Consider the following 110469-nt stretch of genomic DNA (forward strand, 5'->3'; position numbering starts at 1 on the left):
TTCGGCAAGGAATCGACGCCCCATTTTCGGCGCCCCCGATTCGGACAGGGTTTGTGCGCGTCTCGTGCTGCAATTCCGCTTTCGAGACGGAGCGAAGAGGCCGACGATTCACCACTCGCTAAGCCTGTGAAGGCGGCGACGCGCCGAGCCGCGAAAAGACAGCATTTACGAAGCCTTCGCCATGATGATTGACGCTTCGGCAAGGAATCGACGCCCCATTTTCGGCGCCCCCGATTCGGACAGGGTTTGTGCGCGTCTCGTGCTGCAATTCCATTTTCGGGACGGCGGAAGCGGCGCCGCATTCACTTTTCGCTGAGCCTATCGACGCGACATGCCGCGCCTTGCGCACGCCGGCGACGCCGGACATCGGGGCGTCGCTCCGCGCCGCTTTCGAGGTCGCAAAATGACGCTTGCGCCGTCCCTTGGGTCATAGATTAGACCCGAGAAACAGGAGGGCTCGTCCAGTGAGAGAGTCGAAGCGCAAGGACGTGTTGCTGACCGCGGCGGAATGCGCGGAGCGCATCGGCGTCACCGTTCGCGGCCTCAGAACCTATGAGCAGCGCGGCCTGCTGACGCCGGCCCGCTCGGCGAAGGGCTGGCGGCTGTACGGCGAAAAGGAGATCGCCCGTCTCCACGAAGTGCTCGCTCTGAAGCGCTTCGGCCTCAGCCTCTCGCGCATCGCCGCGCTGCTCGAGGGGCGCGCGGTCGATCTCGATCGAACATTGGAAATGCAGCAGTCGGCGCTCGCCGAACAACGCCGGAGCATCGACGAGAAGCTGGCGCTCGTCGGCGCCGCCCGAACGAAGCTTTCCAAGGGCGGGACGCTCTCGCTCGACGAACTCATAACGCTCGCAAAGGAGACCACCATGACGCAGACATCGCTCGACCTGATCGCGCAGCGCCGCTACGAGCAGGCGCGCCCGCGCAAGACGACGCCCGTAAATCCAGAAATCTACGATCGCTACGTCGGCGCCTATCGCTTCGACGCGATCACGGGCGGGATAAAAGTCACACGCGTCGACGACCGGCTCTTCAGCCAAGTGACCGGACAGGCCGCCTATGAGATTTTTCCAGAAAGCGAGACCGAGTTCTTTCTGAAGATCGTCCCGGCTCAGCTCGTCTTTTCCATAGATAGCGACCAATCAGTGAATGCCCTGACGATCCACCAGAACGGCGTCGAGCTGGTCGCGCGGCGGATCGATGAAGCGGAGGCCGAGCGCACAGCGGAGGAGCTGACACGCAGAATCCATGATAATCGGCCGCAGCCGGACAGCGAAGAGGCGATCCGCCGAACGATCGACGAAGCCCGGCGCGGAGAGATCGACGCCGCGCGCATGACGGAGCCGCTCGCCACATTGGCGCGCGAGCGAGCGGAGGCGGTCGCGGAGGAGCTCTCGGCGAAAGGCGCGCTCGGGGAGATTCGCTTCGTCGGCGTCGGCGTGGACGGCTGGGACGTCTATCGCGCGCAATTCGAAAAAAGCGAGACCGAATGGCGCATCGACCTCGCCCCGGACGGCCGCGTCAGAGGTCTTTTCTTCCGCAACGCGCCCTGAGAGGCCCCCGAGCCGCGCCGCCAGGGCGGCGGCGCGGCCACGGCGACAGCGACTTGGTCGCGCGCCGCGACGCGGCGTTCACCATGATGATTGACGCTTCGGCAAGGAATCGGCGGCCGATTTTCGACGCCCCCGATTCGGACTGGTATTGTTCTCGTCTCGTGCCGCCGCTCTCACTTCGGGACGACGGAAACGGTCATCGGATTCACTTTCGGCTAAACCTATCGACGCGGCTTCCCGCGCATCGCGCATAGCGACGAGTGAAAATCGAGGACACGAAGTCTTCACCACACTTCTTGACGTTTCGGCAAAGAATCGGCCGCCGATTTTCGGCGCCCCCGATTCGAACGGGCTTTGTCCACCTCTCGTGCCATTCTTCCCGCTTCGGGACGACGCCGCGCGGCCGAAGATTCACGTCTCGCTAAGCAAAAAATCGGAGCCGGGGGCGGCGACCGCCTTCGATAGCGGTCAAACTACATTTCTTGTATGGTTTCCCGAAACGGCCTTCGATCCTCATAAACGCCGGATCGACGCGCAGCATTCGAACATGGGCGAGGAATTTGAAAATGGCTCTCGAAGGGTCGGATAAAAGCTATCGCAATCGCATCATCTTCGCGAGCCTCGTCGGCACGACGATCGAATTCTTCGATTTCTACATCTACGCCACCGCCGCCGTGTCGGTGTTTCCGCTCTTGTTCTTCCCCGCCGGCGCGGGCAGCGCGGCGCTGCTCGCCTCCATGGCGACATTCGGCGTCGCCTTTGTCGCGCGGCCGATCGGCTCCGTCCTCTTCGGCCATTTCGGCGATCGCGTCGGGCGCAAGGCGACGCTCGTCGGCTCGCTGCTGCTGATGGGCCTCGCCACTTTCGCCATCGGCCTTCTGCCGACCTATCATCAGATCGGCCTGTTCGCGCCGGTCCTGCTCACCATTTTCCGTTTCAGCCAGGGCGTCGGCCTCGGCGGCGAATGGTCCGGCGCGGCGCTGCTCGCCACCGAGACCGCCGACAAGGGCAAGCGCGCCTGGGCGGCGATGTGGCCGCAGCTCGGCGCGCCTTTCGGATTCATTCTCGCCAATGGATTCTTCCTGACGCTCACCATTCTCTTCGCCTTCGACTCGACGCGCGCGACGCCGGACGAGCATTTCCTCGCCTGGGGCTGGCGCCTGCCCTTTCTGCTCTCCATTCTGCTCGTCACGCTCGGCCTCTATGTGCGCTTGAAGCTGCATGAGACGCCGGTCTTCGCGCGCGCATTGGAGCGCGGCGAGAAATTGAAATCGCCGCTCGCCCATGTGTTCCGCAACAATGCGAAAGAGCTTCTGCTCGGCACTTTCATCATGGTCGCGACCTATGGTCTCTTCTATCTGATGACGACGTGGATTTTATCCTATGGCATAGGCAAAATCGCGCTCGGCAATCTCGGCATAGGCTATCGCGATTTTCTCGTGCTGCAGCTCATTTCGGTGCTGTTCTTCGCCGGCTTCATCCCCGTCTCTGGGCATCTCGCCGACAGGATCGGCCGCCGCAAGCTGCTGCTGATCGTGACGAGCGGCATCGTGCTGTTCGGCCTCTCCTTCCGCTTCTTCCTCTCCAAGGATCTCATCGGCACCGGCGAGAGCGCCAATCACGGGCTCATATTGGTTTTCCTCAGCATCGGAATGTCGCTGATGGGTCTCACCTTCGGGCCAATGTCGGCCATATTGCCGGAGCTTTTCCCCACCAACACGCGCTATACGGGCTCGGGCGTCTCCTATAATCTCGCGTCGATACTCGGCGCGGCGCTGACGCCCTTTGTGGCGACATGGATCGCGCAAAATTACGGAGCGGAATCGGTCGGCCTCTATCTCGCCGCGCTCGGCACCTCGACGATCATCGCGCTCCTCTTCACCAAGGAGACGAAGGCGACCGATCTCGACAGCATGATCGACGAGGCAATCGCCGAGAATATCGAGAAGACATCGCCGTAGAGCGAGATCATCTCCGAATGGAAATTGGATGAGCGACAGACGCCCCATCGCCAAGGACACGCGGGAGCGGCAGCGCGCCGCCTCCGACCCCGCGCAATCGGCCTGGGTCGCGGCCCATGCGGGCTCGGGCAAGACGCATGTTCTCTCGCAGCGCGTGGTGCGCCTGCTGCTCGCCGGCGCGCCGCCCTCGCGCATTCTCTGCCTCACTTACACAAAGGCCGCGGCCGCCAATATGGCGGCGCGCATTTTCGATATTCTCGCCGGCTGGGCGCTGCTCGACGATGAGGCGCTGACCGCCGCGATTCTCGCCACCGGCGCGCCGCAGCCCTCGCGCGCGGAGCTCGTCTTCGCGCGGCGCCTGTTCGCGCGCACGGTGGAGACGCCCGGCGGGCTGAAGATTCAGACGATCCACGCTTTTTGCGAAAGGATTCTGCATCTCTTTCCCTTCGAGGCCAATGTCGCGGCGTCCTTCCGCGTGCTCGATGATCTCGAGCGCGCCGAGCTTTTGGAGCGCGCGCGACGGCAGACGCTCGCCCGCGCCGTGCTGGACGAAGGCGAATTGCGCGCGGCGCTGGAAACCGTGTCGCGGCTCTGCTCCGGCGGCGGCTTCGACGAGCTGATCGCGGAATTGCTCTGCCATAGGGCGGCGCATCGCAATCTCTCGTCCGGCGATTATGCGGAACTGCTGCGCGAGCGCTTGGGGCTGCGCGAAGGCGAGACGCTCGAGGCGGTGGAGCGCGCGATTATCGAGGGCGGGATAGCGCCGCGCGATTGGGCAGGCGTCGCGCAAGCGCTGCGCGGCGGCGGCGCGAATGATGGAAAGCTCGCGACGCAATTGATGCTCGCCGCGGGGCTCATAGGCGCTCTTCCACAACACGCCGCTCGCGCCGAAGAATATCTCGCCGTCTTCTTCAAGAAGGACGGCGAGCCACGCGGGCTCGGCAAGCAGAAGATCATCTCCGCCGCTTTGCAAAAGCAGCAGCCGGCGTTGCTGGCGCGGCTCGAGGAGGAGCGCGATCGGCTCGTCGCGCTGGTGGAAAAGCGCAAGGCCGCGGCGGCCTTCGATCGCTCCATGGCGCTGGCGCGGATCGGCGACGCCATTCTCTCCGCCTATGAGCGGATGAAGAGCAATCGCGGCCTCTTCGATTTCGACGATCTCATCGAGCGCACGCGCCGGCTGTTTCAAAGCTCGAGCCCGTCCTGGGTGCTCTACAAGCTCGATTCGCGCATCGATCATATTCTCGTCGACGAGGCGCAGGACACGAGCGCGGCGCAATGGGACATATTGGCCGCGCTCGCCGATGAATTTTGCGCCGGCGCCGGCGCCACGCGGCGCATCCGCACCTTTTTCGCCGTGGGCGACGAGAAGCAGTCGATCTTCTCCTTTCAAGGCGCCGCGCCGGAGAAATTCGACGCCATGCGCCGCGATTTCGAGCGCCGTTTCCGCGACGCCGAGCTCCGCTTCGAGCCTGTGCGGCTGACGCGCTCCTTCCGCTCCTCGCCGCAAGTGCTCGGCGCGGTGGATATCGTCTTCTCGGTCGAGGAGAACAGGCGCGGTCTCGCGGCGGATCGCGAGGAGCCCGCGCCTGTGCATGAGGCGTGGAAAAGCGACGTGTCCGGCCTCGTCGAAATATGGGAGCCGGAATCGTCCCAGGGCGCGGAGACGCCGGAGGATTGGCGCCTGCCGCTCGATTATGTGAACGAGGCCGGCCCGCCGGCTCGGCTCGCGCGAAAGATCGCGCGCAAGGTGAAGGCCCTGCTCGCGCCGCAGAATGGCGAATGCGTCGAGGACAGAGGCGCGATGCGCCCCGTGCGGCCCGGCGATGTGATGATATTGGTGCGCAAGCGCGACGCTTTTTTCGAAGGCGTCATTCGCGCGCTGAAGGCGGAGGCGATTCCCGTCGCCGGCGCCGATCGTCTCGATCTCTCCGGCCATATTGCGGTGATGGACCTCGTCGCGCTCGGCCGCGTCGCGCTGCTGCGCGAGGACGATCTCACCTTGGCGACGCTGCTGAAATCGCCGCTCTTCGGCTTCACCGATGATGATCTCATCGCCCTCGCGCCAAAGCGCGAAGGCGCGCTCATCGACGCGCTCGCCGCCTCGCCGGAGCCGGCGCATAGAGAGGCGGCGGCGCGCGTCGAAGCTTGGGCGCGTGAGGCGCGCACGCGCGCGCCTTTCGATTTCTACAGCCATATTCTCAGCGCCGGCGGCGGGCGCGAGAGACTGGTCGGGCGGCTCGGCCAGGAGGCCAATGACGCGATCGACGAATTTTTGCGCCTCGCGCTCACCTTCGAGCGCGAGCAGGCGCAGGGCCTCGCCGGATTTTTGGCGAGCGTCGAGAGCCTGCAGCTCTCCGTCAAGCGCGACATGGAGGCGGCCGGCGACGCCGTGCGCGTGATGACCGTGCACGCCTCCAAGGGTCTGGAGGCGAAGATCGTCTTTCTGCCGGATACATGCGGCGGCCCCTCCGGCCGGCACGACCCGAAGATATTCCGGCTCGGCGAGGAGGATGGCGCGACGCTGGTCTGGTCCGGCGCTATGGCCGCCGATCCGCCCGCCGTCGCCGACGCCCGCGAGGCGCTGCGCGAGGCGGCGCGAGAGGAGCATCGCAGGCTGCTCTATGTGGCGCTGACGCGCGCCGAGGAGCGGCTCTATGTCGGCGGCTTCCATGGGCCGGCGGGGCGCGGCGCCGGCTGCTGGTACGACGCGATCCGCAACGCGCTCGAGCCCGCCTGCGACAGCGCGCCGGACCCGCTGGACGAGACGAAGCAGATTTTGCGCTATGGCGTCACGGCGCATGGCGCGACGGCGGCGAACGAGACGCGAGAGGCCGCGGCGACCATGGTCCCGCTTTATGCGCGCACGCCGGCGCCGGAGGAGCGCGCGCCGGCCCCGCCCTTGCGACCGGCGACGGCGCTGGCGGCGGCCGATCCTTTCGCCGGCGAGGAGACCGCAGCGCCGACGCGGCGCGACCGCGAGCGTCTGCTGGTCGGCCGGCTCACCCATGCGCTGCTGCAACGCCTGCCGGACACGCCGCCGGAGCGGCGCGTCGAGGCGGCGCTGCGCTTTCTAGAGCTGCGCGCCGCCCCGCTCGACGCCGCGCAGCGCCAGGGGCTCGTCGCCGCTGTGCTCGCGGTGATCGACCACGCCTCGCTCGCGCCTTTGTTCGGGCCTGGCTCGGCGCCGGAGGTGGAGATCGTCGCGAAGCTCGACAGCCCGCGCGGCGAGATCGCCATTTGCGGCCGCATCGACCGGCTCGCCGAGACGGAAACCGACGTCATCGTCGCCGATTTCAAGACCGGCGCGCCGCGCCATCCGGCGACGCCCGCGCAATTGCGCCAGCTCGCCGTCTATCGCGCCGCGGCGCGGCGGCTCTATCCGCACAAAAATGTGCGCTGCGCGCTGATCTTCACGCAGAGCGCGACGATAGAGGAGCCGGAACCCGAGGCGCTGGACGCCGCGCTGGAGGAGATTTTGCGGGAGGTTTGAGACGAGGGAAAAGCCGGACGCGCTTTCGCCGCGATTTCACGCTAGCTTTCGTCACAATTGTCGACGCGCGCATTGGGACGATAGACCATGGAGATCGACCGCGGGGACCGCATCGCCCCGCCGCCTTCGCCGGAAAGGAGCCGCGTCTGGATCGGCGCGCTGGTCGCGATTTCCGCGGCGCTCGGGCTCGCTGTCGTCATCGCGCCCGAGCTCGGCGATTTTCTGCGCCGCGAGGCCTATGCGGCGGCGGAAGCCGTCGGCGCGCCGACCCCCGCCGACGAATATGCGCCGCTCTACGCCCGGCTGGAGATGGAGCCTTTGCGGGCGGGCCTCGTCGCCTCGCCCAAAATCTCCGCGCCGCTCGCCAAGCTTTTGCGCGAGCCCTGCGACAAGCGCGCGATCGCCGCTCTCGCCGAGGCGCTGATCGTCGAAGGCGAGGAGCGCGTCGCCGCGCGCGGCTACAGCGGCTTCGCCGCGGCCTGCCCGGACAGCGCGATCGAAAAGGGCCGCGCCGGCGAATTGTTCCTGCGCATAGGCGATGCGGAGGGCGCGCTGAAGATCGCCGACGCGCTGATCTCCGAGCAGCCGATCCAGCCGGATTTTCATTATCTGCGCGCGCGGACGCTGTTCGCGGCCAAGCGCTATGACGCGGCGATCGGCGAATATAAGACGGCGATCGAATTGTTCCACGATCGCGCCAAAGTGCATGAGCGATTATTCGTCGAGCTGGCCAACGCCTATGTCGCCGTGGGCAAGCCCTGCGACGCCGCCTTCACGCTGTTTTCCTGGATCGCGCTCGATCCCACGCGGCGCGGCACGCCGGGCGCGCGCAAGCGCGTCGAGGAATATGGCGCGCTCGGCTGCCGCAATCTGCCCGCCTTCGACGAGCCGAAGGGGTTGTGAAGGCTGCGTTCTTTTTGGGCTACCCCTCCCTAAAAGGACGAATAGGGACACGGCCCCATATAAATCCCATTTTGGCCAATAAGCCGTAGACACGTCGCGCGAGTCGCAGTATCTATCTCCCGTAGCGTCCCCGGTGGGCGGACGGCGTCTCTGGGGATGCGAGGGCGCAATGAGTGCGGAAAATGCAGACGCGGACACGCTACATCCCGAAGGCAAGCATAAGCGCACTCGCGAAGTCAGTTCGATTGGCTTTCCTTACGGAGACCTCGAAGATGCCCTTGAAGTCGCTACTGCCTTGCTGGAGCAGGGCGGCGTGCCCTGCGAGCCAGATCAACTCGCGGGGGCGATGAAGCAAGCATCCGCGAGCGGCAGCTTCCGACAGAAAATAGCTACAGCTCGGATGTTCGGGATTATTGAGACAATTCAAAATAAATATCAACTCACGCAACTTGGTTTCGCAATAACCGACGCAAGCCGATCGAAAGCTGCGAAAGCAGACGCCTTCCTGACGGTGCCACTGTATCGAAAGGCTTACGACACCTATCGCAATCAACAACTTCCTCCTCGTCCGCTAGGGCTTGAAAGAGCATTTATCGGCTTCGGCGTCTCTCATAAGCAAGCCGACAAGGCCCGCATTGCATTTGACGCCTCGGCGCAGTTTGCTGGTTTTTTTGAGCTTGGCGGTCGCGATCGTCTGATTCGACCTTCGGTCGGCTCCGTTGTCCCTAACGGCAACGGCTCGTCCGAGACGCCGCCCATTAACGACATTAGTCACGCTCCTGAACGTGAGAAACAGAGCCATGACAGTGGAGGCGGAGGCAGTAACTATCATCCTTTCGTTGAAGGTCTTTTGAAGACACTCCCGAGGACAGGTGATACCTGGCCGGTAAAAGACCGGGTGAAATGGCTTAAATTAGCTGCGAATGCGTTCGATCTCATCTACGAGAGCGATGGCGGAGAGATAGAAATCAAAACAAAAGCGGCCAGCGAAACGCCGGCCGCTTAAGAGCTTCATCGCGCGCGTGAGAACTGTGGAAGGGGACCACGCCGCGCAGTTTCGAGGGGAAAGGAGTTGCCCGATGTGGTTCATCGGCCCGACATTAGCCGAATAGGCCTGCAAAGGCCTAACAGCGCCCATTCCCATCAAAAGTGGCAGGCCCGAACCGCTTTTAGGTGGTCAGGACAGCGCACTTTAGTGACACTGTAAGATCGCATGTCGTGCCACCGTTTTCAAGGGTATCCCTGATACGGAGCCGGTAATGGAACCGCGCGTCCCTGTTAGGGCCTATGACCGCACGCGAGATGGCCGCCTCGAACACGTTCGAGCCCATTCTCGCGGCTGGCCTCGGCCTAAGCAGTTGAGACTCCCACTATAGCGATTTGGATCGAGGACGGTCGCGCCCTCGATTTTTCACAGCTTGCCGACGACGACGAGGCGCTTGATCTCGCCGCGCTCGAAAGCGCGCAGGAAGGCGGCGTAATTCTTGAACGACACGCAGCCATTGGAGTCGCCGCGCGGGCCGAGCATGTAAGTATGCGCGAGCAGGCCGGCGCGGCCGAAGATCGCGCCCTCGCCGCCGACCGGCGTCAAGCGGATCGCGCGCACGCCATGGAACAGGCTCTCGCGGAAGGTGAGATCGTAAGTATGCGGCGGCGTGACGCCGCGCATGCGCACATGGGCGAAGCGCGGATCGTCGAATTTGTCGCCGAGGCCCGAATGCGCCTCGAGACGCGTGCCGTCCGGCAGATAGACCGTATGCGCGCTGATGTCGTAGACGGCGGTCTGATTGTCATAGGCCGTCGTCGGATTGCCGCGCGTCGCATTGCGCAGACCGTCGAAGAGCCCCATCTCCGGCGCCGCATAGGCGAGCGCCTTGCCGGTGGGCTGCAGCGGGCCGAAGACTTTCTCGAAGAAGGAGGGGCTGCTCTCCTCTTCCGCGGACGGCGCGGAGGCGGTCTTTCGCGCGCTGCGAATGGTCGGCAGATGGACGCGCAGGCCGAATTCGGAGGGGCGCGGCGGCGGCAGCGGCGCGCTGTCTTCTTCCTCTTCCGCGACCTGCTGCTCGAGACCCGCGTCCTTGCGGGCGGGCGGCGTCGGCGCGGCCACGGGCGCCAGCGGAGGCGTCGGCAGGGATTTCGGCGCCTCGAGCGCGGCGACGACCGTCTTGGGCGCCGCATGGGAGCGCAGATCGCCGACCAGCACGCCGAAGGGAATGGAGAAGGACGGCGACTCGATCGAGGCCGTCGTCTCCTCGGGGCTGTCTATCGTGAGCGCGGCAGCTGCGGGCGGCTCGGGCTTCTGCTCGGCGCTGCGCATCGCGAGACCCGCCAGACCGCCCACGGTGAGGGCGCCGGCGAGAAAAAGAGTCGAGAGCAGAATGCGGCGAGAGATTTCACGGCGAGGCAATGAATTGGAAGAGCATCGTTCACCGGGATTCTTACGCATCCACCCCCACTTTCGGAAGGACTTCCGTTACGCACACTGTCGAAGCGTCTCCATGAGCGAGCCGCTCGACTACGCCACACGCGCCCGGAACGAAGCTTCTTCTCTCCGATCCCGAGCATTGTTCGAGAAACTGAAGTTACAATTTGGCGGTTTTTTGTCCGCGCTACGTAGCTTCAGCGTAAGTATTCGCAAGCTCGACTTCTCGAACCTTGCGGTTCGACCAACGCGAGCTTCACTGACCATGGAGGTGAATTACGCCGCAATATAGTAAACATTTTCGTAAATCCTTCGCATAATCTCGGCGGCCGGAATGCGACGCAGGGACGCGTGCGCCGGGCGCGCTTTCCCTCTATAGTCTCGGCGACAAAGGGAGCTTCGCATGAGCGGAGACATCGCCAATTCGCATTTGGACCGCGTGCGCTCGGTGGTCGCGGACGAGACCGCGCCGGCGCGCTCGGCGGTCGCCGCCTCCTGGCGCCGCTGCGTCACGCTGCATAAGCTCGATCCGGCGGCGAGCCTCGCGCCCGCCATTCTCACCGCCGCGGAATTGCGCGAGTCGCGCGAGGGGCTGGAGCCGCTGGCGCGCGTCGCGCAGAGCGTGATGGAGCGGCTCTCGGCCGCCATCGGCGATCTCGGCTGCTGCGTTCTTCTGGCCGATGCGCGCGGCGTTCCGCTGGAGCGCCGCGGCGCCCCGGCGGACGCCGAGATTTTCGACCGGCGCGGATTGCGGACCGGCGCGCGATGGAGCGAGGCGCATCAGGGCACCAACGCCATCGGCGCCTGCATCGTCGAGGAGCGCGCGCTGACGATCCATCGCGACCAGCATTTTCATGCCCAGAACACCGGGCTGAGCTGCACGGCCGCGCCGATCTTCGATCATTTGGGACGGCTGGCGGCGGCGCTCGACGTCTCCTCCTGCCGCGAGACGCTGGCCGACGGGCTGACCAATCTACTCTCCGTCGCCGTCGTCGACGCCGCGCGCACGATAGAGGCGCTGAACTTCCGCCGCGCTTTCGCCGAGGCGCGCATCATGCTCTCGCCGCAGGCCGATCGAAACTCGGCCTCGCTGATCGCCGTCGACCGTCACGATCTCGTCATCGGCGCGACGCGCGCGGCGCGGCTCGAGCTCGGCGTCACCGATGCGCGCATAGCGGCGCAGCTGGCGGCCGCCGATCTGCTGAGCGGCGCCGGCGAGACCGAGATGCAGAACGGAGAGCCGCAGCGAAGCGAGCTGGAAGACGCCGAGCGCGGCGCCATTCGCCGCGCCCTCGCCCGCGCCAATGGCAATGTGACCGCCGCCGCGCGCCTGCTCGGCGTCAGCCGCGCCACTCTGCATCGCAAGCTCGGCCGGCTCGGATTGTCGCAGGGACATTAGAAACCGCCGCAGGTGTCGCAAATTTGCGACACCTCTCGCTCCGTCATGCGTTCCCCCTCTGGCGCCGCCGACCGCTCGGGCGGATGATCTCCCCCGACGCCGCAAAGGCGCAGAGACACTAAAGGGGAAACGTCATGACGAGGCCCGAATTCCTCCGCTCCACGACGCCGAAGTTCGAGGCGCGCTACGAGAATTTCATCGGCGGCCGCTGGATCGCTCCGCGCGCCGGCCGCTATTTCGAGAATGTGACTCCGGTCAATGGACAGATTCTCTGCGAGGTCCCGCGCTCCGACGCGACCGACATAGAGCTCGCGCTCGACGCCGCCCATGCCGCCAAGGACGCATGGGGCCGCGCCAGCGTCGGCGAGCGCGCGCGCGTTCTCCTCGCCGTCGCCGATCGCATGGAGCAAAATCTCGCAGCGCTGGCGGAAGCCGAGAGCTGGGACAATGGCAAGCCGATCCGCGAGACGACGGCCGCCGACATTCCGCTCGCCATCGATCATTTCCGCTATTTCGCCTCGGCGATCCGCGCGCAGGAAGGCGGCGTATCGGAAATCGACCATGATACGGTCGCCTATCATTTCCACGAGCCGCTCGGCGTCGTCGGCCAGATCATCCCGTGGAACTTCCCGCTGCTGATGGCGGCGTGGAAGCTCGCTCCCGCGATCGCGGCGGGCAATTGCGTGGTGCTGAAACCGGCCGAGCAGACGCCCGCCTCCATACTCGTATGGGCGAAGATCGTCGGCGATCTGCTGCCGGCCGGCGTCGTCAATATCGTCAATGGATTCGGCCTAGAGGCCGGCAAGCCGCTCGCCTCCTCGCCGCGCATCGCCAAGATCGCCTTCACCGGCGAGACCAGCACGGGACGGCTGATCGGCGAATATGCCGCGCGCAATCTCATCCCCACGACATTGGAGCTGGGCGGCAAATCGCCGAACATCTTCTTCGCCGATGTGGCGGCGGAGGACGACGCTTTCCTCGACAAGGCGCTCGAGGGCTTCGCCATGTTCGCGCTCAATCAGGGCGAGGTCTGCACCTGCCCGAGCCGCGCTCTGGTGCACCGAAGCATCTATGACAAATTCATCGAGAAGGCGGTGAAGCGCGTCGGCGCCATCGTGCAGGGCGACCCGCTCGACGCCAAGACGATGATCGGCGCGCAGGCCTCCAAGGAGCAGATGGAGAAGATCCTCGGCTATATCGACATCGGCCAGAAGGAAGGCGCGGACATATTGATCGGTGGCGGACGCGCCGAGCTCGGCGGCGATCTTTCCGGCGGCTATTATGTGAAGCCCACAGTGCTCGCCGGCAATAATAAGATGCGCGTGTTCCAGGAGGAGATCTTCGGACCCGTCGTGTCGGTGACGGTGTTCGACACGGATGAAGAGGCGGTGGCGATCGCCAATGACACCATCTTCGGCCTCGGCGCCGGCGTGTGGACGCGCGACATCAACCGCGCCTATCGCGTCGGCCGCGCCGTGCAGGCGGGACGCGTGTGGACCAATTGCTATCACGCCTATCCGGCGCATGCGGCCTTCGGCGGCTACAAGCAGTCCGGCATCGGCCGCGAGAATCATCGCATGATGCTCGATCACTACCAGCAGACGAAGAATCTGCTGGTCAGCTATAGCCCGGACAAGCTCGGCTTCTTCTGAGCGTCCGGCCGGGGCGGCCGTTTCCCTCCCTGCGGTCGCCCCGCTCCCTTTCCTCGAAAAAATCACTAGTGCATTGTCAATTGCGGCGACGAGCGCTCGAGCGAGAGGACAGATTTTCTGTTTGCGAATATTTGATTGTACGTCGCAGCCAGAACCTCACACGGGATAAATCGGCGAAGTCGACCGCTTTTGCAATTGACGCGAATTCGCTTGCGGTATCCTCCAGCATCTTCACTGGAGTGATTCATGCTCACCGACAGCCGCGAGATCATCCGTCGTCTGGAACGCGAAGGCTGGCTGCTCGTCCGCTCCAAGGGCTCGCATCGGCAATACAAGCATCCGTACATCGTCGGACGCGTCACCGTCGCTCATCCGAAGAAGAATATTCCGCCGAAGACCGCCTCCGACATTTATCGTCAGGCCGGCTGGCCGAAGGACTGATTATTCCGCCGCGCGCGAGAGCCTGTCCCAAGGGGCTTCGATGGCGATGATGAAGGCGGCTCCTTCGAAGCTCTCCGCCCATTCTGGATCGTCTCTCAATTTCGACAGCTCGCGCGGCTCGGGGATCGGCGCGCCGTCCTCGCGCATGCCGTCCGCCCAAAGCTCCAGCGCCTCGGTCGCCATGACGAAGAGATCGTCGAGCTCGTCGGCCGCCGAGAAGCAGCCTGGCGCGTCGGGAAAGCTCACGCCATAGGCGCTGCCCTCTTCCTGATGGACGATCGCGATATAGGGTTTCATGGTCGGCCTGCTTTCGAAATCGTCGACAATATAGCTCATACGCCGGATTTGGCCACGCCCTTGCGACGCCAGCAGGGTCTTGACCGCGCCTCCAGCGCGACTTAACAGCCTGACGCGAGGGGGAGGCTCGGATCGAGCATATCGGGCGCGCCGGCCCGCTCCGTCCGCCGTTGCGAGGACGGAAATGAGACGCTGGCTCCTGCTCGTCCTGCTGATTCCCGTCACGCTCGGCCTGTGGCGGATGCGCGGCGACGCCTATGGCTCCGGCGCCTTCCTCGGCTATGTCGAGGGCGAGCTTCTCTATATCGGCCCGGTGGAGGGCGAGCGTCTCGCCCGGCTCGACGTCGAGGCCGGCAAGGAGGTCGCGGAAGGCGAGGCTCTCTTCTCCATGGCCACGCCGGTGCTGGACCGCCAACGCGCGGAAGCCGCCGCGCGGCTGGCGCAAATGCAGGCGCAGCTCGAGAATCTGCGCGCCTCCATGAACCGTCCACAGCAGATCGCCGTGCTGCAAGCGGCCGTCGAGGCCGCGCGCGCCTCGGCCACGCTCTCGGCCGCCGAATATGAGCGCAAGCGCATTCTCTATTCGCATGGCAATGCGCCGAAATCGGCGCTCGATCAGGCGGTGATGGCGCGTGATCGCGACAAGGCCGCGCTCGCGGAGGCGGAGCGCCAGATCGAGGTCGCGCGCCTGCCGAGCCGCAATCAGGAGATCGACGCCGCGCAATCGGCGATCGTCATGGCGCGCGCGCAGATCGAGCAGCTCGACACGCGCATCGGTCGGCAAAAGGTCGTCGCGCCGGCGGCGGGCGTGGTGCAGGATATTTTCTTCCGCGCCGGGGAGATGATCGCCGCCGGCCAGCCGGCGCTCTCTCTGCTGCCGCCGCAAAATCGCAAGGTGCGCTTCTATGTTCCGCAGGAGCGGCTCGCCGCGGCGAAGCTCGGCGCCAGCGTCGCCGTCGAATGCGACGGCTGCGAGAAGGGGCTTTCCGGCCGCATCAGCTTCATCGCGCAGCGGGAGGAATATACGCCGCCGGTGATCTTCAGCGATCAGGAGCGCGCCAAGCTCGTCTTCAAGGCGGAGGCGCGACTCGAGGACAGAGCGCTGCTGCTGCCGCTCGGCATTCCGGTGCGCGTGCGCCTTTCCGCCGAGAGCGCGTCGCCGTGAGCGGCGTCGAGATCGCCATCGAGGCCGAGGGGCTCACCAAATCCTTCGGCGCCCGCAAGGTGGTCGACAATCTCACCATGCGCGTCGAGCGCGGCCGCATCCATGGATTTCTCGGCCCAAATGGCAGCGGCAAGACGACCACGATCCGCATGCTCTGCGGATTGCTGACGCCCGATTCCGGCCGCGGCTCCTGCCTCGGCTACGACATTCGCACGCAGCAGAACGAGATCAAGCGCCGGGTCGGCTATATGACGCAGCGCTTCTCGCTCTACGCCGATCTCTCGATCCGCGAGAATCTCGAATTCGTCGCGCGCATCTACGGCCTCGCGCGGCCCGTGGAGGCGGCGCGGGAGGCGCTCATTCGCTTAGGGTTGGACAAGCGCGCCGAGCAGCTCGCCGGCGAGCTTTCCGGCGGCTGGAAGCAGCGCTTGGCGCTCGCCGCCTGCATATTGCCCGGCCCTGCGCTGCTCCTGCTCGACGAGCCGACGGCGGGCGTCGATCCCAAGGCGCGGCGCGATTTCTGGGACGAGATTCATTCGCTCGCCGCGCAAGGCCTCACCGTGCTCGTCTCCACCCATTACATGGACGAGGCGGAACGCTGTCACGAGATCGCCTATATCGCCGACGGCCGCCTTTTGGCGCAGGGGACGATCGCCGAGATCGTCGCCCGCTCCGGCCTCTCCACTTACGTCGTGACCGGCCCCGATCTCGGCGCGCTCGCCGCGCGGCTGAAGGCGACCGAGGGCGTCGACATGGTCGCGCCCTTCGGCATGGCGCTGCATGTCGCCGGCCGGGACGCCGCGCGCCTCGCGGAGATCGTGCGCGCGTTCAGCGAGAATGCGCCGCAGCAATGGATGCGCGGCGAGCCTTCGCTCGAGGATGTGTTCATCGACCTCATGACGCATAGAGAGGCGCGCGCATGAGCGTCCCGCCGAACATGCGCGCCGCGCTCGGGCGCCTCTATGCGATGTTCGTGAAGGAGCTGATTCAGCTGCGTCGCGATCGCGTGACGCTGGCCATGATCGTCGGCATTCCGCTCATTCAGCTCTTGCTGTTCGGCTACGCCATCAACGCCGATCCAAAGCATCTCGCCACAGCGCTGCTGGTGCAGGACGACGGGCCGCTGGCGCGCTCCTTCGTCGCAGCGCTCCGCACGACCGATTATTTCGACATCATCGCCGCGGCGACGGACGAGAGCGACGCCGAGAAGCTGATCCTCTCCAATCGCGTGCAGTTCGTCATAGAGGTGCCGCCCGATTTCGGCCGGCGCGTCATTCGCGGCGAGCGGCCTCCCGTGCTCGTCGTCGCCGACGCCACCGATCCCACGGCGACCGGCGGCGCCGTCTCCGCCGTGACGGCCGCGGCCGCGAGCGCGCTGGACCGCGAGCTGACCGGCCCGCTCGCCCATCTCGCGCAAGGATCGCCGCCTTTCGAGGTGCGCGTGCATCGCCGCTACAATGCGGCTGGCGAGACACGCCGAAACATCGTGCCCGGACTCGTCGGCACGATTCTCACAATGACCATGCTGATCTACACCGCGCTGTCGGTGACGCGCGAGATCGAGCGCGGCACGATGGAGGCGCTGCTCGCAATGCCGGTGCGGCCGACCGAGATCATGCTCGGCAAGATCGCGCCTTATGTCGTGGTCGGCGGCGTGCAGATGGGCATCATCCTCATCGTCGCGACGCTATTGTTCGGCGTGCCGATCGTCGGCTCGCTGCTCGCGCTGGCGCCGCTGACGCTCTTGTTCATCACCGCCAATCTCTCTGTCGGCTACACATTCTCGACGATCGCCGTCAATCAATTGCAGGCGATCCAGATGACCTTCTTCTTCTTCCTGCCCAATATGCTGCTCTCGGGCTTCTTCTTTCCCTTCCGCGGCATGCCGCAATGGGCGCAATATGTCGGCGAGGCGCTGCCGCTCACCCATTATCTGCGCATCGTGCGCTCGATCATGCTGAAAGGCTCGAGCTTCGGCGATCTGACCAGCGATACGCTCGCGCTCGGCGTCTTCACTCTGGCGGCGATGGGCGTCGCGGTGATGCGCTTCCGCCAGACTTTGGACTGATACGGCTTCGCTGATTGGTTCGCAAAGGGCGACCATGAACGCTTTTAGTCGCAACATGCTGCTCGCGCTCGGCGTCGCAGGCTTCGGCTATTTTCTGTGGTCGCTCTTCGTCGCCAGCCGCTATCAGGCGCTTTGCGAAATCTCCTATTGGTCCGCGACCGAGGCGCAATTGCGCGCTTGCGACGAGATGCGCTCCTCCCTGCCGAGAAATTGACGAGGCCGCGCCGCGCGCGCATTGCGGAACATGGAATGAACGCCTCACTCTACGCCCTTGCTTCCTTCGCGCTGCTGCTCGCTCCGCACGCCCTCGCCTCGGAAATTCATCTCGATTGCGGGCGCACGAATCGGACGGTCGCGATCGACATCGACACCGGCCGGCGCTTCGTGCAGCTCATTTGGGAGGACGGCGTCGCCGAGGAATATCGCGACGGCGATTCCTATGTCTCCGGCGCGAGCGGCTCCAGCGAGACGCAAAAGGTCACTTATGCGGTCAGCGTCGACAAGGATGCGGTGAGCTTCGGCCAGGACCGCGTCTGCGTCGCCGCGAATGGCAAATGCCACGACCAGCATGTTCGCAACCTGCTCGACATAGCCGCCGGCACGCTGAAATATGACGATGGCGGCGTCATCGCCGTGATGAAATGCGCGCCCGCGCCGCCGGGCCGCCGATTCTGAGAGACGGCCGGCCCGACAAAACCATCGCAGAGCTCCACCTTGCGCCGAGGCGGCGCGGTCGCCTAAGAGAGCGCATCCCGATGCGCGGCTCTCGCGCGCGGCGTTCAATCGAAAAGAGGTTCGCGTGGCCGACGACGAAGACTATGTCTATGACGAAGCGAGCGGCGAATGGGTTCCGGCGTCGCAGCTCGCCGCGGCGGCGGCGCAGGCGAAAGTCGTGAAGGATTCGGCCGGCAATGCGCTCGCCGACGGCGACTCGGTCATCCTCATCAAGGATCTGAAGGTGAAGGGCGCCAATCAGACCTTGAAGCAGGGCACGGTGATCAAATCGATCCGCCTCACCGACGACCCCGAGGAGATCGACTGCCGGCACGACACCATCAAAGGATTGGTGCTGCGCACGGAATTCGTGAAGAAGCGCTGAGCCGGCCTCCCGGCTCGCTCGTCAATGCCCGTTGGCGTCATGGCTCTTGCCATGGCCGTTCGCGAGGCGCTCCGACAGAGCGAAGGCCAGCGTCGAGACGACGAACACCATGTGAATGCCGAGATAGAAATACAGCTCCCGGTCATTGGTGTGCGGCACGTCCATGAAGGCTTCGAGCAATTTGATCGCCGATATGGCGACGATGGTCGAGAGCAGCTTCAGCTTCAGCTCGGAGAAATCGATCGAGCCCATCCAGTCCGGCCAGCCGGGCTGGTTCTTCGTATCGACTCTGGAGACGAAATTCTCATAGACCGACAGCATGACCGTCACCACCAGCGCGCCGGTGAGCGTCATGTCGATGAGGTCCAGCACCAGCAGCGTCATGTCGGATTCGGCGGCGGTGAGGAGATGCGCCGTCGCCTCGTACAAGCGCACGGCCGCTTTATAGAGAAGCTCCAGCAGCCCCACCGCCAGCATGACGAAGAAGGGCGCGAGCATCCAGCGCGACAGGAACAGGAAGGATTCGAATAAGCGCTTCATCTTCGACTCGTTCTGTGGGGAGGCGACGGAGCCGTACACGAATTCGCCGCGCCGGCCAAGCTCGGGACCGGCGCGGCCGATCGCCGCTCTGCCCGCGGAATCGCCTTGACCCCTGCGGTCGTCTCCCGTAACGTCTGCTCCGTTATTTCACCTGGAGCGGGCCGTGAAGGGCATTCTTCTCGTAGGCAGGGCGCTGGAGACGGAGCGGGTCTGATCCCGAGCTTCCGCCGCTGGCGCTTATCCGAGGCCCTCCAGGGGGCCTTTTTTATTGCCTATGGGGGCGCGCCCGCGCGGCCCTACGTCTCGAGGGTCGAGGAAAGCGGAGCTGGAGAGAATGGCGAAGCAAATGACCGGAGCGGAAATGGTGGTCGAGGCCCTGAAGGACCAGGGCGTCGAAGTGCTTTTCGGCTATCCCGGCGGCGCCGTCCTTCCGATCTATGACGTTCTCTTCCACCAGGAGAAGGTGCGGCATATTCTCGTGCGCCACGAGCAGGGCGCGGCGCACGCCGCCGAGGGTTACGCCCGCTCCTCCGGCAAGCCGGGCGTGCTGCTGGTGACATCCGGCCCCGGCGCCACCAACACCATCACCGGCCTCACCGACGCGCTGATGGACTCCATTCCGCTGGTCTGCATCACCGGCCAGGTGCCGACGCATCTCATCGGCTCCGACGCCTTTCAGGAATGCGACACGGTCGGCATCACCCGCCACTGCACCAAGCATAATTATCTGGTGAAGAATATCGCCGATCTGCCGCGCATTCTGCACGAGGCTTTCTATGTCGCCTCCAGCGGGCGGCCGGGGCCGGTGGTGATCGACATTCCCAAGGATGTGCAATTCGCGTCGGGGGCCTACACCGGCCCGCGCAATGTGCATCACAAGACCTATCAGCCCAAGCTCGACGCCGACACGGACGCCATTCGCCGCGCGGTGAAGATGATGGCCGCCGCCAAGCGGCCGATCTTCTACACGGGCGGCGGCGTCATCAATTCCGGCCCGGCCGCCTCGACGCTGCTGCGCGAATTGGTGTCGCTCACCGGCTTTCCGATCACCTCCACGCTGATGGGCCTCGGCGCCTATCCGGGCTCCGGCCCCAATTGGCTCGGCATGCTCGGCATGCACGGCACTTTCGAGGCCAATAACGCCATGCACGACTGCGATCTGATGATCGCCGTCGGCTCGCGCTTCGACGATCGCATCACCGGACGGCTCGACGCCTTCTCGCCCGGCTCGAAGAAAATCCACATCGATATCGACCGCTCCTCGATCAATAAGAATGTGAAGGTCGATCTGCCGATCGTCGGCGATTGCGGCCATGTGCTCGAGAGCATGGTGCGCATCTGGCGCGCCGAGGCGATGCACGCCGAGAAGCAGCCGCTCGACGCCTGGTGGAAGAAGATCGACGAATGGCGCGACCGCAAGTCGCTGGCCTTCCGCAACTCGGACAAGGTCATCAAGCCGCAATACGCCGTGCAGCGGCTCTATGCGCTGACCAAGGATCGCGATCCTTACGTCACCACCGAGGTCGGCCAGCATCAGATGTGGGCCGCGCAGCATTATCATTTCGACGAGCCCAATCGCTGGATGACCTCCGGCGGGCTCGGCACAATGGGCTATGGCCTGCCGGCGGCGATCGGCGCGCAGCTCGCGCATCCCAAATCGCTGGTCGTCGATATCGCCGGCGAGGCGTCCATTCTGATGAACATTCAGGAGATGTCGACGGCGATCCAATATCGGCTGCCGGTCAAGATCTTCATCCTGAACAACGAATATATGGGCATGGTGCGCCAGTGGCAGGAGCTGCTGCACGGCGGGCGCTACTCGCACTCCTATTCCGAGGCGCTGCCCGATTTCGTGAAGCTCGCCGAGGCCTTCGGCGCCAAAGGCATTCGCTGCTCCGATCCCGCCGATCTCGATCGCGCCATTCAGGAGATGATCGACTATGACGGGCCGGTGATCTTCGACTGTCTCGTCGAGAAGGGCGAGAATTGCTTCCCGATGATCCCCTCGGGCAAGGCGCATAACGACATGCTGCTCGCCGATCTCTCCGACGACGCCGGAGTCGAGCTCGGCTCGATCATCGACGAAAAGGGCAAGATGCTGGTGTGAGCGAATAGCGAAATAGCGAGTAGCGAATAGAGCTACTCGCTACTCGCTATTCGCCACTCGCCACTCGCTGGAAACGGACCCATGAACGCTCCCCTCTCGCCACCCTCGCCCTACTCGTCCCCGACGTCGCGCTCCAATGTGGAGACGCATACGCTCGCCGTGCTGGTCGACAATGAGCCGGGCGTGCTGGCGCGCGTCGTCGGCCTGTTCTCCGGGCGCGGCTATAATATCGAGAGCCTGACGGTGGCGGAGGTCGCCCATGGCGAGCATCTCTCGCGCATCACCGTCGTCACCTCCGGCACGCCGGAGACGATCGAGCAAATTCAGCATCAGCTCGAGCGGCTGGTGCCGGTTCATAAAGTCACCGATCTCACCGTCTCCGCCCGCTCGCTCGAGCGCGAGCTGGCCATGGTGAAGGTCAAGGGCAAGGGCGAGGAGCGCAACGCCGCTCTGCAGCTGGCCGAAGCCTTCCGCGCCCGCGTCGTCGACGCCACCATCGAGAGCTTCATCTTCGAGCTGACCGGAAAGCCCGACAAGATCGACGAATTCGTCGATCTTTTGCGCCCGATCGGCCTCGTCGAGGTGTCGCGGACGGGGGTCGCCGCGATCTCGCGCGGGCCGGACCCGATCTGACCGCGCAAATCCTTAATTTTTGACCTTCGCGCGCCGGACGCGTAGAAAGGTCTGCGAAATACGCTCTCGTCCTGCGGTTCTTCCCGAGACGAGAGAAAAGCCACGTAAAATCAATCAGGAAACCGACTCCACCGGCGCGACCGGCGGTTGCGGCGCTCTTGAAGACTAGCGACGGCCGACTGTCGTCCTGCGGGGGAAAGCGAGAATATGCGCGTCTATTACGATCGGGATGCCGACATCAATCTGATCAAGGGCAAGAAGGTCGCGGTGGTGGGCTATGGCAGCCAGGGCCACGCCCATGTCCTGAACCTCAAGGATTCCGGCGTCGGCGAGGTCGCGGTCGCGCTGCGCAAGGGCTCTGCCTCCGCCAAGAAGGCCGAGGGCGCCGGCGTAAAGGTGCTGGAGGTGGCCGAGGCCGCCAAATGGGCCGATGTCGTCATGATGCTGACGCCGGACGAGCTGCAGGGCGAGATCTACGCCGCCGAGCTCGCGCCGAATCTCAAGCCCGGCGCGGCGCTGCTCTTCGCCCATGGCCTCAACATCCACTTCAATCTCATCGAGCCGCGCGCGGATCTCGACGTCATCATGGTCGCGCCCAAGGGCCCCGGCCATACGGTGCGCGGCGAATATCTGAAGGGCGGCGGCGTGCCCTGCCTCATCGCCGTGCATCAGAACGCCTCCGGCAATGCGCTCGAGCTCGGCCTCTCCTACGCCTCGGCGATCGGCGGTGGCCGCGCGGGCGTCATCGAGACCACCTTCCGCGAGGAATGCGAGACCGATCTCTTCGGCGAGCAGGTCGTGCTCTGCGGCGGCCTCGTCGAGCTGATCCGCAATGGCTTCGAGACGCTGGTCGAGGCCGGCTATGCGCCGGAAATGGCCTATTTCGAGTGCCTTCACGAGGTCAAGCTGATCGTCGACCTCATCTATGAGGGCGGCATCGCCAATATGAACTATTCGGTCTCCAACACGGCCGAATATGGCGAATATGTCACCGGCCCGCGCATCGTCACCAAGGACACCAAGGCCGAGATGAAGCGCGTGCTCGAGGACATTCAGTCCGGCAAGTTCACCCGCGACTGGATGCTCGAGAACAAGGTGAGCCAGACATCCTTCAAGGCCACGCGCGCCCGCAACGCCGCCCATCCGATCGAGGAGGTCGGCGGACGCCTGCGCGCGATGATGCCCTGGATCGGCAAGAACCGGCTGGTCGACAAGGACCGCAATTAGAGCGCGTTCCGATCGGGCGGAATCGCTCGATCGATCAGAATTCGCTCCCAACGAATGTTTCGAGAGCGCGAGCCGAGCCGATCGGATCGCGCTCTCGTCGAGCGCGATGGAGGGGGGCCATAGGGAAGTTCAGCTCGGATCGAACGCAACGTCGAAAGAGGAGCGGCCGAGACGCCGCCCCTACGACGGAGAGGCGCGATGCAGCCGAAAATCGACGCGCCTGACGAAGAGGAACGTCGCAAGTTGAGACACAATGTCTTCGAGATCACGCGCCTGCGCATGTCGGGCCAGATCGAGGAGATGTTGCGTTATTTTGCGCCGGACGTGATCGTTCGCTATCACGCGACCAAGGAAGGCTTGTTTCTTCCCGGCGTTCTCCATGGACGCGAGGCGTTTCGCGAGAATATTCGTCTCACCGACGTCGACTACGAGCCCCTCGGCAGCGAGGTGCTCGACATATTGGTGGACGGCGACATGACGGCGGTGCGGTGGCGCAACTCCTGGCGGCATCGCAACTCCGGCCGCACGGCGACCATGGACATGGCGCATTTCCTGTCCTGGCGAAACGGCATGGTCGTCGAAGTGTTCGAATATCTCGATTATCACGGCTGGAATCCCTTCAGCGACCACGAGCTCATCGAAAGGGACGAGCCCCGCCCCTGAGAAGAAAGCGCGAATCGAGGCGCCTATGACCGATATCGAAGAGCTTTTCGCCCGCCGCCCGCCGGGGCTGGAACGCGACGAAATCCGTCGCCGCCTCGATCTGATCGCCTCGCAGCCGGCCGAGAACGGCGATTTCAGCGTCATCCACGAGCTGTTCTCGCCGGATGTCGTCTGCGAGTTCGTCGGCGACAAGACGCGCATCCCCTATGCCGGCCGGCATACGGGCGTCGATGCGCTGCTCAATATTTTGCGCGCCATCAACATAGACTTCTGCCAGTCGGAGCCGATGATCGACGATGTGGTCATCGACGGCGGCCGCGTCGCGCTCCGGCGCAGCGTGCGCTGGCGGCATCGCGGCACCGGCCTCGAGGGCCGCGTCGACCTCGCCGATTTCGTGCGTTTCGAGCACGGGCTCATTGTCGAATTGATCGAGTTCCGCGATTCGATCAGCATTCTCAACATTCAAGGCGAGCCTTCCTGGCCCTGAATGTCGGCCCTGACCCTTTTGGCCCCAGCCGAGCCTCCGCCCTCCCCATGCGATTGCGCTTTTTCACGCTCGACGTCTTCACGACGCATCGTTTCGCTGGCAATCCGCTCGCCGTCGTGCTCGGCGCGGACGGGCTCGACGGCGCGACGATGCAGAATATCTCGCGCGAGTTCGCGCTCAGCGAGACCGTCTTCGTGCTGGAGCCGCGCGACCCGGTGAACACGGCGCGGCTGCGCATCTTCACGCCAGCGCGCGAGCTGCCTTTCGCCGGCCATCCGACCATCGGCGCGGCGATCCTCCTCGCCACACAGCGCGCGCCGGAGATGCTGACGCGCAATGGAATCGTCATCGCGCTCGAGGAGGAGATCGGCCTCGTCCGCTGCGATGTGGTGAGAGACGCCTCCCGCGCCGTTCTCGCCCGCTTCGCCGCGCCGCGCCTGCCGCTTCCCGGAGCGCCGGCGCCGGAGGCCGAAGCGCTGGCCCGCGCGCTCGGCCTCGCGGCCGCGGATATCGGCTTCGCCCGCCATATTCCTTCGCGCTTCTCGGCCGGGGTGGAGTTCGTCTTCATTCCGCTCTCCTCCCGCGCGGCGCTGGATCGCGCGCGGCCGGACCCTGCGCTCTTTCCGGCCGTCATGGGCGAGGCGGTCGGCGCCTATCTCTACACCAGCGACACGGTGGAGCCGGCGAGCGCGGTCTGCGCGCGAATGTTCGCCAATGGCGTCGGCATTGGAGAGGACCCGGCCACGGGCTCGGCCGCCGCGGCCTTCGCCGGCGTCGCCCACGCCTTCGAGGCGCCGGAGGACGGCGAGCACGAATTCGTCATCGAGCAGGGCTACGCCATGGGCCGCCCCTCCCGCATCATCCTCGGCTCGCGGATCGAGGCGGGCCGGCTCGTCGCCGTCACGGTGGCGGGCCATGCGGTGGAAATGCAACGCGGAGAATTGGAATTATGAGCGGCGAGATCGAGATCGCCGGCGCCGCCGCCCTGCATTGCGTGCTCGAGCCGCATGACTGGGCCTTCGATCGGCTGCGCGGCGCGGAGATCGACGCCCATTGGGCCGCGCGCCGCGCCTTGGCCCCCTCGCTCTATGACGGGCCCGTGCTGCTCGCCCATGGCGTCTCGCGCGGGGAGAACGGGACGCTCGGCGTCAAATTCTTCGCGACGCGCTTCTCGCGCTTTCTCGCTTGGCGGGATTTCGGCTTTCCGGGCGGCGGCGTCCACAACTGCTTCTCCATGCCGGCGCTGCGCTCGTCCGACGGCGCCTTTCTGCTCGGCGAGATGGGGGCGGATCATTCCGCTCCCGGGGCGATCTATTTCCCCGCCGGCACGCCGGACCCGAGCGACCTGCGCGACGGGATCGTCGATCTCGAGGCCAATCTGCTCCGCGAGCTGGAGGAGGAGACCGGCATTGCGGCGCATGAGGTGCGGCTTTCGCCCGAATGGACCATCGTCTTCGCCGGGCCGCGCGTCGCCTGCATGCGAATCGCGCAATCTTCGCTCTCCGCCGCCGCGCTGGAGGAGCGCGTGACCGCCTTTATCGCCGCGCAGAGCAAGCCGGAGCTGGCCGGCGTGCGCATGGCCGCGCGGCAGGCCGACCTCGCCGAGCCACGAATGCTTCACTTCATCCGCCGTTTTCTCGAGCCGCTGCTGCCCACATGAGCAAATGGGGGCTGAATTTCCTGGCGGCGCGGTGTAGATTGTACCTCATGAGCAAAGTGCAAGCGATCGGCGGCCATGCGGCGCGGCCGGGCGGACAGACTCCGCCCGAGGATAGCGCGCGCGCCATTCGCGGCGCTCTGCTCGGCCGCTCGCTGGTGCTCGTCGGCATGATGGGCTCGGGCAAGACCTCCATCGGCCAGCGCCTGGCGCAGCGCCTCGGCCTGCCCTTCAAGGACGCCGACGCAGAGATCGTCGCCGCCGCGGCCGGCATGTCGATCCCCGATATTTTCGCCAAATATGGCGAGGCGCATTTCCGCGATTGCGAGCGCCGCGTCATCGCCCGCCTGCTGGCCGGCGAGCCCTGCGTGCTGGCGACCGGCGGCGGCGCCTTCATGGACGAGGCCACCCGCGCGCGGGTGAAGGAGCGCGGCGTCTCGCTGTGGTTCGACGCCGCGCATGACGTGCTGCTGCGCCGCGTGCGCCGCAAGGGCGACCGGCCCCTGCTGCAGACCAGCGACCCCGCCGCCGTGCTGCGCCGGCTGATGGACGAGCGCTATCCGGTCTACCGCCAGGCGGACATCGCCGTGCTCTCCCGCGACGTTGCGCATGAGGTGATGGTCGAGGAGACCATCGCCGCGCTGCTGGCCTTCGCGCATGGCGCGCCGGAGAGCGCGACCACACGAGGATTCGACAGATTCATGACGTCACGAACGCCGCCCGCCCCTGTCGAGCCGCAGACTGTCGAGGTGGGGCTCGGCGACCGCGCCTATGACATCATCATCGGCGCCGGGCTGCTCGAGCAGGCGGGCGAGCATCTCGCGCGCGTCGCGCCGGGCGCCGCCTGCGCCGTCGTCACCGACGCCAATGTCGCGCGGCTGCAGCTGCCCGTGCTGCGGCACAGCCTGGAGAAAGCCGGGATACGCACGGTCTCGATCATCGTCGAGCCGGGCGAGGCCTCCAAATCCTTCCCCGTCTTCCAGCGCGTCTGCGAGGAGATTTTGGAAGCCCGCATCGAGCGGCGCGATGTGGTGCTGGCGCTGGGCGGCGGCGTCGTCGGCGATCTCGCCGGCTTCGCGGCGGCGAGCGTCCGGCGCGGCTCGCGCTTCGTGCAGGCGCCGACCACGCTGCTGGCGCAGGTCGACTCCTCCGTCGGCGGCAAGACCGGCATCAACACGCCGCAGGGCAAGAATCTCGTCGGCGCCTTCTATCAGCCCTCGCTGGTGCTGGCCGATGTCGACGCTCTGGCCACTCTGCCGCTGCGCGAGTTCCGCGCCGGCTACGCCGAGGTGGTCAAATACGGCCTCATCGACGACGCCTTCTTCTTCGAATGGCTGGAGAACAACGCCTCCGCCGTCTTCGCCGACCGCGCCGCGCGCGTCGAGGCGATCTCGGTGAGCTGCCGCTCCAAGGCCAAGATCGTCGCCCGCGACGAGACCGAGCAGGGCGATCGCGCATTGCTCAATCTCGGCCATACTTTCGGCCATGCGCTGGAGCGGCTCGTGCGTTACGATGGCGAGCGCCTCGTCCATGGCGAAGGCGTCGCCATCGGCCTCGTCTGCGCCTTCCGCTTCTCGGCGCGGCTCGGCCTCTGCAGCCTGCAGGACGCCGAGCGGGTCGGCCGCCATCTCACCCGCGTCGGTCTGCCGACTCGCATTCGCGACATTTCCGGCTGGCGCGACGACGCCGACGCCATGCTCGACGCCATGTTCCAGGACAAGAAGGTCGAGAAAGGCGCGCTCACCTTCATTCTGGCGCGCGGCATCGGACGCTCCTTCGTCGCCAAGGGCATAGACGTGGATCAGCTGCGCAGCTTCCTCAAAGACGAGATCACGCGCGAGTAGCGCGAGCAGGTTCATCATGCACGGCGGAGCGGAAGCGGGCCTGGAAAATGTCGACATATGGGTCGCGACCCTGGTCGTGCTGCTCTGCGTGCTTCTCTCGGCCTTCTTCTCCGCCTCGGAGACGGCGCTGACCGCCGCCTCCCATGCGCATATGCACTCGCTGGAGAAAGAAGGCGACCGCCGCGCGGCGGTGGTCAATCGCCTGCTGCGCCAGCGCAATCGCATGATCGCGGCGCTGCTGCTCGGCTCCACTCTGGTCAATATCGGCGGCTCGGCCTTCACCACCAGCGTGCTGGTCTATCTCACCGGCGAGAGCGGCGCCGTCTACGCCACCATCATCATGACGGTGCTGCTGCTGGTCTTCGCCGAGGTTCTGCCCAAGACGGTGGCGATCAACCATCCAGACCGCCTGTCCCTGCGCGTCGCCCGCGTCATCAGCGTCTTTGTCGCCGTCTTCGGCCCGCTGCTCTTTGCGGTGGAGGCCTTCGTGCGCGGCGTGCTGAAGCTCGTCGGCGTCGAGATCGGCCATGGCCGCACGCTGCTCTCGCCCTATGACGAGCTCAAGAGCGCCGTCGACATCATGCATGAGGAAGGCACCGTCGAGCGCAATTGGCGCGACATGTTCGGCGGCGTGCTCGATCTGCAAGTGCTGCATGTCGCCGATGTGATGATCCACCGCACGAAGATGCGCACGATAGACGCCGATCTGCCGCCCGAGCAGATCGTGCGCGAGGTGCTGGCCTCGCCTTTCACGCGCATGCCCTTGTGGCGCGACCGCCCGGACAATTTCATCGGCGTCATCCACTCCAAGGATCTGCTGCGCGCGCTCGACGCCGCGAAAGCGGATTTCTCCAAGCTCAATGTCGACGATATCGCTCTCGAGCCATGGTTCGTGCCGGAGTCGACGACGCTCGAGGATCAGCTCGAGGCCTTCCTCAAGCGCAAGACGCATTTCGCGCTCGTCGTCGACGAATATGGCGAGGTGATGGGCCTCGTCACGCTCGAGGACATATTGGAGGAGATCGTCGGCGACATTCGCGACGAGCACGACCTCGCCATGCAGGGCGTGCGCCCGCAGGAGGACGGCTCCGTGCTCGTCGACGGCGCCGTGCCGGTGCGCGATCTCAATCGCGTGATGGAATGGAGCCTGCCGGACGAGGAGGCGACGACGATCGCCGGCCTCGTCATCCATGAGGCGGCGGCGATTCCCGAGGCGGGGCAGGTGTTCAACTTCCACGGTTTCCGCTTCGAGGTGCTGCGCAAGATGCGCAACCGCATCACCGTGCTGAAAGTGACGCCCACGGAGGCCAAGGAGCCGGAGTGACGGGCGCCCGGCTCACGCCGCGCTCTCTTCGGCAGGCGCTTCGTCGAAGCGCCGCCGCGCCACGACGATCGCCGGATGGCTCTGCTCCGCCCAGCGAATGAGCGCGGCCAGCGGCTCCATCATGGCGCCGCCGAGCGGCGTCAGCCGATAATCCACGCTCGGCGGCTTGGTGGGATAGACCCTGCGCGCCGCCAGCCCATCGCGCTCCAGCGTGCGCAGCGTCTGCGTCAGCATGCGCTTCGAAATATCCGGCGTCGCGCGGTTGAGCGCGCCGAAGCGCTGCGGCCCGGCCGCCAGCGCGATCAAGATCAGCGTCGACCATTTGTCGCCGACGCGATCCAGCACATCGCGCACCGGACAGCGGCTCGCATCCAGCGCCAAACCTCGCCATTCGTCGAATTTGCGCGCCAGCTCCTCCCGCGCTGTCATCGAGACGGTTCCCTCGGCGTTCCCTTGTCCCAAAAAACTGCCTCCTTCACGGGCTCAATAGTCTCGTTTAGAGACCTTATATCAGAAACGAGACCTAAAGGAACGCCGCTATGACTTCCTCCGCCCAACCGCGCATTTTCGTCACCGGCGCGACCGGCCAACTTGGCCGGCTCGTCATCGACGCGCTGCTGCGAAACATTCCGGCGACGCGCATCGTCGCCGGCGTGCGCAGGACCGACAGCGACGCCGCCCGCGATCTCGCCGCCCGCGGCGTAGAGCTGCGCATCGCCGATTATTCCCGCCCGGAGACGCTCGACCCGGCCTTCGTGGGCGTCGATCGGCTGCTGCTGATCTCCTCGAGCGAGGTGGGCCAGCGCGTGGCTCAGCACCGCAATGTCATAGAGGCGGCGACGCGGGCCGGCGTCGGCCTTCTCGCCTATACGAGCCTGCTGCGCGCCGACGTCTCGCCGCTGGCGCTGGCGCAGGAGCATCGCGAGACGGAAGCGCTCCTGCGCGCCTCGGGAACGCCTTTCGCGCTGCTGCGCAATGGCTGGTATACGGAAAATTACGCCGCCTCCATCGCCCCGGCGCTGGCGCATGGCGTCTTCATCGGCGCCGCCGGCGATGGCGAGATCGCCTCCGCCGCGCGCGCCGATTACGCCGAGGCCGCCGCCGCCGTGCTGACAGGCGCGGATCAGGCCGGCCGCATCTATGAGCTGGCCGGAGACGAAGCCTATAAGCTGGCGGAATTCGCGGCCGCGATCAGCGATGTCGCGGGACGAAAGATCGCCTATCAGAACCTGACCGAGGCCGATTTCGCCGGCGCTCTTGTCGGCGCCGGCCTGCCGGGCGCATTCGCCGCTCTGCTGGCCGATTCCGACGCGGGCGCGGCGAAGGGCGCGCTGTTCGACAACGGCCTCCAGCTCAGCGCGCTGATCGGCCGGCCGACGACGCCCTACGCCGTCACCATCGCGCAGACATTCGCGACTCTCCCCGCCGCCCACAAATGACGCGCCGCGCCGCGATCGGTGATAAGGTTCGCGGATGAGCAAAGCGGCGGATTTCTCCACGGTCACGGTCGGCGCCGCTCGCCGCGTCGCCTTCGGCGATCATCTGCCGCTCGCCCTCATCGCCGGCCCCTGCGCGCTGGAGAGCCGCGCGCAGGGCCTCGAGATCGCTCAGGCGCTGGCCGAGCTCGCCGAGCGGCTGAGCATTGGCGTCGTCTTCAAAGCCTCTTTCGACAAGGCCAATCGCAGCTCCGGCTCCGCGGGACGCGGCCTCGGCCTTGCCGCCTCTCTGCCGATCTTCGCCGAGATCAAGGAGCGTTTCGGCCTTCCCATCCTCACCGACGTCCATGAGACGACGCAATGCGCGCCTGTCGCGGAAGTGGCGGATATTCTGCAAATCCCCGCCTTCCTCTGCCGGCAGACCGATCTTCTGGCCGCGGCGGCGCGCACGGGGCGCGTCGTCAATGTGAAGAAGGGCCAGTTTCTCGCGCCCTGGGACATGCGCCACGCCATCGACAAGCTGCGCGCCGAGGGCGCCGCCGGCGCGCTGGTCACGGAGCGCGGAACCAGCTTCGGCTATAACGCCCTCGTCTCCGACATGCGCGCGCTGCCCATTCTCGCCGAGACGACGGGCGTTCCGGTCATTTTCGACGCCACGCATTCCGTGCAGCAGCCGGGCGGGCTCGGCGCGGCCTCCGGCGGCGAAAGGCGCTTCGTCCCCGTGCTGGCGCGGGCGGCGGCGGCGGTGGGCGTCGCCGGCCTCTTCATCGAGACGCATCCAGACCCGGACAGCGCCGTCTCCGACGGTCCGAACATGATCGCGCTGCGCGATCTGCCCGCGCTGGTGGCGGGGCTTCTGCCCTTCGATCGGCTGGCGAAAGCGCTCGTATCATAATCGCGCGCGTCATTGCGAGCGAAGCGACGCAATCCAGAGCCATGGGCGGCCCCTGGATCGCTTCGTCGCTTCGCTCCTCGCGATGACAGCGAGCTTGCGCGACGTGTGCTGTTTTTCACCCCCGCCCGCGATAGGGCGGCACGCCCTGGTCGGGCAGCCAGAGTCCCGCGGGCGGCGCGCCCGTCTGCCAGAAGACGTCGATCGGAATGCCGCCGCGTGGATACCAATAGCCGCCGATGCGCAGCCAGCGCGGCGTCATCGCGGCCACGAGATCCTTGGCGATGCGAATGGTGCAATCCTCATGGAAGGCGCCGTGATTGCGATAGCTGCCGAGATAGAGCTTCAGCGACTTCGACTCGACCAGCCATTCCATCGGCGCATAGTCGATGACGATATGCGCGAAATCCGGCTGGCCGGTCACCGGGCAGAGTGAGGTGAATTCCGGCGCGGCGAAGCGGACGAGATAGGTCTCGCCCGGATGCGGATTGGCGACGAGGTCGAGCTCGGCCTCTTCGGGCGATTGCGGCAGCGGCGCCTTCTGCCCGAGAAGCGCGGCGCCCTTATGCGTCTTCGTCATGCGCAAAGCTCTTAACCCGACGCGCGCGCGCGTCAATCGGGAATGAGGTCCGAGCGAAAGCGGCGCGCGAGCTCGATCATCGCGCCCGCTGCGACGGCCGCGCCGGCGATGAGCGCGAAAAAGCCCGCGCCGGAGAGGCTCGACCAGAAGCCGCCGAGCCAGCCGCCGAGAAAATTGCCGGCGAACATTGTGAGGAACCAGGCGCCCATGGCCATGGAGCGTGAGCGCGGCGGCGCGAGACGCGACACCAGCGAGAGGGTGATCGGCGAAAAGCACAATTCGCCGAGCGTTAGCAAAGCGAAATAGGCCGCCAGCCACAGCCAGCTCGACAGCCCCTCCCCGCGCGTCTCCGCGGCGAAAACGAGGATCAGATAGGAAAGGCCGAGGCAAAAGCAGCCGAGCGACAATTTGACGATGGTCGAGGGCTCCCGCCCCGCCGCCGCAAGCCGCGCCCACAGCGCCACCAGCGGCGGCGTGAAGAGGAAGATCATCAGCGGATTGACGGACTGAAACCAGGTGACGGGAATTTCGCCGCGCCAGAACAGAAGATCGACATGGCGATCGGTGAACCGCTCCGCCCACAGCGCGATGGTGTTGCCCTGCTGCTCATAGGCCGCCCAAAAGAGAATGGCCGGCGGCGCCAGCAGCAGCAGGCCGAGCAGCGCGCGCCCATCGCCGCGCGTCGCGGGCGCGTCGACCGGCGCGGGCGCGGCCTCGAGCGGCAGGCTCGGCAGGCCCGAAAGATAGATCGCGAGGCCGATTCCCATGCCGATTCCGGCGCTGGCGAAGCCGTAATGCCAGCCCCAAGTCTCGCCCAGCGTGCCGCTCACCAGCGGCGCGAGAAAAGCTCCGAGATTTATGCCGACATAGAAGATCGAGAAGGCGCGGTCGCGGCGCGGATCGTCTTGCCGATAGAGCCCGCCGACTTGCGTGACGATATTGGGCTTGAAGGCGCCATTGCCGAGCGCCAATGTGACCAGCGCCAGCAGAAACAGGCCTTCGGACGCCATCATGAAATGGCCGGCCATCATCAGCGCCGCGCCGAGAATCACCGTGTAGCGGCGCCCGAGCCAGCGATCGGCGAGCCATCCGCCGAGAATGGGCGTCAGATAGACGAAGCCCGTGTAGAGCCCGTAGATTTGCGAGGCGAAAGGCTGCGGCGCCAGCGGCCCGAGCAGAAATTCGAGCCCCTGCTTCAGCGCGCCGAGGCCGATGACGCTCTGCGCGCGCTCGGGCGCGAGCAGATGATCGACCATATAGAGCACGAGGAGAGCGCGCATTCCGTAATAGGAGAAGCGCTCCCACATCTCGGTCGCGAAGAGAAAGGCGAGGCCCTTCGGATGGCCGAACAGATCGGCCACGCGCGCGCTCACAGAGGCTCGCCGGCGTCCGGCCGCATGGTCTTTTTCAGAATATCCGGCGGGATGCGAATATCGGCGACCTTCCACGTCCAATCCGTGAGCGCGAACACGATGGCGACGCCATCCTTATGGGTGATGCGAAACCGCGTCGGCGACAGAAGCTCGAAGCGATGCGCGAAGCGACGCAGATCGAGCTCCCTCGGCTCTTGTCCGCCAGCCTCGCCGCCTCCGCCGCCGGCCGCCGGCGCGCGCCGCGCCAGCAGAGCGCCGATGGCGGCGGGCGAGACGAAGCGATCGATCGCCGTGTCGATGAGCGCGGGGCCGATCGCCGCCAGCAGCCCGGCGCCGAGCCGCGCCCCGGCGCTGCGGCGCCTATCCGCCTCGTCCAGCGCGCGCGACATGACGATGGCCGAGAGCTGCTCCTTGATGGAGGCGCGCACGGCGGGAAAATCGACATGATCGGAAATGGCCGCGGCGTCGCCCGCCTTCACGCCCGCCTCGAGCTGGCGCAGCGAGAGAAAGGCATAGCCGGCGTAGAGAAGCGCAAGAGCGAGAAGGGCGAAAACGGCGATTAGAGCGCGTCGCATGATCGTTTCCCCAGGAGCCGCCCGAAACAGGGCTGCAGGATCTTTAAAAAATGCGGGTCTCCGCTTCTCGTCCCGTCGGGGCCGGCTTGCAAGCCCCTTCGGCGCGGCGGCGCTCTCGATCGGCGCGGCCGCTCATCGCGCCACCCAATTCGTTCCATTGCAGATCGCGAGCGTCTTCGTCGCGCCGCCGCCCGAGACCTTCGCGCCCCATATGGCCGCGCTCGCGTCGGTCACATAGGCGATTTGGCCGAGAGCGCCGGAATTGCAGCGGGGCAGAGAACCGACCGTCGAGCCGAGCAGCGTCGCCAGTCCCTTCGCCTCGGACGGGCCGTCGGCCGAAGAGCGCGGCCAGAGCCCCGAAAGATCGACCCCCGTCCCGCGGGAGGAATTGGACGACGGAGTCCTGACGCAGCCGGAAACGGCGGAGGGCGAAACCTTCACATTGCCGACCGTGTCCTGCGCCACGACGGCGTAATCATAGAGATAAGGCGCGAGGCAATATTGCATGTCGAGATGAATCGTCACATCCGAGGTCGATCCTTCCAGCCGAACTGCGGTCTGTCCGACGAACCCGGACGAGGCGAAAATCGCGTCTATTTTTATCCCGCGGACATTATGCGCGAGAACCCCGCCGGCCGAATCATTGGCGATCCACGTCCCTTCCATGCTTATCGAATTCACGCCGGCGCCGGCGGCCGCGGCGTCATCGGCATAGAAAGTGAAGGCGCTGCCGATATGCTTGGGCGAGGACGCCCGCGCATAAATATTGCCGATGTTTATATTCTGGATGATCGACCCCGCCCCGGTCGCCGTCGCTTCGACAATTCCGCCATTGACGGGACCGCCCTCCTCGCCGTGGCCGTCGAATTGAGAGCCGGTCTCGATCCATATGTCCGAGATCGCGGCGCCGTTCGAGGCCGCTATCTCCACATTCTTCGCGGAGTAATATCCGACCCACGCATGGAAGCGCAGGCCCGCGACGCCCGTTCCGGCATGATCGGCCTTGATCCATATATTGCGCGTGTAGTTTCCGCCGGTGGAGCAGGACGCCAGCGTCCCACGGCAGGGCGTGCAGTTCATTTGATAAAAATCGGCGTCGCCGACGAATGAGCCGGCGCTCGACGTCGGGTTTATGTTCAAACAATAAGCGCGCGGCGCGGTCGAGAACATTCCGATGCGCCGAAATTCGATCAAGCGCCCATTGCGCCATTCTACGGCGTTGACGAAATTCTCGAAGTCTATGTCGTGAATGCGGTTCTGCTGCGTGGGGTTGAACGACGTCCCGTCATCCTTGCCGATGCGCAGAAGACTCGTCGCCGAATAGGCGGAATTGTTGACGAGCTGGAATTGGCCGACATCGAATGACGCGTTCTGCTCGGAGGCGGCGGAAGGGGCGACGAGATCGATGAGCGCGTCGCCCTCGAATGTTTCGGAGGCCATGATTCGCGTGCCGCCGAGCGCCGCCGCGCAACCGGTGAATTGAAGCGGAAACCATGTCACCGGGGAAAGCGCGACGGTGCGGGCGAAAGTATAAAATCCGCAGCCGAGATCGACGCCATATTTCGTGTTCCGCGGCGTCAGGACGCCGCGGTGGAGCGCGGCGAATTTCGCGCTGTCATGCGCGGCCTGCACCGACGCCGCCTGATCGGCGTCCCCCCACCATTCCGGCTTGGGAAAAGCCAGCCCCCTGACCGCGCCGGGGCCGCTGAAAATCTGATAGGGGCCGGCGACGACCGTCGCCCCGTCCGCAAAGGTCAGCGCTTTCCGATTCGCGACCCGAAACCCTCCGCTGCGCTCGACGAGCCACATCGTCATGCCGGACAGAGCGAGATCGTTCGAGACCGCGCACACTCTGTCGATGACGATCGTTCGCCCGGCCGCCGCAGCCGCTGCGAGCGCCGCGTCGTCGCAGGTCGCGCCAAAGGCGGAAATGGACGTGATCGCCCTCTGCGCGCCGAGATCCTCGAAGCGAAGGTCCGTCGCATGGGCCGCCGTGACGCCCGCGATGATCGCCGCGCCTGCGAGAAGAGCTCTCTTCATTTTCGGCTTCGGCCCGGCGCGTCGGACGCCTTTCGGACCCGGGACATCCGCGGCTCGGCGGCGCTCCAAGACGCTCTGCGGGAGTGAGCGAGACACTCTGCGAGAGTGAGATGGTGCCCAGGAGAGGATTGGCTCTAGCCCGTCAATCGACACTGATTTTATTGCGCTTTTTGCCCCCGCAACTGGCCTCATGTGTATCAGCGGTATGTCCTACCGTCAACGGCGGGTCGGGTCCGCACTTTGACAAGCAAGGCGGCGCGCTTGAAGGGCAGAAACTGCCGCTCGGGAGACCATGGGCGTCTATGCGGGGGCCGCGTCGACGGACAGCCTGAAGGCGTGTGGGGAGGCCGTGAAGCTGCCCGCGGGTGTCATTCTGGGGGATTGGACGGCGGCGCGTATTTTGCGGCGGCAACGGCCATGATAACTAATAACCCTCTATTGCTCGACTGGTCGATCAACAAGGTATTGGGGGGACTATGAAGCCTCGGATGTTCATTGGGTCATCTGTAGAGCATCTTGACCTAGCTTACGCTGTCCAAGAAAATTTGGAGCATGACGTGGAATCGACGGTCTGGACGCAAGGTGTGTTCACACCCACTCGTACCGCGTTGGCGTCGCTTATCGATCAGCTTGACGAAAGCGATTTTGGCCTTTTCATTTTCGCACCCGACGACGTCACAATCCTTCGCGACCAGACCAAGCAAACGGTCCGAGACAATATCGTGTTTGAGATGGGCCTGTTTGCTGGAAGACTCGGTGCCGACCGCTGTTTCATGATTGTGCCGCGCGGAGTCGACGATCTCCATTTGCCGACCGACCTCCTTGGCGTCACTCCGGCCATTTTTGACCCAGATAGGCAGGACGGGAATATGGTCGCGGCACTCGGCGCAGCTTGTAACCGCGTCCGAAAAGCTGTTCAAAGACTGGGGGCGCGGCGCGCCGTCGTGAATGGGAATATCGCTGAAGAAAGCAAAAGCGAAGAAGCCCTTACTGAAGACCCCGACGACTGCATTTCTCTTATTCAATCTTGGATGGGCGGCCGGCCAGCTTCAGACAATTTACGCGCGATGAGATTTATCGACATCGACCGAGAGTTAAAACTGACTCCCGGGTCAGCGCGCAGTTATATCGCAAAAGCGGCCGAGCGCTGGGGCTATAGGATAGCAAGGACAGGAAAGGACTTCATTCTTCTGGAAGAAACACCCTATGGCTATGTTTGACCGCGCAACGCGCGCGCCCTGGTCACCAAAAAACACAGATTGCCACGGGCGCGCCTAAACATTCGTGACGAGCCGCGGCATTCACAGCCCCCACTCGGCGAGGGCCGCTTCAGCCGCCGCCGCATCGTCCTTGATCCGGTAGACAGTCTGCCGCGTCAGGCCCGTCACGGTCGCCACAGGGCCAACGCCCGCCCCCTGCCCGAGCATGTCGCGAACTGTGTCGAATTGCTCCCGCGAGTAGCTGGGCTTGCGGCCCCGATACTTGCTGGCCTCGCCGTTCGCCTTGGCGTGTTCGATCCCGGCGCGCTGAGCTTCCTTCGTGGCCTCGGCTTGGGCCTGTGCCGTGGCGGCCATGAACGCGATGAGGGCGTCTCTCACGGCCTGTTGCATGGGGTCCTTGGTCGCGCCATCGAAGACGAGGCCATTGATGACCGTCTTCACTACTACGCCGCGCCGCATAAACTCTCGAATGGTGTCCGTCACGTCGGCATAGTTGCGGCCGAGGCGGTCAACCCAACGGACTACCAAGGTATCGCCCGAGCGCAGCATGTCGAACAGGCGGCGACCCTAAGGCCGGTCGGCGAGCGCTCCAAAACACTCTGCGAGAGTGAGATGGTGCCCAGGAGAGGACTCGAACCTCCACGGCTTTCACCACTGGTACCTGAAACCAGCGCGTCTACCAATTCCGCCACCTGGGCAACGCGGCTCTCTTACGAGGCGGACGCTCTGCTTGTCAATGGCGCTCGTCACGCTTCGTTCACGCTGCTGCGGCGCATTCCCTTTCCGGCCAAATCGCGCTAGAGCATCCGCCCGAAACGGAGCGATAGTCTCGATCGCTCCTCGAGCGAATCGGCGTGGGGCGAAGAATGAGCGCAGATGTGAAGGATGCCGGGCGGATCGTGACGGTGTTCGGCGGGTCGGGATTCATCGGGCGCCATGTCGTGGCGGCCCTCGCGCGGGACGGCTGGCGCGTGCGCGTCGCCTGCCGGCGGCCGGATCTCGCCTTTTTCCTGCAGCCTCTCGGCAAGGTGGGGCAGATTTTCCCGGTGCAGGCCAATCTGCGCAATCCCGCCTCCGTCGCCGCCGCCGTGCGCGGGGCCGAGGCCGTCGTCAATCTGGTCGGCGTGCTGGCCGAGGGCGGCAAGCAGAAATTCTCCACCCTGCATGCGCAGGGGGCCAAGGCCGTCGCCGAGGCCGCCGTGGCGGCGGGCGTGAAGCACCTCGTCCATGTCTCGGCCATAGGCGCGGACAAGAATTCCCATTCCACCTACGCCCGCACCAAGGCGGAGGGCGAGGCCGCGATTCGCGCCGCCTTCCCCGGCGCGGTGATCTTGCGCCCCTCCGTCGTCTTCGGCCCGGAGGACGAGTTCTTCAACCGCTTCGGAACGCTGGCGCGCTATCTGCCCTTCGAGCCGGTGATCGGCGAGGCGACGCGCTTCCAGCCCGTCTATGTCGGCGACGTCGCGCAGGCCGTGGCGCTGGCGGTGGACGGCCGCGCCCAGGCCGGCGCGACCTATGAGCTCGGCGGCCCGGAGGTGAAGACCTTCCGCGCGCTGGTCGAATATGCGCTGAAGGTCGCCGAGCGCGACGTCAAAATCTGGCCGCTCTCCTTCGCGACGGGGGCGCTCATCGCCCGCATCACGCAGACGCTGCATTCGCTTTCGCTCGGCCTCTTCCCCAGCCTGCTGACGACGACCGTCGATCAGGTGGAGCTGCTGCGCCACGACAATGTGGTCTCCGCCGACGCCAAGGCCACCGGGCTGACGCTGCAAGGGCTCGGAATCACGCCGACGGCGATCGAGGCGATCGTCCCGACCTATCTCTACCGCTACCGCAAGACCGGCCAATATCAGGCGCAGCGGCTCGCCTGAGCCGCCCGACCCTCTCCAGCCTCAGCGCGCCCGCGCCTCCGCGCGGGCCGCCGGGGCAGTGAGGCGCTTGTGCAGGCGCACCATGAAGGCCACGCCGAACAAAGGCGTGAACAGATTGAGGCCCGGCACGGCGACGAAGCCGGCGATGAACAAGCCCGCGAGGAACAAGGTCGTCGCATGGCGACGGGTCAGCTCGCGGGCGTCCTCCAGCGAGCAATAACGCGTCGCGGCGAAGGCGAAATATTCCCGGCCGAACAGATAGGCGTTGGCCAGCACGAAGACGATGGCGTTGACGCCGGGCACGAGCAGCAGCAAGAGCGCGACGAGATTGACGCCCGCCGAGACGATCGCGAAGCGCAGCGCCATCACCATCGCCTGACCGGCCGGCAGCGGACGCCCGCGCGGCCCTTGCGGATCGATCTCCTCCTCGACCACATCGGCGAGATCGTCGAGGAAAAACCCCGCGACGAGGATGGAGATCGGCGCGATGAGAAAAGCAAGGCCGACGATGAGCCCGGCGCCCGTCGCGAAGGTGACGACGGCGCGCAACCAATAGTTGTCGGCCGTGAGAAAAGACAGCGCGGCCTTGTCCAGCCCCGTCCAGGCCAAGGCCAGCAGGACGAAGGTCAGACCGAGACTCTTGAGCAGAACGTTGCGAAAAGGCGGCGAGAAGATTTGACGGGCGGCGTCCAGGGCGTCTTGCAGCATGGGGGCTCCGAAGCGGAAGTCGCCGTCAAGATGGGGGGAGCCGGGCGCGGGCGCAAGCCGGACCGAGACCGCCCTTCGAGGAGCGCCGCGCCGGGTTAGGCGCGGCCGTGGATTTTGTGCTAGGGGCTGCGGCGCGGCCCGGATTCGAAAGGCGAGGTTTTCGCATTGCTAGGACGAAATTGGTTCAGACGACGCCCCCGCTCCGAGGAGGTCGCCGTCGCCAGCCTGTTTTCCGGCGAGGAGACGCGCTCCCCCTCGCATCAGAACGCCATCGACGCCATTCCCGGCTGGAACTGCCATTTTCCCGTCGAATTGGGGCTTACGGCCGGACGGCTGCCGGCCTTCGACGATCCGCGCATCACCTGGTGCATCGAGCGCTATGGCGATCTCACGGGACGCCGCGTGCTGGAGCTCGGTCCGCTGGAGGGCGCGCATACCTATATGCTGGCGAAGGCCGGCGCCCATATCGACGCGGTGGAGGCCAACCGGCTCGCCTTTCTGAAATGTCTGGTGACGCGGGAAGTTCTCGATTTTCCCGACACGCGCTTCTATCTCGGCGATTTCGTGCAATGGCTCGAGCAGGCCGGCCCGCGCTATGATCTCGTGGTGGCGAGCGGCGTGCTCTACCACATGCGCGAGCCGCTGCGGCTGCTGCGCGCCCTGTCCGAGCGCGCCGACGCCATCTATCTGTGGACGGTCATGGTCGACGACGACCAGGTTCCGCATACATTCACGCAGAAATTCGAAAATCTGGACGTGCGCCACTATGCGCGCGGCTATGGCGATCGCAGCGTCGCCTTTTGCGGCGGCGCGATGGATTTTCCCAATTGGATGCACCGGGACGACATTCTCGCCGTGCTGGCGGCGCTCGGCTATGACGACGTCACCGTGCTGAACGACATCATCGGGACGGCGGGCAATGTCCTGCCGACATTTTCTGTTTTCGCCAGACGGAGCGCTTCGGTCGGCTGACGACGCGGCGCGGCGGCGTTTCCATCGCGCCGCGGATAGATTCGAAGGCGCGCGCCGCGAGCGGGCGCCGCTTCACAGAGGAATGGCATGAGCATTCAGGACAACGCCAAGAAGCTCCCCATCGGCCGCCGCATCGTGCGCGCGCTTCGTTCGCTGGTCGGGCTGAAGAACGACCCCATCCCCGTGGAGCACGTCAAGCTCAACCGCAGCCAGTACAAGAACATCTGGAACGCCGTCTCGGTCTCCGAGAATGACGCGAAAATGGCGGTCTCCGGCTATATCGACGAAGATCTCTATCGCCAGATGGGCGAAGGCACGCGCGACATGCTGCAGTCCTATGTCGGCATCGGCCCGGACGATGTGGTGCTGGAGATCGGCGCCGGCGTCGGCCGCGTCGGCGCCGCGCTCGCGCCGATCTGCAAGGAATGGATCGGCGCCGATGTCGCCGAGAACATGCTCGGCCATATTCGCCAGCGCCTCGCGGCTTTCGACAATGTGCGCACGGTGGCGACCAGCGGCTTCGATCTCTCCGCCGTGCCGGACGCTTCCGTCGACGTCGTCTACAGCACGGTCGTGTTCATGCATCTCGAGGAATGGGATCGCTTCAATTACATCAAGGAAGGCTTCCGCATTCTGCGGCCGGGCGGACGCATGCTCGTCGACAATGTGGACATCACCTCCGATCTCGGCTGGAAATTCTTCGAGGAGCATTGCGCGGTGCCGCCCTTCGAGCGGCCGGCGCAGATCAGCAAGACCTCGACGCCGCAGGAGCTCGAGACCTATTTCAAGCGCGCCGGCTATGAGGCGATAGAGCAGGTCCGCGCCGGGCTCTGGATCATCACCTATGGCCGCAAGCCCGCGGCGCAGGAGCAGCCGCAAGAGCAGCCCGCCGAGCAGCAGGCCTCCTCCCCGGCGGAAGAGGCGCAAGCCGCCGTCTGACGGCGCAAATATTGCTTTCATGCCGCCCGAGGAAACGGGCGGCATGAAGACATTTCTCGACTGGTCGGCTTACGACACTTACGGAATAGGCGACGCCTATTCCGGCATTCCGGCGACGGGCGGCAATTACGCCAAGGCGGTTGCGGTCTGCATGCACAGCCGCGACTGCCAGAAGACCGCCAAGGGCGTCATGTGCCCGAGCTATCGCGTCACTGGCGAGGTCAAGCATTCCACAGAGGCGCGCGTCGCCGCCTTCAAGGCCGCGCTCAACGACGGCACGGATGAGCGCGCTTTCGCCGATCCGCGCCTCGACGAGGCGATGGACCTCTGCGTCTCTTGCAAGGCCTGTAAGAAGGAATGTCCCAGCGCCGTCGATATGACGCTGATAAAGACCGAATATCTCGCCCAGCGTCATGAGATCGTCGGCGTGCCGAAGCGCCTGCGCCTGTTCGGCGGCGTGCCGGAATGGACGGGCCGCCATCGCGCGCTGCTGCGCTTCGCCATTCGCCTGCGCAATCGCTCGCGCCTTCTCTCCAAGCTCGCGGAAAAATGGATCGGCGTCACCGCCCGCCGCCCCCTTCCCGAGCCCGCCCCTGCGGCTTTCGCCCGCTCCGCCCCGGCGGCGGGCGTCGGCGCGCGCGGCGAGGTGATCCTCTTCGTCGATACGTTCTGCCATCACTTCGATCCGCATGTGGCCGAGGCCGCCGTCGAGGTGCTGGAGCACGCCGGCTATAGCGTGCGCATCGCCAAGCCGGCGCCGACCGATTCCGAGCCGGACCGTCCGCTCTGCTGCGGCCGCACGTACCTGACCACCGGAATGGTGAAGAAGGCGCGCGGCGAGGCGGAGCGCGTGCTCGCCGCCTTCCGCGACGAGATCGCCGCCAAGACGCCGATCATCGGCCTCGAGCCCTCCTGCCTGCTGTCGCTGCGCGACGAGCTCTACAGCCTCGGCCTCGGGCCGGAGGTCGGCGATCTCGGCAAGCAGCTCTATCTGCTCGAGGAGTTTCTCGCCCGCGAACATCAGAACAAGGGCCTGCGCCTGTCGCTGAAGCCGCTCGATCTGCCCAAGGCGGTCGTGCACGGCCATTGCCATCAGAAGGCCTTCGGCGTGATGAAGGCGACGAAGAAGGTGCTCGGCTGGATTCCGGGCTTCACCTTCGACATCGTCGAGACGAGCTGCTGCGGCATGGCCGGCAGCTTCGGCCTCGAGGCCGAGCATTACGAGACCTCGATGAAAATGGCGGAGCTGTCTCTGCTGCCGGCGATGCGCGACGCCGCGCCCGACGCGCCACTCATCGCCAATGGTTTTTCATGCCGCCATCAGATCGAGCATGGCAGCGGCCGCCAGGCCCGCCATATCGCTCTGCTGCTGCGCGATGCGCTGGCGGCGAGATAGCGACCGCGGATCGGACCATCGCCCGCGCAGACCGACCCGACAACAAGCCGACAATAGCGGATATAACCCGACACTGGCGCGCCAGTCGGGTCGGTGACGTGGCGTGAATTCGGCGCGAGGTGAAAGAAGAGCGTGTCGAACTCGGGACGGGAATCGCCATGCTGGTTCAAAAGCTCAGGCTTCAACGCGGTTGGTCGCAGGAACAGCTCGCCGCTGTGAGCGGCCTGAGCGTGCGAACGATCCAGCGCATCGAGCGCGGCAATTCCGCCAGCCTCGAAAGCGCGAAAGCTCTGGCGTCTGTTTTCGAGATCGATCTCTCTCAACTCCAGGAGGTCGACATGCCCGCTCCCGCAAGCAATGCAGACGAGGCGGCCGAGGCGCTCGCTTTCGCCCATGTGCGCAAGGTGAAACGCTTCTATCTGCACGCCATGCTTTACGCCATCGCCATAGCCGCGCTGTTCACGATCAACTTGCTGACGAGGCCCGGCTATATTTGGGTGATCTGGCCCGCGCTCGGCTGGGGCGTCGGCCTCGCCTTGCACGGCTTTTCGGTCTTCGACAAAGTTCCGTTTTTCAATGCGGAATGGGAAAAGCGCGAAGCGGAGAAGTTTTTGGGGCGTAAATTGTGACGCCCTGCGCCCACCCACGGGCGCGCGTCTCACACCATTTCTCGCCGCGCGGAGTTACATCCGCGCGGAAAACGCGAGGAACCGGCCGCGATTGTGAGCTTTCCGACAGTCTCGGCAGCCGACTCGCTCAGCTCTCGCCGGCGCGACGCTGGGACAGCTCCTCCATCAGCGCCGACACCGTGTCGAGCAAGCGGATCGCGCCGGGCAGGCGGGAATGCGCATTCTGCTGCGCCTCGCCCTCCGGGTCCATGCCGCGCCACCAGTCGATGAGGTCGCCGATCAGCGCGCGCCCCGGAATTTGCTCGAACGGAACGCCCGGATAGGCGTCTAATCCGAAAGCCGCCTCGAAGTCGCGCAGGCAGGCTTCGACATAGCGCGCGTCGGCGCCATTGAGCGCGAAAGGCCGCTCCGGCGCGCGACGCACCATGCGCACCTCGCTCAGCTCCGGGATATAGTCCTTTATCACCGCCCTTGCTCCGTCTCCCGAGGTCCCGCGACAGGTTGGCTCCATCAATTGCGGCGCCAGCCCGCTGGGCGGCAATGGCGCGACGCTTGCATTTTTGGAGGCATGACCACACACGCGACCGAGAGAGGGCCGGTTCCGCCCGCGCTCAAACGATTCATCTGGGATATTCAGTCGATGGTCGAGCTCGCCGACAGCGAGCGGGAGATTCTTCTCATCGGCCGCGATCTCATGACCCGCCTCGTCGCCAGCGACGATTGCCTGCCGGCGGTTTTCGCCGAGGCTCTGCCGGGGCGCGGGCGACAATTCCAGCTCTACAGCGACGGCGAGGAGCGCTTCGCCGTCGTCGCCTCCGTGCTCGCGGGCGGCGCCGGCCTGTCGCTGGAGCAGCCGGGGGTCTGGGAGATCGCCGGCGTCTTGCGCGGCGCGGTGGCGCGGCGCCTGCCCGGCGGAGCCGAAGACGCGCGCACGCTGGAGAAGGGCGCGGTCGAAGCGCGGCTTTCCAAGACCGGCCCCGCCGCCGCCTTCGCCAATGCGCTGGCCGAGGAGGTTTCGATCGCGATCCAGGTCTATGGCGGGCCGCTCGCCGGCATCGTCCGCCGGTCGGTCGCGCCCGATGGCGCGATCGGCGAGGCCGAGCCCTACGCCAATGGCGAGGCGACGCCGCCCTATGACATCTACACCATTCAGACCGAGATAAAGGATTGATTTAGAGCCGGGAAAGCCCCCTCCCCAGCCCTCCCCCGCTGCGCGGGAGAGGGAGCAGATTCCGCTCTTCATCGAGATTCGCGCAATGCCGGCCGTTCCCCTCTCCCGCAAAGCGGGGGAGGGTGAGGGAGGGGGCGCTCACGACTATCGGGCGAGGGCGCGCTCAGCGCGCCGAGACGAACCGATCCGTCGGCAAAATCGCCGCCTGTCCGGCGAAAGCCTGCGCCTGCCCGCTGGAAGTCGAAGGCGCGAAGAGCCCCGTGTCGGCGCGGGCGGCGGAGCGCGGCGCCGCGAGCGTGGTTCCGAGCGCCGTTCCGCCGGGCAGCCGGCTGGCGGACACGCCCGTCGTCAGCGCTTGGAAGTTGGAGCGGTCGAGACGCGCCGGCACCAGCTCCACCTTGGCGGGCGCGGGCCTCGGCGCCGGCTTGGCGGCGGGCAGACGCAGCTCCGGCGCGAGGTCGCTTCCATAGGGAAGCGATTGCGCGGCGGAAGGCGCATAGGCGAGCAGCGGCTCCGGCTTGGCGACGGCCTGCTGCGCCGGGCGAACCGGCGGCGGCGGGACGTTATGCGTCTCCTCGCTGACGCCGCCGCGCAGGCTGGCCGCGCCGAGATCGACGAGGCTGGCGATGGCGCCCCCGGCCCGGCGGGCGGGCGGCGCGGCGGGCGCGCTGGCCAGGGCGCCGAACTCGCTCGGCCGCGTGGGCGGCAGCGGCGCGCCGGCGACAGTGAGGAACATGGGCCGCCGGGGCGGCAGAGGGGCGGCCAACGCCGCGTCGAGCTTGGCGTCGATCTTCGCCTCCTCGGCGGAGGGCTCGAGCGAGGCCACGGCGACCGGCTTTTGCCGCTCGGCCGGACGCTCGACGGCGACCGGCTCGGCGCGCATCTGCGTCTCGCCGCGCGGCAGATTGCGCTCGGCCGCGGCGATGCGCTCCTGCTCGCGACGGCTCGGCGCCGGGGCCGGAGCGGCTTCGGCGCTCTCCTCCTCGGCGTCGGCCGAGACTCGGCCCGTGCGGCGCGGCGCCAGAGACGCCCATTGCTTGCGCGCAGCAGTCGGCGGCGGGGCCGCGGCGATCGCGCTGTCCTCGTCCTCCTCGCCGCCGCCGAACAGCATGGCGAAGAGACCCTTGCTCTGGCGCTCGACGGCCGGAACATAGGCGCCGTTGCCGCGCGCCTCGATCTCGGCCTTGGCTTCCTCATAACGCGCGAGCGGCTGGTTGTTGGTCGGCAGATGCACCGTCTTGCCGTCCGGGAACAGGCGCGCGAGCTGGTCGTAGCTCATGCGCGGCCAGGAGCGGACGCCGCCGACGTCGAGATGCACGAAAGGCGTGCCGGCGGTGGGATAATAGCCGACGCCGCCGCGCTGCATGCGCATGCCGATCTCGCGGATCTGCTCCATGGACATGCCCGGCATCGTCGTGTCCATCGCCTTGCCGAGCATGTGCTGCGAAAATTTCGCCACGGCGCGCGAGCGACGGCGCAGCATGGCGTTGGTCTCCGGCGAGCGATAGGCGGAGACGACATGGACCGGCTCGGTGGCGCCGGCCTGACGATAGGCCTCCCACACCACATCGAACAGATGCGGGTCCATCTTGGTCGGCTCGTCGCGACGCCAGTCGCGCAGGAACCAGTTCAGCTGCTCCAGCACCGCGGAATCATAGCGGCCGCCGACCAGATAGGTCGCGGCGATCTGCTCCTTGGTGTGGCTGTGGAAGAGATAGAGCGTGCGCGTCTCGCCATTGGCGACCGCATTCTCGGTGAAGGACGGAGCCAGCGCCGTGACGAGCGCCGCGGCGGCGCTCGCGAGCCGCGCGATAGACCGTCGTGAGAGGAGAGGCGCGCCTTCCCGCCGATCGTCCAAAACGTCTGTTCTTTCCGCTGGTCGACGGGCGAGAAGGCCCGACGAAATGAATTGCAGGACGCGAGCGCCGAACGCACGGACGATCGATCGGCAGATCGATCGCGGCTTCGTCCCTATCGGCGCCTCGGCGACGCGGGACCCGGCCTCTTCTCGAGACGAGCGAATCGGATTCGCGCGTAAGGCAAGGACGCTATTTCGACATAATGGCGAAAAATTGCCCAGCCGTCATAGTGACACAATGTCGAGTTCCCGTTGAAAGTCAATGCGCCACGCCTCCCGCGAGGGGCAGGACGAAGGCGCCGGAGGCCAAAATCGGCTGCCCGCCGGGGATCAGCGGCGCTGCGGCGGCCATCTCCGACAAAGGCTCCGAATGCGGCGCTTGCTGCGCGTCCGCGCTGGTGAAAGCGGCGGAAGGCGGGCGGCGGGGCGGCTCGGGCGCCTCGATCGGCGCGGCCTCATTGGCGCGGATGGAGGCGGTCGGAGTGGAATCTATGGCCCGGCTCGCCGACAGCCGATCGCGCTCGGCGAGGGCGAGGCGGATCGGCCCCTGCGGCGGAGCGGCGGGATCGGCGAAGGCCTGCGACACTGCGCCTCGCACCTTTTGGGCGAGATCGCCGAGCGGATCGGCGGCCGGCGCGGCGGCGGCGACCGTCTGCGCGCCGCGGCGGGCGCGGCTGGCGACCACCGTGCGGTCGCTGCCGTTGCAATTGCGAATGCCGAGCGAAATCAGCTCATTGCCGCTCAGCACCCGATATTGCCGGGTGAGATAGCCGAGCCGCTCGCGCACCGCCGCTGGATAGTAATTGAACAGCTCGGCGGAGACGCCGGCGTCGGTCTGATGGTCTATCGGATTATAGGCCAAATGAAATTTGACCTGCGAGTCGGGATAGACGCAGACATTGGGAAGGCTGAGCGCCATTGTGCAGGCGGATCGGCATTCGTGCAGCCGAACCTCGCGGCCCTCGCGGCGATAGATTTCCGTTTGCGCCTGATACTCCGAGACGAAACCGCCCACGTCCTTATAGACGATGACCGGCGCGGGAGCAGGCGGCGGCGACAGATAGCTCAAGCAACACCCCTACGCTCTACTGACGTCCGATAAGAGAAAATTCACCATGACAGGGTGAATAGTCTCTTAACGGCCGGATCATCCTCGAGCGGTCGGCTGGACGGCGACCCATCCGATCGCCCGTCGGATCATCCTCTGATTCCGACCCTGAGGCCGGGCGCAGGACGTTCTTGCAAGACATTGCGGCGAAAATGAAAAAGCGCCGCGGGGCGGCCGCCGGTCTTCAGCGACACCTCCCCCGTCGGCTCCACGGCGGCGGAGGTCTCGACGAGACGGCGGAAGTTCTGCTTGTGCAAATGTCGGCCGGCGATGGCCTCCACCGTGCGCTGCAGCTCGGTGAGCGTGAAGGCCGGCGGCATCAGCTCGAAGATCACCGGGCGGTATTTCATCTTGGCGCGCAGCCGGCCCATCGCCGTCGCCAGAATGCGCCGATGATCGTGCTGCATGGGCGCGCCGAGCGGCGGCGGCTTGGCGCCGCGCTTCAGCGCCGCCTCGCGGCCGTCGCGCCAGGCCTCCTCCACCAGTCCCGCCTCATAGAGCAGCTCATAGCGCTCGAGCGCATTCTCCTCATCGAGGCCCCTGCCCTGCGGGCGGAACAGGAGGTTGACGCGGTCGCGCCGCCGCAGGCCGGAAGAGGAGAGCGCGTCCGGCGCCTCCTCCACCCAGGCCGAGAGGCCCGGCAATATCGTCGCCTCCATCGCCTCGGGCCGGCCGCCGCGCCAATCCTCCCAGGGGAAGAACTCGTACCAGCTGCGAAAGCCGCGGATCTCCTCCGCCTGCTCCTCGGCGATGCGGGTCAGCGCGAGATAGCCGACGGAGACCACATGCGGATCGCGGTCGCCGGCGCGGGCGTGGCGGCCGCGGTCGCCGAAAGTGTAGAGCTGCTCGACATAGCCGAGCGACATGCCGGTCTGCTCGGCGACCCAGGCGCGCAGGCCGATCTCGAAAGTGCGGTGACGCACCGGATCGAAAGGGCCGGAGGGCAGAGCGGCGCGGGCGTCCTCGCCCGTGGCGGCGACGGTGAGGATGAGCGGCTCGTCCTCCTGCGCCGCGACGATCGCCGCCGTCAGGCCGATGGCGACCGGCAGCGGTCCTTCCGAGTCGCGCGAAGATGCGGGCGGCTCGCGCCGATGATCGAAGCTCGTCATCTTCTCTGGGTCAGGCGAGCTCGAGCGCGAAAGGCGCTCCCTCATAGCAATCCGCGCCGCGGCCGATCCCGGCTATGGCCGCCGACATGCGGCCGTCGCGCGCGAGAATGCGATCGGCCAAAGCGACGAGACGGCGGTTGGGCGTCGCCGTCGGCGAGGCGCGGCGCAGCTCGGACGCCAATTCGCTCTCCGCCCGCTGCGGGGCGAGCGCGCAGGCGAGAATGAAAGCCGCCGCCGGCGAGCGGCTGACGCCGGCGTAGCAATGGATGACCAGCGGCTCACGCCGATCCCACGCGCCGGCGAAGGCCAGAAGGCTCTCGATATGCGCGCGATTGGCCAGCACATGGCCGTCCTGATCCGCGTCTATGTCGGAGACGGCGAGCCGCAAATGTCGCTCGGGCTTGATCTCGCTCGGCCGCGCCAGCGAGGAGCCGGCGGTGAGGATTGTGATGAGCGAGCGCGCGCCGCTGGCGCGCACCGTGTCGACGACCTTCGTGAGCGAACAGACATAGAGGTGCGCCATGTCTCACCCGTTCTGTGTCACTTCGATGCCTCACGCTCTCATACGTCGCTACGCGCTTTGCTCGACCTCGGCGAAGCGCGCCAGAAAGCGCCGCTGCGCCTCCTCCACCGAAAGCGGCTCCAACGCCTGCGCGCAAGCGTCGGGCGCGACCGCCGGACGGCCGAAGATGCGCTCGGCTTCCGCGCGTGTAAAGCCGGCGAGTCTCACCGCCTCGAAAAATGCCGAGGCGCGATCCGCCCGCTTGGAGAGACGCAACAGCGCGGCGTCCGGCTCCGGCGGCAGAGAAAAGCGCAGCAGGATCGCCGTCAGAATGCGTTTCTCCACGCTCTTGTATGTGTCGCCGATGGCGGCTTTGAAGGGGGAGATCATGTCGCCGATCACATATTCCGGCGCGTCATGGAGCAGCATGAACAACCGCCCCTCGCGTCCGAGCCCAGGCGAGAGCGCGCAGGCGATCTCCTCGACCAGCAGGCTGTGCTGGGCGACCGAGAATATATGTGAGCCATGCGTCTGGCCGTTCCAGCGGGCGACGCGCGCCAGCCCATGGGCGATATCCTCGATTTCCACATCCAGCGGCGAGGGATCGAGCAGATCGAGCCGCCGGCCGGACAGCATGCGCTGCCAGGCGCGGGGCGCCGCCTCGGCCTTGCCCGCCTTCACTCCGCGCATCTGTGACACTCCGCCAAATGGTCGTCGACCATGCCGACCGCCTGCATGAAGGCGTAGACGATGGTCGGGCCGCAGAAGGCGAAGCCCCGCGCTTTCAGATCCTTGGCGAGGCGGCGCGAGATATCCGTCTGCGTCGGAACGTCGGCCGTCGTCCGGGGCCGGTTGACGATCGGCGTCCCATCGACGAAGCCCCAGAGATAATTGGAAAATCCCACGCTCTCCTCGATCTCCAAATAGGCGCGCGCGGAGGCGATGGCGCCTTCGATCTTGGCGCGATTGCGGATGATTGCCTGATTTTGCATCAGAGCTTCGACGCGGGCGGAGTCGAATCGCGCGATTCGGTCGGGATCGAATCCCTCGAAAGCGACGCGGAAGCCCTCGCGGCGACGCAGAATGGAAATCCAGGAGAGGCCAGCCTGGAAGCCATCGAGAATCAGCTTCTCGTAGAGCGCGCGCGAATCGCAATCCGGGCGGCCCCATTCCTCGTCGTGATAGGCGACATAGAGCGAATCGTAACCCGCCCAAGGACAACGCAAAAAGCCGTCTGGATGACGCAGCGGCGCAGCGTCGCGCCAGGCGCGTGGATTTTCTCTTTCGGCGGCCATCGCCCCTTCCCTCACGCTTTACGCGCGCCATCTGAGCCCAAAGAGCGTTTCATAACATCCTGATTGCGGTCCCGGCGAGCTTGCGGCCCCTGCCCCGATGCACGACAATTGGCACAGGCCGTGCTCGCAGTGCGGCCGTCGGGAGCCGTTTGCGCCGACGAATCATCATTGGCGACGGCGCTCACCAAGGAGAAATTTGATGTCGATCCGTCTCGTCTCTTACGCTGCCGTCGGCGCCCTCGCGGTCGGCTTGGCGGTCGCCGCCGCGGGTGAAGCGAAAGCGCAGGCGAATGTTTTGAAGGAATGCGGCACGCAATATCAGGCCGCCAAGGCCGCCAATGAGCTGAAGGGGCAGAGCTGGCAGGACTTTCTGAAGGCCTGCCGCGTGCGCCTGTCCGAGCAGCCCGCCGAGACCGCGCCGGCCGCCGCCGCTCCCGCGCCGACTCCGGCCCCCGCCCCTGCTCCGGCCGCCGCCGCGCCCGAGCCGACCCCTGCGCCCGCTCCCGCGCCGACGACGGCGACGCCTGCTCCGGCCCCCGCTCCGACGACCGCCGCCAAGCCGGCCAAGCCCGTCTCCGAAGGCAAGGCCGCCCAGGCCGCGCGCCAGAAGAAATGCGGCGCCGAATGGAAGTCCAAGAAGGCCGAGTTGCTGAAGGCCGACCCCAAGGCCACCTGGCCGAAATATTGGAGCGAGTGCAACAAGCGCCTCAAAGCCGCTGGCGAGTGAGCCCCAGCCGATCGCTCGACAATCAGGCCCGGCGTGTCGCGCCGGGCTTTTTCATTGAACAAGTTGCGCAGCCCCCGGCGGGCGCCCCTCTTGCGGCGCGGCCGCTTTTCGTGGCACAGGCTGCGGGCCGCGAGACGACGGCGAGGCGCTCGGCAAGAGGCGCGAAGCGGGGGAAGCCGTATGGAGAAGATCGAGCTGCGCAAGCTGCAGGCCTTCTTGCGCCAGGCGCTCGGCAATGACGGGATTCGCGTGACCGCCGATCCCAAGAACCCCGACGACGCCGCGGTTCATTTCGGCGAGCGCAAGATCGCCTCCATCGTCGTGGACGACGAGGACGGCGACCGCTCCTTCGCCTTCGCGATGAAGCTGCCCGTCGGCCGCGAGACGCTGCAATCCTATCTGCGCAAGCTGTTCGAGAACGACAAGCTCACCATCGCGCCGCGCGGCCGCAAGACCGATTCCGTCGAGCTCAACAGCGGCGAGGATTTTCTCGGCGTGATCTCCGCCGACGACGCCAAGCAGACCAGCTACACGCTGCAGATCGCTATTCTGGACATCGACCTCGACGATTTTTGATCGATCGCGTCAGCGCGGACGCGGCCGCTCCGCGTCGATAGAGGCGAGAAAAGCGCGCAGCCCGCGCGCCAGCTCTTCCCAATCGCGCAGCAGAACGGCGGAAAAGCGCGCCTCTACATCCAGATTCTTCCAGCGCAGCGCCCAAATGCAGGGCGCCGAGCCGAGAAAGCCGGCGTCACGACGCGGGCAGCGGGCGAAAAAATCCCGGCCCTCCGGCGGCGCGAGATAGAGCAGCTCCAGCTCATAGGGCGAGCCGGGCTCGAAACGCCGCATGACGAGGCCGCCCGGCCCGCCCCAGACCTCGCTCTCCAGAAAGCGCGCATAGAGGCGCGAGGGACGCTCGGCCGGGTCGAGCGCCTCCTCGCGCGGCGCCAGCGTGACGAAGACGCGCATCGGATCGACCTCCTCCGCGGCGCGCCGGCGCGGATCGGCGCTCGGCTTTTGCGGCGGCCCGAAATCTGGCGCGACGGCGATGAAGGAGAGGCGGTCCGGCGCGCCGCCATAGCGCGTCGAATCGTCGCGCGCATAGGCGGGCGCATAGGCGAAGCGGGCGTCGCCGAGGCTGGCGGCGACAATGGCCGGCTCGGCCGCATCGGTCTTGCGCGTGAAGCGATAGCCCGCCGCGACGAGCAGAGCCAAAAGCAGAGCGACGAGAAAGAGACGCATGATCTCAGAAGACAGAGGAGCAAAGCCGATTCGCCCGAGCTTAGCCGATTCAGCCCCGCGGCGCGCGCGGCCCGACAGCCGACGCGCGCGGTTCCCTCTTTTCGTCAAAGACTCTAGAAGGTCGGCGAACGCCCCCCGCGCCTCGCTCCGAGGCCGTCGCGAAGAGGGGCGCCGGAGACCTGACCCATGCCTCTCTACAAGCTCGACGGCGTCGCGCCGCGCGTCCCGGCCTCCGGCCGCTTCTGGGTCGCGCCCGACGCTCATGTCATCGGCCGCGTGCAGCTCGAGGAGGACGCCAACATCTGGTTCGGCTGCGTGCTGCGCGGGGACAACGAATGGATCACAGTCGGCGCGCGCAGCAATATTCAGGACAATAGCGTGCTCCACACCGATATGGGCTTTCCGCTCGTCATCGGCGCCGATTGCACTATCGGCCATGGCGTCATTCTGCACAGCTGCCTCATCGGCGAGGCCAGCCTGATCGGCATGGGCGCGACCATACTCAATGGCGCGAAGATCGGCCGCAACTGCCTCGTCGGCGCCAATGCGCTGGTCACGGAGAATAAGGAATTCCCCGACAACAGCCTGATCGTCGGCGCGCCGGCGCGCGTCGTGCGCACGCTGGACGAAGGCGCGCTCGCCCGCAATCTCGAATCGGCGAAGCATTATGTCGAGAACGCCGAGCGCTACGCCAAAGGGCTGGAGGCGATCTGACCGTCGCGGCGCGCCCTGCCGAAGGGCGCGCCGAGCGCCGGGCTCAGCGCGCGGCGAACAGCGGGACGTTGGGATCGTCGACTGCGACCCAGACATTCTGGTCGAGCTGCGACTGCCGCTTGACGAAGCGATAGGGCGTGTTGGTCCAGGGCCGCACCGCATCGTTCATATTGTCGAGGACGAACTCGCCGCGATTGGTCCTGACCGTCAATATCGCATGGCCGTCGCCATTCTTCTCCTTCACCACCGTCATCAGCAGAGCGCCGCGCGGATAGCCGAGCTCTATCAGCAAGCGGCGCTTCATCAGCGCATAATCCTCGCAATCGCCCTTGCCGTCGGTGGGATAGTCCCAGCGGTCGACGACGCCCCAATGATCCATGTCCGAGACCGGCTCGATCGCATGATTGACATGGGCGTTGACGCGCTGAATGTCCTTATAGGCTTTGGCGGTGAGATCGATGTCGCGCGGCCCGGCAGAGGCCTCGGCGGCGCATTCGCCGCGATAGCGATGACAAAAATCCAGCCAGCCATAGGGCACGCTGGTCTCCGGCCCCAGCGCCGCATAAAGCAGATGCTCCGAGGCCGCCCGGCCGGGCGCCGCCCCCCAGAGGGAGATCGCGCCGGCCAGCGCCGCGCTCATCGTCACTCTCGCTACTCTACCCAACATCTTCGTCGTCTCCCGATGTGGAGACGAGATTAGTTTTATTGTTTTGCTCGCTCTGTAAGTCGATAGCTCAGTTTTTCAGCCAATCCATTTAGATTTGACGACAATTTTTGTAAGTATACCAAGAGATGACCGAAATAGGCCAAATTTCGAGGTATTTTCCATAGATCGCTGGAATCACGCGCTGTTCTCGCCCAAGCGCGGCGGCGCGGCCGAGGCCCTCCATAGGCGTTTTTGCCCCTGACGGGCCGATTCGTTAACATGAGCCCCGGAATCGTCGTTAACGGGCTTGCCGCGGCGACGACGAGCGACGAAATTACGGCGGCGGCCATGGTTCCGTCTCAAAGGCGGCGTAGGGACCTCGGTCGAGTTTCCATCGGGTTCCGAGATTCCATCGGGGTTCTATGACGATGTTGCTGCGCTTCGCTATCGCTCTCGCGGTGAGCCTCATGGCCTTCGTCGTCACAGATGCGCCGATCGCCGAGCCGCTCAATCGCGCGGCGGAGAACCCGTTCGTCGCCAGGCGTAGTCCGCTCGAGAGCCATATGGACGAATGGCGTCTCGCCCTGCGCCTCTCCGGCGAGCAGGAGCGGCTGTTCTCCGCCTTCGCGCAGCAGCTGCACGCCCTGGTTCAAGATCGCGACGCCGCCATCGTCGCCGCGGCGATCGACCGCAATCGCGACGGCGCCCCCCGCGACCCCGGCGCGCCGCTTCGCGCTCGCGCCGATCGGCTGAGCCGACATGTGGAGAATTTGCGCGCCCTCGCCGACGCCGAGAGCAGCTTCTTCGCCTCGCTCTCCGACGAGCAGCGCCGCATAGCCGATCACGTGCTGCCCCGCGACGTGCTCGGCGCGCATGATCTTTTCCGCCGCCGCGGTCTCCGCCCGGACCGGAACGGCTGATGGCCCGCGCCGAGGACCATGAACATGCGCGCGCCGGCTCGCTCGAACGATAAAAATCGTCTATCCGCCCACGAAGACAAAGCTCGTCATTCTGCCCTTCGCCCGCGAGACAAGAAAATGACATCCGTTTCGCTCGCCCCGAGCGCCCGCCCCGCGCTCCGCGTCGCCGTCGGACTTTGGGGCCTGCTGATCTGCGCCCTTTCGGTGACCTCGGCCTCGCCGGCCTTCGCCGCCAATGGCGCGGACAAGCCGCCGGCGCTGGAGCCCGCGCCGGCTCCCGCCGCCCCGCCGCCGCCGGCCCTCGCCGGCAAATCGGCGCAGCCGGCGCCGGCCCCCGTGCGCAAGCGGCTCACCAAATTCGAGGCGAGGCGCATCCGCCACGCCTGCCAGGGGCGCGCCAATGAGCGCAACCTCGTCGGGCCGGAGCGTGAAGCCTTTTTGGGGCGCTGCTATTTTGGCCGCGTGTCGACGCGCGTCGAGCGGCAGCAATGCCGGCAAGAGGCGGCCGCGCGCGGGATAGAACGCGCAAACCAGCGCGTCTTCATACGCGAATGCGTCCGCGAGCGGGTCCGCGCCAAGCGAGAGCACAAGGATTGAGCGCTCCGCTCGAGAGTGTTTTCGAGCGAAGTGGGAACGTCTAGCGCCCTCGGTTCGGATCGAAACGGGGGCGCTGCATCTCGTTGTTTTATCGCCGCACGACCAGCACGGAGCATTTGGCGTGGCGGACGATGGTCTTGGCGTTGGAGCCGAGCAGATAGGTGGACATGGCCGGCCGGTGCGAGCCGAGCACGATGAGATCGGCTCCCCACTCCTCCGCCTCCGCCAGCACCTCGGGATAGATCGCGCCGAAGCGCACCACAGTCGTCACCAGATTCTTGGGATAGTCGATCTTGGCCGCGACATCGGCGAGCTCCTGCTCCGCCGAGGTGCGCAGCTCCTCGTCGAAATTCGGCGGGATGTAGTCGATGAAGGCGACAGGCACCAGAGATTGCACATTGATGAGCCGAAGCTTGGGCTGCGGCGAGCCCTTGGCGAGGGCGAGCGCCTCGTCCAGCGCGAGGCGCGTGAGGTCCGGCTCGGTCAAATCGAGCGGAATGAGGATTTTCTCATGCATGAGCGCTCCCTCCTCTCATCGATCTAAGCCGCGCGCGCCGGCTTTGTCAGGGGCGCCACGTCGGCTTCATGGGCCATCCTCGCGCGGCGGAAGGTCGCGCCCGTCGATTTCCGCCTCGGCGAGATCGCCTTCGCGGACCACGGGCCGAAACTCCGAGCGGCGCGCCGCGACCGCCTCTATATGGCGTCCGATCTCAGGATTGCGCTGCGTGAAAACATGGAGATCGAAAGCATCGAGTATCAGCAGCTTTATGGGCGTCGCGGCGCGCACATTGGCGGTGCGGCGCGTCTTGCGCAGCAGCGCGATCTCGCCGAAGAACTGCCCCTCGCCGAGCCGCGTCGGCCCGCTCGGCAGCTCCACCTCCACCTCGCCGGCGGCGATGAAATACATGGAATGCGCCGGCTCGCCGCGGCGCACGACCAGCGCGCCTGCCGGCAGGGATTGCGCGCGCAGATAACGCATGATCTCGGCGATCGCCGATGCGTCGAGCGCGGCGAACAGCGGCGCCTTGGCCACCATGCTCCAGGTGACGACGAATTCGCGCCGATGAATCTCCTCCGCGAAAGCGGTGGCGACGATGCCGACCGGCAGGCCGAGCATGACGAAGCCCATCACCATGGAGATCGCGGCGATGATGCGCCCCGCCGGCGTATGCGGCACCACATCGCCATAGCCGACCGTCGCAATGGTCTGGATCGCCCACCACATCGCGGCGGGAATGGAGCGGAACGCCTCCGGCTGCGCGTCATGCTCGGCGATATGCATGGCGGTCGCCATGAACAGAACGACGCCGAACAGCACGATGCCGGAGGCCGCGAGCGCTTTGCGCTCGGCCTCCAGCACGGCGAAGATGGAGCGTATGCCCGGCGAGTAGCGCGCCAGCTTGAAGAAGCGCGCGAGTCGCAGGAACAAGAGGATGCGCAGATCGGCGGCGACGAGGACGGAGAGATAGAAAGGCGCGATGGCGATGAGGTCGACGATCGCGGAGACCGAGCTGACGAAGGCGATGCGCGCCTGCGCCGGGCGCATCGCCGCATAGAGCGCATGGTCGGGCGCGCTCCAGATGCGCAGCGCATATTCGACGCTGAAGGCGGCGACGGCGACATATTCGACCGCGCGAAACAGCGCGCCATATCGCGCGGCGTTATCGGGATCGGATTCGAGGATCACCGCGCCGACGGAGAGAATGACCAGCGCCATCAGCGCGCCATGGATGATTTGAGCGGCGCGGTCGCCGACGCCGCCGCTGTCGAGCAGAATATGGACGCGGCGGCGGAGGCCGAACGGCGCCTCCTCGATCGCGGCGCCCTCCTCGCTCACTGCGCCGCCGTGACCCGCAGCGTCTCCTCGATCGCCGCCAGCGCCGCCTCCAGCGCGGTGGCGTCCGGCCCACCGGCCTGAGCGAGATCGGGCCGGCCGCCGCCGCCCTTGCCGCCGAGCTTCTCCGAGGCGACGCGCACCAGATCGATGGCGCTGTAGCGCGCCGTGAGATCGGCGGTCACGCCGACGACCACGCCGGCCTTGCCGTCGGCCGAGGCGTTGGCGATGGCGACGACGCCGGAGCCGATCGTCTTCTTGGCCTCGTCGACGAGCGATTTCAGGTCTTTGGCGTCTATGCCGCTGACCGCCTTGGCGAAGAGCTTGATTCCTGCGACGTCTCGAACGGGCTCCGCCGCGCCATTGCCGCCGCCGCCCATGGCCAGCTTGCGCTTGGCGTCGGCGAGCTCGCGCTCCAGAGTCTTGCGCTCTTCTATGAGGCTCGCGAGCCGGGCGGGCGCGTCCTCGACGGACGCGCGGACAAGAGTCGCGATCTCGCGCAGCGCCTTGGCCTCGGAGACGAGCTGCGCGCGGGCGCCTTCCGCCGTCTTGGCCTCGATGCGGCGCACGCCGGAGGCAACCGCGCCCTGCGAGACGATGCTGATGAGGCCGATGTCGCCAGTGCGGCGCACATGCGTGCCGCCGCAGAGCTCGACCGAAAAGGCGCGATCGGCGTCGATGGGCGCATGGCCCATGGCGACGACGCGCACCTCATCGCCGTATTTCTCGCCGAACAGCGCGCGGGCGCCGGAGCGAATGGCCTCGTCCTGACCCATCAGCCGCGTCTCGACCGGGGCGTTGTCCTGCACCACCTCATTGGCGATCTGCTCGACGGCGGCGATCTCTTCCTCGCTCAGCGGCTTGGGATGCGTAAAGTCGAAGCGCAGCCGGTCCGGCGCGACGAGCGAGCCCTTCTGCGCGACATGATCGCCGAGCACGCGGCGCAGAGCCTCATGCAGAATATGCGTCGCCGAATGATTGGCGCGCACGGCGTTGCGGCGGACGTGCTCGACCTCGAGCTCGAGCGCGAGACCGGGCGTGAGCGCGCCCTCCTCCACCACGCCCTCATGAACGAAGAGGCCGTGAACCTTCTTTTGCGTGCCGGTGACGCGAAAACGCACGCCCTTGGCGCGCATCACGCCGATATCGCCGATCTGGCCGCCGGATTCGGCGTAGAAAGGCGTCTGATTGAGCAGCACGGCGCCGCGTGCGCCGGTCTCGAGCCGGAAGGTCTCCGCGCCGTCGTGCAGAAGGGCGACGATCTGCCCCTCGGCCTTCTCCCGCTCATAGCCGAGGAACTCAGTCGCGCCGAGACGTTCCTCGAGCGCGAACCAGACGGCCTCGGTCGCGGTCTCGCCGGAGCCGGCCCAGGCCTTGCGGGCCTCGGCGCGCTGGCGCTCCATGGCGGTCTCGAAAGCGGCCTTGTCGACGACGATGCCGCGCGGGCGCAGCGCATCCTCGGTGAGATCGAGCGGAAAGCCGTAAGTGTCGTAGAGCTTGAAGGCGGTCTCGCCGGAAAAGCTCGCGCCGGCCGTGAGCGAGGCGCTCTCCTCGTCGAGGATGGAGAGGCCGCGCACGAGAGTCTGGCGAAAGCGCGTCTCCTCGGTCAGCAGCGTGTCGCGAATGAGGCTTTCGGCGCGGGTCAGCTCGGGATAGGCGAGGCCCATCTCGGAGACCAGCTCGCCGACGAGGCGATGCATCAATGGCTCGGCGGCGCCCAGAAGCTGGGCATGGCGCATGGCGCGACGCATGATTCGGCGCAGCACATAGCCACGGCCCTCATTCGACGGCGTCACGCCATCGGCGACGAGAAAGGCCGAGGCGCGCAGATGATCGGCGATGACACGGTGGCTCGCCGCCTGCGGGCCGGCGGAATCGACGCTGGTGGCGTCGGCCACGGCGCCGATGAGTCGGCGAAAAAGATCGATCTCGAAGACCGATTGCACGCCCTGCAGCAGCGCGGCGATTCGCTCGAGGCCCATGCCCGTGTCGATGGAGGGACGCGGCAAGGGCGCGCGCTCGCCGGGCGCGGTCTGCTCATATTGCATGAAGACGAGGTTCCAGAATTCCAGGAACCGATCGCCGTCCTCTTCCGGGCTGCCGGGCGGACCGCCGGCGACGCTTTCGCCCTGATCGAAGAAGATCTCCGAGCAGGGGCCGCAGGGGCCGACGTCGCCCATGCTCCAGAAATTATCCGCCGTGGGGATGCGGATGATGCGATCGTCGGAGAAGCCGGCGATCTTTTTCCACAGCGAAAACGCCTCGTCATCGTCGTGATAGACGGTGACCAGCAGCTTTTCGCGCGGGAGGGCCAGCTCGCGGGAGACGAAGTTCCAGGCGAGCTCGATCGCGCCTTCCTTGAAATAATCGCCGAAGGAGAAATTGCCGAGCATCTCGAAAAAGGTCAGATGCCGCGCCGTATAGCCGACATTGTCGAGATCATTGTGCTTGCCGCCGGCGCGCATGCATTTTTGCGCCGTGGTGGCGCGCGTGTAATGGCGCTTCTCGAAGCCGGTGAAGACATTCTTGAACTGCACCATGCCGGCGTTGGTGAACATCAGCGTGGGGTCGTTCTGCGGGACGAGCGGCGAGGAGGCGACCTTCTCGTGTCCATTGCGCGAGAAATAGTCGAGGAAGGTCGAACGGATCTGGTTGACGCCACTCATATCGGTTCTTGTCGCCCGCTTGTTCGGCTCGAAATGCCATCGAACGCGCGCTCGGCCGTAACCGTCGCTGGGAAAAGGAAAAGGCCCGGCGCGAACCGAGCCCTTCTAGAGCATTTGTCCGCGAAGTGGAACAGGCGGCGCCGATCGCGGAAGGGGATGACGCTTCGGAGAGTCTTCGCGCCGTGACCCCACCCTCCCCCTGAAGGGGAGGGTGGGCGTTCGCCGTCTGCGATCAGTCCTCGGCGCCCTCGCCCTCACCCTCGCCGCCGGCGTCGAGAATGCGCTCGGCGATGAGGCCGGAATTCTCGCGGATCGCCTGCTCGATCCGCTCGGCCGCTTCTTTGTTCTGCTTGAGGAAGGTCTTGGCGTTCTCGCGGCCCTGGCCGAGGCGCTGACTGTCATAGGAGAACCAGGCGCCGGATTTCTCGACGACGCCGGCCTTCACGCCGAGATCGATGAGCTCGCCGACCTTGGAGACGCCCTCGCCATACATGATGTCGAACTCGACCTGCTTGAACGGCGGCGCCACCTTATTCTTGACCACCTTCACGCGGGTCTGATTGCCGGTGACCTCGTCGCGGTCCTTGATGGAGCCGATGCGACGAATGTCGAGGCGCACAGAGGCGTAGAACTTCAAGGCGTTGCCGCCCGTGGTCGTCTCCGGCGAGCCATACATGACGCCGATCTTCATGCGGATCTGATTGATGAAGATGACGAGCGTGTTGGAGCGCGAGATGGAGGCGGTGAGCTTGCGCAGCGCCTGGCTCATCAGGCGCGCCTGCAAGCCGGGCTGCACCTCGCCCATCTCGCCCTCGATCTCGGCGCGCGGCGTCAGGGCCGCGACCGAATCGATGATGAGAACGTCGACCGCGCCGGAGCGCACGAGCGTGTCGGTGATCTCCAGCGCCTGCTCGCCCGTGTCGGGCTGAGAGATCAGCAGCTCCTCGAGATTGACGCCGAGCTTGCGGGCGTAGACCGGATCGAGCGCATGCTCGGCGTCGACGAAGGCGCAGACGCCGCCCTTCTTCTGCGCCTCGGCGATCACATGCAGCGCCAGAGTGGTCTTGCCCGAAGATTCCGGCCCATAGATCTCCACGATACGTCCGCGCGGCATGCCGCCGACGCCGAGCGCGATATCGAGCCCGAGCGAGCCGGTCGAGATCGTCTCGATCTCCACGGCTTTCTGATTCTTGCCGAGCCGCATGATCGAGCCTTTACCGAAGGCCCGCTCGATCTGCGACAAAGCGGCGTCCAGCGCCTTGGTCTTGTCCACGGATGTTCCTTCCACGAGGCGGAGATTGGCTTGGCTCACGGCGATGATTCCTTCTGGCACGGGTCGGGCGGCGGGCGCAACGCGAGATGCGGCCCCGGGGCGAAAGACTTGTGATGATTGGATCAGAAGCGAAGGCGAAGATCGGATGGGCAGATTGTATCGCATTTGTTCTCTTCGCCAAGTTCTTTTTTTGTTCTCGGTGATTTTTCCCGCGCAGCCCGGCTGGGCGCGGGCCGGGCGCGAGCCGAGGAATGGAACCGGCTTGAAGTCCGCGAGTTCCTGGGCGTAAGGGACCGCAGCCGGCCCCCGGCCTATTTCTCATGATCGACAGCGGAGTTTCGACAGCCCATGAGCGACACGCGCGCGCCTTCCCGTCCCGACGCCGTTATCGACCCCGCCGATCCGCGCTGGGCGCGGCTGCATCGGCTGATCGACACGCATTCGCTGCTGCGCGGCGATTTCACGCTCTCCTCGGGCCGCAAGAGCAATTATCTCTTCCAGCTGCGCCAGACGACCATGCTGCCGGAAGGCGCGCATCTCATCGCCGATATCGTCGTCGATTATATGAAGGCGCAGGGGATAAGAGGCGTCGGCGGGCTGGCCGTGGGCGCCGTGCCGCTGGTGGCGGCCATCGCCGCGGTGAGCTTTCCCAAAGGCGCGCCGGTCGAGGCTTTTTTCGTGCGCAAGGAGGCCAAGGGCCATGGCGCCAAGGAGCGCATCGACGGCTATGTGCCCAAGGACGGGGAGGCGCTGATCGTGGACGATGTGGCGACCACGGGCGGCTCTATATTGGAGGCCATCGCCGGCATGGCGGAGGAACACCCGCAGGCGAGAGCGACGCGGGCGCTGGTCGTGATCGACCGAGAGGAAGGCGCTGCGGAAAAGCTCGCCGAAAAGGGAATCACGCTGGTGTCGATCTTCAAGCGCGGCGACTTTACGATATAGCTTCTCATACCGTTTCGGAGGGAGAGCCCATGAATTGCGCGACGCCGATGGTCCTGGCCTTCATCGCTTGCGGAGGCGTCGCGGCGCCGGCGCTGGCGCAATCGAGCGATCCTTCCGCCGGGCGGCGTCTCGCCGCCTCGCTCTGCGTCGAATGCCATCGCATAGACGACAAGACGCCGGCCAAGGACGAGGCCGCCAAAGCGCCGAGCTTCGTCGATGTGGCGCGCATGCCCTCGACGACCGAGCTGGCGATCAAGGTTTTTCTGCGCAGCTCGCATCGGAACATGCCCAATCTCATCCTCACGCCGGATGAGATCGACTCGCTCTCCGCCTATATCGTCGGTCTCGCGCCCGCGCGTTGAGGCGTCACGGCTTCGGGCAGTCGGGCTGCAGAAACTTCGCGTCTATGGTGAAGCCGGAGCGCTCGCGCGTGACGCCGCTCTTTTGCGTGAGCGTCGTCTTCGATTGCGCGCGATACCAGCTCGAGAAATCGCCCGTGAACAGAAGGCTCGTCACCTCGCGCGCGCCGTGGAGATCGCATGAGAAAGTGACGATGACCTCGCCGCCCTGCGCGGATTCGACCGTCGGCTTCGTGCAATTGTCCTGCGGGGCGCCGAGCAGGCCGTCGCTCGCCTCGATGCAGACGTCATGCGACTGCAATCCCACTTCCGGCGATATCGTTTTTATGCGCCACAGGCCGGGCCGACGCTGCGGGAGATCATCCGCCGAAGCGCTCGCGGCGAAGGGCAAGATCACGGCGATGAGCGTCGCGCGACACGCGGTAGAAAGGTTCAACTCTTCGCCTCGATGACGGATGATCTTTTACGGCGCGGACTATGTGACGCGCGCCTTTGCGAGGCAATTCGTTTTCGATGTCGAGCGCTTTTTTGAGAATAGCTCCCGCGCGCGCATCCCTATTTTTCCCGATAGCGTGACGCGGCCTCCCGAAGGAGGCCGCGCGACGGAGACTCAGGCCTGGCCCGCGGCGCCTTGGCCCTTGGGAATGCGCAGCACCTGGCCGGGATAGATCTTGTCGGGATCGGAGAGCAGCGGCCGATTGGCGGCGAAGATCTCTTCGTATTTTCCGCCCTTGCCCTGGCCATATTGCGTCTCGGCGATCTTCCACAGCGTGTCGCCCTGGCGCACCTTGTAGAAGAAGGATTCCGTCTCCTGCTTGCCGACGACGATATTGCTCTCGACCTGCGAGACGCCCTTGGTGTTGCCGACAGCGAGCACGATCTTCTCTGCGTCGCTGGTGGACTCGGCCTTGCCGCCGAGCTTGACCTTGTCGCCATCGACCGAGATTTCGATCTTGGAGGCGTCGAGGCCTTTCTTCTCGATCTCCTTCTTCAGCTCTTCGGCCGGCGCGGCGGCGTTCTCGGTCGCGCCCTTGGGCGAAGGCGCATTCTTGTCGATCTTGTCGCCGCTCTTCGAGTTGTTCCAGAAATTGAAGAGACCCATTTTCTCGACCTCCTTCGCGCTTTGGCGTGAGCGCGAGCGCCGGTGGAATGGCGCCCGCGCCGCGTTACATAGGGCGCGCCGCGCTCAGGCGAGCCCATCGCGAAGAAGGCGCTCTTTCGCCGCCCGCACCCATAGCTTCGCGGCGAGCGGCGAGAAATGCAGGCCGTCATCGGTCATCTCCGGCAGCCGCGCGCCATTGTGCGAGAGCTGCGGCGCGAGATCGACGACGGCGAGCCCGCGCGCCTCGGCGAGCGCGCGCATCAGCGCATTGATCTCGTCTATGCGCGGCGCCATCGCCGCATCGGCGACATGGGGCGCGAGCATCAGAACGCCGCGCGCATCCTCCGGCAGGCGGCGCAGCAGCGCGCGAAAATCATTTTCGATCTGCGCGAGCGGCGCCTCGTCGAACAAGAGATCGTTCAAGCCCCCGTCGATGACGAAGCAGCGCGCGCCCATCATGCGCGCCTCGACGATTTGCGCGCCTATATCCTTCAGCGTCGCGCCGCCGAGACAAAGGCGCAGCACGTCGAAAGGACGCCGGCGGAGCGGGCGCCAATCGCATTGCGCTGCGAGGCTGTCGCCGACGATGGCGTAGCGCGGCGGCCGCAGACGCGCGACGCGCCGATGCAGCGCGAGACGAAAGGCGCGCCGCACGCCGGCGTCGGAGGCCGCGATCAGCGCGCCGAAGAGCAGCGGGAGGATGCCGAGAATGAAAAGAATTTGCGCCAATGTCGCGATCATCGCCCTCGCCGCCTCGCCCGCGTCATCGGCGGAACATAGACCTGAATCGACTCTGAGGAGGACGCACGCATGATCGCCCGCATCGCCAAGATCCTGCTCACCGCCTGCGCCGGCCTGCTGGGCCTCATCGCCGGGCTCGGCAATATTTTCGATTATGACACGAATTTCGAGGTTCTTCGCCATGTCGTCGCCATGGACACGACCCATGCCGACGCCGCGCTGATGAGCCGCGCCATTCTCTCCGACTCGCTTCAGCGGCTGCTCTATGCCGGGACCATCGCGACGGAGCTCGCCTTCGGCGCGCTCTGCCTCTATGGCGCGCTGCGGCTTTTTGGCGCACGAAAGGACGAGCCGGCGCGCTTCGAAGCGGCGAAGCAATGCGCCATCGGCGGGCTCGCGCTCGGCTTCGCGCTCTATTTTTTCGGCTTCATGATCATCGGCGGCGAATGGTTCCAGATGTGGCGTTCCCTTGATTGGAACTTCCAGCAGCCGGCCTTTCGATTCATCGGCTCGCTCGGATTCATCCTGCTCTTCGTCGCGCAGCCGGAACCCCCGCGCGGCTGAAGCGGCGAGCGCATTGTTTGGAACCGATCCAATCTATGGAGTTTGACGGGATTGGCGCTCCTTCACTAGATTTCGCGCGTCCCGCTCATTCGCAGAGTTCCCTCTCGCGATCGGAGAATCTGACTATGGCGCTCGCCGCTCGATCGCGCCTCTCGACTTTGTCGCGCGCTTTTTTCTTTCTGCTCGCAGCCGCCGCGCCGGCGGCGAGCCTCGAATCGACGACGAGCGACGCGCGCGCCGCCGATGAGGCGCATCTCTCGCAGCGCGAGCTGCTGGGGAAACGAATTTTCGAGGACAAGAGCCTCTCGGAGCCCGCCGGCCTCTCCTGCGCCTCCTGCCATGATCCCGCCAAGGCGTTTCAGGGCAATAATGGCTCGCCCATAGCGGCGCTGGCGCGCGGCAGCCGGCCGGACGCGCTCGGAACGCGCAAGACGCCGACGCTCGGCTATGTGTCCTTCAGCCCGCGCTTTCATTTCATGAAGAAGAAGGACGAGGAGACCGGCGAGACCGAGCTGGTTCCCGTCGGCGGACAATTTTGGGACGGCCGCGCGGACGATCTCGCCGCGCAAGTGGAAGGGCCGCTGCTCAATCCGCGCGAGATGAACAATCCGTCGAAAGCCGCCGTGGTCGAGAAGATAAAATCCGGCGCCTATGCCGATCTCGCGCGACGCCTCTATGGCGAGAAGATTTTCGAGAGCGACGCGGGTTTCGACAAATTGGCGCATGCGGTCGCCGCCTATGAGAGCAGCGAGCGCTTTCATCCTTTCTCGTCCAAATTCGACGATTTTCTGCGCGGACGCGAGAAATTGACCGCCGAGGAAGCGAAGGGCTTCGCGCTGTTCAAGGACAAGAAGAAGGGCAATTGCATCGCCTGCCATGTCGGCGAGGAGAAATCGCGCCGGCCGCAGGACTGGCTGTTCACCGATTTCAGCTATGACGCGCTGGGCGCGCCGCGCAACGCCGCCATACCGGACAACAAAGACCCGGCATTTGTCGATCTCGGCCTCTGCAAGCGCGAGGGGCTCGCCAAGGTCGCGCCCAAGGGCTACGCCATCGACAGCCTCTGCGGGCAGTTCAAGGCGCCGACCTTGCGCAACATCGCCGTCACCGGCCCCTATCTGCACAATGGCGTCTTCGCCAGCCTGCGCGATGTCGTGGCCTTCTATGCGACGCGCGACACCGATCCCGCGCGCTGGTATCCCAAGAAAGAGGGCGCGACCGCAAAATATGACGATCTGCCGGAGACGTTCCACGACAATGTGAACGTCAAGGAAGTTCCCTATGATCGCAAGCCGGGCGAGACGCCGCGGATCGACGAGAGCGAGATCGACGCCATCGTCGCCTTTCTGCACACGCTGACCGACCGGCCCGCGCCCGCGGCGAAGGCGGAGAGATAGAGTGTTTTCGAGCGAAGCGGGAACCGGTTCGCGTGAAGAAAACACGACCGAACAAGGAGATTTAGAGAGCCGCAAGACGAGAGCCGCCGCGAAAAGGACATAAGCCTAGGGCCGGATGCCGCCTTCTTTCCCTCGAGGAGGCGGCCCATGCGGCTTCGCGTGCTTCTGCTCGTTTGCGTGTCTTCGATCGCTCTCACCCCCGCCTGGGCGAAGGAGACGATCGTCGAGGCGACATCGACGATCGACGGCGTCATCGTCCATCCCGACGCCGCCACGGTGACGCGCAGAGCGACGATCGATCTGCCCGCCGGCGCCGCGACAATTCTCCTCAAAAATCTTCCCTTCGCGCTCGACGCCGATTCGCTGCGCGTCTCCGGCGAGGCGAATGGGCGCGTGACGATCGGCGCCGTCGAGGCGCGGCTCGCGCCGGCGGAGACGCAGGCCCCGGACACGGCGATCGAGGCGAAGCTGAAGCAATTGCGCGCCGCGCGCGAGAGCCTGCAAGTGACGCTGGACGCGCTCGCCGCCAAGCAGGCGATGATCGCGCGCTATTCGCAGGCCGGACCGGAAAAGCTCGGCCCCGAGACGCGGCCGCTCGCGATCGGCGAATGGAGCGCGGCCTTCGACGCCATCGCCTCCGCATTGACCAGAACCGGCGAGGAATTGCGCGGCGCCCGCGTCAAGGCGAAGGAGCTCGACGACGAGATTCACGCGCTGGAGGCGGGAACAGGCGCGCGCGCGACGCGGCGCCCCTCGCGCGAGATCGCCATAGCGGTCGAATCGGCGAGCGGCGGCAGGCTGCAATTGTCGCTCTCCTATCTCGTCTCCGGCGCCTATTGGCGGCCCGCCTATGACGCGCGGCTGGAGACCGGCGGCGCGGAGGGCAAGCCGCAGCTCGAATTCATCCGCCGCGCCGCGGTGACCCAGAGCACGGGCGAGGATTGGAACGATGTCGCGCTCTCCGTCTCGACGACGCGCGCGCATCGCGGCGCAGCGGCGCCCGATGTGCAGCCGCAGCGCGTGAGCTTCTACGAGCCGCCGATCGTCTATGCGCCGAAAGCCGCGGCGCCCGCTCCGATGGAGCGGCAGATGCGCAGATCGGCGGAAGCGCCGATGGCAGCCGCTGCGGCGCCCGAGCCGGCGCCGGCGCCGGCGGAGCAGCAGACGGCCGCGCTCGAATCCAACGCCTTTCAGGCGAGCTTCAAAATCTCCGGCCGCGTCGGCGCGCCCGGCGACGGAACGACGAAGAGCTTTATCCTCTCCTCGCGCCGCATGACGCCGACGCTCGCCGCGCGCATCGCGCCGGCGCTCGATCCCACGGCTTTTCTCGAGGCGCGCATCGTCAATGAGGAGGACGCCCCGCTGCTGGCCGGCCCCGTCGCCGTGCAGCGCGACGGAATGCATGTGGGGCAGAGCCGCATCGCTTTCGTCGCGCCGGGAGAGGCGGTGGAGCTCGGCTTCGGCGCAGACGACAAGATCAAGGTCGCGCGCGCGCCGGTCAAGCGCCTCGAGAATGACCCGAGCTGGTTCGGCCAGACGAAATACGAGACGCGCGACTTCAAGACGACGGTCGAGAATCTGCACGATTTCATCGTTCCGGTGACGGTCGTCGATCAGATCCCGTTTTCGGAGAATACAGCGATCACGGTGGAGACGCTGCCGCAGACGACCGCGCCCACGACGAAGCAGATCGCCGACAAGCGCGGCGTTATGGGCTGGAGCTTCGACGCCAAGCCGCGTGAAACGAAAGAGCTGCGCCTCGCCTATCGCGTGAAATGGCCGGCGGAGCGCGACATTGTGACACAACCGGCGCCGATCACGCCGAGATGACGGACTTGAAAGGGACTTCGGCGTAGCCATTTGTGTCGTGTCGCGGCGCACGCGCGACGAGGAGACTCCCTGATGCATGTCAATATCGCCGCGGCGGAAGCCGCCATCACCGCCGCCCGCAAGCGCGCCTCCGAGCTCGGCACGAAAATGTGCATCGCCGTCGTCGATTCCGGCGCCGATCTGAAAGCCTTCTATCGCATGGACGACGCCTGGGTCGGCAGCATCGACATTGCGATCAAGAAGGCGAAGACGGCCGTCTTCTTCGGCATGCCGACGGGCGAGATCGGCAAGCTGTCGCAGCCGGGCGGTCCGCTCTTCGGCATAGAGCATTCCAATGACGGGCTCATCACCTTCCCCGGCGGCCTGCCCATCGTCGACGAGGATGGCGTGCTGGTCGGAGCCATAGGCGTCAGCGGCAGCTCGGTGGAGAATGACCACGCCGTCGCGCAGGCCGGTGTCGCCGTCGTCGGCGTCAGCGATCTGCCGGCGCATCCTTGGCGGACGTGAGCGCGCCGTCGAGCCAATCGCGCCACTGCGGCGCCGCGCCGATGAAATCGGCCAGCGCCGCATAGCCGCCGCTATTGGGGTGGGCGCCGTCGCCGGCGGCCGCCTCCTGCAAAAGCACGCCGCAGCGCGCAGCGAAGCCGCGCGTCTCGATATAGGGAATGCGCAGCGCGGCGCAGAGCTTTTGCAATCGCGGGCACAGACGATCGATCCGCGCTGCGCCCGGCAGAAACGGCCCGACCATCAATACGGGCGCGCGCGTCATAGCCTCGCGCAGCATTTGCTCCGCATGGGCCAGCGTCTCCTCGAGCGGAACGCGCGCGCGGCCCGCTCGCTCCTCCACGCAATCATTGGCGCCGAAGGAAAACAGCAGACGCGCGTCGCAATCTTCCGGCAGACGACGCCGCGCCTCCTCCCGCCAGCGCGCGGCGATATCGGCGCTGGTGTCGCGGCGAATGCCGAGATTATAAGCGGTGACGTCCCGCCCCGCCCGGCGCTCCCGCGAGACGAGCCGGCCCACCCAGCCGAGACCATCATCGTCGCCGGTTCCATTGACGAGGCTGTCGCCGAAAAAGCAGATGCGAACCGGCGTGGTCATTCCGCCTCCGCGCGCCATCCGCAGAGCGCCAGCGCTTCGCGCATATGCGCGGGCGCCGGGGCGCGCACGACGATGCGCTCCTTGTTCTCGCGCATCGGAATGTCGATCTCGCGCGCGTGAAGATGCAGCGGCGGCGCGCCTTCGCGCTTGCCATGGCCATAGACGGGATCGCCGAGCATGGGCCAGCCCATAGCCTGGCAATGAACGCGCAGCTGATGCGTGCGGCCGGTCTGCGGCCTCAGCTCGAGGAAGGCGAGATCATTGCCCTGCGCGTCGCGGGCGCGTCCCAGCACGCGCCAATCCGTCTGCGCCGGCAGGCCCAGCGGATCGGGGCGCATCCACCATCCGCGCGTCGAATCGAGCCGGCCGAGCGCCATGTCGATATGGCCCTCCTCCGCGGAAGGCGCGCCTTCGACGATCGCCCAATAGGTCTTTTTGATGCGCCCGTCATGAAACAGTCTGCCGAGCCGCTCCAGCGCCTTGCGGTGACGGCCGAGCACGAGGCAGCCCGAGGTGTCGCGATCGAGCCGATGGGCGAGCGCCGGCGCGCGCGGCAGGCCGAAGCGCAGAGCGTCGAAATGGTCCTCCAGATTCTCGCCGCCCTTGGGGCCGCGATGCACGGGCAGGCCGGCGGGCTTGTCGACGACGAGCATCAGCCCGTCCCGATAGAGGAGGCGCGAGACGAGATCATCCGGTGTCATGGGCGTCATCCTAATCGAATCGGCGATTTCGCGTGAGGGCAGGCGGCCCGCCCTTGCCGCCGCGTGGCGCGCGCTAGCTAGAGACATGCGGAGCCAGCCCTTCTTCCGAGGGCCGGCGATAGAGAACAACGGAGAGCACCATGGCCGAAGAAGACCAAGTCGACCGCCTGATGTCGCGGAACGCCTATATATTCGGAGGAGTCGGAGCCGTGCTCGGCGCGATCATGGGCGCCGGCGTCGTCGGCTTTCCCGCCGCGATCGGGACGGTGATCATCGGCGCGCTGCTGGGCGGCATTCTCGGGTCCTTCATCGTCACCAAATGACCCGGCCGAGCGACGCCATTTGGACGGAGCGCGGCCGCATGAAGCCGCCGCGCTCCCGCCGCGCTCAAGCCGAATGGCCGAGATGCGCGAGCACGACATCCAGCGCGCCGACGCGCTCCAGCAGCCAATAGGCGCCGAGCAGCGCGATGACGGCCGATAGCGCATAGACGAGCTGCGGGCTGCGCTTGCCGCCGGTCTGCTTGTCGATGAGGAGCAGCGCCGGCACGAAGACCAGCACGATCGCCACCTGTCCGAGCTCGACGCCTATGTTGAAGGAGGCGAGCGCCGGCAGCACGGCGTTCGCCAGCACGCCCAGCTCCTTCAGCCCGCTGGCGAAGCCGAAGCCATGGACGAAGCCGAAGAGAAACGTGTCGCGCCAGCGTCCATCGACGCGGCGCGAGAAGAAATTCTCGACCGCGACATAGATGATCGACGCGGCGATCGCCGCCTCCACCCATTGCGAGGGCAGCGTGACGATATCGAGCGCCGCCAGCGACAGCGTGACCGAATGCGAGACCGTGAAGGCGGTGACGATCTTCACCACCGGCCAGACGCGCGTCGCCCAGAGAAGAATGGCGATGAGGAAGGAAATGTGGTCGTAGCCGGTGAGAATATGCTCGACGCCGGCCTGCACGAATTTCCACATCAGCTGCCACACCGTCTCCAGCGGCTTGGAGAGATCGAGCGGAGGATCGGCCGGGCGGAGCATGGTCTCGCCGGCGTTGGCGCCGGTCAGCGTGACGAGATGCTTGGCCTTGGAGCCCGCGGCCGCCAGCAGCTTCCCGGCGTCGTAGAAAACCCGGCCGGGAACGCCGGCGCAGTCGAACTTCAGCTTCACCAATGCGCTGTCCGCATTGCTGGGGTCCTCGCCGGCATAATCCACGCGGCCGGCGCAGGCGTGGCCTTCGGCGTCATGCATGGCGACGCGGCGCTGAATGAGCTTGCCGATCTCCGTCTCCAGCACGCCGGGCTGCGACAGCTCGACGCCCGCGCGCTCCGCCATCGTCTCGGAGAAAATGCGCTCGAGATCGGTCGCCAGAAAGCCGACGTCGACCTGATAGGAATGGTCCTTCTCGGGCGTGATCTTGGCGGTGGAGATATCCGCCGTATGGGCGAAGGCCGGCGCGATCGACGCGAGCAATGCGGCGACGATGATCGGCAGGCATTTCAACGACCAGCTCATTTTCGAAGGACTCCGGGCAAGCCTGACGGGGCCGCGACAATGCCCGACGCCGCGAAAATGGACAAGACCGCGCCGCGCGGGCCGGCGCGCGATTGCGGCGGCGCGCCCGGACGGGTAAAAAACAAAGAGATGCGGCCCAGATTGGACCGCCGCGCGGGGGGAGCGTCCGACATGCAGCGTGTCACCATGACCATCGACGATGATCTCATGGCCGCTCTCGACCAATATATGGAGGCCGGAGGGCATCAGAATCGGTCCGAGGCGGTGCGCGATCTCGTGCGCGCCGGCCTGCTGAAGAAGCCCGAGGCCGACGGCGGCGACCGCCCCTGCATCGGCGCGCTCGTCTATCTCTACGATCACGAGACGCGGCAATTGTCGAAGCGGCTGATGCACGACCATCACAGCCACGCCGACCTCTCCATCGCCGCCCTGCATGTGCATGTCGACGCCGAGACCTGCCTCGAAGTGTCGCTGCTGCGCGGCCGCAAATCCGAGGTGGAGCATTTCGCGCGGCACGTGATCGGCGAGCGCGGCGTGCGCTACGGCCAGCTCGTCGTCGCGCCGGCCGAGGCGCATTCGCCGGACGGCTCCGCTCATGCGACGAGCCATGGCCACGGTCACAGCCATGCGTGAGCGACTGTGACGCAAATGCAACGCTGCGGGTAAATCCGTAAGCGGCCGTTGACCCCGGCCCCGTTCGTATGATCGAATAAAATAAAAATCATACGAATGGGGAGCTACGATGATCCGCCGCCGGCTTGGAGAAATATCCGCGCTCGCTCTGGCGACGGCGCTGTGGAGCGGGACGGCCTTCGGGCAAGAGGCGCTTCCCGAGATCGAGGTCGGAGCCAATGCGCCGGCCTCCGCCTCGGCCGCGACGCCCAGGCCCGCCGACGGCGTCGCCCAGAAGCCGGAGGTGACGATCAACGCCGCCAGCGAAAAAGTGTGGACCGGCCAGCAGGTCAACGCCGTTCCATTCTCGCGGCCCGGCGAGGCGCTGGAGGTGGTGCCCGGCCTCATCATCACCCAGCACAGCGGCGAGGGCAAAGCCAACCAATATATGCTGCGCGGCTTCCAGCTCGATCACGGCACCGATCTCTCGCTCACGCTGGACGGCATGCCGATCAACATGCGCACTCACGGCCACGGCCAGGGCTACGCCGACGCCAACTTCCTCATTCCAGAGCTGCTCTCCTCCATCGTGGCCCGCAAGGGACCCTATTACGCCGACAAGGGCGATTTCTCCTCGGCCGGCGCCGTCGACATGCAATATGTCGACAGGGTCGACCCCGGCCTGATCGCGGCGACGGGCGGCAGCTTCGCCTATGGGCGCCTGCTGAGCATCAAATCCTTCGAGGTGAATGGCGGCAATCTGCTCGCGGCGATCGAGAGCGGCGTCTATAGCGGCCCCTGGACGCGGCCGGACGAGGTGCGCAAGATCAATTCGGTGCTGCGCTGGTCACGCGGGACGCAGGATGACGGCGTCTCCATCACCGCCATGGCCTACGCCAATCGCTGGTTCTCGACCGACCAGATACCCGAGCGCGCCGTCTATGGCGGGGCGATTCCGCTCTGGGGCAATATCGACCCCACCGACGGCGGCAACGCCTCCCGCTTCAGCCTCTCCGGCCGCTGGAGCCAGACCGAGGGCGCGCATTCGTCGCGGATCGAGGCCTACGCCATTCGCTCGACGCTCAATCTCTACAATAATTTCTCCTATTTCCTCGCGCAGCCGGACATTTCCGACCAGTTCCGCCAGTTCGATCGCCGCACCGTGCTCGGCTTCAACGCGCAGCATTCGGTGAAATATGAATTCGCCGGCTTTCCCATAGAGACGCGCGTCGGGCTGCAGAGCCGCTACGACAATATTCGCGTCGGCCTGCAGGACGCCTATCGTCGCCAACCCTATGACACGATCAGCAATGACCAGGTGGCGGAAGGCAGCGTCGGCCTGTGGACCGACACGACGGTGAGCTGGACTCCCTGGCTGCGCACCGTCGCCGGCGTGCGCCTCGATTATTACGGCGCGTCGGTCGGCAATATTCAGGACCCGCTCTCCGCGCCCAAGGATTCGGCGACCGGCCTGCCGATCTGGACCGGCCCGTGGAATTCCGGCAGCAAGACCGCCGCGCTGTCGAGCCCCAAGGCCGGCATTATTCTCGGCCCCTTCGAGAAGACCGAATTCTTCCTCAATTTCGGCGAGGGCTTCCATTCGACCGACGCCCGCGGCACGGTCACCACGCTCAGCCCCGCGGACGGCTCGCAGGTCGCGACCATTCCGCTGTTGGTGAAATCGCGCGGCGCCGAGATCGGCGCGCGCACCAAGATCATCGACGGGCTCGACTCCTCGGTGAGCTTCTGGTGGCTCGACTTCGATTCCGAGAATCAGTTCGAGGGCGACACCGGCAACACGACCTTCGGCCGTCCGAGCCGGCGCTACGGCGTGGAAATCACCAATCACTACTCGCCGACGCCCTGGCTGCATCTCGAGGGAGATGTGGCGCTCACCCATGCGCGCTTCCGCGGCGTGGACCAGCTGCAGGCGCTCACCTGGGTCGGCCTGCTGCAGCCGGGCTCCTTCCAATATGGAACCTATGTCGGCAACGCCGCCGGCAATTTCGTTCCCGAGGCTCCGAGCATCGTCGCCTCGGGCTCGATCGAGGTCGGCGAGAAGACCGGCTGGTTCGGCGCTCTGCGCTATCGCTATTTCGGCACGCGGCCGCTGACCGAGGACGGCGCCTTCAAATCGCCGGCGACCGGCAGCCTCAATCTGCGCGTCGGCTATCGCTTCGACAATGGCTGGGCGATCCAGGCCGACGCGTTCAACGTCACCAATTCGCGCTCGGATCAGATCACCTACGCCTATGGATCGCTGCTCAAGACCGACGCGCTCTATGGTCTCTGCCAGGCGGGAACCGCGCCCGCCAATGTCTGCGCGATCGGCGTGATGGACCGTCATTTCAAGCCGATGGAGCCCGCGGCCGTGCGCGTCACCGTGAGCGGTCCGCTTCCCTTCTGATCGCTGTCGCAAAGGTTTCATACTGCGATCTGGCGCCCTGCGGAAAGCTCGGCTAGGCTGAGCGTTCCGCAGGGCGCGGGCTTTCCCGTCGTCGATGCGATTCCTTATCTAAGGCGCGTGATTTTTTCGGCGCGCCGAGCTCTTTGCGAAAGAGACGATTATGACCGCGACCAAGCCCGAGAAGAAAAAGCTCGTCATCTTTTGCGACGGCACATGGAACGAGCCCACCAAGCGCGGCACCAATGTCGTCCGCATGCTCCAAGGCACGGATTTCGCCGACTCCGACGGCAATCCGCAGCTCACCCATTACATCGCCGGCGTCGGCACGCGGAAGGACGAGAAGGTCGTCGGCGGCGCATTCGGCTTCGGCATCTCCGAAAACATAAAGGACGCCTACGCCTTCATCGTCAGCAATTACGAGCCCGGCGACGATATTTATCTCTTCGGCTTCAGCCGCGGCGCCTATACGGCGCGCAGCATCGCCGGGCTCATTCACAATCTCGGCGTGCTGCAGCGCTGGAATCTGCCGCTCGTCTCCATCGCCTATGACCATTACAAGGACAGAGCCGAGGAATGGCGCCCCGGCGGCGCCTCCGCGCAGAAATTTCGCGACGAGAATTGCCATCCCTATCCGGCCAAGATCAAATTCCTCGGCGTGTGGGACACGGTCGGCGCGCTCGGCGCGCCCTATGGCGAAATTATTGGCCGGCTCATCGACAAATTCTTCCACACGAGCTTTCACGACGTGACGCTGAGCACGAGCGTCGATTCCGCCTATCACGCGCTGGCGGCGGACGAGCGCCGCTGGCCCTTCCGGCCGACGCCGATCGCGCTCACCGACTATCACCGCGAGCGCAATGCGGCGAGCAGCTACCCGCTCTATGCGCAGCGCTGGTTTCCGGGCGTGCACTCCAATGTCGGCGGCGGCTATGAGGAGCACGGCCTCTCGGACTATGCGCTGGTGTGGATGGCCGAGCGCGCCGCGGAGAATGGTCTGAAGCTGTTGAATTTTTCCAATGTGAAGCTCTCCTTCACCCGGCCTTTCGGACCCGATCCTGCCGAGAAGATTCAGAACAGCCAGACATTCCTCTATCGTCTGGCGACCGTGCTGCTGGTGAAGCTGCCGGCGACGCTCGGCCTGCCCTCCGTCTATCCGCTCGAGGATCAGCGCCTCGCCAAATTTGTGACCTGGAGCGGCGATTACATCCGCCCCATCGATTCCAGCGAGGATTTCGCCCCGGTGCGCGAGAAAGCGGAGATCGACCCCGCCTATCGGCCGAAGCAGCTGGCGACTCTCCCCAGCGTGAAGGAGCCGGAGGAGGAGAAAGTGCGCGAGCCGGCATGAGGAGGCTCAGCGCCGCCGCTCTTTCACATATCCCCGCAGCACGGCGTTGATGCGCCGCTGATAGCCAGGACCTTCCTTCTTGAAAAAGTCGATGAGGTCCTGGTCCAGCCGGATGGAGATCGCCTGCTTTTTCGGCGGAACGACGACCTCGGCCTTGCTCCAGTCGATCGGCTCGAATTCGGCCCAATCAGGATCGCTCGCGATCGCCGCGTCGATTTCGGCGTCCGATTTTTCCGGCAAAGGAACCGGCCGCGCTCCGACATTTCTGTCGTCACGTTTCGCCGATATGCGCGTAGTACGCTTCTCGCTCATAGCTCCTTGCCATTCTGGCCGAAATCAACCGCTTTCGGCCACTCCTCTCGGTGTATACGACCGTGACCACTCGTCCTGAAACCGCACCGACAGCCAACCACCGCACTTCGCCCGAGCGGTCGGATGAAACCGTCACATAGGGCGTCTCGAATAGCTCGAGCACGTCCATGAAGGATATTCCGTGCTTTTCCAGGTTTGCTTCACTCTTGCGCGAATCCCACTCGAAATCTCCGAAAAAGGCGTCCATCCTCGCACATGTCCGTGCCGCGTTTCATAGCAAGATATATATTCGTATATACAAATGCCGACATCAAGCTCCGGTCGTCACGAAATGTGTTTTGGGTGGATATTTCTCGGTTTCTCCTCATTTCCGGCGTCGACCGTGATAGCTGAAGGCAAAGTCACGAGAGCCGATGCGATACCCACCCTCCTTCCTCGATGAAATTCGCGCCCGCGTGCCGGTCTCGGCCGTGGTGTCGAAGAAGGTCAAGCTCAAGAAGGAGGGGCGCGAGTGGCGCGGGCTGTCGCCCTTTCAGGCGGAGAAGACGCCCTCCTTCTATGTCAATGACCAGAAGGGCTTCTACAAGGACTTCTCCTCCGGCAAGCATGGGGACGGCTTCACCTTTCTGATGGAGACCGAGGGCCTCACCTTCCCCGAGGCGGTCGAGCGGCTCGCCGGAATGGCCGGCCTGCCCATGCCGGTGGAGACGAAAGAGGCGCAGGAGGCGGAGCAGCGCCGCGGCTCTCTGACCGAGGTGCTGGAATGGGCGGCGCAATTCTTCGAGAAGCAGCTGCGCGGCCCCGCCGGCGCCGAGGCGCGCGCCTATCTCGCCCGCCGCGAGCTGGGTGAAAAGGAGCAGGCGCAGTTTCGGCTAGGCTTCGGGCCGAGCGAGCGCTATGCGCTGCGCGACCATCTCGCCGGCAAGGGCGCGAGCGTCGAGACAATGATCGAGGCCGGCCTGCTCATCCATGGCGAGGACATCGCCGTCCCCTATGACCGATTCCGCAATCGGATCATGTTTCCGATCGCGGACCGCTCCGGCCGCGTCATCGCCTTCGGCGGGCGGGCCATGGAGAAGGACGCCAAGGCCAAATATCTCAACTCGCCGGAGACGCCGCTCTTCCACAAGGGCGCGACGCTCTACAATCTGCACAACGCCCGCAAGGCGGCGCATGAGGCGGGAAACATCATCGCCGTCGAGGGCTATGTCGACGTCATCGCCATGACCGCGGCCGGCTTTCCGCAGACGGTGGCGCCGCTGGGCACAGCGCTGACGGCCGAGCAATGCGGCCTGCTGTGGAACCACGCCGAGGAGCCGATTCTCTGCTTCGACGGCGACAAGGCCGGGCGCAACGCCGCCTTTCGGGCGATCGACACGGCTCTGCCGCTGATCGGCCCCGGCCGCAGCCTGCGCTTCGTGCTGCTGCCGGACGGGCAGGACCCGGACGAGCTCTTGCGCTCCGCCGGCCCTTCCGCCTTGGCCACGGCCGTGGCCGCGGCGCGCCCGCTGGTCAATCTGATATGGGCGCGGGAGACGGAGGGCGTTCCGCTCGACACGCCCGAGCGGCGCGCCGCGCTCGAACGCCGCCTCTCCGAGCTCGGCCGCGCCATCGCCGACGAGACCTTGCGCCGGCATTATCAGAGAGAATTCTCCGACCGCTGCGATTCGCTGTTCGGCCGGGCGCGCGGCCAATTTCAGCGCCGGCCGGAGGCCCGCCGTCCGGGCGGACCGCAGCGCTTCCGCCGCGATTTCGAGCCGACGCGCGGCCCGCTGACGATTGGCGCGGCGCTCGCCAATTCCCCGCTCTATCGCGGCACCACGCCCGCCATCGCGCCGCGCGAGGCGCTCATTTTGCTGATTCTCCTAAATCACCCGGAGCTGCTCGCCGCCCATCTAGAGGCGGTGTCGGCGCTCGATTTCGCCTCGGCGGAGGGCGAGAAGCTGCGCGCCGTGCTGGTGCGCACCCTCGCCGACGGGGCTGGCGGGCGCGAAGAATTCGCTCGCGCCGCCGCCGCCGCCGGGCTAGAAGCATTTTGCGAGAAATTGGCGGGAATGGGCGCCCATGCGACGCTGTGGAGCGTGCGCGCCGAGGCGGCCCCGGCCGACGCCGCCGAGAGCCTGCGCCAAGCTCTCGTCTTGCAACATCGCGTGCGCGCATTAGATAAAGAGCTGCGGAAAATCGAGGCGAGGTTGGCGATCGCGCCCAACGAGCAAGATTCCGCGAGATTAAGCGATATTCAGGCGCAATTGAACGCGCTCGATGGAACCGAAGCCGCTCTCGACGGGTTCGGTTCACAATCGGGCCGTTCGGCGAGAAGCCTTTGACCCGCAAGCCGATCGGACGACGAGCAAAAGCTCTACCGATTTGGTTAGGCGAAAGTTAAGCCCTGGCCGCGACTGTGGGCTCGGGCGAATCGGTAGGGTCCTCTGCGGGGTCGGCCGTCTTGTCATGCGGTCGACGCTGTGGTTTTTCGTTAAAATGCGGCGAGCGGAAAAGTGAACGATCCCGGCATGGCGCAGCCTTCGGCTCGGAATGGCGGCGTGGGGTGGGGCTTGGAGCGAAGAATGGCGAAAAAAGACGACGAGAAAGTCGAAAACGAGGGCGCGGTGGCGGTGGAAACCGCCGACGGTCCTCTGCTCGACCTCAACGACGCCGCCGTCAAGCGGATGATCAAGCTCGCCAAGAAGCGCGGCTTCGTCACTTATACCGAGCTGAACGCCGTTCTGCCGTCCGAGGAAGTGTCCTCCGACCAGATCGAGGACGTCTACGCCATGCTGCAGGAGATGGGCATCACCGTCTCCGAGGGCGACGACCCGGACGACGCCGAGGGCGAGGAGCAGCAGGAGGAGGAGGAGGCCGAGGGCGGCGAAGTCGTCGAATCCGCCCGCTCCACCGCCGTCGCCACGCGCACCTCCGAGCCCGCCGACCGCACCGACGATCCCGTCCGCATGTATCTGCGCGAGATGGGCTCGGTCGAGCTGCTGTCGCGCGAGGGCGAGATCGCCATCGCCAAGCGCATAGAGGCCGGCCGCGAGGCGATGATCGCCGGGCTCTGCGAGAGCCCGCTGACCTTCCAGGCCATCATCATCTGGCGCGAGGAGCTGGAGGCCGGCAAGGTCCTGCTGCGCGACATCATCGATCTCGAGGCGACCTACGCCGGCCCCGAGGGCAAGAACGCCGGCAAGCCGCCGGTCACGCCGTCCGATCTCGCGCCCGCCACCGCGCCGCGCTCGCCGCCGGCCGCGCTGGGCGAAGCCGGCGCGCCGCCGGAGGAGGCCTTCGAGGAGGAGGACGACCTCGAGAATTCGGTCTCGCTCTCCGCCATGGAGACCGAGCTGAAGCCCAAGGTTCTGGAAACTTTCGCCCGCGTCGCCGATGCTTACAAGAAGCTGCGCCGGCTGCAGGATCAGAATGTCGAGAACAAGCTCAAGAACGAGACTCTGACCCCGGCGCAGGACCGCAAATACAAGCAGCTCAAGAAAGAGATCGTCACCGATGTGAAGTCTCTCTCCTTGAACCAGAACCGTATCGAGGCGCTGGTCGAGCAGCTCTACGACATCAACAAGCGCCTCATCGGCTATGAGACCAAGCTGCTGCGTCTCGCCGACGCGCAGGGCGTCGCGCGCGAGGACTTCATCGACAAGTTCCAGGGCTCGGAGCTCGATCCCAAATGGATCATGCGCGTCTCCAAGCTCGGCTCGCGCGGCTGGAAGGAATTCGTCGCCAACGAGAAAGACCGGATCAAGGAGCTGCGCGGCGAGATTCACGCGCTGGCGACCGAGACGGGCCTCGAGATCGCCGAGTTCCGCAAGATCGTCCATATGGTTCAAAAGGGCGAGCGCGAGGCCCGGCAGGCGAAGAAGGAAATGGTCGAGGCGAATCTGCGTCTCGTGATCTCCATCGCCAAGAAATACACCAATCGCGGCCTGCAGTTCCTGGACCTCATTCAGGAAGGCAATATCGGCCTGATGAAGGCGGTCGATAAGTTCGAATATCGCCGCGGCTATAAATTCTCGACCTACGCCACTTGGTGGATTCGGCAGGCGATCACGCGCTCCATCGCGGATCAGGCGCGCACGATCCGCATTCCGGTGCATATGATCGAGACGATCAACAAGATCGTGCGCACCTCGCGCCAGATGCTGCACGAGATCGGCCGCGAGCCGACCCCGGAGGAGCTGTCCGAGAAGCTCGCCATGCCGCTGGAGAAAGTGCGCAAGGTGCTGAAGATCGCCAAGGAGCCGATCAGCCTGGAGACGCCGATCGGCGACGAGGAGGATTCGCATCTCGGCGATTTCATCGAGGACAAGAACGCCATTCTCCCGATCGAGGCGGCGATCCAGTCCAATCTGCGCGAGACGACGACGCGCGTATTGGCCTCGCTGACGCCGCGTGAAGAACGCGTGCTGCGCATGCGCTTCGGCATCGGCATGAACACCGACCACACGCTCGAGGAAGTCGGCCAGCAGTTCTCGGTGACGCGCGAGCGCATTCGCCAGATCGAGGCGAAGGCGCTGCGCAAGCTGAAGCATCCCTCGCGCTCGAGGAAGCTGCGGAGCTTCTTGGACAATTGATATCGAATGGCCGGCCTCGCGCCGGCCATTTTGTTTCAAGTGGCCAATTGTTCGTATCGAACCGAAGCCTTTCACATTGGATGAACGCGCCTCCAACGCCTCGCGCCGAGCCGAGCGCAAGCGCCGCGGCGTCGTCTACACGCCTGCTCCCATCGCCCGTTTTCTCGTCGCCCGAACCATTGCGCTGTCGCTCGACGAGCGGCGCGCGGCGCTCCTCGCGCAGCATGGCGGATGCGAGACGCCCGCCTTCTGGCGCGCATGGCTCGACGCTCTGCGGTCCTTCAAGATCATCGATCCCGCCTGCGGCGATGGCGCGCTTCTCGACGCCGCCTTCGACGAAATGGCGCGACGCTATGAGGAGACTGCGCTCGGCGCGATGATCGCGCTCGATGCGGCGCGCGAGACGATCGCCAATAATCTCTTCGGCATGGACATAGATGCGCGCGCGGTGGAGGCCGCGCGCCGCGCGCTGTGGAGCCGATGCCCGAAGATCGCCGCGACGAGCGCACCTGAAGGCTCGCAGTCCGAGGCGGCGACTGGACCGCGAGCCTTCAGGCTCGCTCTCGATCCAAACCATCCTCACGACAATTTGCGCGTCGGCGACAGCCTCATCGACGATAGTGCGGCGCGTAGCGGCTTCGATGTCGTCATCGGCAATCCGCCCTATGTGCGGATGGAATATCTCAAAGCGGCGAAGCCCTATCTCGCGAAACATTACGCCGTCGCCGCGGAGCGCGCCGATCTCTACGCCTATTTCTTCGAGAAAGGCGTGCGATTGCTGAGAGAGGGCGGACGGTTGGGCTTCATCTCCTCGTCGAGCTTCTTTCGCACCGGCGCCGGCGAGAGCCTGCGTCGCTTCCTCGCCGGGAATGCGACGATCGAAAGCGTCATCGACTTCGGCGATGTGCGCGTCTTCGACGATGTCGTCACCTATCCGGCGATCGTGACGCTGAGGAAGAGCGCGGATCGCGGCGATCTCTCCTTTCTGCTGTTGAAGGATCGCGCGCCGAAGGACCTCGAGGCGGAGTTTGCGGAGAATGCGCGGCCAATGCCGCAGGCGCGGCTCGGCGCCGCCTTCTGGCGCTTCGAGGAGGAGGCGCTGGCGCGTCTGCGCGACAAGATCGCGCAAGGCCGCAAGACGCTGCGAGAGACCTATGGCGCGCCGCTCTGGGGGATCAAGACGGGGCTCAACGACGCTTTCGTCATCGACGGCGCGACGCGCGACGCGCTCGTCGCCGCCGATCCGTGCAGCGCCGAGATTTTGAAGCCCTATTGTCGCGGGGGAAGCATCGGACGCTGGCGCGCCGCGCGCGAGGACTGGCTCGTCGATGCGCCGAAAGGCGCTTTCGACATCGCCGAATATCCGGCCGTTGCGGCATGGCTCGCGCCGCTGCGCGAACGGCTGGAGCGCCGCGCCACGCGACAAAAATGGTTCGAGCTGCAACAGGCGCAGCTCGCCTATCGCGCCGGCTTCGCGGCGCCCAAGATCGTGTTTCCAGATATTTCGCAAGGGCCGAAATTCGCGCTCGACGAAAGCGGCGGCCTCATCGACGCGACCTGCTTCTGCCTGCCTTGCGCCGATCTCGCTCTGCTCGCCTTTCTCAATTCGCGGCTCTGCTGGTTCGTGCTGCATTCCGTCTCCAATCCGCTGCGCGGCGGCAAATGGCGGCTGCGGCTGAAGGCGCAATATTTGGAGCCGCTGCCACTGCCCGATCTCGCCTCCCCTGTCGCGGAACGGCTCGCGGCGCTGGCGCGCGCCAATTGCGTCGCCGCAGCCGATCCCGACGCGGCCGGGCGCCTCGCCGCCGAGATCGAGAGCCGGGAGCAGGAGATCGATGCGTTGATCTACGATCTCTTCGGCCTGTCGGCGGCGGAGGCGGAATTGCTGGAGGCCTCGCTCGCCGGGCAATATTGAAAGGCGAAATCCCGCCCGGATTGCGCTATATTGCGCCGCATGAACCCGCATCTGCGCCCGATCGGCCTTCCGCTCGAGACTCAGGCCGCCGAGGGACTCCCCCGGCGCTGCTGGAGCGTGGCGGAAATCGAGGAAATGCTCCGCGCCGGCATCATCGATGACGACGAGCGGTTCGAGCTGATCGGCGGGGAGGTCGTGCCTATGTCGCCCAAGGGGGCCCGACACGAATGGGTGAAGATCGCGGTCAATCGTTTCTTGCAGCGCGCGGCTCCGCCGCATTTGGAAGTCGCCCAGGAGACCACGCTGCGCCTCGACGCGCGCACTTTCGTCGAGCCGGATTTCTGCGTTTTTCCCCGCGATCTGCCGCTCTCCGCTCTCGATGGGCCGGCGGTGCTTTTGGCGATCGAGATCGCCGATTCGAGCCTCGCCTATGACAAGGGCCGCAAGATCGGCGTCTATGCGGCGTTCGGCGTGCGCGAGGTGTGGGTCGTCGACGCCGTTCGGGCCGTGACCTTCGTTCATCGCCGGCTGGGCGCAGCGGGCTATGCCGAGATCGTCGAGCTCGCCGGCGCCGCGCGCCTCGAGCCCATGCTCGCGCCCGAGCTCGCCTTCAGCCTCGCCGAGCTCGGCGTGACGCCCGGCACGGAAAAGCAGTGATCCCATGACGCCGACGACGATCGCCCGCCCCTCGACGACCACTGCGCTGTTGCGCGGCTTTTTGCGCAAATGTCCGCGCTGCGGGACTGGCGCGCTCTTCGACGGCTATCTGAAGCGCGCCGACGCCTGCCCGCATTGCGCGGAGAGCTTCATCGGCGTCGACGCCGACGATGGCCCGGCCTGGCTCACCATCGGCGTCGTCGCCCATATCATCGTTCCGCTGCTGATCTTTCTGGAGACGCGCGCAACGCTGTCCTATGGCGCGGAGGCGGCGCTGGTGCTGTCCGCGACCATCGTCTCGACGCTTTTGCTGCTGCCTCTCTGCAAGGGCTTTTTCATCGCAGCTGTGTGGTCGCTGTCGAAGAAGACGGACTGACCGGCCAGTTCAGCGCTCGTCGCGCGGCTCGGGCTCGCGCGGCTCCAGAGGATGGCCGGCGGCCGCCCAGCCATCCGTTCCCTGCGAGAACCAGGACACGTCGGAATAACCGAGCGCCAATGCGCGCTTGGCGGCGTTCCAGGACATCCAGCAATTGGCGAGGCAGTAGAAAACCAGCGGACGGCTCTTGTCCCGAGCGCTCGCGCGCGCGAGGCCGCTTTCGAAATAGCGGAGCGAGGCCTCCGGCAATTCGCCATAGCCGGTCTCGGGAAGCCAGACGCTGCCCGGAATGTCGAAACGCGGCTTGTCGCGCCAGACGGCGTCGGGCGGCAGGCCGGCGGGCCTCGGAGGGCGCGGCAGGACATCGACGAAGGCGGCGGACTTGTCGCGCCATAGGGCGAAGGCCTGCTGCGCGTCGATCACGCGCGCGCCGCGCAGAGTGGCGGGCACGGCGGCGCGAAAATCAGAGAGCCGATAGCCCTCCGGCTCGGGAACGGTCTCGGCGACGGCGGGCGCCGAGACCAGAATTGCGAGGCCGAGCGCGAGGCCGAGCCAGCGCCTCATGGCGTGGACGCGGTGGGCGCCGGCGTGATCGGCGCGTCGGATTCGTCGATCAGCGGCACGCCGAAATCGGCGAGCAATCTGTCGATCTCGCCCTGATTCTGCGCGATGAGCCGATTGAGCTCGCGCTTCCACTCCTGATCGGAATGGCGAACCCCCATGGCGATACGGAAGCTCATGCGCGCGCCCTTGTCCCCGGTGAGCAGGGCCAGCTTCAGCCGACCGCCGGACTTTTTCGCATGATAGCCGGCGAAAGGCCCCCAGAGAATAGCGACGTCGATCGCGCCATTCTCGAGATCATGGATCATATCGGCGCCGGGCGCATCGACGCGCGTGTCGACGACCAGCGGATAGGGCTTCACCGCCGCGAGCAGCCGATAGCGGGCCAGGAGATTGCCCGGCGGCGTGTTGGCGACGAGGCCGATGCGCTTATTCTGCGCGAGGCGCGGATCGGCGAGAGAGGTCAGCCCCTCGAGATCGGAGCCGGCGCGATAGACCGCCGCATAGGAGGTCCGATAATAGGGATTGGTGGGCTGAACGAGATCGTCGCCCTGCGGCATTCCCATCACCACATCGCATAAATGCGCATTGAGCGTGTTGCGGATGAAGCCGGTCGCGCCCGGATAATAGGAATAGGCGATATCCTTGCCGAGCTTCTTGGCCAGAAGCTCCGCGAGCTTGTTCTCGAAGCCTTCTCCGGCGCTGTTGGAGAAGGGAAGATTGCTGGGATCGGCGCAGACGCGCAGAACCTTGGGGTCGATCAGCTCGATCGAGCCGCGCGCGTCGTCGACGCCCCCTTGGGGACGGGCGACGAGGCCCGGCGATTGCGCATGCGCCAGGGCCGTCGCGAGCAGGCCCGCGACGGCGACCAGAGAAAAAGCGAGACGACGCGACATGACGAGCCCTCGGCCGGTTCCGCCGCCAGCCGGCGCGCGAAGCCTCGACTGACGCGCGATCACTATTTGGCGCTCATGCACTTCGCTTCGGCCTCGGCGAAAGCCGGGGGCTTCTCCGCCTTCTTCTCCGGGCGGCCGCGGCCGACCGCCTCGGTCGAACGGGCGCGGAGATAGATATAGAGGTCGTCGATATAGCACATGGCGTTCTTGTTCTCGGCGAAAGCCGGCATGACGCTGTCATTGCCCGCCTGCTTGTTCTCGCGACCGCCGACGACAATGCCGTAGAACTCCTCGTAATTGAAGTTCTTGACCGAATTCTTCAGCGCCGGCGCATAGGTCGAGCCTTCGGCGTTGGGGCCGTGGCAGACGTGGCATTCGGCGTGATAGCGGCGATAGCCGGAGAAGGTGTACCAATCGACCGTGCCGTCCGCCTGCACCTTATAGGTCGGCTTGCCCTGCGCGTCGAACCACTTGCCGTCCACTTCCTTGACAGCAGTCGGGTCTCCCGGCGCTTCGGCGCGCGCGGTCGTTCCAACACCCATGAAGACGCTCAGGGCAAGGGCCCCGACGAGCGGCAGTCTCATTACTCCATCCTCCAGCAGTTTCCATCCACACAAACAAGGCGCTCGGCGCGCGCCAGGAGCGTACGCCGAGCGCTGATCTTTTTATTGGCCTATCAGTTCGCCGGAGCGACGATCGGCAGAGCGTAGTCGGGCAGCGAGAAGACGGTCAGCACGCCGCCGAGAGCGGTGTAGTCGGACAGCGCCTTATAGCCGCCGACCGCGCCGAGGCCTTCATTGCTCTTGGACAGGCCGGCCGCGAGACCGATGCCGGCCCAACCGCCGACGCCGGACAGAACCGCGACATACTGCTTGCCCTTGTGCTCATAGGTGATCACATTGCCGATGATGCCCGACGGAGTCTTGTACTTGTAGAGCTCCTTGCCGGTCTTGACGTCGACGGCCTTCAGATAGCCCTCGAGCGTGCCGTAGAAGGCGAGACCGCCGGCCGTGGTGACCGTGCCGGACCAGACCGAGAACTGCTCCTTGTTGGACCAGACGATCTTGCCGACGCGGGCGTCCCAAGCGATGAAATTGCCCATGTTGGATTCGCCGGGCGGCGGGAACATTTCCAGCGTCGCGCCGACATAGGGCTGACCCGCCGTGTAGCTGACGCGGAAGGGCTCATAGTCCATGCAGACGTGGTTGGTCGGCACATAGAACAGGCCGGTGTCCGGGTTGAAGGACGCGGGCTGCATGTCCTTGGAGCCGAGAGCCGCCGGGCAGACGCCCTTGGTGTTGACGTCCTCGCCGTTCTGCTGCGTCGAATATTTCGAGACGACGAGCGGACGGCCATAGGTCGGCGAGTTCTTGTCCTGATCGACCTTGGACGCCCAGTTGACGGCCGGGTCGTACTTCTCGGCGACGAGCAGCTCGCCGGTGACGCGATCGAGCGTGTAGCCGAAGCCGTTACGATCGAAGTGCACGGCGGTCTTGCGCGGCTGACCATTGATGGTCTGATCGGCGAGGATCACCTCGTTGATGCCGTCATAGTCCCACTCGTCATGGGGGGTCATCTGATAGACCCATTTGGCGACGCCGGTGTTGAGATCGCGCGCCCACAGGGTCATGGACCAGCGATTGTCGCCCGGACGCTGCGACGGGTTCCAGGTGGAGGGGTTGCCGGAGCCGTAGTAGATGAGGTTCAGCTCGGGGTCATAGGAATACCAGCCCCAGGTGGTGCCGCCGCCGATCTGCCACTGATCGCCTTCCCAGGTCTTCAGAGACGAATCCTTGCCGACCGGCTTGCCGAGGAAGGTGGTCTTCTCGGGGTCGAGCAGCACCTCGGAGTCCGGGCCTTCCGAATAGCCGCGCCAAGCGAGGCTGCCGTCCTTGATGTTATAAGCGGTGATGCTGCCGCGCACGCCGAACTCGCCGCCGGCGATGCCGACGAGGACCTTGTCCTTGAAGACGTGCGGAGCCGCGGTGGAGGTGGCGCCCTTGGACGGATCGCCGTTCTTCACCGACCAGACGAGCTTGCCGGTCTTGGCGTCGAGAGCGACGAGGGTGGTGTCGGCCTGGGCCAGGAAGATCTTGCCGTCGCCATAGGCGAGGCCGCGATTCACCGTGTCGCAGCACATGACCGGAACGACGCTCGGATCCTGCTTGGGCTCATACTTCCAGAGGATCTTGCCTTCGTTGTTGAGATCGAGGGCGTAGACGATGTTGGGGAACGGCGTATGAAGATACATCACGTCGCCGAGAACGAGCGGCGCGCCTTCGTGGCCGCGCAGCACGCCGGTCGAGAAGCTCCAAGCGGGAGCCAGCTTGCCGACGTTCTCGGTGGTGATCTGCTTCAGCTTGGAATGACGCAGATTGGCGTAGTCGCCGGTCGGCGAAACCCAATCCTTCGGATTCTTCTGGAGATCGAGCAGCTCGTCGGCGCTCGCCACGCCGGCCCCGAGCAGCGCGAGGATCCCCACCGAAGTCGACAACAACAGCTTATGCATGAGCTTTTCCTCCTGACGACATCACCGTGCAAAAGGCCCGGCCACGCCGCCGACATCGCGCCTTTCCGACGCCCTAGGCTTTGGGAAGCCGTTTCCCCGTTTTTTTGCCACGGCGATCAGGCGGAAACGCCGCGCCCGCAGCCCCGCCCGTACCTCCGTCGAGATGCTCTCCGGTTCCCGGCCGGAAAGCCTCTTTTAGGTCGGAAACGGCGGGATAATATGTCGCACAGAATTGAAGCGCAATCCCCAAATCCCATTCCCGAGTTTCCTGATTTCGCGCGTGAAACTGGCGAAAAACGAGGCTGAAAAACCAATGCTGCAACGCACTATTCTAGCGCTCGCCATCACGTGTCTCTGCCTCGTCGCCAGCGGCGCGAAAAGCTTCGAGCTGACGGAGATCGCGCCCGGAGTATTCGTTCATCAGGGGGTGACCGCCTTGATGTCCCGCGACAACGCTGGCGGCATCGCCAATCTCGGCGCCATTGTCGGCGCGGAGGCGGTCGCCGTCATCGACACGGGCGGCAGCCGCGCGGAGGGCGAGGCCTTCCTCGCTGCATTGCAGCAGCGCACGACCAAGCCGATCCGCTATGTCATCGACACCCATGTCCATCCCGATCATATTTTCGGGAATATTGCCTTTCGAGACACGGGAGCGGTCTTCGTCGGGCACAAGAATCTCGCCCGCGCCATGGCGACGCGCGGCCCGCATTATCTCTCGTCTTTCCGCGAGGCGATGGGCGCCCTGCTCGACGATGTGATTCTGGTTCCGCCGACCCTCGCCGTCGAGCGCGAGACGATTCTCGATCTCGGCGGCCGCGCGATCACGCTGAGAGCCTGGCGCACCGCCCATAGCGATTCCGATCTCACCGTGCTCGACCCGCAGAGCGGCACGCTCTTTACCGGCGATCTCTTGTTTCTGCAGCATGTGCCGATCGTCGACGGCAGCCTTTTGGGCTTTCTGTCCGTCATAGAGGAGTTGCGAAAGATCGAGGCGGTCCGCGTCGTGCCGGGCCATGGGCCGGCGGTCGCCCCCTGGCCGCAGGCGCTGGAGGCGCAAAAGGCCTATTTCGACCATCTCACCCGCGATTTGCGCGCCGACATCGCCAAAGGCGAGACGCTCGCGCGCGCGGTCACGACCGCCGGCCGCGGCGAAAAGCCCAATTGGCTGCTGTTCGAGGATTATCACACGCGCAACGCCACGGCCGGCTTCGCCGAGCTGGAATGGGAGGCCCCTTGAGCCGGCCGCGCTCACAGCGCTATGCTTCGACAGATACCGGAGGAAGGCAGATGAGCCCTTGGACCGCGAGCCTTCAGGCCCGCAAATCGCCGAATGAGAGCGAGCCCCGCGGCTCACGGTCCCTCCCGCGCTCCCTCGCAATGGCGGCGGCGCTCTGCCTTTCGGCCGGCGCGGCGCTGGCCCAGGAGCAGAAGATCGATCCGTGGCCGGGCCTCGTCACCGATATTTTCCACGACCGCGCGATCACGTCGCATGAGGGCGTGGTGGCGCTGGAGGCGCCGAAGCGGGCCGAGGACGCCGCCATCGTGCCGATGACCATCTCGCTGCTCGAGCCCGGCCTGCGCGCGGCGACGCTGGTCATCGACGAGAATCCGATGCCCATGGCGGCGGCCTTCTCCTTCGGCGAGGGCGCCGGCGTCGCGAAGATCGAGACGCGCGTGCGCGTGAACTCGTACACCAATGTGCATGTCGTCGGCCAAACGGGCGATGGCGCGCTGCATTCGGTGGTGAAATTCGTGAAGGCCTCGGGCGGCTGCTCGGCTCCGGCGATCAAGGATCAGGACGAGGCCTCCGCCAATCTCGGCAAGATGAAATATCGCGAGCTCCCGAGCGACAATCCCGCGCTGCGCGAGGCGCAGATCATGATCCGCCATCCCAATAATTCGGGATTGCAGATGGACCCGCTCACCCGCGCCTATATTCCCGCTCACTATGTCGACAAGGTGGAAGTGCGTCAGGGCGATGCGCTGATCTTCTCCATGGAGGGCGGAATTTCCCTGTCCGAGGATCCGAGCTTTCGCTTCGCCTACAGGCCCAATGGCGCCAAGGTGATGCGCGTCGAGGCGCGTGACAATCAGGGCAATGTGTTCAAAGGGGAGTGGCCGATCGGCGGGGCGTCGTGACTCGCTTTTCGTCCGTCGCCTCCACCCACTCGCGGGCGCGCGCCTCCGGCTCCGCGGCGCGCAATATATCGGTGACGACGCAGGCGCTGTCCGCCCCCGCCGCCAGCGCCGCGCGGGCGCGCTCCGGCGTCAGCCCGCCGATGGCGACGAGCGGAATCGCGCCGATGCGGCGTTTCCAGGCGCCGATCTTCTCGAGCCCCTGCGGGGCGAAGGCCATTTGCTTCAGCAAAGTCGGATAGATCGGCCCCAGCGCGACATAATCGGGAGCGAGCGCCAGCGCCCGCTCCAGCTCCGCCGCGTCATGCGTGCTGACGCCGACCCTTATCCCATGGGCGCGGATCGCGGCGATATCGGCCGTGTCGAGATCGCTCTGGCCGAGATGCACGAAATCGCAGGAAAGCTCGATGGCGAGCCGCCAATAATCATTGACGACGAGCTGCGCGCCATGGGCGGCGCAAAGGTCGCGAGCGCGGGCGATCTCCGCGCGCAGCGCCGCCTCCTCACGATCCTTGACGCGCAATTGCACGAGCCGCACGCCGCAAGGCAGCAGACGCGGCAGCCAATCGGCGGAATCGACGATGAGATAAAACGGGTCGAGCAAAATCGCGCTCATGCCTCGAATCCATCGCCGAAGGCGCGGCCGAGCACGGGCGTCGAGGGCGCCGCCATGTCGCGCGGCTCCATCAGACCGGAGAGATAGGCCGCCCGGCCCGCCTCTATGGCGAGCGAGAAAGCCCGCGCCATAACGACCGGGTCGCCGGCGCGCGCCACCGCCGTGTTGAGCAGAGCGGCGTCGAAGCCGAGCTCCATGACCGCCGCCGCCTGCGAGGGCGCGCCGAGGCCGGCGTCCACGATCAGCGGCGTGTCGGGAAAATGCGCGCGCAACGCCCGGAGGCCGAAGAGATTGTTGATCCCGCGGCCGGAGCCGATCGGCGCCGCCCAGGGCATCAGCACACGGCAGCCGGCGTCCAGCAGCCGCTCCGCGACGACCAGATCCTCTGTCGTATAGGGAAAGACGCAAAAGCCGTCGTCGCTGAGGATGCGCGCCGCCTCCACCAGGCCGAAGACGTCCGGCTGCAGCGTGTCCTCCTCGCCGATGACCTCGAGCTTGATCCAATTGGTTCCGAACAGCTCGCGCGCCATTTGCGCGGTGGCGACGGCCTCCTTGGCCGTGCGGCAGCCGGCGGTGTTGGGCAGCACGCGCACGCCCAGCTCGCGAATGAGCCGCCAAAAGCTCTCGCCCGCGCGCGAGCCTCCCGCCTCCCGCCGCAGCGAGACGGTGACGACCTCCGCCCCCGCCGCGCGGATCGCCTCGGCGAGTATCGCGGGCGAAGGATAGCGCGCCGTGCCGAGCAGGAAGCGGGAGGATAGGACCTCGCCATAGAGGAGGAGAGACGCAGTCATCGCATTCGGCTCGTTCGGGGCTCGACCGGAAACCGCATCGGCCATCAGTGCAGGAACAGCTTTCCGAGCACCAGAAGCGTGAGCGTGATGTTGGTCGCGAGCATCCATTTCACGGTGTTGAACTCGCCCTTCAGCAAGGCGAACTCATGCTGAACGTCGCTGTTCTTCGAGTCGAAATTAGCGACGACTTCCGCAGCCTTGCGCGCTTTCTCCTCGCTCGCGCCGGCTTCTCGAAGGGCGTCGTAGATTTCCGTGACGATCGTGCTCATGGGCCGACCCTAACATGGAGTTCATCGCCGAGGTAGCAAGTTCGGCGCTTCCCTCACCCTCCCTGCCGCGGCGTGACGATCTCGATCGTATCGTCCTCGACCAGCAGCGTCTCGCCGCGATCCTTGCTGCGCACGAATTCCTGGTTCACCGCCGTGGCGATGGTCTGCTCGCTAAAGCCCAATTCCTCGATGAGGCGCTCCAATGTCGGCGCCTCGACCTCGAGCGTCTGCCCATTCACCCTGATTCGCATTCATGACCTCCGGGAACATCTCGCCCGTGAAGAGGAAGCGCGCGACACGGCGCGCCAGCGCCGGCGCCAGAAGAAATCCATGCCGATAGAGCCCGTTCACATAGAGCGTCCGGCCCTGGCGCGAAATGCGCGGCAGATTGTCCGGGAAGGCGGGGCGCACATCCGAGCCCGTCTCGACGATCTCCGCCTCGGCGAAAGCGGGATGAATGGCGAAGGCCGAATTGACCAGCTCGACGATGGAGCGCGCGGTGACGCGGGAGCGCTCCTCATTCTCGATCATCGTCGCGCCGACCATGAACACGCCGTGCCCGCGCGGCACCACATAGACCGGATGGCGCGGATGCAGCATGCGGACGGGACGGGACAATTCGATCTCGTCGCTGTGCAGCACGAGCATCTCGCCCTTGACGCCGCGCAGTTCCGCCAGCTCGCCGCGCGCGGCGAAGCCGCGGCAATCGACGATCCAATCCGCCCGCGGGACAGAATCGGCGCAGAGCCGGATGCGGACATTGTCCATTGTCTGCAAACATTCGAACAGCGCCGCCATCGCCGCGCGCGGCTCGAGATGCGCCTCCTGCGAAAAATGGAGCCCGGCCGAGAATCGCCCGGCGAGCGCCGGCTCCAGCGCCGCGAGGCCATCGGCGTCCAGCCGCTCGAAACAGCGGGTGCGGCGGGAGAATTCGGTCAGCTCGGCGCGGTCGCGCGGCGGCGCGACGACGAGGCTGCCGGCGATTTTCGCGACGGGAATGTCCTTGGTCCAGAAGGCGAGCGCCTCCTCGCCGAGCGTCGCGACGATGGGCTCGGCGCTCTCCAATTCACACCAGGGCGCGATCATGCCGCCGGCGAAATGCGAGCAGCCGCGGCCCGGCCCCGCCGCTCTCTCCACCAGCTCGACCTCGACGCCGAAGGGCGCGCCGGCGCGAGCGATCTCGAAAGCCGCGGTCAGGCCGGCGACGCCGGCGCCGATCACGCCGATCAGCATCGATACGGCCCGACAGGGCCGAGGAATATCAGGAGCATGCGGCCTCCCTACGCCAGCGCGAACTGGATCAGGTTCGAAGGGTCGCCGAGCCGCTGTCTCCAGCCATCCGGCCTCTCAGCCTCTTGCCGCGCGCCGCAGCGCGCAGGCGGCGAGGCTCCCCTGGGCGAAACCGAGATTCGCGCAGGAGGGGCCGCGCGTCAAGCGGAGCCGCTACGGCTTTGCAAAAGGAGGCCGACCGTCGTCATTGCGAGCGAAGCGAAGCAGTCCAGAGCCCTGGGACGGCCCCTGGATCGCTGCGTCGCTGCGCTCCTCGCGATGACATAGCTACTCCTGCGGCGCGCGCGCCGTGATCGCCAGCGCGTGGACGCGGGTCGCCAGCTCCTCGGCGAGCAGCGCGTTCACGATGCGATGGCGCTCCACCAGCTTCTTGCCGGCGAAAGCCTCGCTCACCACCTCTATGCGAAAATGGCTCTCGCCGTCCTGATGATGGCCGCCGTGCCCGGCGTGCTTGTCGGACTCGTCGATCACCTTCAAGGTGACGGGCGCGAGCCCTTCGGTCAGCTTCGAACGGATGCGGGCCTGGACGGCGCCGATATTGCCTTGCTCGGCCATAGTGGAATCCTCCTCGTCGCCCCACTCCAAGCAAAATTCCCGCCGATCGAAATTGGCGACGGGTTCCGCTTGCAGCCTGCGGCCAGTCTACCATAATGCAGCGCCATGGATTTGAATTCGCCCCTCTTCGATCGTATCCGCGTGAAGCCCGAGCAGAGGCAGGAGCGCCGCGAGACTCGTTTTCGCTGCGACGCGCCCGGCTGCGAGGCCGAGGGAGCCCATCGCGCGCCCATGGGACGGCTGCGCGAGGGGCAATATTTCTGCTTCTGCCTTGAGCACGTGCGGGAATATAATAATTCATATAATTACTTCAACGGAATGAGCGACGAGGACGTCGCCCGTTACCTGAAGGACGACGCCACCACCGGCCATCGCCCCACCTGGTCCATGGGCGTGAAGCGCGGCCAGGCCTCCTTTCGCGAGGACCCGCTGCGGCCCGAGAATTTCGCCGATCCCATGGGCCTCTACCGGCAGAGGGCGCATCGCGCCCGGCCGCAGGCGGAGGCGAGCCCGCGCTATTCGGCGGTGACGATCAAGGCGCTGAATGCGCTCGGATTGGATGAGACCGCCGGTGCGGAGGCGATAAAGACGCGCTATAAGGAGCTCGTCAAACGTCACCATCCCGACGCCAATGGCGGAGATCGCTCCTGCGAGGAAAGACTGCGGGAGATCATTCACGCATATAAGACGTTGCGGGCCGCCAAGCTCGTTTGAACAAGCGTTTGACCAGGCCTTGCCGGCGCGAATGTCGCGAGCGCGCGTCGGCGAAACGGAGGATCAATGTCAACCCCAAGCGACAAAGCGGCCGGGTCCGCGCCCCTGCCGGACCTCAAAGTCTCCGTGCGCCAGCTGTTCGGCATCGACTCCGATCTCGAGGTTCCCGCCTATTCCGAGCGGACCGAGCATGTCCCGGACAAGGATCCCGACTATCTCTTCGACCGCGAGACAACGCTCGCCATTCTCGCCGGTTTCGCCCGCAACCGCCGCGTGATGGTGACGGGCTATCACGGCACCGGCAAATCGACGCATATCGAGCAGGTGGCCGCGCGGCTCAACTGGCCCTGCGTGCGCGTCAATCTGGACAGCCATGTCTCGCGCATCGATCTCGTCGGCAAGGACGCGATCGTGCTGAAGGACGGCAAGCAGGTCACGGAGTTCCGCGACGGCATTCTGCCCTGGGCGCTCCAGCACAATATCGCGCTGTGCTTCGACGAATATGACGCCGGCCGCCCCGATGTGATGTTCGTCATTCAGCGCGTGCTTGAAGTCTCCGGCCGGCTGACGCTGCTCGATCAGAACCGCGTCATTCGTCCGCATCCCGCCTTCCGCCTCTTCGCCACCGCCAACACGGTCGGCCTCGGCGACACATCGGGCCTCTATCACGGCACGCAGCAGATCAATCAGGGCCAGATGGACCGCTGGTCCATCGTCTCGACGCTCAATTATCTGCCGCATGACGCCGAGACCAATATCGTGCTCGCCAAGGTGAAGAGCTTCAACGCCACCAAGGAAGGCCGCGACGCCATCAACAAGATGGTGCGCGTCGCCGATCTCTCGCGCAACGCCTTCATGTCCGGCGATCTCTCCACAGTGATGAGCCCGCGCACGGTCATCACCTGGGCGGAGAATTCCGAGATATTCGGCGATGTCGGCTTCGCCTTCCGGCTCACCTTCCTGAACAAATGCGACGAGCTCGAGCGTCCGCTCGTCGCCGAGTTCTACCAGCGCTGCTTCGGCAAGGAATTGCCCGAGAGCGCGGTGAATGTGGTGATGTCCTGAACCGCGCTTTTCCGTCATTGCGAGGAGCGTAGCGACGAAGCAATCCAGGGCCGCCCCACGGCTCTGGATTGCTTCGCTTCGCTCGCAATGACGGAAAAAGCGTCGCGCCTGATCGCGGTCAGCGCTTCTTTCCGTCCCGCGCCAGCAAATCCGGCCGCCGCACGCGCGTCAGCTCGAGCGCGCGCTCATGGCGCCATTTCGCGATCTTGGCGTGATCGCCGCACAGCAGAATATCTGGAATGGCGCGGCCCTCGAAATCGCGCGGCCGCGTATATTGCGGATATTCGAGCAGACCGCTCTCGAAGCTCTCCTCCTCGCCCGAGGCCGACTCGCCCATTATGCCCGGCAATAGCCGCACGCAGGCGTCGACGAGCGCCATGGCCGCGATCTCGCCGCCCGAAAGCACATAATCGCCGATCGAGACCTCCTCCAGCGCGCGCGCTTCGATGATGCGCTCGTCCACGCCCTCGAAGCGTCCGCAGAGGATGACGGCGCCCTCGCCTTCGACCAGCGCGCGCACGCGGCTCTGCGTCAGCGGCGCGCCGCGCGGGCTCATCACGAGGCGCGGTCGCGCATCGCCCTGCGGCGCGGCGGCGTTGATCGCCGCGGCGAGAACATCGGCGCGCATCACCATGCCAGGACCGCCGCCGGCAGGCGTGTCATCGACGGCGCGATGACGGCCGAGGCCGTGCTCGCGAATATTGCGCGCCTCCAGCGACCAGAGCCCGCGCGCAAGCCCGTCGCCCGCGAGCGACAGGCCGAGCGGGCCGGGGAACATTTCCGGGAAGAGTGTGAGGATCGTCGCGCGCCACATGGGCGGGTTATGGCATGGAGGCGCGGGACGGGAAAGGCGGCGCGCTTTCGCCCGCGGTTCTCAGGCGCTAAAGTTGGTCGGATTTTCCACTCGTGGCGCAGCCTCCGCGCTGAGGTTCGCGCAGGATTGAACGACAATGGATTTCTTGCAGCTCACCGTCACGGGAAAAATCTGGAGATATCCCGGAAAAGGCGGCTGGTTCTTCGTCTCGCTGAGCGAGGAGGATTCGCGCGCGCTGAAAGCGGAAACACGGATCGAGCGGACCGGCTATGGCTACGCGCCGGTCACGGCGACGCTCGGCGCCACCGTCTGGACGACGACATTGTTCCCCTCGAAGGAAGGCCCTTATCTGCTGGCGATCAAGGCCGATGTGCGCGCGAAGGAGCATGTCGGCGTCGGCGACGAGGTCATCGTCGATTGTCGCGTCCCGCTTTCGAAATCAGAGCTAGACATCTTCCCCTGACGGCGCGTCGCCTTCGATCTCGAGCGGCGGCTCCACCACCACGCGGCCGCCCGCGACATCGACGATCGGAACGACGGCTTTGGTGAAGGGGAAGAGCAGCGTCTCGCCGCCGGCGGGCGGGCGCACTTCCAACAGATCGCCCGCGCCGAAATTGCGCACGGCGATCACCACCCCGAGCGTGTCCCCGGCGGGCGTTTCCGCGCGCAGACCTTCGAGATCGGCGAGATAGAATTCGTCTTCCTCCGGCTCCGGCAGCGCCGCGCGCGGAAGATAGAGTTCGACGCCGGTGAGCGCCGTCGCCGCCTCGCGGTCGCGCACGCCCTCGAGACGCGCGACGAACATGTCCTTGCCCAGAGGCCGCAGCGAGGCGATGACGAAACGGCGCGCGCCGCTCGCGTCGAACAAGGGACCGTAAGTGGAGATCGCCGAAGGATCGGCGGTGAAGCTCTGCAGACGGATTTCGCCGCGCACGCCATGGGCGGCGCCAAGCCGGCCGAGCAGGACGGCGTTCTTCATGCGCGGACGAGAGCGAGCCCGAAGGCTCGCGGTCCAAGACACGCAGAGGACCGCGAGCCTTCAGGCTCGCATCGCGAAATCGGCGAAGCGCTCCAGAGGCCGCCGCGCGGCCCTAGGTCGCTTCGCTTCGCTCGCAAGGACGGCGTCATCAGGCCGAGGCGGCCTCGGCGGCGGCGGCCGCAGCGGCGGCGCGCTCCTGCGCCTTCTTCTTCGGCTGGGCCTTCTGCGGATTGCTGCGCGCCTCACGCTTGCCGACGCCGACGCTCTCGAGCAGGCGGGCGACGCGATCGGTCGCCTGCGCGCCCTTGGCGATCCACTCCTTCGCCTTCTCGGCGTCGAGCACTAGACGATCGGCGGCGTCCTTCGGCTTCAGCGGATCGAAAGTGCCGAGACGCTCGATAAAGCGGCCGTCGCGGGGCGAGCGCGAATCGGCGACGACGACGCGATAGAAGGGACGCTTCTTGGCGCCGCCGCGGGAGAGTCTGATCTTCAGGGACATTTGGTTCTTCCTTTGTGTGAGCGAGTAGCGAGTAGCGAGTAGCGAATAGAGAGAGCGAACTATTCGCTATTCGCTACTCGCTGTTTCATTTCTTCTTCCCGAACGGATTCAACCCGCTCAGGAAACCTCCGCCGCCGCCGAGGCCCGGAAGCGTCGGCTTGGCGGAGAATGCGGAAGCCGGCGGCGCAGCGGGAATGCTGGGGCCGGCGCCGGGCGGCAGGCCGCCGCCCATTTTCTTCTGCAATTGCGCGAGCTGCTCGGGCGAAGGCGCTTGCATTCCGCCCATGCCCATCATCTGCGCGGCCTTGGCCATCATGCCGCCGCCCTTGCCGCCGCCCATGGCTTTCATCATGTCGGCCATCTGGCGGTGCTGCTTCAGCAGCTTGTTGACCTCCTCCACCTTCGCGCCGGAGCCCGCTGCGATGCGGCGCTTGCGCGAGGCTTTGAGAATGTCGGGATTGCGCCGCTCCTTGGGCGTCATCGACAGAATGATGGCGCGTTGGCGCTTGAACATTTTGTCGTCGATGTTGGCGGAGGCGATCTGCTCCTTCATCTTGGCGACGCCGGGCAGCAGCCCCATTATGCCGCCGAAGCCGCCGACCTTCTCCATCATGGCGAGCTGATCGGCCAAATCCTGCAGATCGAACTTGCCCTTCGCCATGCGCTCGGCGGCGCGCTGCGCTTGTTCCTGATCGACGGCGGCGGCGGCTTTCTCCACCAGCGCGACGATATCGCCCATGCCGAGAATGCGATTGGCGATGCGCTGCGGCGAGAATTCGTCGAGCGCATCCATCTTCTCGCCGGTGGCGATCAGCTTGATCGGCTTGCCGGTGACGGCGCGCATGGAGAGCGCCGCGCCGCCGCGGCCATCGCCGTCGACGCGCGTCAGCACAATGCCGGTCAAGCCAACGCGATCGTCGAAATTCTTGGCGAGATTGACCGCGTCCTGACCGGTCAGCGCATCGACGACGAGCAATATCTCATGCGGCTTGGAGACGGCCTTGATCTGCGCCATCTCCTCCATCAGCGGCTCGTCGATATGCGTGCGGCCCGCAGTGTCGAGCATCACCACATCATAGCCTTCGCGCCGGGCGGTCTCCTCGGCGCGCTTGGCGATCTTCACCGGGTCCTGGCCGGGGACGATCGCCAGAGTGTCGACATTCACCTGCCGGCCGAGAATGGCGAGCTGCTCCTGCGCAGCGGGACGCTTCACGTCCAGCGAGGCCATCAGCACGCGCTTGCCATGACGCTCGGTCAGGCGCTTGGCGATTTTGGCGGTGGTGGTCGTCTTGCCGGCGCCCTGCAGGCCGACCAGCATGATGGCGACCGGCGGCGCGGCGTCGAGGTCGATCGGCTGCGCGGTGGAGCCCAGCGTCTCGACCAGCACGTCATTGACGATCTTGACGACCATCTGGCCGGGCGAGACCGACTTCACCACATTGGCGCCGACGGCCTTCGCCTGCACGCTGTCGGTGAATGTGCGCACGACATCGAGCGCGACATCCGCCTCGAGCAGAGCGCGGCGCACCTCGCGCAGAGCCTCGGCGACATCGGCCTCCGAAAGGGCGCCGCGCCGCGTGAGCTTGTCGAATATGCCGGAGAGCTTGTCGGAAAGGCCCTCGAACATGCGGTTCTCCCAGGGAGCGAGTAGCGAATAGGAAGTAGCGAGTAGAGCCGAAGCTCGATCTCTTCGCTACTGCCTATTCGCCACGCGCCCGTCCAAAGCAAAGCGCGCCCGGGGGCGCTCAGCGCTGCCGGACGTTGGCCCTACGCCTCTTGGGCGAATGGGCGGGTCATAGGTCATCTCTGACGAGATTGGCGCGTTTTTAGGCGCTGGAGGCCGGGAAGTCAACGCGGAGCGTGGCGGGCTTCACCCTCTCGCCCCTTCCCGATCGCCTTCGGCGCTCGACCTACCCCTCCTGGGCTATCGAATTCATCCATCGCGAAACTCTGCCGCCGTCCTGGCCGGGCTTGTCCCGGCCATCCACGCCAAGCAGCTGAGAAACAAAAGGAAGCGCCCGCCACCGGCGGAGCTTCGGCGTTGCTTCTACCACGCCTCGGCGCGCGCTGGCGTGGTTGGCCGGGACAAGCCCGGCCAGGACGCCGTGGGGCGACGGTTTCGGAATAGGATTATCATCCGCCCACGCCGATGCGCCCGGCGCCTCGCGGCGGCGGGGGAGGAGGGCGGCTCGGGACGCTCCGACCCCTTTCGGCCGCGGCGCGAAGAGATATTCGTGGTTTCGGAGCGTCCCGAAACGCGGCTTCGCCTTCTCGTCGACGTCCCGAGGCGCTTTCGGACCCGCGAATCCTGGGTTTTCACGTGCAAGACCCGATCGCTTCCGAATGCCTGGGATCACGGAACGGCTCTCGCCCTCCCTATGGACGGGAGAGAAACGCCGGCCCGGCGACGCGCCGCCTGTCCAGGGACGGGGGTCGCCGTCCCGGATGGAGCCGGCCCCCGCCCGCGTTCCACGACCCGAAGAACGCGCCCTTGCGTCAGCGGGAGCGAGGGGGATATAGGAATATTTTCAGGATACGTCAAGGGTCCGGCGGTGGGGGAGCTCGAAATGCCCTCAAAATCGCTAACGTGGCTATTTAACGTTAGCTCGGCCAACGACCTTGTTGAGCCTCCTCTGCTCGGCTCTACGGCGTTGTCTAGACATCTTTTCTTGCGCGGTGCTCGTCGTAAGAGCTGGATACTCTTGATCGGAAAACTGCGTTTCCGTCATCGTTCCCGGATTAAAGATGCCGAAATCCTCTCGTAGCTTTTCCGCATGCCTCATTGCATCTTCGGTCAGCGCATCCCTCGACATAACGAGCAAGTCCTCGGAGCCGCCCTCTCGCCCAGTGACGCTGTATGGCGCATCGAAAGCGATGCCGACCACAACGTCAACATCGCCATATCTTTTTAGAACATTCAAACAATATCCATTGAGGATCACTGTGCGTAACTTTCTATATTCCTCATACCCGACATCACCGCATACCTGATCGATATATGCAAGTATTAGTATAATATATGCAATTTTATCTCCCGTATGTCGATGATTAGAAAGTAATACCCTGGCGAATCTGTGCGCTTTCTGTTCCTCAGCCGACCGCATAGCTCCGATAAGGCCGCTCGCGAGAAATCTTCGAGTGAAACGATCCTCAAGAGCCATAATGCGTAGCGCCCTCTCAGCTAGTGACGCACTTGGCTCGATCCCAAGAATATTGACCGACGTTCCGGCAAGGACGTGCTCGGAAAAAATACCGATCAGCTTATCCCATGTGTATGAAACGCGATCGGCCATTTTTTTTGCGTGATACTCCGGTCTGCGTAGAAGAGCGGCGAAAAAGCCGCTTTCAACACCAAAGCTATCACCTTCTTTCCAACTACTTCCGTCTGGTTTACGGAAATGGTGAGCCCCTTCTTTGTCCTCCGACTGAAGGTATAACCCTAAAAGCTCTTCCTCTCCCGGAGCGATTAATAAATGCCTTGCTCTTATCATTTCTTCACGCATAATCAGATACCTTGTGAAGTCCGCGATTGTATCCAGCTCCGCCATTACCAAATCTATACTTATGCTATCAAAAACATGCACAAATGACTTTCCAGACGCCACGTCTCCAACCGCGAACGGCATAAATGATTCGTGGCTTGGTTCGTGATGAGCGCCGTCCAAAATCCTTGGATTTATTAATAATGTTCCGACTCCTCCAGAAAAATATTCCTTGCAGGCTTGCTCTGCTCCATTCGCAACCACAATGCCATGTATTCTTTGTGTCTCAACTTTCGGAAACTCTGCAGGAAGTCGCTGCTCACACTTTCTATCGACAAATATTCGATCAGGAAATCTCTTAATCCACCGCTCTGCGCCATGAATTTGTTTAGCAGAATTATCAATAGCTCTCCTATACCATCGAGGCCATGCAATATTTATATTGTCGCAACTTGGCCACTCAATCACCTTGTCACTGAATATAATGATATCATTTCCGCATACAACCAATAAATCACACAGCTCTTTGCCTTCAGTTCCTTCCTTTTTGTCGATATAGGTGTTTGGGTATGACCAAAGATTCAAGAATGTTCTGTCGCCCAACTTTGCAAGGTGCTTTTCTGATTCAGTTACTCCTTTTCCACGAAATATTTTCATCATACATCCGTCGCTTAGCGTTGCGTTATTCTTTGAAAACGTCGCCTGACTCACATTGAACCGCCGCACCAAGTCTGCCTGCGTCGCGGTTCCATTCGCAAGGGCGTCACGGCCTCCCTGGCGTACGGCGGCTGAGGTGACCGGGCAGGCCCCCAACCATGTGCGCATCCCGTGCTTTCGTGCGCGCTTGGCCTACGCTTCTGCGTGGGGATTAAGATCGCGGTCGAATTCGACCCAACTGCTCGCTGGGAGGATAGCGAAGCGGCCGTTTTTTGAAAATAGCTTTTGCGTAGCGGGGACCCGAAGAAGACCGGGAGGGATCGATCTCGACGGAAACCGCCTGTTGCGCTCTGACGTCCCCTTACGCCACATCGGCGAAATTCGAGCCGATGCGCCACTAGCCATCAAACTCACCCGGTTCCCCGGCAATCGCATCCTCCCGGCAAATACAATCCCCTCATCCTGAGGCGCTTTTTGCGGAACGCAAAAAGCCTCGAAGGATGATCCAGGCGCGCTTCGACGCTTCGAGACGCCCGCTTCGCGGGCTCCTCAGCGTGAGGGGGCTGTTTGTGGCATGTCCGCTCCGCGCATCTCCTTCTCCCGCTTGCGGGAGAAGGAGGCCTCGCGAAGCGAGGTCGGATGAGGGTCCGTGCAGGTGAGCCGTTTCGAACTCGATTAGCGGCCTGCGGCAGGGGCCCTCATCCGACCCTCGCTGACGCGAGGGCCACCTTCTCCCACGAGTGGGAGAAGGATGCGCCGTCGCCGGGCGCGGGGCGAAAAACTTACCCCGAATCCGCGGCCCAGGGGTTTCCTCTTTCGAAAAAACGTGAAATCGCTCTCATTCTAAAATTCGCCGACGCGAGGGCCTTCCCCTCGCGCCTCGAACTGCGCCCGAAAGGGACCGCGCCCGGAAATGGGAAAGACGATGGCTGAGACAGAAGAATTGCCCCCGCGCGAAGCTATGGATTACGACGTCGTGATCGTCGGAGCCGGCCCGGCCGGCCTCTCCGCCGCGATCCGCCTCAAGCAGATTTCGCCCGATCTCTCGGTCGTCGTCATCGAGAAGGGCTCGGAGCCCGGCGCGCATATTCTCTCCGGCGCGGTCATCGACCCCATCGGCCTCGACCGCCTGCTGCCGGACTGGCGCGGCCGCGACGACGCGCCGCTGAAGACCAAAGTGACCAGCGACGACATGTTTTGGCTGACGCCGACGGGCGCGGTCTCTATCCCGCATGTCATCAATCCCAAGCTGATGAGCAATGAGGGCAAGTTCATCGGCTCGCTCGCCAGCGTCGTGCGCTTTTTGGCGCAGGAGGCGGAGGGGCTGGGCGTCGAAATCTATCCGGGCTTCGCCGGCGCCGAGCTGCTCTATGGCGAAAAGGGCGAGGTGCTGGGCGTCGCCACGGGCGATATGGGCGTCGGCCGCGACGGCGCGCCCAAGGACAGCTTTACGCGCGGCATGGAGCTGCGCGGCAAATATACGCTGATCGCGGAAGGCGCGCGCGGCTCGCTGGCCAAGGAGCTGCTGAAGAAATACGCGCTCGATGCTGATAGCGAGCCGCAGAAATTCAGCATCGGCCTCAAGGAGCTGTGGCGCATCCCCAAGGAGAAGCACCGCCCCGGCCATATGCAGCATTCGGTCGGCTGGCCGCTCGCCGACGACACGGGCGGCGGCTCCTTCCTCTATCATTTCGACGAGGATTTGGTTTCGGTCGGCTTCGTCGTCTATCTCAACTATTCCAATCCGACGCTCTCGCCCTTCGACGAGTTCCAGCGCTTCAAGGCGCATCCCGCCATCGCGCCGGTGCTGGAAGGCGGGCAGCGCCTCGCCTATGGCGCGCGCGCGCTGACCTCGGGCGGCTGGCAGAGCGTGCCGAAATTGACCTTCCCCGGCGGCGCGCTGATCGGCTGCTCGGCCGGCTTCATGAATGTCCCGCGCATAAAGGGCTCGCACAACGCCGTGCTATCCGGGATTCTCGCCGCCGATCATGTGGCGGCGGCGCTGGCGGAAGGCCGCGCGCATGACGAGGTCTCGGCCTATGACGCCGCCTGGCGCACCAGCGACATCGGCAAGGATTTGAAGCCGGTCCGCAATGTGAAGCCGCTGCTCTCCAAATTCGGAACCAAGCTCGGCATTGCGCTCGGCGGCTTCGACATGTGGACGAATGAGCTGTTCGGCGTCTCGCTCTTCGGCACGCTGAAGCACGGCAAGCCGGATTACGCCTGCCTGAAGCCGCTCTCGCAGGTGACGCCGATCGTCTATCCGAAGCTCACCAGCAAAGTGGTCTTCGACAAGCTGTCCTCCGTGTTCGTCTCCAACACGAACCATGAGGAAGACCAGCCCTGCCATCTGACGCTGCGCGATCCGTCGATCCCGATCGAGAAGAATCTGCCGCTCTATGGCGAGCCGGCGCAGCTCTATTGTCCCGCGGGCGTCTATGAGGTGGTCTATGCGGAGGAGGCGACGAAGAGCGATCCGCGCTTCGTCATCAACGCGCAGAATTGCGTGCACTGCAAGACTTGCGACATCAAGGACCCGGCGCAGAACATCAATTGGGTTCCGCCGGAGGGCGGCGGCGGGCCGAATTATCCGAATATGTGAGGCGCCGCGCCATCGTGACCCGGCGCGCGCGACGAGGCGCGCGCCGTTTCCTCCAGACTATTCGAGCGACAATGTTTTTCATCCTGTCCAAAATCGGCGAATTCTTCGTCGAGCCGCTGCATATCGCCCTTTCCATCGTCGCCGTCGGCGTGGCGCTCTGCTTCACCCGCTTCGCCGCCAGAGGACGCATTGTGGCGGCGCTCGGCGTGGCGGCGCTGCTGCTGCTGTGCTTCACCTCGCTCGGCGATCTGATGCTCTATCCGCTGGAGAACCGCTTTCCGCAGGTCGCCGAGGACGCGCCGGCGCCGGATGGAATCGTCGTGCTCGGCGGCGCGATCGACGAGAAGCTGAGCCAGGCGCGCGGCGGCGCGGCGCTGACCGAGGCCGGCGAGCGCGTGACCGCCATGGCCGAGCTGGCGCGCCGCTATCCTGCGGCCAAGCTGCTCTTCGCCGGCGGCTCCGGCCGGCTGTTCGAGGCCGCCGGCTCCGAGGCGGAGATCGTCGGGCGGCTGCTTCCGAAGCTCGGCGTCGAGCCGGGGCGCCTCATCCTCGAGGACCGCTCGCGCAATACATGGGAAAACGCCGTGAATGCGCTGGCGCTGGCGCGGCCGGCGCCCGGCGAGCGCTGGCTGCTCGTGACCTCGGCGAGCCATATGCCGCGCTCGATGGGGATTTTCCGCCGCGTCGGCTTCCCCGTCGTCGCCTATCCGGTCAATTATCACACGGGCCTGCGCCTGCCGATCGGCCTGCGCTCGCACGCGCCCGACCAGCTGAAGCTCATCGACACGGCGACGCATGAATGGGTCGGCCTCGTCGCCTATCGGCTGACCGGCAAGACCGACGCGCTGTTTCCCGCGCCCTGAGAGGCGGGCCTAATCGCGCGAGGCTTTCTTGCCGCGGGCGCCCGCCGACTCGGCGCGGCCGCCCGGCGTCGCCGCCGTCCAGGAGCCGTGCTTCATCTCCAGGAAGAGCGCGATGGCCTGGGCGCGATTGCGCACCTCGAGCTTCTCGAACAAATTGCGCAAGTGGAATTTGATCGTGTTGATCGAGACGCCGAAATCCTTGGCGAGCTGATTGTTGGTGTGGCCGGAGCCGAGCGCCGACAGCAGGCTGCGCTCGCGCAGAGTGAGATTCTCCAGCGGATCGGCGCGCATCTTGCGGATGTCGACGAAGGGGAACACCATGTCGCCCGCCGCCACGGAGGCGAGCACGTCGAGCAGACGCTCCGGCGGGGCGCGCTTGCTGACGAAGCCGGCGCCGCCCAATTGCAGCGTCTCCGCCGGCGCGGCCGGGTCGTTGGTGCCGCTATAGACGACGATCTTGGGCGCGGAGGGCTGGCGCGACAGGGCGCGCAGCACTTCCCGCGCATGGAGCGTCGGCAATTGCCAGCCGATGATGGCGATCTGGAAGCGCTGCAGATTGGCGGCGTCGAGAAACTCCTCGCCGTCCGTGACCTTCAGCACGAGATTGAAGCGGCGGTCGTCGGCGAGCAGCGCCTCGAGCCCGGCCAGGATCAGCGGGCTCTTGTCGGCGATGGCGACGTCGATCGGAAAGGTCGCGCCGCCCTCGTCGCGGTCCTCGCCGGAGCGATCGGCCTTATGGCGCGGAGCCGAAGGCCCGCCCTCGGCCGCGGCCTGCATGGCGGAGGCGCGGAGCGGAACGGAACGCCCGACGGCGCGCTGTCGCTCATCTCCGAGCTTCGTCGAAGACGTCGAGGCCATGGACCACTCCAAGGAACCACTCCATGTTGAAAAATGCCGCCGACGCAGCCGGTCTGCGCTCGGGCGGCGAAGCCCCCCGAGTGGGTAGGCCGGACTATATAACCAGCGGCTTCCATTGGAAAGCCTCGGCGCGCGTTTCACGCTGCGTCAAAGCCGCCGAATTTGGAAGATATGCGCAAAAAGAAGCGGCGCATCGGACAGGCCGATGCGCCGCATCATATCCGTAGCCGGTTCTGAAGCGTCAGTCGCTCAGGACCCAGCGCGCAGCGAAATAAGCGGCGGCGCCGACCGCGATGATCGCGATCATGCCCACCGGGGTCGCCGCATAGCTCGTCAGCTCGAGAATTGCTCCCATAACGCTTCCTCCTCCTTTAACGCCCGACTTCGTTCAGGCTGCCAGCAAAGCCACGATATCACCCATGGTAGGCGAAGTCTCGCCTCTACGTGCGATACGTTTTGGTGGATATCGTCGCCGGCTCGAATTCCGAGAACGTCGCGAATGCTGGCTGCAACTCGTGACGCGCCGACGTTAGTCGCGCCCGGCGCTGTTCTCCTCGAACGGCCGAACGAAGCCGCGATCCACGCTCGCAGCATGACGGTCGCAATTATTGTAGCCTTAAAGGCTTGTCAAGATGCGGCGCCCGCCCCACGCCGCCGGATGGGGCTTGCGGAGACCCGCGCGGCGCGGCTAATGAAGCTGCGGCTCGACGAAGAAAAAGAAAGAAAGCCGACGCGCATGGCACGCCCCTCCTTCGCCTTCATCGCCGTCGCCGGCATAGCGACGCTCGCCGGCGCCGTCTGGTTCTTCGGCTACCGCCGCACGCCCGCCTGCACGGGCGACGGCCGCTATATGTCCACCGTCCAGCAATGCCGCGCCTATGGGCTGGACGCCGCGCTCTGCGCCAGCGCGGTGGAGAAGGCCCGAGAGCTGGCGGCGAAGGTCGCGCCCCATGCGGAGACCTCCTTCGACTGCGAGGTGCGCTTCTCGGAATGTTTCGCGGGCGCGGATGGGCGCTTCACGCCCGCCCCCTCCTTCTGCCTCGCGCCGGGATCGGCGGAGCCGACGGAGGTGCGCTATCTCGAATATGAATCCGACCGCTTGAACCGCAAGAAGACGCGCGAGATCCGCATCGACTGAGCGCGTCTATTGTTCGGCCGTCGATCGCTCCGGGGCCGCTCTCTCCGCCGCCTGGCGACGGCCGCCGCCGAGGTGGAATTCCGCCGGCTCGACGGTCAGCATGCCGACATTGGTGCGCAGCGCCATGCGATAGGGCACCACCGCATGCGCCGTCGGCAGAGGCGCGAGCCAGACGGTGATGTCGCTGTTCTCCGCCATGAAGCGCGTGGAGGCGCTGTCCGGCCTGTGGCCGGCGATCGGACGATAGCGCGCCGCGCAGACCGACACCGGGCCGGAATAGCCGTGCGTCTCCACATTGCGCATCTCGACGAAGGAGAGCGTCACATCGAAGCGGGTGACGCCGTCGAAGACCGGAATGGTGCGATTGCAGGCGGAGGGGCCGACCAGCGGCTCGCTGGCCGGGACGCTCATGATGAGGGCGCTCACCGGATCGGTGATATGGGCCTTGTTGCTCTCCGTCACCGGAATGCGGACCGGCAGGTCCCAGGGCGTCGGATCGACATGCACGGCGCGCACGGAATTGCCGGCGAGCGACATGCGGACAGTGCGCGTCTCATAGGTGTTGGAGGTGGTGTTGGCGTAGCTCGTCGGCGCCAGCCCCTCGCTCGACAGCGCGCCGGAGGCGGTGGCGGCGCCGCGCGTGTCGTTGACGAGAGAAGCGAGGCCCGTCGTGCGCATCGAAATATCGATGCGGTAGCTGCGTCCCTCGATGACGCCATTGGCCGAGGCGTGGCCGATGGAGAGGCCGAGCAGGCTCAGCGCGAAATTCGCCTTGAGCGTCTCCGCCCCGCAGGGCGTGGCGACGGCGAGCGCGGCGAGCGCCACGAGCCCCGGAAAGGCGAGCGCCTCGGCCCTGCCGCGTCCGGCCCCGCCCTTGACGGATGAGAGAAACGCCATTCGAAGACCTGCGATCGATCGAATCAGTCCTGGCCACGATGGGCCAGCCGCGGGCGCTTGTCGATGCTCGGGGAGCGCCGGAGGACGCCGGGCTCGTCTCAAGCCCATTCCTGCCAGCTGCCGTCGGCGAATATGCGCCATGCGCGCAGACCTGCCTTGGCGACCACGATGCGACCGGCCTTCGCCTCGCTCACGAGATGCTTGAATACGAGAGGATTGCGCCAGGAAAACGGCTTTTCGGGGTCGCAGACCGCATGATATTCGTCGCTGTCCGGGTCGTCCATCAGCAGCGTGCCGACCTTGTCCGGCCGCAGCTGCGCGCCCAGCGAGCGCTCTTCCTTCCACAGGCAATGATAATCGCGGCACACGTCCGGGCGCGTGGCGTAGACGGCGCAGCCATTGGTCTGCGTGCAGTGCGGGCACCAGACGCCGGCCTTCTTGGGGAACTCCTCGATCTCCAGCACCTTGCAGCAGAAGGCGCAGGGACCGCAGGCCTTGCCTGGAATCTCGAGCATGGTCTCGATTTCGGCCTTTTCGGCGATTTTGGAAGCGAATCGATTCTGATACATTGCTACAACGATCGCCGCGCCGACGCCATCACGCGCGCGAGCCGCGGATCGACGGGAGAATCGCATGACGACGGCCGCTCCGAACATCGATCCCGAGACGCTGCTGGTCTCCACGCAATGGCTCGCCGACCATCTCCACGCGCCGGACGTCATCGTCTTCGACGCCTCCTGGCACATGCCGGCCGCCGGCCGCGACCCACGCGCCGAATTTCTCGACGCCCATATTCCCGGCGCCGTCTTCTTCGACATAGACGCCATAGCGGATCATTCGACCGATCTGCCGCATATGCTGCCGGACCCGGTCGCCTTCTCCTCGGCGGCGCGCAAGCTCGGCCTCGGCGACGGCATGCGCGCCGTGGTCTATGACAGCCTCGGCCTGTTCTCGGCGCCGCGCCTGTGGTGGACCTTGCGCGTCTTCGGCCTCACCGACGTCTCCATCCTCGACGGCGGCCTGCCGGCCTGGAAGGCGGAAGGGCGTCCGCTGGAGCAGGGCGAGAGCCAGCGGCCCTCGCGGCATTTCACCGCGCGCATGGACCATGCGCTGGTCGCCGACGCCGCCGATGTGTCGCGCGCCCTGGCCGACGGCTCGGCGCAGGTCGTCGACGTGCGCTCGGCGGAGCGTTTCGCGGGCGCCGTTCCCGAGCCGCGCCCCGGCCTGCGCTCCGGCCACATGCCCGGCGCGCTCAACCTGCCCTTCGGCAATCTCATCGCCGACGGCCGGCTGAAAGCCCCCGCCGCGCTGGACGAAATATTCGCGGCGGCCAAGATCGACCCCGCGCGGCCGGTGATCGCCAGCTGCGGCTCCGGCCTCACCGCCTCGATTCTGAGCTTCGCGCTGGCCGCGGCGGGACGCCGGCCCGCCACCGTCTATGACGGCTCCTGGTCCGAATGGGGCGCGCGGGCGGAACTGCCGGTCGTCGGCGCCGCCGGCTGAAGCGGCGCCTGCTAAAAAACAAGGCGGCAAAATGCTTTAGATAGCGGCGCCTCGGCCATGGCCGGGCGCTGCGCCCTGCCTCGCCGGATCATGCGGGATCACGCAAGCAGACGGCGATTTGTCACAAAAACAATAAAATATCGAAAAAGGCGCGCATGGCCGCGCCTTCCTCCTCCCAGAGGCGTCTGCGATCCAGGCTCCGCCCGGCTTTGGCATGAGCCGTGCTGAGCAGGCCGGGCCGTCGACGGTTTCGGCTCATCCGCCGACGAGTCGAACGGCGCCGCGTCGAGCGTCGATCAAGGGTAAGGAGGCGAATAAAAATGCCCAAGTACAAGCTCGAATATCTCTGGCTCGACGGCTACACGCCCGTGCCGAATCTCCGGGGCAAAACCCAGATCAAAGAATTCGACAGCTTCCCGACATTGGAGCAGCTCCCGCTGTGGGGCTTCGACGGCAGCTCGACCAAGCAGGCGGAAGGAAGAAGCTCGGACTGCGTTCTGAAGCCGGTCTCCGTCTTCCCCGACATCACCCGCACCAATGGCGCGCTGGTGATGTGCGAGGTGATGATGCCCGACGGCGTGACGCCGCATGCGTCCAACGCCCGCGCCACCATCCTCGACGATCCGGGCGCCTGGTTCGGCTTCGAGCAGGAGTATTTCTTCTATAAGAACGGCCGTCCGCTCGGCTTCCCCGAGGCGGGCTTCCCGGCTCCGCAGGGTCCCTATTACACCGGCGTCGGCTTCAAGAATGTCGGCGAGATCGCGCGCCAGATCGTCGAGGAGCATCTCGACATCTGCCTCGCCGCCGGCATCAACCACGAAGGCATCAACGCCGAGGTGGCCAAGGGCCAGTGGGAATTCCAGATCTTCGGCAAGGGCTCCCGCAAGGCGGCCGACGAGATGTGGGTGGCGCGCTACATTCTGCTGCGCCTCGCCGAGAAATACGGCATCGACATCGAGTTCCACTGCAAGCCGCTCGGCGCCACCGATTGGAACGGCTCGGGCATGCACGCCAATTTCTCGACGACCTATCTGCGCGAGGTGGGCGGCAAGGCCTATTTCGAGCAGCTGATGGGCGCGTTCGAGAAAGCCAAGGACGATCA

General features: G+C 65.6%; 111 protein-coding genes, 1 tRNA gene, 1 pseudogene and 1 riboswitch (1 of these 114 cut by a window edge). Of the genes and pseudogenes, 62 read left to right on the plus strand and 51 right to left on the minus strand.

Translation table 11 applies throughout. The annotated features are described in order from the left end of the window. Positions 1–464: 464 nt before the first annotated feature. From ACT53T_RS10020 to ACT53T_RS10040, 5 genes are all read left to right on the plus strand, one after another. Positions 465–1553 carry a MerR family transcriptional regulator gene (locus tag ACT53T_RS10020; RefSeq protein WP_476161077.1) on the plus strand — a complete coding sequence of 363 codons (1089 nt, stop codon included), beginning with the start codon at positions 465–467 and terminating at the stop codon, positions 1551–1553. Positions 1554–2119: 566 nt separating this feature from the next. Then, the gene (locus tag ACT53T_RS10025) at positions 2120–3514 is read left to right on the plus strand and encodes an MFS transporter (RefSeq protein ID WP_476161078.1); all 1395 of its coding nucleotides are present in this window, start codon (positions 2120–2122) and stop codon (positions 3512–3514) included. 28 nt (positions 3515–3542) lie between these two features. Then, positions 3543–7004, plus strand: a complete 3462-nt coding sequence (gene addA / locus ACT53T_RS10030; protein ID WP_476161079.1) for a double-strand break repair helicase AddA — start codon at positions 3543–3545, stop codon at positions 7002–7004. Positions 7005–7091: 87 nt separating this feature from the next. Then, complete coding sequence (locus tag ACT53T_RS10035; protein WP_476161080.1) at positions 7092–7907, plus strand: tetratricopeptide repeat protein; 816 nt, start codon at positions 7092–7094, stop codon at positions 7905–7907. A 169-nt stretch (positions 7908–8076) separates the two neighbouring features. Then, positions 8077–8913 carry a hypothetical protein gene (locus ACT53T_RS10040; protein WP_476161081.1) on the plus strand — a complete coding sequence of 279 codons (837 nt, stop codon included), beginning with the start codon at positions 8077–8079 and terminating at the stop codon, positions 8911–8913. Between the two features lie 405 nt (positions 8914–9318). Here ACT53T_RS10040 and ACT53T_RS10045 read toward each other — a convergent pair whose 3' ends face one another. Next, positions 9319–10314, minus strand: coding sequence for a DUF2778 domain-containing protein (locus ACT53T_RS10045; protein ID WP_476161082.1), 996 nt, complete (start codon positions 10312–10314; stop codon positions 9319–9321). A 418-nt stretch (positions 10315–10732) separates the two neighbouring features. Between ACT53T_RS10045 and ACT53T_RS10050 the strand changes: the two genes are divergently transcribed. The 3 genes from ACT53T_RS10050 to ACT53T_RS10060 all read left to right on the plus strand — a co-directional run bounded on the left by ACT53T_RS10050 (position 10733) and on the right by ACT53T_RS10060 (position 13821). Further along, positions 10733–11728, plus strand: a complete 996-nt coding sequence (locus ACT53T_RS10050; RefSeq protein WP_476161083.1) for a helix-turn-helix domain-containing protein — start codon at positions 10733–10735, stop codon at positions 11726–11728. A gap of 134 nt (positions 11729–11862) precedes the next feature. Beyond that, positions 11863–13380, plus strand: a complete 1518-nt coding sequence (gene adh, locus ACT53T_RS10055; RefSeq protein WP_476161084.1) for an aldehyde dehydrogenase — start codon at positions 11863–11865, stop codon at positions 13378–13380. Positions 13381–13626: 246 nt separating this feature from the next. Next, on the plus strand, positions 13627–13821 hold the full coding sequence (locus ACT53T_RS10060) for a type II toxin-antitoxin system HicA family toxin (RefSeq protein WP_476161085.1): 195 nt from the start codon (positions 13627–13629) through the stop codon (positions 13819–13821). Here ACT53T_RS10060 and ACT53T_RS10065 read toward each other — a convergent pair whose 3' ends face one another. Beyond that, on the minus strand, positions 13822–14118 hold the full coding sequence (locus ACT53T_RS10065; RefSeq protein WP_018267862.1) for a type II toxin-antitoxin system HicB family antitoxin: 297 nt from the start codon (positions 14116–14118) through the stop codon (positions 13822–13824). Positions 14119–14302: 184 nt separating this feature from the next. On the opposite strand from ACT53T_RS10065, the gene ACT53T_RS10070 reads away from it, so the two are divergent. The 6 genes from ACT53T_RS10070 (at position 14303) to ACT53T_RS10095 (ending at position 18450) form a co-directional block, all read left to right on the plus strand. Further along, entirely contained in the window at positions 14303–15283 is a 981-nt protein-coding gene (locus ACT53T_RS10070) for an HlyD family secretion protein (protein ID WP_476161086.1), read from the plus strand. Then, complete coding sequence (locus ACT53T_RS10075; RefSeq protein ID WP_476161087.1) at positions 15280–16206, plus strand: ABC transporter ATP-binding protein; 927 nt, start codon at positions 15280–15282, stop codon at positions 16204–16206. Before ACT53T_RS10070 ends, ACT53T_RS10075 begins: the two co-directional genes overlap by 4 nt. Continuing rightward, positions 16203–17351: an ABC transporter permease gene (locus ACT53T_RS10080; RefSeq protein ID WP_476161088.1), complete on the plus strand. Its 1149-nt coding sequence runs from the start codon at positions 16203–16205 to the stop codon at positions 17349–17351. Before ACT53T_RS10075 ends, ACT53T_RS10080 begins: the two co-directional genes overlap by 4 nt. Positions 17352–17385: 34 nt before the next feature. Beyond that, entirely contained in the window at positions 17386–17565 is a 180-nt protein-coding gene (locus tag ACT53T_RS10085) for a hypothetical protein (protein WP_157235254.1), read from the plus strand. A gap of 35 nt (positions 17566–17600) precedes the next feature. Continuing rightward, positions 17601–18026 (plus strand): hypothetical protein, encoded by a 426-nt coding sequence (locus tag ACT53T_RS10090; protein ID WP_018267856.1) that lies wholly within the window; start codon positions 17601–17603, stop codon positions 18024–18026. Positions 18027–18150: 124 nt separating this feature from the next. After that, the gene (locus tag ACT53T_RS10095; RefSeq protein ID WP_400765905.1) at positions 18151–18450 is read left to right on the plus strand and encodes a zinc ribbon domain-containing protein YjdM; all 300 of its coding nucleotides are present in this window, start codon (positions 18151–18153) and stop codon (positions 18448–18450) included. A gap of 21 nt (positions 18451–18471) precedes the next feature. Here ACT53T_RS10095 and ACT53T_RS10100 read toward each other — a convergent pair whose 3' ends face one another. Further along, positions 18472–18990, minus strand: coding sequence for a TIGR00645 family protein (locus ACT53T_RS10100; RefSeq protein ID WP_400765904.1), 519 nt, complete (start codon positions 18988–18990; stop codon positions 18472–18474). A 334-nt stretch (positions 18991–19324) separates the two neighbouring features. Here ACT53T_RS10100 and ACT53T_RS10105 point away from each other — a divergent pair, with 334 nt between their 5' ends. The 9 genes from ACT53T_RS10105 (at position 19325) to ACT53T_RS10145 (ending at position 28932) form a co-directional block, all read left to right on the plus strand. Beyond that, positions 19325–21097, plus strand: a complete 1773-nt coding sequence (locus ACT53T_RS10105) for an acetolactate synthase 3 large subunit (protein ID WP_018267853.1) — start codon at positions 19325–19327, stop codon at positions 21095–21097. An 81-nt stretch (positions 21098–21178) separates the two neighbouring features. Then, complete coding sequence (gene ilvN / locus ACT53T_RS10110; RefSeq protein WP_026191637.1) at positions 21179–21730, plus strand: acetolactate synthase small subunit; 552 nt, start codon at positions 21179–21181, stop codon at positions 21728–21730. A gap of 207 nt (positions 21731–21937) precedes the next feature. Next, positions 21938–22957: a ketol-acid reductoisomerase gene (ilvC, locus tag ACT53T_RS10115; protein WP_476161089.1), complete on the plus strand. Its 1020-nt coding sequence runs from the start codon at positions 21938–21940 to the stop codon at positions 22955–22957. 243 nt (positions 22958–23200) lie between these two features. Then, a complete protein-coding gene (locus ACT53T_RS10120) occupies positions 23201–23620 on the plus strand; it encodes a nuclear transport factor 2 family protein (RefSeq protein WP_245258473.1) in 420 nt (139 codons plus the stop codon). Positions 23621–23645: 25 nt separating this feature from the next. Further along, a complete protein-coding gene (locus ACT53T_RS10125) occupies positions 23646–24107 on the plus strand; it encodes a nuclear transport factor 2 family protein (protein WP_476161090.1) in 462 nt (153 codons plus the stop codon). Positions 24108–24154: 47 nt separating this feature from the next. Next, positions 24155–25060 carry a PhzF family phenazine biosynthesis protein gene (locus ACT53T_RS10130; protein ID WP_476161091.1) on the plus strand — a complete coding sequence of 302 codons (906 nt, stop codon included), beginning with the start codon at positions 24155–24157 and terminating at the stop codon, positions 25058–25060. Then, positions 25057–25767 (plus strand): NUDIX domain-containing protein, encoded by a 711-nt coding sequence (locus ACT53T_RS10135; RefSeq protein WP_476161092.1) that lies wholly within the window; start codon positions 25057–25059, stop codon positions 25765–25767. The genes ACT53T_RS10130 and ACT53T_RS10135 overlap by 4 nt, the downstream gene beginning before the upstream one ends. A gap of 47 nt (positions 25768–25814) precedes the next feature. Then, positions 25815–27608 carry a 3-dehydroquinate synthase gene (gene aroB / locus ACT53T_RS10140; protein ID WP_400765891.1) on the plus strand — a complete coding sequence of 598 codons (1794 nt, stop codon included), beginning with the start codon at positions 25815–25817 and terminating at the stop codon, positions 27606–27608. A gap of 16 nt (positions 27609–27624) precedes the next feature. Continuing rightward, positions 27625–28932, plus strand: coding sequence for an HlyC/CorC family transporter (locus ACT53T_RS10145; protein WP_476161093.1), 1308 nt, complete (start codon positions 27625–27627; stop codon positions 28930–28932). A 12-nt stretch (positions 28933–28944) separates the two neighbouring features. On the opposite strand, the gene ACT53T_RS10150 is transcribed toward ACT53T_RS10145, so the two are convergent. Next, complete coding sequence (locus ACT53T_RS10150) at positions 28945–29361, minus strand: winged helix-turn-helix transcriptional regulator (protein WP_476161094.1); 417 nt, start codon at positions 29359–29361, stop codon at positions 28945–28947. Positions 29362–29471: 110 nt separating this feature from the next. On the opposite strand from ACT53T_RS10150, the gene ACT53T_RS10155 reads away from it, so the two are divergent. Then, complete coding sequence (locus ACT53T_RS10155) at positions 29472–30371, plus strand: SDR family oxidoreductase (RefSeq protein ID WP_476161095.1); 900 nt, start codon at positions 29472–29474, stop codon at positions 30369–30371. Between the two features lie 34 nt (positions 30372–30405). Continuing rightward, positions 30406–31263, plus strand: a complete 858-nt coding sequence (kdsA, locus tag ACT53T_RS10160; protein ID WP_476161096.1) for a 3-deoxy-8-phosphooctulonate synthase — start codon at positions 30406–30408, stop codon at positions 31261–31263. A gap of 115 nt (positions 31264–31378) precedes the next feature. Here kdsA and queF read toward each other — a convergent pair whose 3' ends face one another. The 4 genes from queF to ACT53T_RS10180 all read right to left on the minus strand — a co-directional run bounded on the left by queF (position 31379) and on the right by ACT53T_RS10180 (position 35828). Next, entirely contained in the window at positions 31379–31840 is a 462-nt protein-coding gene (gene queF, locus ACT53T_RS10165) for a preQ(1) synthase (protein WP_018267840.1), read from the minus strand. Positions 31841–31872: 32 nt separating this feature from the next. Beyond that, the gene (locus ACT53T_RS10170; protein ID WP_476161097.1) at positions 31873–33213 is read right to left on the minus strand and encodes a peptide MFS transporter; all 1341 of its coding nucleotides are present in this window, start codon (positions 33211–33213) and stop codon (positions 31873–31875) included. After that, entirely contained in the window at positions 33210–33788 is a 579-nt protein-coding gene (locus ACT53T_RS10175; RefSeq protein WP_476161098.1) for a DUF2939 domain-containing protein, read from the minus strand. The genes ACT53T_RS10170 and ACT53T_RS10175 overlap by 4 nt, the downstream gene beginning before the upstream one ends. Positions 33789–33920: 132 nt before the next feature. Further along, positions 33921–35828 carry a hypothetical protein gene (locus tag ACT53T_RS10180; RefSeq protein WP_476161099.1) on the minus strand — a complete coding sequence of 636 codons (1908 nt, stop codon included), beginning with the start codon at positions 35826–35828 and terminating at the stop codon, positions 33921–33923. 488 nt (positions 35829–36316) lie between these two features. Between ACT53T_RS10180 and ACT53T_RS10185 the strand changes: the two genes are divergently transcribed. Further along, positions 36317–37048 (plus strand): nucleotide-binding protein, encoded by a 732-nt coding sequence (locus ACT53T_RS10185; protein ID WP_476161166.1) that lies wholly within the window; start codon positions 36317–36319, stop codon positions 37046–37048. A gap of 81 nt (positions 37049–37129) precedes the next feature. Here ACT53T_RS10185 and ACT53T_RS10190 read toward each other — a convergent pair. After that, positions 37130–37615: pseudogene (locus ACT53T_RS10190) on the minus strand (recombinase family protein); the annotation flags it as partial. A 46-nt stretch (positions 37616–37661) separates the two neighbouring features. Then, positions 37662–37746 (minus strand) — tRNA-Leu (locus ACT53T_RS10195). 168 nt (positions 37747–37914) lie between these two features. Between ACT53T_RS10195 and ACT53T_RS10200 the strand changes: the two genes are divergently transcribed. Beyond that, entirely contained in the window at positions 37915–38919 is a 1005-nt protein-coding gene (locus ACT53T_RS10200) for a complex I NDUFA9 subunit family protein (protein ID WP_476161100.1), read from the plus strand. 21 nt (positions 38920–38940) lie between these two features. On the opposite strand, the gene ACT53T_RS10205 is transcribed toward ACT53T_RS10200, so the two are convergent. After that, positions 38941–39627: a sulfate transporter family protein gene (locus ACT53T_RS10205; RefSeq protein WP_476161101.1), complete on the minus strand. Its 687-nt coding sequence runs from the start codon at positions 39625–39627 to the stop codon at positions 38941–38943. A gap of 165 nt (positions 39628–39792) precedes the next feature. On the opposite strand from ACT53T_RS10205, the gene ACT53T_RS10210 reads away from it, so the two are divergent. From ACT53T_RS10210 to ACT53T_RS10220, 3 genes are all read left to right on the plus strand, one after another. Beyond that, positions 39793–40599 carry a class I SAM-dependent methyltransferase gene (locus ACT53T_RS10210; RefSeq protein ID WP_476161102.1) on the plus strand — a complete coding sequence of 269 codons (807 nt, stop codon included), beginning with the start codon at positions 39793–39795 and terminating at the stop codon, positions 40597–40599. 87 nt (positions 40600–40686) lie between these two features. After that, on the plus strand, positions 40687–41538 hold the full coding sequence (locus ACT53T_RS10215) for a class I SAM-dependent methyltransferase (RefSeq protein ID WP_476161103.1): 852 nt from the start codon (positions 40687–40689) through the stop codon (positions 41536–41538). 43 nt (positions 41539–41581) lie between these two features. Further along, positions 41582–42934, plus strand: coding sequence for a (Fe-S)-binding protein (locus ACT53T_RS10220; protein ID WP_476161104.1), 1353 nt, complete (start codon positions 41582–41584; stop codon positions 42932–42934). On the opposite strand, the gene ACT53T_RS10225 is transcribed toward ACT53T_RS10220, so the two are convergent. Beyond that, a complete protein-coding gene (locus ACT53T_RS10225; RefSeq protein WP_476161170.1) occupies positions 42859–43257 on the minus strand; it encodes a hypothetical protein in 399 nt (132 codons plus the stop codon). The genes ACT53T_RS10220 and ACT53T_RS10225 overlap by 76 nt on opposite strands. Here ACT53T_RS10225 and ACT53T_RS10230 point away from each other — a divergent pair. Next, on the plus strand, positions 43150–43563 hold the full coding sequence (locus ACT53T_RS10230) for a 2TM domain-containing protein (protein WP_476161105.1): 414 nt from the start codon (positions 43150–43152) through the stop codon (positions 43561–43563). The genes ACT53T_RS10225 and ACT53T_RS10230 overlap by 108 nt on opposite strands. A 127-nt stretch (positions 43564–43690) precedes the next feature. Here the strand turns inward: ACT53T_RS10230 and ACT53T_RS10235 are convergent, their stop codons facing one another. Then, positions 43691–44029, minus strand: coding sequence for a hypothetical protein (locus tag ACT53T_RS10235; protein ID WP_036292659.1), 339 nt, complete (start codon positions 44027–44029; stop codon positions 43691–43693). A gap of 102 nt (positions 44030–44131) precedes the next feature. On the opposite strand from ACT53T_RS10235, the gene ACT53T_RS10240 reads away from it, so the two are divergent. After that, positions 44132–44734, plus strand: a complete 603-nt coding sequence (locus ACT53T_RS10240; RefSeq protein ID WP_476161106.1) for a cysteine dioxygenase family protein — start codon at positions 44132–44134, stop codon at positions 44732–44734. A gap of 163 nt (positions 44735–44897) precedes the next feature. Here the strand turns inward: ACT53T_RS10240 and ACT53T_RS10245 are convergent, their stop codons facing one another. The 6 genes from ACT53T_RS10245 to ACT53T_RS10270 form a co-directional block, all read right to left on the minus strand. After that, complete coding sequence (locus tag ACT53T_RS10245; RefSeq protein ID WP_476161107.1) at positions 44898–46592, minus strand: peptidoglycan L,D-endopeptidase MepK; 1695 nt, start codon at positions 46590–46592, stop codon at positions 44898–44900. A 259-nt stretch (positions 46593–46851) separates the two neighbouring features. Beyond that, positions 46852–47661 carry a hypothetical protein gene (locus ACT53T_RS10250; RefSeq protein ID WP_018267828.1) on the minus strand — a complete coding sequence of 270 codons (810 nt, stop codon included), beginning with the start codon at positions 47659–47661 and terminating at the stop codon, positions 46852–46854. 128 nt (positions 47662–47789) lie between these two features. Further along, positions 47790–48809 carry an NUDIX hydrolase gene (locus tag ACT53T_RS10255; RefSeq protein ID WP_400765866.1) on the minus strand — a complete coding sequence of 340 codons (1020 nt, stop codon included), beginning with the start codon at positions 48807–48809 and terminating at the stop codon, positions 47790–47792. A 10-nt stretch (positions 48810–48819) separates the two neighbouring features. Continuing rightward, on the minus strand, positions 48820–49332 hold the full coding sequence (locus tag ACT53T_RS10260) for a tyrosine phosphatase family protein (protein WP_476161108.1): 513 nt from the start codon (positions 49330–49332) through the stop codon (positions 48820–48822). A gap of 48 nt (positions 49333–49380) precedes the next feature. Then, on the minus strand, positions 49381–50001 hold the full coding sequence (locus ACT53T_RS10265) for an HD domain-containing protein (protein WP_018267825.1): 621 nt from the start codon (positions 49999–50001) through the stop codon (positions 49381–49383). Then, a complete protein-coding gene (locus tag ACT53T_RS10270) occupies positions 49989–50606 on the minus strand; it encodes a DNA-3-methyladenine glycosylase I (protein WP_476161109.1) in 618 nt (205 codons plus the stop codon). Before ACT53T_RS10270 ends, ACT53T_RS10265 begins: the two co-directional genes overlap by 13 nt. A gap of 199 nt (positions 50607–50805) precedes the next feature. Here ACT53T_RS10270 and ACT53T_RS10275 point away from each other — a divergent pair, with 199 nt between their 5' ends. After that, positions 50806–51333, plus strand: a complete 528-nt coding sequence (locus tag ACT53T_RS10275) for a hypothetical protein (RefSeq protein ID WP_476161110.1) — start codon at positions 50806–50808, stop codon at positions 51331–51333. Between the two features lie 180 nt (positions 51334–51513). After that, on the plus strand, positions 51514–51909 hold the full coding sequence (locus ACT53T_RS10280) for a DUF3126 family protein (RefSeq protein ID WP_018267822.1): 396 nt from the start codon (positions 51514–51516) through the stop codon (positions 51907–51909). A gap of 9 nt (positions 51910–51918) precedes the next feature. Here ACT53T_RS10280 and ACT53T_RS10285 read toward each other — a convergent pair whose 3' ends face one another. Continuing rightward, the gene (locus ACT53T_RS10285) at positions 51919–52575 is read right to left on the minus strand and encodes a hypothetical protein (protein WP_476161111.1); all 657 of its coding nucleotides are present in this window, start codon (positions 52573–52575) and stop codon (positions 51919–51921) included. Positions 52576–52761: 186 nt separating this feature from the next. Between ACT53T_RS10285 and ACT53T_RS10290 the strand changes: the two genes are divergently transcribed. Beyond that, positions 52762–53289 carry a gamma carbonic anhydrase family protein gene (locus ACT53T_RS10290; protein ID WP_476161112.1) on the plus strand — a complete coding sequence of 176 codons (528 nt, stop codon included), beginning with the start codon at positions 52762–52764 and terminating at the stop codon, positions 53287–53289. Positions 53290–53332: 43 nt separating this feature from the next. Here the strand turns inward: ACT53T_RS10290 and ACT53T_RS10295 are convergent, their stop codons facing one another. Then, on the minus strand, positions 53333–53929 hold the full coding sequence (locus ACT53T_RS10295; RefSeq protein WP_476161113.1) for a transglutaminase-like cysteine peptidase: 597 nt from the start codon (positions 53927–53929) through the stop codon (positions 53333–53335). A gap of 428 nt (positions 53930–54357) precedes the next feature. Between ACT53T_RS10295 and ACT53T_RS10300 the strand changes: the two genes are divergently transcribed. Then, complete coding sequence (locus ACT53T_RS10300; RefSeq protein ID WP_018267818.1) at positions 54358–54855, plus strand: Spy/CpxP family protein refolding chaperone; 498 nt, start codon at positions 54358–54360, stop codon at positions 54853–54855. 117 nt (positions 54856–54972) lie between these two features. Continuing rightward, a complete protein-coding gene (locus tag ACT53T_RS10305) occupies positions 54973–55452 on the plus strand; it encodes a hypothetical protein (RefSeq protein ID WP_400765855.1) in 480 nt (159 codons plus the stop codon). Positions 55453–55540: 88 nt separating this feature from the next. On the opposite strand, the gene ACT53T_RS10310 is transcribed toward ACT53T_RS10305, so the two are convergent. The 4 genes from ACT53T_RS10310 to recA form a co-directional block, all read right to left on the minus strand. Further along, the gene (locus ACT53T_RS10310) at positions 55541–55969 is read right to left on the minus strand and encodes a universal stress protein (protein ID WP_400765854.1); all 429 of its coding nucleotides are present in this window, start codon (positions 55967–55969) and stop codon (positions 55541–55543) included. Positions 55970–56035: 66 nt separating this feature from the next. Beyond that, positions 56036–57289, minus strand: a complete 1254-nt coding sequence (locus tag ACT53T_RS10315; protein ID WP_476161114.1) for a cyclic nucleotide-gated ion channel — start codon at positions 57287–57289, stop codon at positions 56036–56038. After that, the gene (alaS, locus tag ACT53T_RS10320; protein WP_476161115.1) at positions 57286–59952 is read right to left on the minus strand and encodes an alanine--tRNA ligase; all 2667 of its coding nucleotides are present in this window, start codon (positions 59950–59952) and stop codon (positions 57286–57288) included. Before alaS ends, ACT53T_RS10315 begins: the two co-directional genes overlap by 4 nt. A 232-nt stretch (positions 59953–60184) precedes the next feature. Further along, positions 60185–61264 (minus strand): recombinase RecA, encoded by a 1080-nt coding sequence (gene recA, locus ACT53T_RS10325; protein WP_400765849.1) that lies wholly within the window; start codon positions 61262–61264, stop codon positions 60185–60187. Between the two features lie 309 nt (positions 61265–61573). Between recA and pyrE the strand changes: the two genes are divergently transcribed. Beyond that, positions 61574–62170, plus strand: coding sequence for an orotate phosphoribosyltransferase (gene pyrE / locus ACT53T_RS10330; protein ID WP_476161116.1), 597 nt, complete (start codon positions 61574–61576; stop codon positions 62168–62170). A 29-nt stretch (positions 62171–62199) separates the two neighbouring features. After that, complete coding sequence (locus ACT53T_RS10335) at positions 62200–62532, plus strand: c-type cytochrome (protein WP_018267812.1); 333 nt, start codon at positions 62200–62202, stop codon at positions 62530–62532. Between the two features lie 4 nt (positions 62533–62536). On the opposite strand, the gene ACT53T_RS10340 is transcribed toward ACT53T_RS10335, so the two are convergent. From ACT53T_RS10340 to ACT53T_RS10350, 3 genes are all read right to left on the minus strand, one after another. After that, positions 62537–62965, minus strand: a complete 429-nt coding sequence (locus ACT53T_RS10340) for a DUF3617 domain-containing protein (RefSeq protein WP_476161117.1) — start codon at positions 62963–62965, stop codon at positions 62537–62539. 174 nt (positions 62966–63139) lie between these two features. Beyond that, complete coding sequence (gene lysM, locus ACT53T_RS10345) at positions 63140–63631, minus strand: peptidoglycan-binding protein LysM (RefSeq protein ID WP_476161118.1); 492 nt, start codon at positions 63629–63631, stop codon at positions 63140–63142. A gap of 84 nt (positions 63632–63715) precedes the next feature. Then, complete coding sequence (locus tag ACT53T_RS10350) at positions 63716–64372, minus strand: SGNH/GDSL hydrolase family protein (protein ID WP_476161119.1); 657 nt, start codon at positions 64370–64372, stop codon at positions 63716–63718. 69 nt (positions 64373–64441) lie between these two features. Between ACT53T_RS10350 and ACT53T_RS10355 the strand changes: the two genes are divergently transcribed. The 4 genes from ACT53T_RS10355 to ACT53T_RS10370 all read left to right on the plus strand — a co-directional run bounded on the left by ACT53T_RS10355 (position 64442) and on the right by ACT53T_RS10370 (position 68670). Next, positions 64442–64936: a DUF2165 family protein gene (locus ACT53T_RS10355; RefSeq protein ID WP_476161120.1), complete on the plus strand. Its 495-nt coding sequence runs from the start codon at positions 64442–64444 to the stop codon at positions 64934–64936. 125 nt (positions 64937–65061) lie between these two features. Then, positions 65062–66333, plus strand: coding sequence for a cytochrome-c peroxidase (locus ACT53T_RS10360; protein ID WP_476161121.1), 1272 nt, complete (start codon positions 65062–65064; stop codon positions 66331–66333). Between the two features lie 147 nt (positions 66334–66480). Continuing rightward, positions 66481–68163 (plus strand): mucoidy inhibitor MuiA family protein, encoded by a 1683-nt coding sequence (locus ACT53T_RS10365; protein ID WP_476161122.1) that lies wholly within the window; start codon positions 66481–66483, stop codon positions 68161–68163. A 72-nt stretch (positions 68164–68235) separates the two neighbouring features. After that, on the plus strand, positions 68236–68670 hold the full coding sequence (locus ACT53T_RS10370; protein WP_400765835.1) for a GlcG/HbpS family heme-binding protein: 435 nt from the start codon (positions 68236–68238) through the stop codon (positions 68668–68670). Here the strand turns inward: ACT53T_RS10370 and ACT53T_RS10375 are convergent. Beyond that, entirely contained in the window at positions 68636–69265 is a 630-nt protein-coding gene (locus ACT53T_RS10375; RefSeq protein WP_476161123.1) for a GDSL-type esterase/lipase family protein, read from the minus strand. The genes ACT53T_RS10370 and ACT53T_RS10375 overlap by 35 nt on opposite strands. Continuing rightward, entirely contained in the window at positions 69262–69966 is a 705-nt protein-coding gene (locus ACT53T_RS10380) for an RluA family pseudouridine synthase (protein WP_476161124.1), read from the minus strand. Before ACT53T_RS10380 ends, ACT53T_RS10375 begins: the two co-directional genes overlap by 4 nt. Positions 69967–70106: 140 nt before the next feature. Between ACT53T_RS10380 and ACT53T_RS10385 the strand changes: the two genes are divergently transcribed. Then, positions 70107–70289, plus strand: coding sequence for a hypothetical protein (locus ACT53T_RS10385; protein ID WP_018267802.1), 183 nt, complete (start codon positions 70107–70109; stop codon positions 70287–70289). 64 nt (positions 70290–70353) lie between these two features. On the opposite strand, the gene ACT53T_RS10390 is transcribed toward ACT53T_RS10385, so the two are convergent. After that, on the minus strand, positions 70354–71472 hold the full coding sequence (locus ACT53T_RS10390; RefSeq protein WP_476161125.1) for a HupE/UreJ family protein: 1119 nt from the start codon (positions 71470–71472) through the stop codon (positions 70354–70356). Between the two features lie 171 nt (positions 71473–71643). On the opposite strand from ACT53T_RS10390, the gene nikR reads away from it, so the two are divergent. The 3 genes from nikR to ACT53T_RS10405 all read left to right on the plus strand — a co-directional run bounded on the left by nikR (position 71644) and on the right by ACT53T_RS10405 (position 75836). Beyond that, the gene (gene nikR / locus ACT53T_RS10395; RefSeq protein ID WP_400765826.1) at positions 71644–72105 is read left to right on the plus strand and encodes a nickel-responsive transcriptional regulator NikR; all 462 of its coding nucleotides are present in this window, start codon (positions 71644–71646) and stop codon (positions 72103–72105) included. Between the two features lie 109 nt (positions 72106–72214). Next, positions 72215–74491 carry a TonB-dependent receptor gene (locus tag ACT53T_RS10400; protein ID WP_476161126.1) on the plus strand — a complete coding sequence of 759 codons (2277 nt, stop codon included), beginning with the start codon at positions 72215–72217 and terminating at the stop codon, positions 74489–74491. A 160-nt stretch (positions 74492–74651) separates the two neighbouring features. Next, the gene (locus tag ACT53T_RS10405; protein WP_476161127.1) at positions 74652–75836 is read left to right on the plus strand and encodes a DUF2235 domain-containing protein; all 1185 of its coding nucleotides are present in this window, start codon (positions 74652–74654) and stop codon (positions 75834–75836) included. A gap of 6 nt (positions 75837–75842) precedes the next feature. On the opposite strand, the gene ACT53T_RS10410 is transcribed toward ACT53T_RS10405, so the two are convergent. Further along, positions 75843–76148 carry a BrnA antitoxin family protein gene (locus ACT53T_RS10410; RefSeq protein WP_476161128.1) on the minus strand — a complete coding sequence of 102 codons (306 nt, stop codon included), beginning with the start codon at positions 76146–76148 and terminating at the stop codon, positions 75843–75845. Beyond that, on the minus strand, positions 76108–76395 hold the full coding sequence (locus tag ACT53T_RS10415) for a BrnT family toxin (protein ID WP_476161129.1): 288 nt from the start codon (positions 76393–76395) through the stop codon (positions 76108–76110). The genes ACT53T_RS10410 and ACT53T_RS10415 overlap by 41 nt, the downstream gene beginning before the upstream one ends. Before the next feature lie 166 nt (positions 76396–76561). Between ACT53T_RS10415 and dnaG the strand changes: the two genes are divergently transcribed. The 5 genes from dnaG to ACT53T_RS10440 all read left to right on the plus strand — a co-directional run bounded on the left by dnaG (position 76562) and on the right by ACT53T_RS10440 (position 83673). Then, the gene (gene dnaG / locus ACT53T_RS10420) at positions 76562–78475 is read left to right on the plus strand and encodes a DNA primase (protein WP_476161130.1); all 1914 of its coding nucleotides are present in this window, start codon (positions 76562–76564) and stop codon (positions 78473–78475) included. Positions 78476–78715: 240 nt separating this feature from the next. Then, complete coding sequence (rpoD, locus tag ACT53T_RS10425; RefSeq protein WP_476161131.1) at positions 78716–80725, plus strand: RNA polymerase sigma factor RpoD; 2010 nt, start codon at positions 78716–78718, stop codon at positions 80723–80725. A 76-nt stretch (positions 80726–80801) separates the two neighbouring features. Next, the gene (locus ACT53T_RS10430) at positions 80802–82640 is read left to right on the plus strand and encodes an Eco57I restriction-modification methylase domain-containing protein (RefSeq protein WP_476161132.1); all 1839 of its coding nucleotides are present in this window, start codon (positions 80802–80804) and stop codon (positions 82638–82640) included. A 39-nt stretch (positions 82641–82679) separates the two neighbouring features. Beyond that, a complete protein-coding gene (locus tag ACT53T_RS10435; RefSeq protein ID WP_476161167.1) occupies positions 82680–83297 on the plus strand; it encodes a Uma2 family endonuclease in 618 nt (205 codons plus the stop codon). 4 nt (positions 83298–83301) lie between these two features. Further along, positions 83302–83673: a DUF983 domain-containing protein gene (locus ACT53T_RS10440; protein ID WP_400765817.1), complete on the plus strand. Its 372-nt coding sequence runs from the start codon at positions 83302–83304 to the stop codon at positions 83671–83673. 9 nt (positions 83674–83682) lie between these two features. Here the strand turns inward: ACT53T_RS10440 and ACT53T_RS10445 are convergent, their stop codons facing one another. The 4 genes from ACT53T_RS10445 to xoxF5 all read right to left on the minus strand — a co-directional run bounded on the left by ACT53T_RS10445 (position 83683) and on the right by xoxF5 (position 87639). Beyond that, positions 83683–84237, minus strand: a complete 555-nt coding sequence (locus ACT53T_RS10445; RefSeq protein WP_476161133.1) for a PQQ-dependent catabolism-associated CXXCW motif protein — start codon at positions 84235–84237, stop codon at positions 83683–83685. Further along, complete coding sequence (locus ACT53T_RS10450; RefSeq protein ID WP_476161134.1) at positions 84234–85130, minus strand: substrate-binding domain-containing protein; 897 nt, start codon at positions 85128–85130, stop codon at positions 84234–84236. The genes ACT53T_RS10445 and ACT53T_RS10450 overlap by 4 nt, the downstream gene beginning before the upstream one ends. A 62-nt stretch (positions 85131–85192) precedes the next feature. Then, complete coding sequence (locus ACT53T_RS10455) at positions 85193–85672, minus strand: c-type cytochrome, methanol metabolism-related (protein ID WP_026191627.1); 480 nt, start codon at positions 85670–85672, stop codon at positions 85193–85195. A 134-nt stretch (positions 85673–85806) separates the two neighbouring features. Continuing rightward, positions 85807–87639: a lanthanide-dependent methanol dehydrogenase XoxF5 gene (xoxF5, locus tag ACT53T_RS10460; RefSeq protein ID WP_400765812.1), complete on the minus strand. Its 1833-nt coding sequence runs from the start codon at positions 87637–87639 to the stop codon at positions 85807–85809. 313 nt (positions 87640–87952) lie between these two features. Here xoxF5 and ACT53T_RS10465 point away from each other — a divergent pair, with 313 nt between their 5' ends. Both ACT53T_RS10465 and ACT53T_RS10470 read left to right on the plus strand, forming a co-directional pair. Next, complete coding sequence (locus tag ACT53T_RS10465) at positions 87953–88876, plus strand: quinoprotein relay system zinc metallohydrolase 2 (protein WP_476161135.1); 924 nt, start codon at positions 87953–87955, stop codon at positions 88874–88876. Between the two features lie 140 nt (positions 88877–89016). Continuing rightward, positions 89017–89778 carry a quinoprotein dehydrogenase-associated SoxYZ-like carrier gene (locus tag ACT53T_RS10470; RefSeq protein ID WP_476161168.1) on the plus strand — a complete coding sequence of 254 codons (762 nt, stop codon included), beginning with the start codon at positions 89017–89019 and terminating at the stop codon, positions 89776–89778. Here the strand turns inward: ACT53T_RS10470 and ACT53T_RS10475 are convergent. The 6 genes from ACT53T_RS10475 to ACT53T_RS10500 form a co-directional block, all read right to left on the minus strand. Further along, a complete protein-coding gene (locus ACT53T_RS10475; protein ID WP_476161136.1) occupies positions 89744–90391 on the minus strand; it encodes a thiamine phosphate synthase in 648 nt (215 codons plus the stop codon). The two genes, ACT53T_RS10470 and ACT53T_RS10475, sit on opposite strands and share 35 nt — an antisense overlap. Further along, positions 90388–91182 carry a thiazole synthase gene (locus tag ACT53T_RS10480; RefSeq protein ID WP_476161137.1) on the minus strand — a complete coding sequence of 265 codons (795 nt, stop codon included), beginning with the start codon at positions 91180–91182 and terminating at the stop codon, positions 90388–90390. Before ACT53T_RS10480 ends, ACT53T_RS10475 begins: the two co-directional genes overlap by 4 nt. A gap of 44 nt (positions 91183–91226) precedes the next feature. Further along, positions 91227–91451: an integrase gene (locus ACT53T_RS10485; protein WP_161912621.1), complete on the minus strand. Its 225-nt coding sequence runs from the start codon at positions 91449–91451 to the stop codon at positions 91227–91229. Between the two features lie 53 nt (positions 91452–91504). Beyond that, positions 91505–91654 (minus strand): sulfur carrier protein ThiS, encoded by a 150-nt coding sequence (gene thiS, locus ACT53T_RS10490; RefSeq protein ID WP_018267780.1) that lies wholly within the window; start codon positions 91652–91654, stop codon positions 91505–91507. Then, the gene (locus ACT53T_RS10495) at positions 91623–92684 is read right to left on the minus strand and encodes an FAD-dependent oxidoreductase (protein WP_476161138.1); all 1062 of its coding nucleotides are present in this window, start codon (positions 92682–92684) and stop codon (positions 91623–91625) included. Before ACT53T_RS10495 ends, thiS begins: the two co-directional genes overlap by 32 nt. 27 nt (positions 92685–92711) lie before the next feature. Beyond that, a riboswitch (TPP riboswitch) is annotated at positions 92712–92855 on the minus strand. Between the two features lie 153 nt (positions 92856–93008). Continuing rightward, on the minus strand, positions 93009–93296 hold the full coding sequence (locus ACT53T_RS10500; RefSeq protein ID WP_476161139.1) for a BolA family protein: 288 nt from the start codon (positions 93294–93296) through the stop codon (positions 93009–93011). Between the two features lie 105 nt (positions 93297–93401). On the opposite strand from ACT53T_RS10500, the gene ACT53T_RS10505 reads away from it, so the two are divergent. Together ACT53T_RS10505 and cobS are read left to right on the plus strand one after the other, a co-directional pair. Next, complete coding sequence (locus ACT53T_RS10505) at positions 93402–94010, plus strand: J domain-containing protein (protein ID WP_018267776.1); 609 nt, start codon at positions 93402–93404, stop codon at positions 94008–94010. A gap of 66 nt (positions 94011–94076) precedes the next feature. Continuing rightward, the gene (gene cobS, locus ACT53T_RS10510; protein ID WP_018267775.1) at positions 94077–95075 is read left to right on the plus strand and encodes a cobaltochelatase subunit CobS; all 999 of its coding nucleotides are present in this window, start codon (positions 94077–94079) and stop codon (positions 95073–95075) included. A gap of 118 nt (positions 95076–95193) precedes the next feature. Here the strand turns inward: cobS and trmD are convergent, their stop codons facing one another. Further along, entirely contained in the window at positions 95194–95889 is a 696-nt protein-coding gene (gene trmD, locus ACT53T_RS10515; RefSeq protein WP_476161140.1) for a tRNA (guanosine(37)-N1)-methyltransferase TrmD, read from the minus strand. Positions 95890–96025: 136 nt separating this feature from the next. On the opposite strand from trmD, the gene ACT53T_RS10520 reads away from it, so the two are divergent. Next, on the plus strand, positions 96026–96352 hold the full coding sequence (locus ACT53T_RS10520; RefSeq protein ID WP_476161141.1) for a DUF1905 domain-containing protein: 327 nt from the start codon (positions 96026–96028) through the stop codon (positions 96350–96352). Here ACT53T_RS10520 and rimM read toward each other — a convergent pair. The 4 genes from rimM to ACT53T_RS10540 all read right to left on the minus strand — a co-directional run bounded on the left by rimM (position 96335) and on the right by ACT53T_RS10540 (position 101674). After that, a complete protein-coding gene (gene rimM / locus ACT53T_RS10525) occupies positions 96335–96868 on the minus strand; it encodes a ribosome maturation factor RimM (RefSeq protein WP_476161142.1) in 534 nt (177 codons plus the stop codon). The genes ACT53T_RS10520 and rimM overlap by 18 nt on opposite strands. A gap of 148 nt (positions 96869–97016) precedes the next feature. Continuing rightward, complete coding sequence (gene rpsP / locus ACT53T_RS10530) at positions 97017–97367, minus strand: 30S ribosomal protein S16 (protein ID WP_018267770.1); 351 nt, start codon at positions 97365–97367, stop codon at positions 97017–97019. Positions 97368–97452: 85 nt separating this feature from the next. Beyond that, entirely contained in the window at positions 97453–98994 is a 1542-nt protein-coding gene (ffh, locus tag ACT53T_RS10535) for a signal recognition particle protein (protein ID WP_476161143.1), read from the minus strand. Positions 98995–99958: 964 nt separating this feature from the next. After that, entirely contained in the window at positions 99959–101674 is a 1716-nt protein-coding gene (locus tag ACT53T_RS10540) for a hypothetical protein (protein WP_476161144.1), read from the minus strand. A 757-nt stretch (positions 101675–102431) separates the two neighbouring features. Between ACT53T_RS10540 and ACT53T_RS10545 the strand changes: the two genes are divergently transcribed. Beyond that, the gene (locus ACT53T_RS10545; RefSeq protein WP_476161145.1) at positions 102432–104108 is read left to right on the plus strand and encodes an electron transfer flavoprotein-ubiquinone oxidoreductase; all 1677 of its coding nucleotides are present in this window, start codon (positions 102432–102434) and stop codon (positions 104106–104108) included. Between the two features lie 71 nt (positions 104109–104179). Beyond that, a complete protein-coding gene (locus tag ACT53T_RS10550; protein WP_476161146.1) occupies positions 104180–104971 on the plus strand; it encodes a YdcF family protein in 792 nt (263 codons plus the stop codon). Positions 104972–104980: 9 nt separating this feature from the next. Here the strand turns inward: ACT53T_RS10550 and ACT53T_RS10555 are convergent, their stop codons facing one another. Then, the gene (locus tag ACT53T_RS10555) at positions 104981–105829 is read right to left on the minus strand and encodes a LuxR C-terminal-related transcriptional regulator (protein WP_476161147.1); all 849 of its coding nucleotides are present in this window, start codon (positions 105827–105829) and stop codon (positions 104981–104983) included. Positions 105830–106520: 691 nt separating this feature from the next. Between ACT53T_RS10555 and ACT53T_RS10560 the strand changes: the two genes are divergently transcribed. Continuing rightward, entirely contained in the window at positions 106521–106967 is a 447-nt protein-coding gene (locus tag ACT53T_RS10560; RefSeq protein WP_476161148.1) for a hypothetical protein, read from the plus strand. A gap of 6 nt (positions 106968–106973) precedes the next feature. Here the strand turns inward: ACT53T_RS10560 and ACT53T_RS10565 are convergent, their stop codons facing one another. Next, entirely contained in the window at positions 106974–107864 is an 891-nt protein-coding gene (locus ACT53T_RS10565; RefSeq protein WP_476161149.1) for a DUF3108 domain-containing protein, read from the minus strand. Between the two features lie 98 nt (positions 107865–107962). Continuing rightward, complete coding sequence (locus tag ACT53T_RS10570; protein WP_026191623.1) at positions 107963–108379, minus strand: hypothetical protein; 417 nt, start codon at positions 108377–108379, stop codon at positions 107963–107965. 118 nt (positions 108380–108497) lie between these two features. Here ACT53T_RS10570 and sseA point away from each other — a divergent pair, with 118 nt between their 5' ends. After that, the gene (sseA, locus tag ACT53T_RS10575) at positions 108498–109367 is read left to right on the plus strand and encodes a 3-mercaptopyruvate sulfurtransferase (protein WP_476161150.1); all 870 of its coding nucleotides are present in this window, start codon (positions 108498–108500) and stop codon (positions 109365–109367) included. 320 nt (positions 109368–109687) lie between these two features. After that, positions 109688–110469 carry the 5' portion of a glutamine synthetase beta-grasp domain-containing protein gene (locus tag ACT53T_RS10580; protein ID WP_018267759.1) on the plus strand. The gene runs 238 nt beyond the window's last position, so the window shows 782 of its 1020 coding nt (coding positions 1–782); its start codon is at positions 109688–109690; its stop codon lies off the right edge, out of view.

It is taken from the genome of Methylosinus sp. DMC45, assembly GCF_056313885.1.

Excerpts from the sequence above, each read along its gene's own strand:
- ACT53T_RS10025 (WP_476161078.1), top strand. The coding sequence starts at position 2,120 with ATGGCTCTCGAAGGGTCGGATAAAAGCTATCGCAATCGCATCATCTTC.
- addA (WP_476161079.1), top strand. The coding sequence starts at position 3,543 with ATGAGCGACAGACGCCCCATCGCCAAGGACACGCGGGAGCGGCAGCGC.
- ACT53T_RS10035 (WP_476161080.1), top strand. The coding sequence starts at position 7,092 with ATGGAGATCGACCGCGGGGACCGCATCGCCCCGCCGCCTTCGCCGGAA.
- ACT53T_RS10040 (WP_476161081.1), top strand. The coding sequence starts at position 8,077 with ATGAGTGCGGAAAATGCAGACGCGGACACGCTACATCCCGAAGGCAAG.
- ACT53T_RS10050 (WP_476161083.1), top strand. The coding sequence starts at position 10,733 with ATGAGCGGAGACATCGCCAATTCGCATTTGGACCGCGTGCGCTCGGTG.
- adh (WP_476161084.1), top strand. The coding sequence starts at position 11,863 with ATGACGAGGCCCGAATTCCTCCGCTCCACGACGCCGAAGTTCGAGGCG.
- ACT53T_RS10060 (WP_476161085.1), top strand. The coding sequence starts at position 13,627 with ATGCTCACCGACAGCCGCGAGATCATCCGTCGTCTGGAACGCGAAGGC.
- ACT53T_RS10065 (WP_018267862.1), bottom strand. The coding sequence starts at position 14,118 with ATGAAACCCTATATCGCGATCGTCCATCAGGAAGAGGGCAGCGCCTAT.
- ACT53T_RS10070 (WP_476161086.1), top strand. The coding sequence starts at position 14,303 with ATGAGACGCTGGCTCCTGCTCGTCCTGCTGATTCCCGTCACGCTCGGC.
- ACT53T_RS10080 (WP_476161088.1), top strand. The coding sequence starts at position 16,203 with ATGAGCGTCCCGCCGAACATGCGCGCCGCGCTCGGGCGCCTCTATGCG.
- ACT53T_RS10085 (WP_157235254.1), top strand. The coding sequence starts at position 17,386 with ATGAACGCTTTTAGTCGCAACATGCTGCTCGCGCTCGGCGTCGCAGGC.
- ACT53T_RS10090 (WP_018267856.1), top strand. The coding sequence starts at position 17,601 with ATGAACGCCTCACTCTACGCCCTTGCTTCCTTCGCGCTGCTGCTCGCT.
- ACT53T_RS10100 (WP_400765904.1), bottom strand. The coding sequence starts at position 18,990 with ATGAAGCGCTTATTCGAATCCTTCCTGTTCCTGTCGCGCTGGATGCTC.
- ACT53T_RS10105 (WP_018267853.1), top strand. The coding sequence starts at position 19,325 with ATGGCGAAGCAAATGACCGGAGCGGAAATGGTGGTCGAGGCCCTGAAG.
- ilvN (WP_026191637.1), top strand. The coding sequence starts at position 21,179 with ATGAACGCTCCCCTCTCGCCACCCTCGCCCTACTCGTCCCCGACGTCG.
- ilvC (WP_476161089.1), top strand. The coding sequence starts at position 21,938 with ATGCGCGTCTATTACGATCGGGATGCCGACATCAATCTGATCAAGGGC.
- ACT53T_RS10125 (WP_476161090.1), top strand. The coding sequence starts at position 23,646 with ATGACCGATATCGAAGAGCTTTTCGCCCGCCGCCCGCCGGGGCTGGAA.
- ACT53T_RS10130 (WP_476161091.1), top strand. The coding sequence starts at position 24,155 with ATGCGATTGCGCTTTTTCACGCTCGACGTCTTCACGACGCATCGTTTC.
- ACT53T_RS10135 (WP_476161092.1), top strand. The coding sequence starts at position 25,057 with ATGAGCGGCGAGATCGAGATCGCCGGCGCCGCCGCCCTGCATTGCGTG.
- aroB (WP_400765891.1), top strand. The coding sequence starts at position 25,815 with ATGAGCAAAGTGCAAGCGATCGGCGGCCATGCGGCGCGGCCGGGCGGA.
- ACT53T_RS10145 (WP_476161093.1), top strand. The coding sequence starts at position 27,625 with ATGCACGGCGGAGCGGAAGCGGGCCTGGAAAATGTCGACATATGGGTC.
- ACT53T_RS10150 (WP_476161094.1), bottom strand. The coding sequence starts at position 29,361 with ATGACAGCGCGGGAGGAGCTGGCGCGCAAATTCGACGAATGGCGAGGT.
- ACT53T_RS10155 (WP_476161095.1), top strand. The coding sequence starts at position 29,472 with ATGACTTCCTCCGCCCAACCGCGCATTTTCGTCACCGGCGCGACCGGC.
- kdsA (WP_476161096.1), top strand. The coding sequence starts at position 30,406 with ATGAGCAAAGCGGCGGATTTCTCCACGGTCACGGTCGGCGCCGCTCGC.
- queF (WP_018267840.1), bottom strand. The coding sequence starts at position 31,840 with ATGACGAAGACGCATAAGGGCGCCGCGCTTCTCGGGCAGAAGGCGCCG.
- ACT53T_RS10175 (WP_476161098.1), bottom strand. The coding sequence starts at position 33,788 with ATGCGACGCGCTCTAATCGCCGTTTTCGCCCTTCTCGCTCTTGCGCTT.
- ACT53T_RS10180 (WP_476161099.1), bottom strand. The coding sequence starts at position 35,828 with ATGAAGAGAGCTCTTCTCGCAGGCGCGGCGATCATCGCGGGCGTCACG.
- ACT53T_RS10185 (WP_476161166.1), top strand. The coding sequence starts at position 36,317 with ATGTTCATTGGGTCATCTGTAGAGCATCTTGACCTAGCTTACGCTGTC.
- ACT53T_RS10200 (WP_476161100.1), top strand. The coding sequence starts at position 37,915 with ATGAGCGCAGATGTGAAGGATGCCGGGCGGATCGTGACGGTGTTCGGC.
- ACT53T_RS10205 (WP_476161101.1), bottom strand. The coding sequence starts at position 39,627 with ATGCTGCAAGACGCCCTGGACGCCGCCCGTCAAATCTTCTCGCCGCCT.
- ACT53T_RS10215 (WP_476161103.1), top strand. The coding sequence starts at position 40,687 with ATGAGCATTCAGGACAACGCCAAGAAGCTCCCCATCGGCCGCCGCATC.
- ACT53T_RS10220 (WP_476161104.1), top strand. The coding sequence starts at position 41,582 with ATGAAGACATTTCTCGACTGGTCGGCTTACGACACTTACGGAATAGGC.
- ACT53T_RS10240 (WP_476161106.1), top strand. The coding sequence starts at position 44,132 with ATGACCACACACGCGACCGAGAGAGGGCCGGTTCCGCCCGCGCTCAAA.
- ACT53T_RS10255 (WP_400765866.1), bottom strand. The coding sequence starts at position 48,809 with ATGACGAGCTTCGATCATCGGCGCGAGCCGCCCGCATCTTCGCGCGAC.
- ACT53T_RS10260 (WP_476161108.1), bottom strand. The coding sequence starts at position 49,332 with ATGGCGCACCTCTATGTCTGTTCGCTCACGAAGGTCGTCGACACGGTG.
- ACT53T_RS10265 (WP_018267825.1), bottom strand. The coding sequence starts at position 50,001 with ATGCGCGGAGTGAAGGCGGGCAAGGCCGAGGCGGCGCCCCGCGCCTGG.
- ACT53T_RS10270 (WP_476161109.1), bottom strand. The coding sequence starts at position 50,606 with ATGGCCGCCGAAAGAGAAAATCCACGCGCCTGGCGCGACGCTGCGCCG.
- ACT53T_RS10275 (WP_476161110.1), top strand. The coding sequence starts at position 50,806 with ATGTCGATCCGTCTCGTCTCTTACGCTGCCGTCGGCGCCCTCGCGGTC.
- ACT53T_RS10280 (WP_018267822.1), top strand. The coding sequence starts at position 51,514 with ATGGAGAAGATCGAGCTGCGCAAGCTGCAGGCCTTCTTGCGCCAGGCG.
- ACT53T_RS10285 (WP_476161111.1), bottom strand. The coding sequence starts at position 52,575 with ATGCGTCTCTTTCTCGTCGCTCTGCTTTTGGCTCTGCTCGTCGCGGCG.
- ACT53T_RS10290 (WP_476161112.1), top strand. The coding sequence starts at position 52,762 with ATGCCTCTCTACAAGCTCGACGGCGTCGCGCCGCGCGTCCCGGCCTCC.
- ACT53T_RS10295 (WP_476161113.1), bottom strand. The coding sequence starts at position 53,929 with ATGAGCGCGGCGCTGGCCGGCGCGATCTCCCTCTGGGGGGCGGCGCCC.
- ACT53T_RS10300 (WP_018267818.1), top strand. The coding sequence starts at position 54,358 with ATGACGATGTTGCTGCGCTTCGCTATCGCTCTCGCGGTGAGCCTCATG.
- ACT53T_RS10305 (WP_400765855.1), top strand. The coding sequence starts at position 54,973 with ATGACATCCGTTTCGCTCGCCCCGAGCGCCCGCCCCGCGCTCCGCGTC.
- ACT53T_RS10310 (WP_400765854.1), bottom strand. The coding sequence starts at position 55,969 with ATGCATGAGAAAATCCTCATTCCGCTCGATTTGACCGAGCCGGACCTC.
- alaS (WP_476161115.1), bottom strand. The coding sequence starts at position 59,952 with ATGAGTGGCGTCAACCAGATCCGTTCGACCTTCCTCGACTATTTCTCG.
- pyrE (WP_476161116.1), top strand. The coding sequence starts at position 61,574 with ATGAGCGACACGCGCGCGCCTTCCCGTCCCGACGCCGTTATCGACCCC.
- ACT53T_RS10335 (WP_018267812.1), top strand. The coding sequence starts at position 62,200 with ATGAATTGCGCGACGCCGATGGTCCTGGCCTTCATCGCTTGCGGAGGC.
- lysM (WP_476161118.1), bottom strand. The coding sequence starts at position 63,631 with ATGGGTCTCTTCAATTTCTGGAACAACTCGAAGAGCGGCGACAAGATC.
- ACT53T_RS10350 (WP_476161119.1), bottom strand. The coding sequence starts at position 64,372 with ATGATCGCGACATTGGCGCAAATTCTTTTCATTCTCGGCATCCTCCCG.
- ACT53T_RS10355 (WP_476161120.1), top strand. The coding sequence starts at position 64,442 with ATGATCGCCCGCATCGCCAAGATCCTGCTCACCGCCTGCGCCGGCCTG.
- ACT53T_RS10360 (WP_476161121.1), top strand. The coding sequence starts at position 65,062 with ATGGCGCTCGCCGCTCGATCGCGCCTCTCGACTTTGTCGCGCGCTTTT.
- ACT53T_RS10365 (WP_476161122.1), top strand. The coding sequence starts at position 66,481 with ATGCGGCTTCGCGTGCTTCTGCTCGTTTGCGTGTCTTCGATCGCTCTC.
- ACT53T_RS10370 (WP_400765835.1), top strand. The coding sequence starts at position 68,236 with ATGCATGTCAATATCGCCGCGGCGGAAGCCGCCATCACCGCCGCCCGC.
- ACT53T_RS10375 (WP_476161123.1), bottom strand. The coding sequence starts at position 69,265 with ATGACCACGCCGGTTCGCATCTGCTTTTTCGGCGACAGCCTCGTCAAT.
- ACT53T_RS10380 (WP_476161124.1), bottom strand. The coding sequence starts at position 69,966 with ATGACACCGGATGATCTCGTCTCGCGCCTCCTCTATCGGGACGGGCTG.
- ACT53T_RS10385 (WP_018267802.1), top strand. The coding sequence starts at position 70,107 with ATGGCCGAAGAAGACCAAGTCGACCGCCTGATGTCGCGGAACGCCTAT.
- ACT53T_RS10390 (WP_476161125.1), bottom strand. The coding sequence starts at position 71,472 with ATGAGCTGGTCGTTGAAATGCCTGCCGATCATCGTCGCCGCATTGCTC.
- nikR (WP_400765826.1), top strand. The coding sequence starts at position 71,644 with ATGCAGCGTGTCACCATGACCATCGACGATGATCTCATGGCCGCTCTC.
- ACT53T_RS10400 (WP_476161126.1), top strand. The coding sequence starts at position 72,215 with ATGATCCGCCGCCGGCTTGGAGAAATATCCGCGCTCGCTCTGGCGACG.
- ACT53T_RS10405 (WP_476161127.1), top strand. The coding sequence starts at position 74,652 with ATGACCGCGACCAAGCCCGAGAAGAAAAAGCTCGTCATCTTTTGCGAC.
- ACT53T_RS10410 (WP_476161128.1), bottom strand. The coding sequence starts at position 76,148 with ATGAGCGAGAAGCGTACTACGCGCATATCGGCGAAACGTGACGACAGA.
- ACT53T_RS10415 (WP_476161129.1), bottom strand. The coding sequence starts at position 76,395 with ATGGACGCCTTTTTCGGAGATTTCGAGTGGGATTCGCGCAAGAGTGAA.
- dnaG (WP_476161130.1), top strand. The coding sequence starts at position 76,562 with ATGCGATACCCACCCTCCTTCCTCGATGAAATTCGCGCCCGCGTGCCG.
- rpoD (WP_476161131.1), top strand. The coding sequence starts at position 78,716 with ATGGCGAAAAAAGACGACGAGAAAGTCGAAAACGAGGGCGCGGTGGCG.
- ACT53T_RS10435 (WP_476161167.1), top strand. The coding sequence starts at position 82,680 with ATGAACCCGCATCTGCGCCCGATCGGCCTTCCGCTCGAGACTCAGGCC.
- ACT53T_RS10440 (WP_400765817.1), top strand. The coding sequence starts at position 83,302 with ATGACGCCGACGACGATCGCCCGCCCCTCGACGACCACTGCGCTGTTG.
- ACT53T_RS10445 (WP_476161133.1), bottom strand. The coding sequence starts at position 84,237 with ATGAGGCGCTGGCTCGGCCTCGCGCTCGGCCTCGCAATTCTGGTCTCG.
- ACT53T_RS10450 (WP_476161134.1), bottom strand. The coding sequence starts at position 85,130 with ATGTCGCGTCGTCTCGCTTTTTCTCTGGTCGCCGTCGCGGGCCTGCTC.
- ACT53T_RS10455 (WP_026191627.1), bottom strand. The coding sequence starts at position 85,672 with ATGGGTGTTGGAACGACCGCGCGCGCCGAAGCGCCGGGAGACCCGACT.
- xoxF5 (WP_400765812.1), bottom strand. The coding sequence starts at position 87,639 with ATGCATAAGCTGTTGTTGTCGACTTCGGTGGGGATCCTCGCGCTGCTC.
- ACT53T_RS10465 (WP_476161135.1), top strand. The coding sequence starts at position 87,953 with ATGCTGCAACGCACTATTCTAGCGCTCGCCATCACGTGTCTCTGCCTC.
- ACT53T_RS10470 (WP_476161168.1), top strand. The coding sequence starts at position 89,017 with ATGGCGGCGGCGCTCTGCCTTTCGGCCGGCGCGGCGCTGGCCCAGGAG.
- ACT53T_RS10475 (WP_476161136.1), bottom strand. The coding sequence starts at position 90,391 with ATGAGCGCGATTTTGCTCGACCCGTTTTATCTCATCGTCGATTCCGCC.
- ACT53T_RS10480 (WP_476161137.1), bottom strand. The coding sequence starts at position 91,182 with ATGACTGCGTCTCTCCTCCTCTATGGCGAGGTCCTATCCTCCCGCTTC.
- ACT53T_RS10485 (WP_161912621.1), bottom strand. The coding sequence starts at position 91,451 with ATGAGCACGATCGTCACGGAAATCTACGACGCCCTTCGAGAAGCCGGC.
- ACT53T_RS10495 (WP_476161138.1), bottom strand. The coding sequence starts at position 92,684 with ATGCTGATCGGCGTGATCGGCGCCGGCGTCGCCGGCCTGACCGCGGCT.
- ACT53T_RS10500 (WP_476161139.1), bottom strand. The coding sequence starts at position 93,296 with ATGGCCGAGCAAGGCAATATCGGCGCCGTCCAGGCCCGCATCCGTTCG.
- ACT53T_RS10505 (WP_018267776.1), top strand. The coding sequence starts at position 93,402 with ATGGATTTGAATTCGCCCCTCTTCGATCGTATCCGCGTGAAGCCCGAG.
- cobS (WP_018267775.1), top strand. The coding sequence starts at position 94,077 with ATGTCAACCCCAAGCGACAAAGCGGCCGGGTCCGCGCCCCTGCCGGAC.
- trmD (WP_476161140.1), bottom strand. The coding sequence starts at position 95,889 with ATGTGGCGCGCGACGATCCTCACACTCTTCCCGGAAATGTTCCCCGGC.
- ACT53T_RS10520 (WP_476161141.1), top strand. The coding sequence starts at position 96,026 with ATGGATTTCTTGCAGCTCACCGTCACGGGAAAAATCTGGAGATATCCC.
- rimM (WP_476161142.1), bottom strand. The coding sequence starts at position 96,868 with ATGAAGAACGCCGTCCTGCTCGGCCGGCTTGGCGCCGCCCATGGCGTG.
- rpsP (WP_018267770.1), bottom strand. The coding sequence starts at position 97,367 with ATGTCCCTGAAGATCAGACTCTCCCGCGGCGGCGCCAAGAAGCGTCCC.
- ffh (WP_476161143.1), bottom strand. The coding sequence starts at position 98,994 with ATGTTCGAGGGCCTTTCCGACAAGCTCTCCGGCATATTCGACAAGCTC.
- ACT53T_RS10540 (WP_476161144.1), bottom strand. The coding sequence starts at position 101,674 with ATGCGCACATGGTTGGGGGCCTGCCCGGTCACCTCAGCCGCCGTACGC.
- ACT53T_RS10545 (WP_476161145.1), top strand. The coding sequence starts at position 102,432 with ATGGCTGAGACAGAAGAATTGCCCCCGCGCGAAGCTATGGATTACGAC.
- ACT53T_RS10550 (WP_476161146.1), top strand. The coding sequence starts at position 104,180 with ATGTTTTTCATCCTGTCCAAAATCGGCGAATTCTTCGTCGAGCCGCTG.
- ACT53T_RS10555 (WP_476161147.1), bottom strand. The coding sequence starts at position 105,829 with ATGGCCTCGACGTCTTCGACGAAGCTCGGAGATGAGCGACAGCGCGCC.
- ACT53T_RS10560 (WP_476161148.1), top strand. The coding sequence starts at position 106,521 with ATGAAGCTGCGGCTCGACGAAGAAAAAGAAAGAAAGCCGACGCGCATG.
- ACT53T_RS10565 (WP_476161149.1), bottom strand. The coding sequence starts at position 107,864 with ATGGCGTTTCTCTCATCCGTCAAGGGCGGGGCCGGACGCGGCAGGGCC.
- ACT53T_RS10570 (WP_026191623.1), bottom strand. The coding sequence starts at position 108,379 with ATGCTCGAGATTCCAGGCAAGGCCTGCGGTCCCTGCGCCTTCTGCTGC.
- sseA (WP_476161150.1), top strand. The coding sequence starts at position 108,498 with ATGACGACGGCCGCTCCGAACATCGATCCCGAGACGCTGCTGGTCTCC.